The organism is Micromonospora sp. NPDC047740 (assembly GCF_043204735.1).
GTDB lineage: Bacteria > Actinomycetota > Actinomycetes > Mycobacteriales > Micromonosporaceae > Micromonospora.
In genome coordinates, this window is record NZ_JBIDCT010000001.1 from 457,352 (window position 1) to 571,026 (window position 113,675).

Here is a 113,675-nt window from a genome sequence, read left to right on the forward strand (position 1 = left end):
CCGCCACCTGCTCGGCGGTCTCGTCGCAGCCGCAGCCGGTCACCGAGTCGTGGCAGCTCGCGTCGATCAGCCGGGTCCAGGCCATGTCCAGGAACCGCTGCACGGACGGGTCGTGGTAAAGCGCGGCGAGCGGTTCGGCGTACCGCTCGACGCGCCGCTCGGCCCGGCCCATCGCCTGCTTGAGGTGGGCGCGTACCGAGATCACGCCGGGCAGGATGTTGGCCCGGGCGTGCGAACGCAGTTCGCCGGCCACCGTGGGCAGCCCGTCCACCGTGGTCGGCTGGGTGGCGAAGTACTCGGCGAGGGTGCCGAGCCGCAGTCGCACCCCGTCGACGGCTGCGGCGGCCAGCCGGTCCGGGGCGTCCGGGGCCGGCGCGGCGTGGTCGGTGCCGTACATCGCCAGGATCGGCGTGTCGTCGCCGGTGGACCGCCAGCCGCGCAGCCGCTCGGCCAGGTCGGTGGCCCGGCGGGTGACCAGCCGCGGGTCGTCCATCAGCCCGGCGGCGTTGCCGTAGCCGCCAGGCAGGTACTCGGTGCGGATCGTGGTGCCGTCCGGGGCCTGCCAGGCGAACGCGTGCGACCGGACCCGGTCCGGTACGCCCCGGAACACGCAGGCGTGGGCCAGCCCGGCGCCGGCGAGCAGCTGTGGCATCTGCGCGATGTGCCCGAACATGTCGGGCAGGTAGCCGACCGGCATGGCCCCGCCCAGCGCCCCGCTGCGGGCCAGTCCGCGCTCCAGGTTGCGGACGGTGTTCTCCCCAGAGCAGAGGAACTCGTCGAGCAGGATCTGCCACGGCCCGACGGCCAGTCGGCCCGCCCGGACCAGCGCGATCACCTGCTCCCGGCGCTCCGGGCGTACCTCCAGGTAGTCGTCGACCGCGGCGAGTTGGCCGTCCAGGGTGAACCGCTGGCGTTCGTCGGTCGCCATCCGCTCGAACACGTCGTCGAGCAGCGCCACCAGCCGCAGCCGGAATCGCTGGAACGGCTCGTACCACTCCCGGTCCCAGTGGGTGTGCGGCACCACGATGATCTCGGTCGGCTTGTCCATCAGCTCGCCGCCTCTCCGCCGATCGCTGCCCCGGTCAGCTCGCCGTAGCGGCGTACCACCTGTTGGCTGGTGCGTAGGTCGGCCGCGCCCCCGGCGACGCCGGTCAGCGGGCGCGTACCCCCGGTCACCATCGCGTGGAAGGCGACCAGTTCCTGCTCGAACGCCTCGGTCACCGACCGGAACTGCGCTCGCCGCTCGCCGCCGGAGTGCCGGTCCACCGCGGTCAGCGTGGTCGGTGCGTTGAGCAGGTACGGCGACGGGAAGACCAGCTCCAGGGTGCCCCGGGCGTGGTGCAGGGTGACCGTCTCCCGGTAGGCCGGGCAGTCTGGCAGGTTGAGCCACCGGATGCCGTACCGGCCGCCGGCGGGCAGCCGGCCGGAGATCTCCACCGACGGCTCGGCCGGCCCGTCGGGCGTCAGCGGCCAGGTCGCCACGTGGTCCACCGTGGCCGGCGGCCCGGTGAACAACCGCAGCAGGGACAGGTCGTGCGAGATGCTGTTGATCAGGATCTGGTAGAGGGTGCGCGCCCCGGCGTCCCCGCCCACCGCGGCGTCGAGCAGCCGCGCGTCGGCCTCCCGCAGCCGCGCCTCCGCCGCGGCCGGCACGTCCCGCGGTGGCGGGGGCAGGTGGGCGAAGGCGAGCTGCTGCTCCCCGGCGGCGTGCAGAACGGTCACCTCGACCGCGTGCACCGCCGCCGCACCGCCGATCCCGTCCAGCAGACGGACGGCCTCGGCCACCGCCGGGTCGTACTGCTTCATGTAGCCCACCATCAGCGCCGCCCCGGTCAGCCGGTCAGTTTCGGCGAGGGCGTAGGCGAGCGGCTTCTCGCAGAGCACGGGCAGTCCCCGGTCCAGCGCCGCGGCGGCGAGTTCGCCGTGCGACCCGGAGGTCGCCAGCAGCACCGCGTCGCAGCCGCCGCCGTCCAGCAGGTCGGCCGCGTCCGCATACCTTCGGGCCGGTTCGACGCCGTACCGGTCGCCGAGTTCGGCCAGCCGCGCGGGGGACAGGTCGCTGAGCGCGATGACGTCGAACAGGTCGGCGCGGCGCTGTAGCAGGGGCAGGTGCACCGTACGGGCGATGACGCCCAGCCCGGCCACCGCGATCCGGATCCGCTTGCCCGGTTCGGTCATCGCCGCACCTCCGCCAACGAGCGCAGGTTGGCCCGCTGGTCGGCGCGGATCCGGTCCAGGTTCCGGCCCCGCTCGGGCGCGTCCTGCTCGATCACCAGCCAGCCGGTGTAGCCGGTCTCGTCCAGCCCGCGCAGCACCCCGGCGAGGTCGACGTCGCCGGCGCCCAGGGCGCAGAACCCGCCCGCGGCGACCACCTCGGCCAGGCCGCCGCCGGCGTCGCGGACCCGGCGGTGCGCGGCCAGGTCGGCGTCCTTGAGGTGTACCTGGCCGGTCCGGCCGGCCCAGCGGTGGACCGCCGCGACCGGGTCGCCGCCGGCCAGGGTCAGGTGCCCGGTGTCGAGGCAGATCGCCACGTCGGTCAGTTCCAGCAGCCGGTCGGCCTCCGCCTCGGTTTCCACGTCGGTGCCCAGATGGTAGTGGAACACCGGCTCCAAACCGCGGTCCCGGCACCGGTCGACGGCCTGCTGCACCCGGGCGGCGAAGCCCGGCCAGGCGGCGGCGGGCAGCGCCGAGGCCAGGTCCGGCGGGGTGCCGGGCCGGGCCATCCGGGCCGGGTTGGCGGAGCAGGCCAGGGTGGGCCGGGGCGCGAAGCGCGGGTCGTCGACCGGCGCGGCGGTGAACACATCCAGGGCCGCGTCGAGCTGGGCCAGGTCCGCGGTGAACCCGTCCGGGTCGGCGAAGCGCAGGTCGACCCAGCCGCCGGCGAGCCCGACGCCGGCCGCGGCCAGCCGGCGGGTGAGCACCTCGCCGGTCCCGAGGTAGCCGATCGGCCCGGAGTCCACGCCGGTGTAGCCGTCGGCGGCCAGCGACGCGAGCAGGTCCTCCGGACCGACGTCCGGGTCGGTCGCCTGGTAGATGCCGTAGTTGACCGGGGCTCCGGCCACTCTGGTGCGTCCGGTCAGCTGCACAGTGCGATCACCTCCATGCGGTGGGATTCCAGGACGTGCAGCCCGTCGGCGGCCGGCAGCAGGCACCGGTCGCCGCGGACGACCCGGTGCCGGCCGTCCGGGTAGCCGAGCAGCGCGCCGTCCGCGTCGAGCGCCAGCAGTTCGTCGCCGAGGCGCAGCAGCCGGGGCGCGTCGGGCCCGGCGGAGACGGCGGTGCGGCCGGCGGCCAGCGCGGCGCGGACGGCCGCCTCGTCGGCGGGGTCGCCGTCGACGAGCACCCAGGTGGTCGGCGCGCCGGGCAGCGCGTCCGCGCCGGGCCGATGGAAGTCGCTGCCTCCGATGGGTACGACGTCCGGCCGCCACGCCTGCGCCCAGGCGAGCGGGGCGCCCCAGGTGCGGTCCCACCAGCCGGAGTGCCACACCTCGGCGAGCCGGGTCCGGGTGGTGAGCGGCTGCCGCCAGGCGCAGTCGCCGCCGAGCGGGTGGTTGACCGACATCAGCCCGCCGGCCCGCTCCGCGGTGGCCAGCCACTCGTCCGGCGGCTGCCGAAAGTCGACCCAGCCGACCGGGCCGAAGACGTTGGCGTGCCCCCGGTCGGTGGTCACCTCCTGCCCCGGCACGAGCGTGATGCCGTAGCGGGCCGAGGCGGCGGGTAGCCAGGGGTGGTGGCTGACGGTGTTGTGGTCGGTGACGGCGAGGAAGTCCAGGCCCCGCGCGGTGGCGAGGGCGGCCAGTTCGTCGACGGTGTACGCGCCGTCGCTGTGCACGGTGTGCGCGTGCAGGTCACCGGCGAGCCACCGCCGCCCGTCCACCTCGGGCAGCGCGGCGCGGGGCGGGCGTTCCGGCCGGGGCGGCGGCGCGGGCGCGGCCGGCGGGGATGGGGAGCGGGTGCTGGTGGTGGCGGTGACCTCGTAGGGCAGCCCGTCGGGCGGGATGCGGTGCAGCCGGAGCAGCACCTGCCATTCGCCGGGCTCCAGCTCGCCGGGCAGATAGCCGGGGGTGGCCCAGTCGGCGGTGATGGTCCAGCCGTCGCGGGCGCCGCCCGACCAGCCGCGGAAGCCGGCCGGCCCGAGGCAGCCGAGGTCCAGCACGCCCGCGTCGCGGGGGTGGTCGAGGCGTACGGTGAGCGCGGCGGTGCCCGGGGCCACGGTGACCGGAAGGGCGCGCATGATGCTCTCGGCGCGGTCCCGCAGCGTCCACCTGCCCCGGTGCGTCACCATGTCAGGCGTCCGCCGCGACGCCGGTACGCGGCACCGGCACCGGCGCCGCCGCGCCGGTGACCAGCTCGCCGTCCCGGTAGACCAGGGTGCGCCCGGGGCGCGGCACCACCCAGCCGGTGTCGCCGGGCGCCGGTTCCCGCCCCTCCGGCACCACGACCTGCACGCTGGTCGCCCCGTCGTCCCCGGCCGGCACGTCCAGCGACACCAGGGAGAAGCTGCCCAGGTTCTCCACCACCACGACCTGGCCGGTGAGGGCGTCGGGTACGGGCTCGGGGGAGTGGTCGAGGTATTCGGGGCGGACCCCGTAGACCACCTGTTCGCCGTCGGTCAGCCGGCCGCGGACGTCCTCGGGGACCGGCAGCCGCACCCCGGCGACGGCCAGCTCGTCGCCGTGCACCCGGGCCGGGACCAGGTTCATCGGGGTGGAGCCGATGAACCCGGCGACGAAGGTGTTGGCCGGCCGGCGGAACACCTCGGTCGGAGTGCCGACCTGCCGGATCCGGCCGCCTTCCATCACCGCGATCCGGTCCGCGAGGGCGAGGGCCTCGGCCTGGTCGTGGGTGACGAAGACGGTGGTGACGCCGAGTTCCCGTTGCAGCCGCTTGAGGAATGTCCGCGCCTCCAGCCGCAGCCGCGCGTCCAGGTTGGACAGCGGCTCGTCGAGCAGGAACACCTGCGGGTGGCAGGCCATCGCCCGGGCCAGCGCTACCCGCTGCTGCTGGCCGCCGGAGAGCTGCCCGGGCCGGCGGTCGAGCAGCGCCGACAGGCCCAGTTCCTCGGCGGTGCCCGCCGCCTTGTCGTGCCGGGCGGCCCGGCCGACCTTCTTGATCCGCAGCGGGTACGCGATGTTGTCCCGCACGGTCATGTGCGGGAAGAGCGCGTAGTCCTGGAAGACCATCGCCACGTCCCGCTGCCCCGGAGGCAGGTTGGTCACCGTCCGGTCGCCGATGCGTACGCTGCCGGCGGAGGCGAGCTCCAGGCCGGCGATGGTGCGCAGCAGGGTGGTCTTTCCGCAGCCGGACGGGCCGAGCAGGGCGAAGAACTCGCCGTCGGCGATCTCCAGGTCGAGGGCGTCCAGGGCGCGTACCCCGTTGGGGTAGACCTTGGTCAGCTCGCGCAGGGTGATGGCGGACATCAGCGCTTGATCCCTCCGTGGAAGCGGAACCCGTACCTGCTGCTCACGAAGACGAACATCAGCGCCACCGGCAGCGAGTAGAGCAGCGAGAAGGTGGAGAGCAGCCGCAGGTCGGCCTGCCCGCCCTCGGTGTAGAGGGTGTACATGATCACTGCGGCGGGGGCCTTGTCCGGGCCGCGCAGCAGCAGGAACGGCACGAGGAAGTTGCCCCACACGTTCGCCACCGCCCATACGCCGACGGTGGCCAGCCCGGGGCGGACGACCGGCACCACGATGTGCCGCATGATCTGCAGGGCGCTGGCGCCGAAGACCCGCGCCGACTCCTCGTACGACGTCGGCGTGGCGTCCATGAAGTCCTTGAGGATGAAGATCGCCGCGGGCAGCAGGCCGCCGGTGAGGACCAGGATCACCCCGAGCCGGGAGTCGATCAGGTTGAGCCGGAACGCCAGCTCGAACAGCGGCACCATGGTGGCCGTGCCGGTCACGATGGACGACAGCAGCAGCAGGCCGTAGAGCAGCGCGTCGCGCCCCGGCACCCGGACCCGGCTGAGCGCGTACGCGGCCAGCGCGGCGAAGACCACCACCAGCACGGCGGTGCCGCCGGCCAGCCACACCGAGTTGACCAGCGAGGTCAGCGCGTACGGGTTGTCCAGCAGGGTGCGGAAGTTGTCGAGGGTGAACCGCGGCAGCGAGGTGCCGATGGTCGGGGTGTCGTCGAACGGGGCGGTGGCCAGCCAGAGCAGCGGCAGGGCGAAGAAGGCGAGCACGAGGCAGAGGAAGACGTAGCGCCCGACGCGGGCCACCACGTGCCGCACCGCCGCCCGCGCCGCGAGGTCGGTCCGGGCCTCCTGCGCCAGGTCCGCGCTCACAGCAGCACCTTCGTTCGCGACTGCGGGGCTCGCAGAACCGGCTCACTCCTCGCGCTCACGCCCGCTCCCTTCGCCGGCCCAGCATGCGCAGGTAGATCAGCGCGATGACCAGGTTGATCAGCAGCATGATGAACGAGATCGCGGCGCCGAAGCCCAGCTCGCCGCCGGAGAGCGCCACCTTGTAGACGTAGACCGCCAGGATCTCGGAGCGCTGCTCGGGCCCGCCGGCGGTGATCAGGAACGGGGTGAAGTCGTTGAACGTCCAGAGGCTGATCAGCAGCAGGTTGGTCAGCACGTGGCCGCGGATGCGCGGGAACACCACGTCGCGCAGCTGCTGCCAGGTGGACGCGCCGGCCAGCCGGGCGGTCTCCAGGTGCGAGCGGGGCACGTTCTCCAGCGCGGCGGCGTAGAGCATCATCGAGAACGCGGTACCGCGCCAGGTGTTGAAGATGATGATCGACAGCATCGGGTGGTCGAGCAACCAGGCCATGCCGGGCGTGCCCAACAGGGCGTTGAGGGTGCCGGCGTCCCGGTCGAGCAGGGCGATCCAGAGGAACGCGACGACCGAGCTGGGCAGGATCCAGGACAGCAGGATGAACGCCTCGACCACCCGACGCAGTGGACCGCGCCGGTCGCGCAGCGCGAAGGCGATCGCGAAGCCGAGGCCGGCCTGACCGAGCACCGCCGAGCCGAGCACGAACTGCAGGGTCAGCAACAGCGACGTGCGGAAGCGCTCGTCGGTCAGCGCCTTGGTGTAGTTGTCCAGACCGACGACCTCCGGATGGGCCGCGGCCAACCCGGTGAGCCGGTAGTTGGTGACGCCGAGGTAGATCGTCCAGGCTGCCGGCACCACGAGGAAGAGCAGGATCAGCACCATGCTCGGGACGAGGAACCCGGCGGCGCGGGCCCGGCCCAGCCCGGCGGCGTCGGGGGCGGGGGAGGCGTCCGTCGCCGGGCGCGCTCCCCCGACCGTCTCGTCAGGACGAGACGTTACCCGGACCACCGACGATCCCCTCGACCTTCTTTCGGTACGCCGAGGCCGCCTCGTCGGCGCTCTTGCCCGACGCCGCAGCCGCGGTCGCCTCCTGCAGCGCGACCGACACCTGGGGGTAGACCGCCAGCGGCGGCCGGTACGCGGTCAACGGCAGCACCTTCTCGGCGACGAAGTTGAGCATCGGGTCGCCGGCCAGCACCTCCTTGTTGACGTCGGCCCGGGAGGTGATCCGCGCCGCGCCGGCGAGCTGGGCCTTGGTGGCCTCGGCCGAGTGCATGAACGCGAGCAGCTCGAACGCCTGCGACGGGTACTTCGAGTTCGGGTTGAGCACGTCGACGCCGCCGCCGGACATGCTGACGAAGTCCTGCCCCCGGATGCCCGCGCCGGGCTGCTTCGCCGGGATCATCGCGTACCCGACCGTGCTGTCCCGGTCGGGCATCTTCGCGGTGCCATCCTTCGGGTTGATGACGCTGCGCCAGAAGTAGTCGCCCTCGGCCAGGATGCCGATCTTTCCGGCGGCGAACTCCTCGAAGGACTTGTCCCGCCCCTTGGCCTCCTGCTGGAGCTTCGGGTCGCCGAGACCGCCACCGTAGACCTTGGTGTAGAAGTCGAGCATGTCCTTGACCGGCTGGTTGGCGCCGGCCCACTTGCCGTCCTTCCAGATCTCCCCGCCGGCGCCGACCAGCAGCGGCAGCGCGCCCTGCATGGTGGTCGCCTCGCCCATCGCCGTGCCGGCGTTGATCTGGATCGGGGTCACGCCGGGCAGCGCCTTGAGCTTGGTGCCGGCGTCGAGGATCTCCTGCCAGCTCTTCGGCTGCCAGTCGGCGGGCAGGCCGGCCTGGGCGAACAGCTTCTTGTTGAAGTAGAGCACCCGGCCGTCGGTGCCCTGCGGGATGCCGTAGCGCTTGTCCTCGAACGTGCCGAGGCCCTGCACGCTCTCCGGGATCTGCGACCAGCCGTCCCACGAGTCGGCCTGGCCACCGGCCACCTCGGACAGCGGCTTCAGGTAGCCGGCCTGCACGAACTCGCCGACCCAGATGCCGTCGACCGAGATGACGTCGGCACCGCCCTTGGACCGCAGGTCCAGGGCCAGTTTGGTCTTATACTGCTCGTCATCGACGCCGCTGGGCACGAACGACACCTTGGCGGTGACGCCCTTGGCTTTCTGGGCCTCGATGAACCGGGGGATGACCCACTTCTCGATCCACTCCGCACCAGTGGCGTTCTTGCCGCCGGCGATGGCGTTGGCGGCGATGGTGAGGGTGATGTTCTTGGCGTCCTTGCCGGCGGGCTCCGAGCCGCCACCGCAGGCCGTGGCGGCGAGGGTGATCGCGGTGAGCGTGGCGAGCACGGCCGGGACGCGTCTCGGCGTGACTGACATGGGCTGTTCCCTTCGCAAGAAGTGACTTCGAAGAGACTCGCGGGTCGCCCCGCCGGCCGCAGGTCCATGCCGGCGGTGCATGTCGGCCACAATGTCATGACAGCCTGACGACGTAAATACCTATCACTGGAAATGAGCGAGAAACCCGGGGTTCACCGCTCGGTGACAGCCACCTCCAGCGCATACCGGGAAGCCCGGTAGAGGTGCTCGCCGTACTCGACGTGCCGGCCCTGGTCGTCGTACGCGGTGCGGGTCATGGTCAGCAGCGGAGCGCCCCGCCGCTCGCCGAGCATCTGCGCCTCCGCGGCGGTCGCCGCCCGGGCCCCGATCCGCTGCTGGGCACTGCGGATCCGCACCCCGGCCGCGCGCAGGATGGCGTACAGGCCCCGGGCCTGCAGGACGTCCAGAGTGAGCCGGACCGGGTCGAGCGGAAGCCAGTTCTCCATCACCGCCAGGGGTTCCCCGTCGGCGAAGCGGAGCCGGCGCAGGTGCTGCACCGGGCTGTCGGCGTCCACCCCGAGCGCCGCCGCCACCTTGGCCGGGCAGCCCACAGTCGCCAGTTCCAACACCGACGTGGACGGTTGCCGTCCGGCCCGGGCGAGGTCGTCGTGCAGGCTGGTCAGCTCCACCGCCCGGCGGACCTCGCCCCGGACGACCTGGGTGCCCACGCCCCGCCGGCGCACGATCAACCCCTTGTCCACCAGGTGCTGGATGGCTTGCCGGACGGTGGGCCGGGACAGTCCCAGCCGGTCGGCGAGCTGCAACTCGCTGTCCAGCCGGTCGCCCGGTGCCAGGTCACCACGCTGAATCGCGGCGGCGAACTGCTCGGCGACCTGGAAGTAGAGCGGGATCGGGCTGCTCCGGTCGACGACGATCTCGGGGCTGGTCACGGGGGACCTCCTCGTCACGGCTGTCCAGGGGTCCGGGGATGGGCGCCACTGTACCGAAGCGGTCACCCGGTGAAGCCGGCGGATGTCAGGACAATACATTGACACGACTCGCGGTCACGGTTACCAGTCAACGGCCAGCAGCGAGCCCACGATCGCTGACCCCGTCCCCGTCACAGGTCTGGGTAAGGTCGTCCGCATGGCTGACGCTGTCGTGATTCCCGGCGGTATGTTCGGACCGGGCGCACCCCTGCTCATGTATGCCGGCGACGTGGCGGAGCAGCGGGGCGCAACGGTGCACCGGTACTCGTGGTCTCAGGAGTTTCCGAGGCCTGACGAGCCAGCAATCGAGGGGTGGGTCAGCGGCGAGGTCGCCCCGCTGATCGACACTGTTGGCGGTCGCCCACTGCTGGTCGCCAAGTCCCTCGGCACGAATGCGGCAGCGATTGCCGCCGAGAGATCCCTGCCCGCCGTGTGGCTCACGCCATTGCTCACCCTGCCGTGGGTGGCTGACGCGTTGGGCCGTGCGACCGCACCGTTCCTCCTCGTGGGTGGCACCGCCGACAAGGTGTGGGACGGTGACCTCGCCCGCCGGCTGTCACCCCACGTGCTGGAGGTGGCAGGAGCGGATCACGGGATGTACGTGCCCGGCCCGCTCACGGAATCCATCGCGGTGCTCAGCCGAGTCGTGGTCGCCGTGGAAGAGTTCCTCGACGCGATCGGCTGGCCAGACTGACCAACTGGATTAAGCACCCCCGGGTGTGCCGGGTCAGGCGGCGGACGTGATCGCCAACGGCGACTGGTCGGGAAGCGGCTGCCACGGCGGACGCGGGGACGACTCGGCGGACCGTCCAGCCGGCGTCTCCGGTCCGTCCTGGTGGGCGGCCGGCTCGGCAGTGCCGGTACGAGGTGCGGCCTGCGCCGCGCGCAGACCCATCTGCGCGTTGTGCCACGGGGCGCAGGGCCAGGCCGCGCCGAAGCAGCTGCCGTTGTCGCAGGCGCCGTTCTCATCCGGCTGGTGGGTGTCGGCCACCGCGGCGGCGAGCCGCCACAGCAGCGGGTCGGTCACCTCGGCCGGACGGTCGTCGCGGTCTGTGCTGGCATCGGACATGGTCGGATCCCCCTCTTCGAGCGGGCCTCATCCTTTCCGGTCCGATCCTCCGCCAAACCTGCGAGCTGCAAATTTGTGCCGCGCCCCACCCCGCGCGGGTCCGCGCGGCGAGGCATAGGCTGGGCGCCGTGGCAAGGTACTACGACCTGCACCCGGACAATCCGCAGCCGCGGACCCTGCGGCAGGTGGTCGACCTGATCCGGGACGACGGGCTGATCGCCTACCCCACCGACTCCTGCTACGCCTTCGGCTGCCGGATCGGCAACCGAGGCGGCCTGGACCGGATCCGGGAGATCCGCCGGCTCGACGACCGGCACCACTTCACCCTGGTCTGCCGCGACTTCGCGCAGCTCGGCCAGTTCGTCAAGGTCAGCAACTCGGTCTTCCGCCTGGTGAAGGCCGCCATCCCGGGCAGCTACACGTTCATCCTGCCGGCCACCCACGAGGTGCCGCGCCGGCTCCAGGAACCGCGCAAGCGCACCGTCGGGGTGCGGGTACCGAAGCACACGGTCACCCAGGCGCTGCTGGCCGAGCTGGGCGAGCCGCTGCTGTCCAGCACGCTGCTGCTCCCCGACGAGGACGAACCGCTGACCCAGGGCTGGGAGATCAAGGAACGGCTCGACCACCAGCTCGACGCCGTCGTCGACGCGGGGGAGTGCGGGACCGAGCCGACCACCGTGGTCGACCTGTCCGGGCCCGAACCGGAGATCCTGCGCCGCGGCGCCGGGGATCCGTCACGGTTCGAGTAGCCGCCGCCCAAATTAGCCGATTTGTCCGCACGTCCTCGGTCGGCCGTACCACCATGTTGGGGCGGCGGCGTGCCCGCGATCCGCCCGCCGCCGCACCACGCCGATCGGGTGACGGGGGTACGACGTGGAACCGCTCGTGCTGATCGCGGTACTGGGCGCGACGGTGCTGATCGGCACCACGATCGGCGGCCGCTACAGTGTCGCGCCCCCGGTCCTGCTCATCGGCATGGGCGCGCTGCTCGGGCTGCTCCCGCCGTTCTCGCACGTGGTGCTCCCACCCGAGGTGGTGCTGGTGCTCTTCCTCCCGGCGATCCTCTACCGGGAGAGCCTCGTGATCAGCATCCGCGAGGTCCGGGCCAACCTCGCGGTGATCGCCCTGCTGGCCGTGGCGCTGGTGCTCCTCACGACGGTCGCGGTCGCGTACGCCGCAAAGGCCCTCGGCGTCGAGTCGCCGGCGGCCTGGGTACTCGGCGCGGTACTCGCGCCGACTGACGCCGCCGCCGTCGCTGGCCTGGCCAAACGGATGCCGCGCGGCATCCTCACCACCCTGCGCGCGGAGAGCCTGATCAACGACGGTACGGCGCTGGTGATCTTCGCCGTCGCGGTCGGGGTGATCGCCGGGGGAGCACTCCCTGGGCCAGCCGGACTGCTCGGGCGGTTCGTCGGCTCGGCCGCCGCCGGAGTTGCCGCCGGCCTGCTGGTCGGCGGGGTCGCCGTCCTGATCCGTAGCCACGTCGACGACCCGCTGCGCGAGGGCGGGATCAGCATCCTCACCCCGTTCGTGGCGTTCCTGCTCGCGGACGTCGTGCACGCCAGTGGCGTCCTCGCGGTGGTGGTCGCCGGGCTGCTCATCTCCTGGGCCGCGCCCCGGATCATCCGGGCCCGCTCGCGGATCACCGCGTTCGCGTTCTGGGACCTGTCCACCTTCATGGTCAACGGCAGCCTGTTCGTGCTGCTCGGCATGCAGGTCCCGCGATCCCTACGCGGCATCACCAGCCACTCGCCGGCGCAGTCGCTGGGCATCGCGGTGGTGGTGACCGTCGTCGTCGTGGTGACCCGGATGGCCTGGGTGCACCTGGGCGTGTCCACGCTGCAGAACCTCGACCGGCGTGAGTCCCGGCGCGGCCGCGGGTTCGACTGGCGGGTCCGCACCGCGGCCGGCTGGGCCGGGTTCCGGGGCGCGGTCTCGCTGGCCGCCGCCCTCGCCGTGCCGGTCGCGACCAGCGCCGGCACGCCCGTCCACGAACGGGACCTGATCATCTTCGTGACCGTCACGGTCATCGTGCTGACCATGCTGGTCCAGGGCACCACGCTGCCGGCCGTGGTGAGCTGGGCCGGTCTCAGCGGCGACCAGGAACGGGAGGACGAGGTCCGCTGGGCGCGCATCCGGGCCACCGAGGCCGCCCTCGACGCCCTGCCCCAGGTGGCCGCCGACGTGGGCGCAGCGCCGGACGCCGTCGAGCGGCTCCGCTCCGACTACCAGGAGCACCTCGACGACATCCGGTGCCCGGGGGACGAGCAGGCCGAGGAGGAGCGGGAACTCGCCCGGCGGCTGCGGCTGGGCGTCCTCGACCGCAAGCGGCAGGAGCTCACCCGGCTGCGGCGGACCAACCAGATCGACGACGCCGTGCTGCGCGAGGTGCAGGCGGCCCTGGACATCGAGGAGATCCGGCTGCTCGGCCCGACCGTCGAGGACTGACCGTCGACTACCTGCCCTCGGGGACGGCCATCTCACCGAGCAGCGACCAGTCCTGCTGCGGGACGGTCACGTTGACGATCCGGGGCGTCTCGACCAGGTGCGGCGGCAGCGTCCGCTGCGCCGTGCGGAAGTGCTCCGACTGCACGTGCGCGGCGCCGGCCTCGTCGTCGCGGAACGCCTCGACCAGCACGTACTCCGTCGGGTCGGCCACGCTGCGCGACCAGTCGAACCACAGGCAGCCCGGCTCGGCGCGGGTGGCCTCGGTGAACTCCGCGACGATCTGCGGCCAGCGGTCGGCGTCCTCCGGCCTCACCCGGAACTTTGCGGTAATGAAGATCATGGCGACCAGGCTATCCGGCCGGGCGCGCGAGGACACCGACGGTCCCGAGCGAGGGACGGCGCGCTCAGATCCAGGGCAGCGGGTCCACGGCCCGGCCACCGAGACGCACCTCGAAGTGCAGGTGTGGTCCGGTGGAGGCGCCGGTCGAGCCGACGAGGCCGATCACCTGGCCGGCGCGGACCCGCTGTCCGGGCGACACCAGCAGGCGGGACTGGTGGCCGTAGCAGGTGGACAGCCGCTGCCCGGACACCCGGCCGTGATCGACGCAGGTGTAGTTGCCGTATCCGCCGTACCATCCGGCGCGGGTGACCCGTCCGTCGGCGGCCGCCCTGATCTGGGTGCCGATCGGGGCGGCGAGATCGATCCCGGGATGCCGCTGCCAGACGTGGTAGTACGGGTCGAAGCGGACGCCGAACTCGCTGGTGAGCCGGCCCGCCAGCGGCCGGCCCAGCCGGCTCCCGCCGGGCGCGGCGACCCGGGTGGTCGGTGCCGCCGCGGCGGCGGTCACGGCGGCGGCGCGGGCCCGCCGGTCGATCTCCCGCCGGAGCGCGGCCTCCTCCCGCTGCCGGCCGGTGAGTTCGGCCTGGCCGGAGGTGATCGCGGCGGACAGGGCGGCGGCGCGGCCGGTGGGCGTGTCGAGCAGGTCCGCGGCGTCGACCACGGCCAGCGGCGGCGCCGGGTCACCCGCCGGCGCGGGGCCGCCGGTCCAGGCGGTCAGCAGTTGCAGCACCGGATCGGGTTGGCGCTGCACCGTGGCCAGGTCGTCGCGGGTGCGGGCCAGAATGTTGTGCAGGTACTGGATCCGGCGCTCGACGTCGGTGAGCGCGGCGACCTGACGGGCGTCGGGCGTGGTGGCGGCGTCCGTCGGTGGCTGCGGGTACAGGTCGGCGCCGGGGTCGGCGGCGATGAGTGCCGGGGCGGACTCGGGGTCGGCCATCGGCGGGGCCGTGGCCGGGGCGGCCGGTCCGCCGGCTCGCGACGGCGCGGTCGGCGAGGCCGGCGCCAGCCCGGGGGTGTGCCCGGTTGACGGGCCGGCCGACGAGGAGGCCGTCGGTCGGACGCTGGGCGGCTTCGGCGACGGCGGCGTGAGCGGGGGCAGTGTCACCGACGGCAGCGGCAGGGGCGGCAGCGACACGGAGGGCAGCGGCACGGGCAGGGAAAGGGTCGGCAGGGGCAGCGGCCCCTGCGCCGCCGCGGTGCCGGTCCCGGCGTCCAGCCAGGTGGACGTCGTGACCACAGTCGCCGTCCCGGCGACCGCCGCCAGCGTTGCCCGCCGCCACCACCGTCGGTTCATGCCGTTCTCCTGACGCCGCCTGCCTCCGCCTGCTACATCGGATCCGGCCGTCCGGTCGTAACACCTTCCGCGCGACGCTGCCGCAACCGTCGACGGGTTACCAGCGCCCCGGCCGCGGCCAAGCCCGCCACCACCACCGCCAGCACGGTGGGCACCCGCATCGACCGGGCCGGCGTCGGGTCGACCGTCGCCGCCTGCGGCTCGACTGGCGGATCAGTGGGCGTCGCGGTCGAGCCGGGCACCAGGTAGGCGTTGCTGGCGATCTGGGCCTCGTTCTCCGGCACCTGCTCGGAGGTGAGGCTGACCCGGTTACGGACCACGGTGCCGGGCGCCGCGCCCGGCCGGACCCGCCCCGTGATCGTGATCCGCGGCGCCGGCGAGCCGCTGGCCAGCCGTACGTCACCAAGGTCGCAGACCACCTCGCGGGCGGTCACCGCGCACCAACCCGGCTGGGCGCGCGCCGTGACCGTCTCCAGATCCGCGGTGGTGGTGAAGGTGATCCGCGCGGCGACGAGCGTCGCCGTACCGGCGATCGTGACGGTGTGGGTGACCTGCTGCCCGGGCAGCGCACCGAACGGGGTCGAGGTCAGCACGGGCGTCGCGTCCACCCGCAGGCTGGGCGTCGGTGTCGGCGTCGGGACGCCACCCATCACGGCAGCCATGATGGCCACCGCGGACGCGGCAACCGCTTCCCCCATCCCCACACTCTAAGCCCGCCGGTGCCCGTCCGCCCGCTGAACCGGACCCACGTCCCGATGGGTTCGTCAACGATGCGGGGGATCCCGCCTGGCCGTCAACGGATCCGTCGGCACCTTCGACGCGGTGCTGGGCTGCCGCAGGATCTCCGTTTCCCGTACGCGCCACCGCCGCGTCTACCACAGTGGTGGCGTGGTCGAGGGGGTGGCATGAGCGGACTGCGGACCGACCTGTACGAGCTGCGGATGGCGGCCAGCTACCTGCGCCGCGGCATGACCGAGCCGGCCACCTTCAGCCTCTTCGTCCGCCGCCTGCCGCACCGGCGCGGTTTCCTGGTCGCGGCCGGCCTGGCCGAGGCGCTGGACTTCCTAAAGAGTTTCACCTTCGACGACGACGAGCTGGGCTACCTGCGCGAGGTGGCCGGGCTCGACCCGGCGACCCTGGCGGCGCTCGCCGGGCTGCGGTTCACCGGCGACGTCTGGGCCGTACCCGAGGGTCGCGTGGTCTTCGCCGACGAGCCGCTGCTGGAGGTGACCGCGCCGATCGCGGAGGCGCAACTGGTGGAGACCGGGGTGCTGAACCTGATCACCTTCCACACCACGGTGGCCACCAAGGCGGCCCGCTGCCGGCTGGCCGCCGGCGACGCCCAGCTGATCGATTTCGCGTTCCGGCGCACGCACGGCATCGAGGCCGGGGCGGGCGTGGCACGGGCGTCGGCCATCGCCGGCTTCACCGCGACCAGCCATGTCGAGGCCGCCCGGCGCTACGGGCTCACCCCGTCCGGGACGATGGCCCACTCCTACGTCGAGGCGTTCCCCGACGAGCGGGCGGCGTTCCGCGCGTTCGCCGCCGACTTCCCGACGAACCCGATCTTCCTCGTGGACACCTACGACACGCCCGCCGGCGTCCGGGCCGCCGTGGACGTCGTCACCGAACTCGGGCTGACCGGCCCGATGGCCGTGCGGCTCGACTCCGGCGACCTGGCGGCGCTGGCCCGGCAGGCCCGCGCGATCCTGGACGAGGCCGGGCTGCGGCAGGCCCGGATCGTGGCCAGCGGCAGCCTGGACGAGGACGTCATCGCGGCGCTCGTCGCCCAGGGCGCCCCGATCGACGGGTACGGCGTTGGCACGAAGATGGGCGTCTCCTACGACGCGCCGTCGCTGGACAGCGCCTACAAACTGGTCGCCTACGGCGACCGGCCGGTGCTCAAGCTGTCGCCCGGCAAGGCCACGCTGCCCGGCCCCAAGCAGGTGTTCCGCGATCCCACCGGCGCCGACGGGGATCTGGTCGGGCTGCGCGACGAGCCGTCCCCGGCGGATCGCGAGCCGCTGCTGGCGCCGGTCATGCGTGATGGCCGGCGCCTCGAGAATGCCGACCCCGCCGCCGAGGTGCGAGCCGCCCGCCGCCGGTTCGACGCCGACCTCGCCTGGCTGCCGGCGGGGGCCCGGCGGTTGGCCGATCCCACGCCGCTCGCCGTCGCGGTCAGCCCGGCGCTGACCGCGCTGCGGGAGCGGGTCACCGCGCAGCTGGGCCGAGGTGGCAGCTATTGACGCTCGCCGCCGCTGTGTACCATCTGGTACATGAACTACGCGGAGACGATCACCACGGCGGCGGCTCCCGAGCACGCCTGGGCCGCGCTGGCGAACGTGACGAGCTATCCCCGGTGGACGGCGTCCATGTCGGCGGTGGAGCCGCTCGACGGCCCCGCCCTGGCGGTGGGCAACCGGTTCCGCATCCGGCAGCCCGGCCTGCCACCGACGGTGTGGCGGGTCGACGAGCTACGGCCGGGCGCCTCGTTCGCCTGGGATTCACACGTCCCCGGGGTGCACACCGTCGCCTACCACCGGGTGGAGACCGAGCCGGACGGGATGAGCCGGATCGACATCGGCATCCGGCAGACCGGCGCCCTCGCCTGGCTGGTCGCGTTGCTGACCGCGGCGCGGACGCGGCGGTACCTGCGGATGGAGGCGGCCGGGCTCCGAGCCGCCGCCGAGGCCGCAGCCACGGCGGCGCCGTCCGCCGGTGCGACGGACGACGGCGCGGCGTCCACCGGTGGCCGGTGACGCCCGCGAGGCGCTGCTCGACCGGTGCGTCAACTTCCTGAAGGAGGGCGGGTTCAGCCAGCTCAGCCTCCGCGAGATCGCCGCCGGTACGGGCACCAGCCACCGCATGCTGATCTACCACTTCGGCAGCCGGGAGGGCCTGCTCACGGAGGTCGTCCGGCGGGTCGAGGCCGAGCAGCGGGTCGCGCTCGCCACCCTCGCCACGGAGACCGATGATCCGGTCGAGGTGAGCCGCCGCTTCTGGCGGCGCCTCGCCGACCCGACGCTGGCCCCGGCGGAACGGCTGTTCTTCGAGATCTACGCGCACGCGCTGTACGGCCGATCCTGGACCGAGCCGTTCCGGGCCTCGGTCATCGCCGCCTGGGCGGCCCCCGTCGAGGAGCTGTTCGTCCAGCTCGGATACGACCGCGCGGAGGCCCGCCGCCGGGCCCGGCTGAGCCTCGCCGCGACCCGCGGCCTGCTGCTGGACCTGCTGATCACCGGTGACCGGGACGTTCTGGACGCCGCCGCCGACCTGTTCGCGCAGCTCGTTACCGCCCCGGCGCCGTCAGCGGCGTGAACTGCTGGAGGCGCCTCGATATCGTCATGCCCAGAGGGGCGGTCCCGCGATCCGAGCCAGGGGGTGCCGATGGACTCCGTCGAGGTGCTGGTGGTCGGGGCGGGCCCCACCGGGCTCGCCATGGCCGGGCAGCTGGCCATGTTCGGCGTGCGGGTACGCGTCGTCGACCGGGCGCTCGACCGGGTGCACGAGTCCCGGGCACTGGGCATCCAGCCCCGCACCCTGGAGGTCCTCGCCGGGCTCGGCGTGACCGACGAGCTGGTCTCTCTGGGCAACCGGGCGGTGCGCCTGTGCCTGCACGTACCCGGTCGGCAGCGGATGGTGCCGCTGTTCGACCTCGGTCTGCACGACACCGCGTACCCCTATCTGTTGTTCCTGTCGCAGGCCGAGACCGAGCGGATCCTGGGCGAACACCTGACGGCGGCGGGGATCGCCGTCGAGCGAGGGGTCGAGCTGGTCGGGCTGGACCGTACCGGGGACGACGCCGTGGCGACGCTGCGGCACCGGGACGGCCCTGCCGAACAGGTGTCCGCCCGGTACGTGGTGGGCTGCGACGGCGCGCACAGCACCGTCCGTCACCTGGCCGGGATCGGGTTCGAGGGCGCCGCGTACCCGCAGACGTTCGTCCTGGCCGACCTCGAGGCCGACGGCGTGGCCGCCGGCCCGGCGCACGCCTTCCTCGCCGAGCGGGGGCTGTTCCTCCTCTTTCCGCTCGGCCACCCGGCCACCTGGCGGCTGCTGGCCATCCGCCCACCCGGCGACCGGACACCGCCGGACGCCCCGGTCACCCTCGCCGAGGTGCAGGCCCTCGCCGACACCTACACCGGCGGGGCGGTACGGCTGCGCGACCCGGTCTGGATGACCAACTTCCGGCTGCACCACCGCGCCGCCACCCGCTACCGATCCGGGCCGTTCTTCCTGGCCGGCGACGCCGCGCACATCCACAGCCCGGCCGGAGGCCAGGGCATGAACACCGGCATCCAGGACGCGGTCAACCTTGGATGGAAGCTCGCCCACGCGCTGCAGAGCAGCCCGGACCCGGCGCTGCTGGACAGCTACGAGGCGGAGCGGGCGCCGGTCGGCCGGCTGGTGCTGCGCCTCACCGACCGGGCGTTCACCGCCGTCACCGCCACCAGCCCGCTGGCCCGCTTCGCCCGGACCCGGATCGCGCCCGCCGTGCTGCCTGCCGTGCTCGCCGCCCGGGGCGTGCGCGCCACCGCCTTCCGCACGGTGGCGGAGCTGAACATCCGCTACCGGCGCAGCCCGCTGTCCGTGCAGGGCCCGGGCGCACCGCGCCGAGGTCCGCGAGCCGGGGACCGGCTGCCCGACGCCCCGGTCGACGGCACCACGCTGCACCGGCTCACCGCCCCGCCCGGCTGGCACCTGCTGCTGGGCGGTCCGCCAGCGGCCTGGCCGGAGGAGGTCGTCGCGCCGCTGCGCCGGGCCGGTCAGGTCACCGTGCACCGGCTGACGAGCGCCGCCGACGACCGGGTGGCGCTGCGCCGGCTCGGCCTCGCCCCGGGCGTGGCCGGCCTGCTGCTGGTACGCCCCGACGGGCACCTCGGCTACCGCTCCGGCGGGGGTGACCTGACCGGGCTGGCGGCGTACCTGCGCCGCTGGCTCCGCTGACCGCCGCCGACGGTCCCGGCTCAGCCCGTGCCGGCCCCCAGCAGGCCGGCCACCGCTGCGGTCGACTCCGGGTGCTGGCTGAGCAGCGCCGCCACCTCGGTGTGCGCGGGCGCGTCGGGCCGCCGCCACTCGCCGGGGCAGCCGAGCAGCCCGGCGACCGCGTCGACGGCCTCGGGATGGTCTGCCAGCAAGCTGACCACCGGCCCCGCCGCCGCGACGGGCAGCGCCGCCGCCGAGACGGGGGCGGCTGCCGCCCAGGGTGGCACCCAGGCGTCCAGCGCGGCCAGGTTGTCGGGGAAGGTACGGCCCGCCTCGCGGATCAGCAACGGCACCAGCTCCGGCCCGTGCTCGCGCAGGGTGGTGATGAGGGAGGGCAGCCAGGGCAGCAGGATCGGGTCGGGCAGCTGGCCGAACGCCGCGGACATCAGCTCCACCACGAACGGCGCCAGCCCGGGCACCGGCTCCAGGGCCTGCACGAAGCCGGAAAGGTACTGCGGGAAGGTCGGCACCACCAGCGGGTTGGCCAGCAGGTCGGCGCAGCGAGCCCGCAGCTCGGCGAGGGGCAGCAGGCCCAACTGGTGGCGGGCCGCCCAGAGTAGCGCGGCCTTGGCGGGCGCCTCCGGGTGAGCCTGCGCGACGGCGAGTTCGAGCTGCGTGCGGTCGCAGCCGAGGGACAGCGCCAGGCTCTCCATGCTGAACAGGAAACCGAGCATGGCGCCGACCTGTCGGACGCCGGTCTGCTCGTCGACGACGGCGGTCGGCAGCAAGGTGCAGTAGTGCGCGTAGCCGGTGGTCACGAAGGCCGCGCACCAGGCCGGCAGGGCTGCAGCGCCGGCCCGGTGGTGGGCCAGCAGCCGGCGGATCCGGCGCAGCACCTCCGGCGCGTCGTCGACGGTGCGCTCGGCGGCGAGCAGCTCCACCGCCCGGGCGCCGAGCTCGTCGACCAGACGCGGGCTGTCGAGCAGCCGGATGGCCTCCTCGACGGCCGCCAGGGCGCCGGCCGCGGTGGCCTCCGAGCCCCGGACCGCCCGGCGCAGCCGCTGCTCCAGCACCTGCTCCACGGTGACGCCCTCGTAGCCCAGCTCGATCAACGCCCGCTGGTTGCGGCCGAGTGCGAGGTCCCAGCTCTCCTGGATGGATCGGTGTCCCAGCCGCCGTTCGCCCATGATGGGCCGGACCGCGTCGGGCGGGAGCAGGTAGCGCAGCATCCACAGCAGATCCGAGCACGGCGCCAGGTGCGGGTCGGCCCGCAGGTCCAGCAGGGCGCGCTGGACCGTACGCTTCTCCGGGTCCAGGCCAAGCGGTCGGAGCCGGTCGAGGACGTCGCGGGCCAGCGGCGGGAGGGCTTCGTAGCCCACCTGACCGACCCGGTCCCCGCCGAGGAGGATCTGGCAGAGCCGGCGCACGTCGCGCCGGCCGGGCACGACGTCCTTCTCGATGCAGGTGACCGCCGCGTCGGCGAAGTCGTACGGGGTGGGGCGGGCCCGGTTGCGCAGCCCGGCGAGGAGGATCGCGGTCTCGAAGACGGCGATGGCGTCGGCTGTGCTCGCCAGGTAGCCGTTGCGGCGGGCGAGCCGGACGATGTCGACGCACCAGCCGCGCAGCTCCGCCTCGTCGAGACCACCCGGCTCGGGTGGTGCCGCGAGGAACCCGGAGAGCCGGTCGGTGACCCCGGTGTCGGGGGCCGTGCCGGCAGCCGCCCGGCGGCGGCCCTTGGCGCTGGTGCGGCCGCCGTGCTGCCCGTCCAGCCGGTAGCCAGTGAGGCCGGCACGGGTCAGCGCCTTGCTCCACGTCGCCGCGGCGATGGAGACCGAGCCTGGGGCGAGGCCGAACTGCGCCTCGATGGCCGAGTGGCTGGACGGGATCAGCCCGTAGTGCCAGCGGGTGCCGGTGCGCGGGCTGATCTCGTACGTGGGCGCGCCGGCGGCGAGGCCGAACTGCTCGACGTGGCTGGCGGCGTGGAAGGCGCCGCAGACGTAGAGGCAGTCGGTGGGGTCGACGCCGGAGGCGGCGAGGTGTTCGCGCATCCGCGTCCACATGTAGCGTTCGCGGTCCTCGTCGCGGTCCAGGCGCGCGGAGCGGGCCGGGCGCAGCCGGCGGAACAGGCTGCCGATGAGCACCATCACCTGGCGGTAGGTGTCGTGATCGGCGTCGGCGAGCGGCTGCTCGACGTACTGGTCCCACCACTCCGACCAGTGCCGCACCTTGCCGTGGTGCAGCAGGTGCGCCTCCAGCTCGGCGAAGCCGGGGCGCAGGTCGCCGATCTCCACGCCGACCGCGTCGCCGTGCAGGGCGCCCTCGTCGCCGGGTCGCCCGCCGTCCTCGCCCGCGTCGCCGTCCCCGCCGCCTGGGCGGGTCGGCTCCGGTCGGTCGCGGGGCAGCCACTGGAAGACGTGGTCGGTGGAGCGGTCGACCAGCACCAGCTCCACGCCCGGCGTCTCCAGCGCGTACGCGATGGCCTGGTATTCGGCGGAGGCCTCGGTGATCGGCGCGACCACGCTGAGCGGGCCCCACTCGGCCGGGTGGCCGTCCAGCTCGGCGGCGAACGCCTGCACGGCCACCGGGAGGCGGCAGTTGCGCAGCTCGCCCAGGAGCGGTTGCAGATCCTCGCAGAGCTCCAGGTAGATCACCCGGGGCTGCTTCGCGCGCAGCCGGCGCAGCATCGCCAGCGCCGAGGCCGGCGAGTGGTGGCACACCGGGAAGATCTCCAGCGGCACGGCGAGGGCGCGGTCGACGTCGTCGACCATGCCGGCGAGGATGCCGGCGAGCGCGTCGGGGGAGTCGGCGAAGGCAACGGCGGCGTCGGTGAGCTGCTGGCGCAGGGCACCGAACGGGCCGGCGACGGCGGCGGTCATGAGAGGGCGGCGATGGCCTGGCGTCCGCCGTCGAGGAAGCCCTCCCAGCCGCCGCCGTCCTGCTTGGCCCGGGGTTCCACCACCCCGTGCAGGTACTTGTTGAGGATCGCGAGGTCCTCCGGGCTGCGCCGGGCCAGCGACCCCATCAGCGAGCCGGCCAACGTCTCGGCGCGCAGCATCCGGTCGCCGAAGAACTGGCTGTGCAGGATGGCGTCCTCCAGGACACCGATCTGCTCGGCGGTGGACAGCGCCGATTCGAGCTTCTCGTCGTCGCTGGTCGCCGCCGCGGCGGCGGTGCGCAGGTCGGCGAAGCTCTGCAGCAGGATGTCCAGCAGGGTGGGCGGGACCTCGAGTTCGATGCGGTGCCGGCGCAGCAGCTCCTCGGTGCGGAACCGGACGATCTCGGCCTCGCTGCGCTTGTTGGTCACCACCGGGATCCGGACGAAGTTGAATCGCCGTTTGAGCGCGGAGGAGAGGTCGTTGACGCCCCGGTCGCGGCTGTTCGCGGTGGCGATGACGGAGAAGCCGGGCTTGGCGAAGACGATGTTGTCGTCGTTCAGCTCGGGGATCGAGACGTACTTCTCCGACAGGATGGAGATGAGCGCGTCCTGCACGTCGCTGGTGGAGCGGGTCAGCTCCTCGAAGCGGCCGATCACGCCCTGCTCCATCGCGGTCATGATCGGCGACGGGATCATCGACTCGCGGGACTGCCCGCGGGCGATGACCATGGACACGTTCCACGAGTACTTGATGTGGTCCTCGGTGGTGCCGGCGGTGCCCTGCACGACGAGAGTGGAGTTGCGGCAGATCGCGGCGGCGAGCAGCTCGGCCAGCCAGCTCTTGCCGGTGCCCGGGTCACCGATCAGCAGCAGACCCCGGTCGGAGGCGAGCGTCACGATGCTGCGTTCGACGAAGGTGCGGTCGCCGAACCACTTCTGCGGGATCTCCCGGTCCAGGCCGTCGGCCCGTTCGGAACCGAGGACGAACAGCCGGACCATGCGCGGGCTGAGCCGCCAGGAGAACGGCTTCGGGTCGTTGTCGACCGACTCCAGGTAGTCGAGTTCGTCGGCGTACTTAACCTCGGCGGGGGCACGCAGCATCTCGGACATGAAGGGTGGACTCCTAGGTGAGGAAGCTCTTGAGCTCGAAGACGAGTTTGCGGATGTGACCGGAGATCACCGGGGTGCCCAGGTCCTTGAACCGTTGCCGGAACCAGGGGTTGACGCTCTGCTGGCCGGAGCTGTTGACCGAGCCGACCGGGATGAACCGCACGCCGGAGCGGTGCACGGCCTCGATGCCGTCGAACAACGGCTGCGAGCGGTCGAACTCGTAGAAGTCCGAGATCCAGACCAGCACCGTGTTGCGCGGTTCGGTGATCTTGGGACGGGCCATCGCCATGGCGACCGGTCCGTCGTTGCCGCCGCCCAGGTTGGTGCGCAGCAGCACCTCGAACGGGTCGTGCACCCACGGCGTTAGGTCCAACGCCCGGGTGTCGTACGCGATCAGGTGCACGTCCACCTTGGGCAGGCCGGCGAAGATCGACGCCAGGATGGTGCAGTTGACCATCGAGTCGACCATCGACCCGGACTGGTCCACCACCACGATCAGCCGCGCCGGAGTGGTCCGTCGGGCGGTCTGCCGGTAGTAGAGCCGGTCCACGTAGAGCCGCTGGTCCTCCGGGCTCCAGTTGGTCAGGTTCTGCCAGATGGTGCGGTCGAGGTCGAGGTTGCGGAACACCCGCTTCGGCGGCACCGACCGGTCGATGGTCCCGACGCTGGTCTGCTCCACCTGCGTACGCAGCACCTCGGCGACCTCGTCGACGAAACGGCGGATCAGCGCCTTGGCGTTGGCCAGGGCCACCCCGGACAGGTTGGCCTTGTCCCGCAGCAACTGCTCGATCAGCGACATGCTCGGCGTGAGCCGGCTGGCCAGCGCCGGGTCGGCGAGCACCTCGCGCAGGTGCATCCGGCGCACCAGGTCGCCTTCCAGCGCGGCGAGCGTGCCGCCGAGCCCGGTGCCGCCCTGCCGGCGCAGTTCGCCCGCCTCGGCGCCGAGCGCCTGCTCGAACCAGCCGGCGTCGGACTGCCACCGGGCCAACTGGCCGGCGCTGACCGGTCCGGCGCCGGTCGCGAACACGTTGAGCAGCACCTTCGACACCAGTGCTGCGCGGCGTACCTCGGCCGGCCCCGGCCGCCCGGTGGTGTCGTCGGACGTCGCCGCGTCCTCGGCAGTGGTCAGCAGGCCACGCAACTCGGCGGCGAGGGCTGGGAAACGCTGCACCACGGTGTCGACCGAGACCGCCGGGTCGAGCAGCGAGGCCGGCAGGCCCAGCTCCTCGACGACGGCCATGCTCGCCGATTCGAGGGTGGGCTGCTCGGTGGGGTCGAAGAGTCGGGCCAGCAGCCGCCAGTAGAGCACCTGCCGCCGGTTCTCGTCAGCGCGGTCGTGGATCTGCTCGGTCATCGGCGCAGCAACCGTCCCGCGCGTTCGCGCAGCACCGCCACGGCGTCGCCCGCCTTCGCCTCGGCCTTCGCGACCTTCGCGTCGCTGACGCCGCACGCCCAGTCCCCGGTGTGCACGTCGACCACCTTGCGCTTGACGTCGGCCCGCACCGCCAACGGTTGCAGCAGCCAGCGGCCGTCGTCCCAACGCAGCAGGCCGAGGCAGGCCGACGACGCGGCGACCAGTTCCGGGGTGAGCGGGCCGCAGGAGGGCAGCCGGTCGACCGCCACGGCGAGCGGGCGACCGTCCAGCTCCACCGCGAGGCCGCCGTCGTGGTCGCGGACGGCGTACCCCTCGAGCAGGACGGGTTCGGCGATCGCGGCCGGGTGCCGGTCCAGCGGCGCGATGGCCGCCGCCTGGGCACCGGGCAGCAGGACCCGCGCTGCGGCGAACGGATCGACCGGCTCGTCGAGCTGCGCCCGGTCGTCGTGCCAGTGCAGGTCCGCACCTCGCGCCGGCAGGTCGGTGACCGTCACGCCGCGCCGCTGCGCCAGCGCGGTCAGCAAGGTGGGATGGGTCTGCAGCAGGCGCCACAACGCCGGACCGACGATGGTGTCCACCTTCGCGGCGCCCACCGCGGTGCGTACCAGCCGGGGCGGCCCGCCGGCGGCCGGCTCGAAGAGCCCGTGCACCTGGATCTGCATCGCGGTGTCGTGTTCGTGCACGTCCACCCCGAGCGGCAGCAGCCGCCCGGCGACCCGGTCGACGACGTCGGCCGTGGGGTCGACGGCGGCGGCGTCCTGGGCGAGCAGCACTCCACGGGCCCACAGGTCGGCCCAGCGGCGTGCCGGCAGCTGCGGCATCGTGGCGACCGGCACACAGGCCCGCAGCTCGGCGGCGAGGCCGTCGAGCAGCACGGCGAGCCGGCGTGACTCCGGTGCGGCCAGGGCGGCCTCGACCGGCGTCCCGGCCGCGGCCACAAGCTCGTGGTCGACGCCGCGCCACCCGGTCACGGCCACCTCGTGCAACCAGGCCCGCACGGAGGCCAGCACGGGCGAGGGCCCGGCGGGTGGGGCCGGCGCCGCCGACCACGGGTCGCGGCCGCGGCCCAGCGCGGCGTCGAGCTGCCCGAGCAGCGCGTCGTGCGCGGCGCCGAGCAGCGCCGACCGGGCACCGGCGAGCGCGGCGAGATGCTCCGTCGTCACCGAGCCGGCGCAGATCTTGTCGATCGCCTCGGCGACCAGATCGGCCAGCGGGGTGGCCGCCAGCGCGCCGGCCAGGCCGGCGAGCGCCGTCGCGTCCGCCTCGCCGACCCGGGCCAGCCCGCGGGTCAGGGCGGCGTCGACGCCCGCCACCAGGTCGAGGGCGTAGGTCAGCGCGGCCGGGTGCCCGTCGGTCAGGGCGGTGAGCTGCGTGCCGAGCATCAGCGACCTGCCCCGGTGGCGGGGAACCAGTGCAGCTCGGGCAGCGGCGTGCTGCTGCCCGGCGCCTCCAGGTAGGACAGGTGGCGCAGGAACCGGCTGAACACCACCGCCGCCGGGGTCGGCTCGTGCCGCGCGTCCAGGCGGCTCAGCAGCTCCGCGCCGGTGGTCACCCCGTCGCCGGCGTCGGCCCGCAGGTAGCGGGCGACCCGGTCGAGGCCGTACTGCAGGACCGCCTCGTCGGCCAGGGCCGCCAGGTGCTTGCACGGGGTGCCGCGCAGGCCGCCGCAGGGCCGGTTGTTGTTAGTGCTGCAGTGGTAGGCGTGGGTGCCGGAGGTGAGCGACGAGACGTACACCCGCTCGATGTCCGACCCGCTGGACACCACGCCCTGCAGCCGTCCGTCGGCCAACTCCACGAAAGGCACCTTGGCCAGCTTCCGGGGCCGGGCGGGCGGCACCACCCGCACGCTGCTTCGCCGCGCCCATCCGGCGTCGTCCACGTCCGCCACCCTTCCGACCTCCCCGCCCGCCGCGACCCGGCGTCGCCCATGACGATGTCGACGCCGGAACGAGCCAGCGTCGCCGTGACGACAAGGATCATGGGCTACGGGTACGACAGGATCCGCGGGGCGGTCAGCGGCGGTCCGGGCCGGTACGGCGGGCCAGGTAGACCACGTCCGGTTCGCCGCGCGGCACCTCGACCAGGTGCGTGGTGACCGGACCGATCACCTCCGCCAGCCGGTCGGCGTACGCCGGTGCGGCCGAGGCGCTCCAGACGGCCAGTACGCCGTCGGCGGCGAGCCGGTCGCGCAGCAGTGCCGTGCCGTCCGCGTCGTACAGGGTGGCGTTGCCGGGGAACACGGTCCAGTCCGGGCCGTTGTCGATGTCGAGGCAGATGGCGTCGAAGGCCTCGTCGTTGCTCCGCAGCCAGGCCAGCATGTCCCGGTTCACGATCCGCACCCGGGGGTCGTGCAGGGCGTGCCCGCTGTGGGCGGCCAGCCGGTCGCGGTGCCACCCGATGAGCGTCTCCTCGATCTCCAGGACCACGATCTCCGCCGGCACGGCCGAGGCGGCCGCCTCGGCCAGCGAGAACCCCACCCCGAGCCCGCCGATCAGCACCCGCGCCCCCGGCCGTACCAGCTCGAGTGCCTTCCGGACGAGCAGCCGCTCCGACGCGCCGGCCCGGGTGTCCATCAGGAACACCCCGTTGCTGACGATCTCGAAGTGCCCGCCGCACTGCCGCAGGACGAGCTCGCCCCGCTCGGTCACCACCCGATCAACCACCGCAACCGCTTGATTCACCCGGCCAACCTATGCCGGCGCAATGTGCCTCTGCGCCCGATTTACCGGCGTCCGGGAGTTTGCCGCGCGGGAAACGGGGAAACGGCACCGCGCCGTGGAAGGGGAGTGCGGGGTGCCGGCGAACGTGGACCCTGGGTGTGAGCTGTGCAGCCGGCCTCCGCCGGCCGGCTGGGTGTTGGCGTACCAGGACGGTGCGGCACCGGCCGAGGAAGGCACCCGGGAGACGATGCTGACCCTCGGCAACGGCTACCTGGCCACCCGCGGGGCGGCCCCGGAGGCCTCCGCCGACGGCGTCCACTATCCCGGCACCTACCTCGCCGGTTTCCACAACCGGCTGTACGGGGCCGATCGGCCGGACAGCGACGAGGGCATCGTGAACCTGCCGAACTGGCTCCCGTTGACGTTCCGTCCCGCCGGCGGGGACTGGTTCGCGCCAGGGCAGGGGCGGCGGGAGCACGTGCACCAGATGCTGGATCTGCGGCGCGGGGTGTACCTGCGGGAGTTGCTGGTGGTCGACCGGGACGAGCGGCGTACCCGGGTCCGGCAGCGACGGCTGGTGTCGCTGGCGAGTCCCCACCTGGCGGCGCTGGAGACGAGCATCGTCGCGGAGAACTGGTCCGGCCGGTTGGAGATCAGGTCGGGCCTCGACGGTGGGGTGGTCAACGCGAACGCGCCGGCGGAGGCGGGTAGCTGCGGTCGGCATCTCACGGACGTGGCAACCGGCGGGGACGACGCCGAGACCGTCTGGCTGACGGCGGTGACGACCACGTCCCGACACCAGGTGGCCGTGGCGGCGCGTACCAGGGTCAGCGGCGCCGGCGTCGCCCACCTCAGGCTGGCGGCGGCCCACGGACCGAACGACGTGAGCCAGGTGATCGGCGTCGACGTGACTCCCGGAGACCGGGTGGTCGTGGAGAAGACCGTGACGATCTTCTCCAACCGCGACCGGGTGGTCTCGGAGCCGTTGACGGCCGCCCGCCGGGAACTGCGGCACGCGGGGACCTTCGACATGGTGCTGGCCGACCACGACACGGCGTGGACCCAGCTGTGGGAGCGGTTCCGGCTGGATGTCGGAGAGGAGCATGCCTGGCAGGTGCCGATCCGGGTGCAGACGTTCCATCTGCTGCAGACGCTGTCACCGCACGTGATCGACCTGGACGCCGGGGTGCCCGCCCGGGGACTGCACGGCGAGGGCTACCACGGGCACATCTTCTGGGATGAGCTGTTCGTCTACCCGTACCTGAATCTGCGGATGCCGGAGCTGACCCGGGCGCTGCTGGCCTATCGGTACCGGCGGTTGCCGGCGGCCCGGCGGCAGGCGGCCGCGGCGGGCATGGCCGGCGCGCTGTTTCCCTGGCAGAGCGGCGACAGCGGTCGGGACGACAGTCCGTCCCGGTCGCGTTCGCCGGTGACCGGGGAGTGGGTGGCGGACCACAGCGGCCGGCAGCAGCATGTCAACCTGGCCGTGGCCTACTGCGTGTGGCGGTACTGGGAGACGACGGGCGACCTGCCGTTCCTCGCCCACTCCGGGCTGGAGATGCTGGTCGAGACGGCACGGTTCTGGGCCGGCCTGGCCACCTACGACCCGGCCGACGACCGGTACGACATCCGCGGGGTGATGGGTCCGGACGAGTTCCACGACGGCTACCCGGGTCGGCCGGGGCAGGGGCTGGACAACTCCGCGTACGTCAACGTGATGGTCGCCTGGGTGCTCGGCCGCGCCGAGGAGGCCTGCGCGATCCTCAGCCGGCATCCGGGGGTGGCGCCGTGGCGGAAGGTCGCCCCGGCGGACGACGAGCGGCGCCGGTGGGCGCACATCCGGGGCCGGCTACGGCTGGCCTTCCTCGACGATGGCATCCTCGCCCAGTTCGAGGGCTACGGCGACCTGGCGGAGCTGGACTGGGACCGGTACCGGCGGCGGTACGGCGACCTGCGGCAGCTGGGTTCGCTGCTGCAGGCCGAGGGCGACGACGCGAACCGCTACAAGATCTCCAAGCAGGCCGACGTGCTGATGCTGCTGTACCTGTTCAGCGCCGAGGAGCTCACCGGGCTGGTGCGCGGCCTGGGGTACGAGTTCGCCCCGACCCGGATCCCCGCCGTCGTCGACTACTACCTGTCCCGCACCACCCACGGTTCCACGCTCAGCCGGGTCGCCCACGCGTGGGTGCTGGCCCGGACGGACCGTCGCCGCTCGTATGAGATGTTGACCACCGCCCTCGGTACCGACCTCACCGATCCGCAGCACAGCTCGACCCGCAACGGCATCCACCTCGGCGCCGCCGCCGGCACGCTGGACATCCTGCAACGGTGCTACACCGGCCTGGAGGTCCGCGGCGACGTCCTGCGGCTCAACCCGCTGCTGCCCGACGGGCTCGACGAACTCGACTGCGTGATCAGGTACCGCAACCAGTTGATCTTCCTGCACGTGGACCACGAGGGGCTGCGGATCTCCGCCGCCCCGGGGGCGGGCCAGCCCGTTCCGGTGGCCGTACGGGGGGAGTCCTTCCCGCTGCCGCCCGGGACGACCGTGGAGGTCGCGCTGCACGACGCCGCGACGCCTACCAACGCGCGTTCGTGGTAGTCAGCCACGACCAACGGGTCACGACCTGAGGAGAGCAGCATGACCGTCACGGTTCCCGAGGTGATCGTCCGCTACTACCAGCTGAGCGCCGAACCCGACATCGACGCCTTCGTCTCCTGCTTCACCGACGACGCAATCGTGGCCGACGAGGACCGGACCTACCAGGGCCCGGCGGCGATCCGGGCCTGGCGCGAGCGGACCGCGGCCGAGTTCGACTACAAGGCGATTCCCGAGGCGGTCGAGGAGGAGGCCGGTGGCAACGTGGTGGTCAGGACCCTGGTCTCGGGGACGTTCCCGGGCAGCCCGGTCCGGCTGCGGCACCGCTTCACGCTGCGGGACGGTCTGATCGGCGCCCTGGACATCCGGCCGTGAGCAGCGCCGGTCAGTGGTCGGCGAGGGGCAGAATGGTGCGGCTCTTTCCCGGGCGGGGGTAGGCCTCAGCCGCCGCGGCCAGCCGGCCGGCGGCCGCGCCGGCTCACCGGAGCCGGTGCCGGACCCAGACGTTGGGCTCGACGTAGACGGCGTGGTCGTGCGTCACGTCGCAGTGCACCGGCACGAGCGCGCCCGGCACGTGCACCGGGCCGCTGGTGTCGAACGGCAGGCCCGTCCAGGAGCGCCAGTCGGCGAGCGTCCCGCTGATCATCATGGACCGGGTGGCGACCCGCTCGATGCGCCCGCCGGCCCGGACGTGCACCCGCAGCCACGGGTCGACCGGCAGGCCGTCGGCGCGGACCTGCGCCGCGTAGTCGGTCATCGGCAGGTCGGGGTGGGTGTGCTTACCGCTGGGGCGGACCGGGGCGACCAGCGTGTCGTAGCCGAGCTTCGCGACGGCCTCCCGCATGGCGGTGAGCATCAGCGCGGACAGGCCGCGTCCGCGCTGGTCCGGCCGGATGCAGATCTCCAGGGCCGAGACGATGTTCGGGGTGGCCCCGGTGAGGCGGGTGATGGTGGCCCGCTGGATGACCCGGTCCCAGCCGCCGTCGGGCAGCTCCGCCTCCGTCCAGCGCAGCGGCACGGCGTACGCCCGGGCGACAGCGCGCCCCGGCTCGGCGGAGTCGACGGCGGCGAAGACGAACTCCGGGTAGAGGTCGTGGGCGACGCTGTAGTACACGGAAGCCATCGGGTCCCAGAGCATGAACTGGGGCCACGCCCCGTCGAAGTCCTCGTCCAGCAGCGGGGCGAGGTCGGGCCGTTCGGCGAGGCTCACGATGTCGAGGGTCACGGCGGAAACCTAGAGCGCCGGGCCGCGCCCGGGCACCTCAATTTCGCGCCCCGGCTCGGCCCGCCGCCGGCCGTCGGCTACTCCTTGTCCACGTGGGGGGCCCGCCGGGCGAGCAGGAACACGGCGCCGGCCAGCACGGCCAGGGCCAGGATCTCCCCGATCAGGTCCCCCGGTCCCGCCTGGATCCGCTCGTCCAGCCAGAGCAGGCCGACGGCGAGCGACACCAGTGGGTCGGCCACGATGATCGTGGCCAGGGCCGGCGCGCCCAGCGGACCGGCCTGGTAGGCGTTCTGGCTCAGCAGCACGCCGAACGGACCCAGGATCATGAGCCCGTACGTCTGCCAGTGCCCGAACACGCTCAGCGGGCTGCCGTTGTAGTGGAATGCGAGGCTGCTGATCAGGCCTGCGGTGACGCCGTAGCAGACGCCGGCGGCCAGGGCCAGCGGCAGCGGGCGCCACTTGCGGCCCAGCCCGACGGCGGCCACCAGGCACAACGCGACCGCCCCGACCACCGCGACGCCCAGCAGCAGGGCCGACGAGAGCGTTCCCAGCCCCTTGCCCTGTCCGGCGGTCGGCCGGGCGATCAGCAGGAACGCCGAGAGCGCGACCAGGCAGAGCACCGCTTCCAGCATGATCCTGAGGTCCGGGCGCCTGCGCTCGGTGAGCGAGTGCAGCAGGATGTACCAGACCAGCCCGGTGATCAGCAGCGGCTGCACCAGGATCAGCGGCATCAGGCTGAGTGCGCCGACCTGCAGGCCGAAGGCACCGGCGGCGAGCACCACCGACCAGCGCCATTCGGGTTGGCGGATCAGGTGCAGCAGCAGGGTGGGCCGCCCGGCCGGACTCTCGGGAGCGCGGTGCGAGGCGCGGAACTGCAGCACCGAGGACGCCCCGAACGCCGCGGCGGCGCCGAGGGCGAGTGGGGTTCCGGCCAGCACGTCGGCGGTCAGCATGGGCGTTCCGGCCCGATCATGCGGACCTGCGCCCAACGGTGGTGCGAGCCCGGCGGCCCTTCCCGGTACGCGTGCGAGTAGACCTGGTGGTCGCTGGGGGGTGGCCGGTCGAGTCGGCGGGGCAGGCGGAGGGTCCGCCACGGCACCCGCAGCAGGAACCGGATGATCAGCAGCCCGAGCAGGTAGCCGCCGATGCTGTCGGTGAGCCAGTGGTAGCCGAGGTAGGTGGTGCCGATGGCCACCAGCACACCGGGCAGCCACTGCAGCACGCGCCGGACCGGCACCGCCAGGTACGGCGCGAGCAGCATGGCCAGCACCCCGTAGTAGACGATGCCGTTGCTCACGTGCCCGGACGGGTAGAACTCCTCCCATCCCTGGCTGAACAACCCCACCGAACCGTGGTGCGGGGCGCCACGCGAGGTCCACTTCTTCAGGCCCACGATCAGGATGGTGCTCACGATCGGGGCCAGGCCGGCCGGGATGACCGGCCGGATCGTCCGGTGCCGCCAGGCGAGCCAGAACGACACCGCCACGGTCAGGGTGGTCAGCGGACCGCCCTGGCCCAGGTAGTCGAAGGCCAGCATCAGCTTGGCGACCGGTGGTGGCCGGTGCTGGTCGCACCAGTCCCGTATGGCGATGTCGACGTCGAGCAGCGGCGACCACCACACCAGCGCGGCGGTGAGCGCGGCGAGCGCGGCGACCAGCAGGCCGTCGAGCCACCAGCCGGCCGGTACCGGAGCCAGGGCGGGTTCACCGAGCGGGCGAGGCGGACGAACGTCGGGCTTCCGGGCGGACCTTCCCGCTGTCATCCGCCTCCTCCCTCGTCTGGTCGAACCGGCACTGGTGCTGCCGAGAGCCTGAAAGTACCTTATATGGGGAGAAATCCGCCGGTAAGCTGCTATTCATCCCGAGGGGCGGCGGCTGGTGGCGCGCTCCGCCTTTCGTCGCTGGAGGCGTACGACATGTCAACGACCGCGACCCGGTGCCCGGCGCCCACGGTCCGCCGGTCTGTGGGTCCCCACCCGGTGCGGCTGGGCGTGCCGGGCGAGCGCGACCGCGCCGCTCACGGCGAGCAGGAAGCCCAGCACCGCCACCGGCTCGGCGCCGGGCCGCACCCGGTCGCCGAGCACCAGCCAGCCGGCCACCGCCGGGGCCACGGTCTGGCCGAGGATGGTGGAGGCGGAAGCGACCGTGACAGAGCCGCGCTGCAGGGCGGTGGCGTAGAGCAGCACGCCGGTCATCCCGGCCAGCACCAGCGTGTAGCTGACCGGGCTGGCCAGCACCATGCCCGGACTGCTGGCCCGGCCGAGCAACCGGGCGCCGACCGCCGCGGCGCCGAAGGAGAGCCCGGCCAGCACGCCGGGCAGGGCCGGGCCCCGCATCCGGGGGCTGCCCAGGTAGGCGCCGACGGCCAGCGCGAGCACCGCGCCGAGCAGCCACCAGCCGTCGTTCGGCGAGGCCTCGGCCGGCGGGCTGGTGCCGGCCGAGAAAACCAGCAGCAGCAGGCCGGCGACCACACCACCGATGGCCACCCAGTCCCGGAGGGCCAGCCGGACGCGCAGCACCAGCATGGCGATCAGCGCCACCAGGCTGAGGTTGGCCGCCCCGACCGCCTGCACCGCGAACAGCGGCACGGTACGCAGCGCGGTGAAGGTGAACCCGGAGGACGCGCCGTCCAGGGCCAGGCCGGCCGCGTACGGCCCGGTGCGCACCAGCCGCCACAGCAGCCTCGGGTCGAGGTGTGCCATGGCCGCCACCCGGCGCGCTCCGATCGACTGCAGGATCGCCGCGGTGGCGCTGCACAGTGCGGCGAGGAGCGCCAGCAGAAAACCGAAGGCCATGGAGAAGTCCCGAGATCGTCGGCGCCGGATCGGCCGGTCGATGCCCGCCTGGCATACCCACCAGCGCGCGGGTCTCGCACCCGGTGCCGCCCGAATCCGGCGGGCCTCCGGTGATCGCGCCCGACAACGGGCCGGGTCACCCGATCCGGCCGCCCGCCGAGTCGATCGCGCGGCGCGTGCTGATCGTCTCCGCCGACATCGGCGGCGGGCACGACGCCACCGGCCGGGCGCTCGAGGAACGCGTCCACGCGCTCTGGCCGGGCAGCCGGGTGGGCTGGGTGGACACCCTCGACGCGATGGGTCCGGGGGTCGGCCCGACCTTTCGTCGCACCTACCTCACCAATGTCGGGGCGACGCCCTGGTTGTACGAGTTCTTCTGGTCCTCGCTGTGGCGGCACCGGTGGTTCGCCGACGCCTCGAAGTGGTTCACCGGCTCCTGGGCCGGGCGGCGGCTCGCCCCGGTCATCGAGGCGTTCGACCCGGACGTGATCCTCTCCACCTACCCGCTGGGCAGTGCCGGGCTGGCCTGGCTACGCCAGCACCGCGGTCTCGGCGTACCGGTCGGGGCCTGGGTGTCCGATTTCGCCCCGCACCCGTTCTGGGTGTATTCCCAGCTGGATCTGGGGATGGTGGTGCACCCGGCGGCGCTGCCGGTGGCGGCGGTCGCCGCCCCGGGCGCGGCGCTCGGGGTCTGCGCGCCCCCGGTGCTCGAGCGGTTCCGGCCGGGTGACCGGGCCGAGGCCGCCCGGCGCTGCGGTCTCGACCCGGACCGGAAGGCGGTGGTGGTCGCCTGCGGCTCCTACAGCCTGGGCTCGGTCGAGGAGGCGATCGCCCCGCTGGTCGGCATCGGCGACGCGGTGCAGGTCGTCGCGGTCTGCGGACGCAACCAGCAGTTGGCCGACCGGCTGGCGCGCCTGGCCACCCCCGACGGGCGGCTGCTGGTGCGCGCCTGGGTCGACGACATGCCCACGCTGCTGCGGGCCGCGCACGTGCTGGTCACCAACGCCGGCGGAGCGACCGCACTCGAGGCGTGGGCCACCGGCACGCCGGTGGTGATGTACCGGCCGATCGCCGCGCATGGCGCGGCCAATGCGGCGTTGATGACCGCCGCGGGGCTGGCCGAGACGGTCCGCGAACCGGCCGCGCTGGTCGCGCTCGTCCGCTCCCGGCTGGTCGGGCCGCACCCACCTCACCCGGTGCAGGCGTCGGCCCACCCGCACCTGCCGGATCTCGGGCTGCCGGCCGTCGCCGGTGCGCGCTCTCCGGTCGAGGCACCGTCACCGGACGGGGCGCGCCCGACCGACCCGGCCCGCTGGGGGTCTCCCGCCGGGCCGGCCGGCGAACAGCCGGCCAGCTGGCCGCTACGCCCGCAGGACGCGTTCTTCCGGTACGTGCAGTCGGCCACGGTGGCGCAACAGATCGGTGTGGTGCTGGAGCTCGGGCCCCGACCCGACGGCACCGCCCTCACCCGCGAGGATCTGGCCGCGCTGCTGGCGCGGCGGCTACCCGCGATCACCACCCTGCGTCGCCGGCTGGTCAGCCGGGGGCAGGCGCGCCGGCCCGGCTGGGTGGTTGACCGGTACGTCGACCCCGCCGCCCACCTGACCGAGGTGCGGCTCGCGCCGGGCGACGACGGCAGCGCCGCGGTGGACCGGTTCTGGTCCCAGCCGCTGGCCCTGGACCGGCCACCGTGGCAGATTCTGCTGCTCGGCGGGCTCCCCGACGGGCGTACCCGGGTCGCGGTCAAACTGCACCACTGCCTCGGCGACGGTCTGTCGGCGATCGGCGTCCTGCAACGGCTGCTCGACCCGGCCACCACTCGGCCGGCGAAGCCGGCAGGGCAGGCGCCCGCCCGGCCAGGGCGGGACACCGTGGGGCTGGGCGGCCGGGTCCGGGACGCCGCCCGCCAGGTCGCGCTCACCGCACGCGGGCTGGCCCGCCTGGCCGCCCAGGGGCCGGCGCCGGCCACCGTGCTCAATCGTCCGCTCGGCTCACCGCGCCGGGTCCTGGTCACCGCCACGCTGCCCGCCGCCGAGGTGTTCCGCGCGGCCCGTGCCTGCGGGGCGCACGCCAGCGAACTCATGCTGGCGTTGACCGCCGGGGCGCTGGGTCGGGTCCATCCCGCGCCGGCACCGCCCCGATTGCGGGCCATGTTCGCGGTCTCCCGCGACCCCCGGCGGCGGGCGCCGACGCAGGGAAACTGGACCGGTGCGGTCAACCTCGACCTCCCGGTGCGGCGCATCCCGCCCCGGTTCCGGGTCGCCCTGGTCCGGCAGTCGCTGCGGACCGCGCTGCGGAGCGGGGAACCCGAAGCGGCCGGCCTGGTCATGCGGGCGATGGGCAACCTGCCCGCGCCGGTGCACGCCGCCCTGGCGCGACGGTTCTACAGCAGCCGGCACCTCAACGTGATCGTCTCCTACGTCCCGGCGCCGTTGCGTCCGCAGGCGCTGGCCGGCGCGCCGCTCAGGACGGCCACCCCGGTGGTCGCGCTCGCCGCGGGGGTGCCCGTCGGGGTCGGCGTGCTGCGCTGCGGCGACACCTTCGAGGTCGGTGCGCTGCTGGACGGGTCGCTGGCCGACGTCGGCCCCGCCTTCGTCGCCGCCCTGCACGCCGAACTGGCCCACCTGCTCGCCGAGGCCGACCGCGCGCCGGTCGCCGACGACCGGCCGGCCGAGGCGCCCGCGGCGTCCGGCCCGCCCCGGCGGGGTTCGGCGCCGCCGGAGCTGCCGCGGTGCGGCTGACCGGCGCGGTGGTGCTGGTCACCGGTGCCTCGTCGGGCATCGGCGCCGCCCTCGTCCGGCGGCTGGCCGGGGCCGGAAGTCAGGTCGTCGCCGCCGGCCGGGACGCCGACCGGCTGGCCCGGCTCGCCGCTGAGACCGGCGCCACCACACTGCTGGCCGACCTGACCCGGCCCGGCGCCGGCCGGGAGTTGGCCGAGCGGGCGCTGGCCCACCACGCCCGGGTGGACGTGCTGGTCAACAACGCCGGCACCGGCTGGGCCGGCCCGTTCGCCGGGATGGCCGACGCGCGCGCCGAGGAGCTGCTCGCGGTGAACCTGCGCGCCCCGATCGAGCTGACCCGGGCGCTGCTGCCCGGCATGTGCCACCACGGCGGCCATCTGGTCTTCGTCGGCTCGATCGCTGGGCGGCTCGGGGTGGGCGGGGAAGCCGTCTACGCGGCCAGCAAGGCCGGGCTGGACGCCTTCGCCGAGAGCCTGCGCCTGGAGCTGGCCGGGCGCGGCGTGACCGTCAGCACGATCGTGCCCGGGGTGGTGGACACCCCGTTCTTCGTCCGTCGGGGCCAGCCGTACCACCGTCGCCGTCCCCGCCCGCTGCCACCGGAGCGGGTGGCCGACGCGTTGGCCGCCGCGATCGTCCGGAACCGGGCCGAGGTGTACGTCCCGGGCTGGTTGCGCCTGCCGGTGGCGGTACGCGGGCTGCTGCCCGCGGTGTACCGCCGGCTGGCCAGCCGGTTCGGGTGAACCGGGGCCGGCGCCGGGCCTCAGCGGCCGCGTACCGCGCGCAGCGACTGCCGCAGCGAGGACATCGTGGCCAGCACGGCGGTCGGTTCGTGGCCGCAGTGCGCCATGCAGTTCGCGCAGCGGTCGTCGCGTCCCCGGCCGTAGCTGTCCCAGTCGGTGGAGTCGAGCAGCTCGCGGTAGCTGGCGGCGTACCCGTCGGCCATCAGGTAACAGGGTCGCTGCCAGCCGAGCAGCGAGTACGACGGGATGGCCCACGCGGTGCAGGGGAAGTCCACCCGGCCTTCGAGGAAGTCCAGGAACAGCGGCGAGTGGTTGAGCCGCCAGCGGGCCCGCCGGCCCCCGGCGAAGGCCTTGCGGAACAGCTCCCTGGTCTCCGTGACGCCCAGGAAGTGGTCCTGGTCCGGCGCCTTCTCGTAGGCGTACGCGGGCGAGAGCATCATCTCGTCCACCCGCAGGTCGTCGTTGAGGTAGTCGAGCACCTCGATCACGGTCTGCGGGGTGTCGGTGTTGAAGAACGTGGTGTTGGTGGTGACCCGGAAGCCGCGCTGCTGGGCGTCCCGCACGGCCGCCACGGCGGCGTCGAAGACCCCGTCCTTGCACACCGACGCGTCGTGCCGCTCGCGCAGCCCGTCGATGTGCACGGTGAAGGCGAAGTACGGCGACGGCCGGAACTTGTCGATCTTCTTGGGCAGCAGGACCGCGTTGGTGCAGAGGAAGACGTACTTCTTCCGGCGCACCAGTTCGGCGACCAGGGTGTCGATCTCGGGGTGCATCAGGGGCTCGCCGCCGGCGATGGAGATCATCGGTGCGCCGCACTCCTCCACGGCGGCCAGTGCCTGGTCCACCGGCATCCGGCGCTTCAGCAGGTGCGCCGGCTGTTGGATCTTGCCGCACCCGGCGCACTTGAGATTGCAGGCGAACAACGGCTCCAGTTCCAGCAACAGCGGGAACCGCTGCCGTCGGCGCAGTTTCTGTTCGACCAGGTACCTGGCGATCCGCAGGCTCTGGCGCATCGGCATGCTCACGGCTGACGTACCTCCTTGGGAAGGGTGAAGCTGACGTCCTCGACGGCTGCGGTGTGCTCGCTCACCTCCCTGGCACCGAGCGCGGTGAGTGCCGCGACGAGTTCGTCGACCAGGCCGGGCGGCGCCGACGCGCCGGCGGTCACCCCGACCGTCGTGGCGCCGGCCAGCCAGCGCGGGTCCACGCCGCCCACGTCGTCGACCAGGTGGGCCCGCGCGCCGGCCCGCTCGGCCACCTCGACCAGCCGGCGGGAGTTGGAGGAGTTGGTCGACCCGACCACCAGCACGACGTCGGCCCGTTCGGCGACGGCCGTGATCGCCCGCTGCCGGTTGGTGGTGGCGTAGCAGATGTCGTCGGAGCCGGGGCCGGTCAGCGCCGGGAATCGCCGGCGCAGCGCGTCGACGACGCCCGCCGCCTCGTCCACCGCCAGCGTGGTCTGCACCAGGTAGGACAGCCGGGACGGGTCGGTCACCTGCACCGTCTCGGCGGCGGCCGCGTCGGGCACCAGCCGGATCCGCTCGGGGGCCTCGCCGAGGGTGCCCTCGGTCTCCTCGTGGCCGGCGTGCCCGATCAGCAGCACCGTGTCGCCCCGGCCGGCGAACCGGCGCGCCTCGGCGTGCACCTTCGTCACCAGGGGGCAGGTGGCGTCGATGACCGGCAGTTGCCGGTCGGCGGCCTCCTGGCGTACCGCGGGCGACACCCCGTGCGCGGAGAAGATAGTGAGCGCGCCGTCGGGGACCTCGTCGAGTTCGTCCACGAAGACCGCGCCGCGGGAGCGCAGGTCGGCCACGACCCGGGCGTTGTGCACGATCTGCTTGCGGACGTAGACGGGCGGGCCGTGCCGGCGCAGCGCCTGCTCCACCACCGCGATCGCCCGTTCCACCCCGGCGCAGAACGAGCGGGGCGAGGCCAGCAGGACCTGCTGGACGCTGCCGGCGGCCGCCGCCCACTCGGCCAGCGCCGCCGCCACCGCGGGCAGCACCCGCAGCGCGGTGCGGATCCGGCGGAGCGTGGCCGGTCGGTACAGCGGTCCGGTCGCGGTGTCGGCGACCACCCGGACGCAGGCGGTCGGACGGTCGGCGCAGCCGGCCAGCAGCCACGCCGACTCCAGATCGGCGACCAGCGCTCCGGTCGCGGCCAGCCGGGCCCGGGTCGCGCCGTCGACCAGCCGGGTCGTGGTCACCACCGGTCCGAGGTGTACCCGCAGCCCACGGCGACGCAGTGCGGCGGCGAGCAGGGCGGCGGACGGCATCGGCACGACCTCCGGTCCCGGCTGCCCGGCCCACGGGTCGGTGCGTACCTCGGTGGCCACCACGACGTCGCCCGGGGCCAGCCCGGGAGCCAGCCCGCCGCCGATCCCGGCGACCGCCACCGGGGTCGTCCCGGTCGGCCGGCCGGCGGCGACCGACCGGGCGCGCCGGGATCCTGCGCCGGTACGCCGCAGCGCCGGCCGCCGGCCCGGATCGAGACCGGTCAGCCCCCGCCGCAGCGCCGCCGCCTCCGGCCGCATCGGCGCGCACAGGGTCCACGCCGCAACGGCGGGCGCTGCTGACTCGGTCACGGCACCACCTCGGCGGTCAGGCCGCCCCGCGCGTTCAGGATCCGGCCGAGCGCGCTGATCGGGAAGACCAGCCGGTACATGCCGTAGTTGATGTAGAAGTCGCCGGGGAAGCCGGTCCCGGTGTAGTGCGGCTCGTCCCAGCCGCCGTCCGGCCGCTGGGTGTCGACCAGCCAGCGCACCCCGCGTTGGGCCGGCTCACCGGCGCCATGGCCGGCGGCGTGCAGCGCGAGCAGCGCCCAGGCGGTCTGCGACGCGGTGGACTCGCCCCGCCCGATCCAGGACGGGTCCCGGTAGGAGCGCATGTCCTCGCCCCATCCGCCGTCCGGGTTCTGGTGCGCGTGCAGCCAGTCGACGGCCGCCCGGATCGCCGGGTGGCCGGGCTTGACCCCGGCGGCGACCAGGGCGGGCACCACCGCCCCGGTGCCGTAGACGTGGTTGGCGCCCCAGCGGCCGAACCAGGAACCGTCCGGCTCCTGGGCCCGCAGCAGCCAGTGCACGCCGCGGCGGACCGGCGCGGTGCCGGCGAAGTTCTCCGCCGCCAGCGCCTCGACAATGTGCGCGGTCACGTCCGCGCTGGGCGGGTCGGTGACCTCGCCGAAGTCGCAGAACGGCAGGTCGCCGACGATCGCCCGGGTGTTGTCGGCGTCGAAGGCGCCCCAGCCGCCGTCGCGGCACTGCATGCCGAGCAGCCAGCGGGTGCCCCGCAGCACGGCGGCCTCCGCCGGTACGCCGGTCCGCCGCAACGCCATGATCACTTCGGCGGTGTCGTCGGTGTCGGCGTACCCGTCGTTCTCGAACTCGAAGGCCCAGCCGCCCACCGGGGTCTTCGGCCGGCGGACGGCCCAGTCACCGCGCACCCGGATCTCCTCCTTGAGCAGCCAGTTCCCGGCGCGTTCCAGGGCGGCATGCCCGGCCGGCAGCCCGGCGTCCGACAGCGCGGTGACCGCGAGCGCGGTGTCCCACACCGGCGACTGGCACGCCTCCAGCCACCGGACCGGGCCGTCCTCGGTCTGCTCACGCACCGTGAACCGCTCCAGCCCGTCCAGCCCGGCGCGGAGCACCGGGTGGTCCAGCGGGTAGCCGAGCAGGTGCAGCGCCATCAGCGAGTAGACCCACGGTGGCTGGATCCCGCCCCAGGAACCGTCGGCCTCCTGGCGGGCCACGATCCACTCGGCGGCCCGGCGCAGCGCGTGCCGGCGCACCGGTCCCCGGGCGATCCGCTCGTAGCCGCTGGCGACCCGGTCCAGCCGGTGCAGCACCCCGGCCCGCGACCGCAGCCGCGGCGGCCGCGGCGCCGCCGTCGGGATGCGCAGTTCGTCGACGCCGAAGCCGAGCTCCCGCACCGGGCGCAGCGCCCGGACGATGGACAGCGGAACGATGGTCTGCCGGGCCCAGCACGCGAAGTCGTAGACGTTGAACGGCATCCAGTGCGGCAGCAGCACCAGCTCGGGCGGGACCGCCGGCAGCTGTGACCAGGGCCAGTGGCCGAACAGGGCCAGCCAGAACCGGGTGAACACCCGGCTCGCCGCCAGCCCGCCGTGCGCGCGGACGAACCGGGCGGCGGCGGCGAGCTGCGGGGCGTCCGGCGTGTCGCCGGCCAGCCGCAGGGCCAGGTACGCCTCGATGGTGGTGGAGAGGTCGCCCGGCCCGCCGTGGAAGGTCGCCCACGAGCCGTCCGGGCGTTGCTGGGAGCGGATCCACCGCGCCGACTCGGCGGTTTGCTCGGCGGTCCGGATGCCGAGGAACTGCCGCAACAGCAGGTCCTCGGCGTCCATGGTGACGTTCGTGGCCAGGTTTCCCTTCCACCAGCCCGCGTCGTCCTGCAGCCCGAGCAGGTGGTCCCGGGCCCGGCGTAGCGCCGCCCAGGCCGGGTCGGTCGCGGTCCCACCGGCCTTGGTCGCCGGGCTGGTGGTGGGCTTCGGCTTCGAAGACAGCAGCTCAGTCATCAGTGGTCCCGTCCGGTGGTGAAGGTGGCGATATCGGCGAACTCATCACGTACGTCGTCGGGCAGGTCGAGCGCGTCCAGTTCCGCCCGCGCCCGCTCGGCCTCCTCCCACGCCCGCTGCGCGGTCCAGTCCCGGGCGCCGGTCGCCTCGATCAGCGCGCTCGCCCGGGTCACGTCCTCGTCGGTCAGTGGCTGCGGCGACCGGTACCGCTCGGCGAGCGCCCGGCCGGCCGCCTGACCGCTGGTCACCGCCCGTACGACCGGGATGCTCCGCTTGCGGGCCCGCAGGTCCGAACCGACCGGCTTGCCGGTCCGTCGCGGGTCCCCCCAGATGCCCAGCAGGTCGTCGACGAGCTGGAAGGCCAGTCCGAGGTGGCGGCCGAACCGGGACAGCCCGTCGACCAGGCCCGGCGGGCCGCCGCAGAGGATCGCGCCGAGGGCGCACGAGCCGGCGAGCAGCGCGGCGGTCTTCTGCTCCGCCATCCGCAGGCACTCGTCGAGGGTGACGTCGTCGCGCCGCTCGAAGTCCAGATCGGCTGCCTGCCCGGCGACCAGCGCGCGGATGTCCACGGCGAGCCGGCGGGCGGCCGGGCAGCCCCCGGGCGTCTCGACGAGCGCCTCGTACGCCAACCCGACCAGGGCGTCTCCGGCCAGGATGGCCGGGCCGACACCGAACACGGTCCACGCGGTCGGCCGGTGGCGGCGCTCGGTGTCGCCGTCCATCACGTCGTCGTGCAGCAGGGAGAAGTTGTGCGCCAGTTCCACCGCGGCGGCGGCCGGCACCCCGGCGTTCGGCTCGGCGCCGGTGGCCCGGGCCGACAGCAGCGCCAGCGCGGGGCGCAGTCCCTTGCCCTGTGAGGCGGCGGGTGACCCGTCGGCGTCCCAGTAGCCGAGCTGGTAGCCCCCGACCAGACGGTTGCCCGGGTCCAACCGGTCCAGCAGGGCACGGATCGCCGGCTCGACGTAGGTCTGGATCTGGTCCGTGCTGCGGCTGCGTGCGACGGTCATGATGCGGCCTCCGAGTGATGTCGGGGCCGGGACAGGAGTTGGCGGGCGACGATGTCGGCGGCGTCCTCGCCGCTGCGCACCGCGCCCTCCATCGTGTCCGGCCAGCCGGTGTCGGTCCATGCGCCGGCCAGTACCAGCCCCGGTAGGCGGGTGGCCGGAACCGGCCGGTACGCCCGCGTGCCGGGCGCCTGCCGGAAGGTGGCTTTCGGCTCCCGGGTCACGAACGCGTCGCGTACCGGGGTGTGCCGCGCGGCCGGGAACAGGTCGGCGAGAGCCTGCCGTTGTGCCGTCACCAGCTCCGCCGCCGGCCGCTCGAGTTCCGCGTCGGCGGCCGACAGCGACACCACCAGATGCTGCTCGCCGGCCATGCCCGGCACTGACCGATCGAAGATCCACTGTGCCGGGGATTCCACGGCGGCGGCCATGCCGAGGTCGGTGATCCGGGCGGCGTAGCGCAGGTGCACGTTGACGATCGGCGCCGCGCCCAGCCGTTGCCACTGCCCGGCGGCGGGCGCGGCGGCGGGCGGCACCAGCGACGCGGCGGCCTGGTGCGGCACGGCCAGCACCACGCCGTCGGCGTCCAGCTCGCTGTCGCCCACACCGATCCGGAATCCGGTCGGCTCCGGTCGGATCCACCGCACCTTCGCCCGGGTGTGGACCTTGGCACCGAGCCGGTCCAGCAGCCGACGGGCGGGCACGCCGTGCAGGTCGGTCAGCGGGACCAGGGGCCGGCCGATGTCACCGGCGTCCGCGGCCTCCAGCAGCCCGGTGCGGAACACCCGCGCCGCCAGCGCCAGCGACGCGTGGGTGCTGGGCAGGTTCAGCGCCGCCACGGTGATCAGGTCCCAGAGTCGCCGGACCGCCCGGCGGCTCTGGCCGTGCGCGGCGAGCCAGTCGCCGAAACTGCGCCCGTCGGTGGCGGGCAGGTCCGGGTCGACGTGCCGCAGCGCGGCGCAGGCCCGGACGGCGGCGACCCGCTCGGCCGGGCTGAGCAGCCGGTAGCCGGCCAGGGCCGGCAGCAGGTGCGCCGGGGCCGGCAGCCGGCGGCGGGCCAGCACGTGCGGCCGCTGACCCGGCAGCAGCACCGGCACCGTGAACCGCGGCTGCAGGTCGGTGCCGCCGGCCGTGCCGAGCCGGTCCAGCAGCCGCCGGTAGGTGTGGTAACAGCGCAGGAAGACGTGCTGGCCGGTGTCCACGCTGAGGCCGTCGCGGCGGAAGGAGTACGTCGCGCCACCCAGCTCCGGCCGGGTCTCCAGCAGCGTCACGGACAGGCCGAGATCGGCGAGCCGGACCGCCGCGGCGATCCCGGCCAACCCGCCGCCGATCACGCACACCGTGCCGGATCCGCCTCCCGGCTGCGCGGCCGGCCCGGTCATGCGGAACGGCCGACGAGAGCGCGCGCCGCGACCCAGGCCTTCTCCCGGCCCGGCAACGACACGCGACTGCGGGTGACCGCCAGCGGATCGGCCGCGATCCGGGTGAGCAGGCGGCGGTAGATGCCGGCCATCGCGGCCGTGCAGGCCGCGCTGCGCCGGTCCAGCAGCGGCAGCAGCCGCAGGCCGACGTCGTACCAGCGTGCGGCGCGCGCGGCCTCGAAGCGCACCAGCTCCACCAGCCGCTCGGGTGGATCGGCGAAACCGGCCCCGTCCAGGCGGAGGGTGCAGCCGAACCGGTCCAGGTCCTCGGCCGGCAGGTAGACGCGGCCGCCGACCCGGTCCTCGACCAGGTCGCGCAGGATGTTGGTCAGCTGCAGGGCCACGCCCAGCGCGTCGGCCAGTGGCGCGGCCCGGCCCGGCTGGGTGGCCCCGAACACGCCGAGGGAGAGCCGGCCGATCGACCCGGCCACGCAGCGGCAGTACCAGAGCAGGTCGTCGAAGCTGTCGTACCGCCGGCCGGTCACGTCGGCGGCGCACCCGTCGATGAGCTCGTCGAAGGCGGCCAGCGGGATCGGCATCCGCGCCGCGGCGTCGCCGAGGGCGGCGAGCACCGGGTCGGCGCCGCTGTCGCCGGGCAGCCGGTGCAGGGCCGCCCGGGTCCGGGCCAGCGCGTCCAACTTCTCGTCGGGAGGCAGCGTGCCGTCGCCGATGTCGTCGATGCGGCGGGCGGCCGCGTAGATGGCCGACAGCGCCCGCCGTTTCGGCGCCGGCAGCAGCCGGATACCGTACGCGAAGTTGGCCGCCTGGCTACGGGTGATCTGCTCGCAGTGCCGGTAGGCGGCCTCGGTCCGGGTGGTGGTCGTGGTCATCCGGCACTCCGGACGGTGGCGGCCAGCCAACTGCCGAGAATGTGCCGGCGGCGGGGCCGGGCGGTGACCGCCAGCGGGTCGTGGTCGGCGGCGGCCAGCGCGTCGAGCGTCGCCCGGCCGCCGGCCAGGTAGCCGCCGACCGCGAGCCGGCCCCACCCGTGCAGGGCCGACACCAGCGGGGCGCCCGCGTCGAGCCAGGCACGGGCCCGCGCCGCCTCGAACCCGATCAGCTCCCGCAGCTGGCGACTCGCGGTGCTGCGGGCGAGGTCCGCCTCGGTGACCTCGAACCGTTCCATGTCGGCCGCCGGCAGGTAGACCCGGCCGCGGCGGTGGTCCTCGGCCACGTCCTGCAGGTGCTCGACGAGTTGCAGGGCGGTGCAGATCCGATCGGACAACGCGACGGTCGCCGGATCGGCCTGCCCGAAGACGTGCAGGACGAGTTCGCCGACCGGGTTGGCGGACAGGGTGCAGTAGCCGACGAGCTGCTCGAAGGTGGCGTAGCGGGTGACGTGCTGGTCGACCCGGTTCGCCTCGATCAGCCGGACGAGCGCGTCCAGGGGCAGCCGGCACTCGGCCACGGTGGGCGCGAGGGCGCGCAGCACCGGGTTCGGCACGTCGGCGCCCGCGTGGAGGGCGCGCAGTTCGGCCTCGACGTCGTCCAGGGTGGCGAGCCGGTCGAGCCCGTCGGCCAGCGGTTCGTCGCCCAGGTCGTCGACGTGGCGGGCGTAGCCGTACACCGCGAGGAGGTGCCGGCGGTACCGCGCGGGTAGCACCCGGAGGGCGACCGGGAAGTTCTCCTGCGCCCGGGCCTGCTCCACCCGACGTATGTCAGGGGCGATGGCTGGTGGACTCATCCCTGGTTCTCTCCTTTCTCTGGGCACGGGCGGCGGCGGCTCAACCGGCGAGCGGGGTCAGCCGGCTGCGGACGCTCGCCCACACCCGCCGCGACGCGTCCCGGCTCCCGGTGCCGACCCACGACAACCGGCGCAGCACGTCCGCGCAGATGCCGTGGGCGTCCAGGCCGTACTCGGCGAGCAGGTCGGGCCGGTCGCCGTGCGGTACGAACGTCGTCGGCAGGCCGAGGGCACAGACCGGCGTGGCGACGGCGGCGTCGGCGAGGCTCTGGGCGACGGCGGCGCCCACGCCACCGTCGCGGACCCCGTCCTCGACGGTGACGACGAGGGCGTGGTCGGCGGCCAGCACGGCGAGCTCCGGGTTGACCGGGCGCACCCACCGGGGGTCCACCACGGTGCACTCGACGCCGCCCGCCGCCAGCAGTTCCGCCGCCCGCAGGGTCGGCCCGGCCATCGCCCCGACCGCCACCAGGAGCACCTGCGCAGCCGCCGCCCGACGCAGGACGTCGATCCCGGCGATCCGTTCCACCGCAGGGATGTCGCTGTCGACGCGGGCCTTGGGAAACCGCAGCACCGTGGGTCCCCGCCGCTCGTCGACCGCCTCCCGCAGTTCCTCGCGGAGCGATGCCGCGTCGCGCGGGGCGGCCACCCGCAGGCCGGGCACCGTGCCGAGCATGGCCAGGTCCCACATGCCGTGATGGCTCGGCCCGTCCGGGCCGGTGATCCCGGCCCGGTCGAGCACCAGGGTGACCGGCAGCCGGTGCAGCGCCACGTCGAGCAGGACCTGGTCGAACGCCCGGTTCAGGAAGGTGGCGTAGACCGCCACCACCGGGTGTTTGCCGCCGAACGCGAGCCCGGCCGCCGAGGTGACGGCGTGCTGTTCGGCGATGCCCACATCGACGGTCCGCTCGGGGTAGCGCGCCGCGAAGTCGGCGAGTCCGGTCGGGCCCAGCATCGCCGCGGAGACCGCCACGAGGTCCGGGCGGTGTCCGCCGATGGCGACGAGTTCCTCGGCGAAGACGTCCGTCCAGGTCCGGCCGGGGGACCCGACCGGCTGCCCGGTGCCCGGGTCGACCACGCCCACCGTGTGCAGCCGGTCGGCGTCGTCGGCCTCGGCCGGCGGGTGGCCGTGACCCTTCTGGGTGACACAGTGCACCACGACCGACTGGTCCGACGCCCGGGCCTGCTGCAGCGCCGCTTCGAGCTGGCCCACGTCGTGCCCGTCGACGGGGCCGAGGTAGCGCAGGCCCAGCGCCTGGAAGAAGTCCGAACCCGTCGCCTCTCCGGACCGCCCGCGCGGTGACCCGGCCGTGGCCCGTAGCGACGCGAGATGCGCGGCCAGGCCGCCCACGGTCGGCGCGTACGAGCGGCCGTTGTCGTTGAGCACGACCACCACCCGGCCGGGGGACCCGGCCAGGCTGTTCAGCGCCTCCCAGGCCAGGCCGCCGGTGAGGGCGCCGTCACCGATCACCGCGACCACGGCGCGGTCGGGGCCGTCGAGGGCGTACGCCCGGCACAGCCCGGTGGCGTAGGACAGGGCGGTGGAGGCGTGCGAGTTCTCCACCAGGTCGTGCGGCGACTCGGCTCGTCGGGGGTAGCCGGACAGGCCGCCCGACCCGCGGAGCTGGGCGAACCCGGCCCGGCGGCCGGTGAGCAGCTTGTGGACGTACGCCTGGTGCCCGGTGTCGAAGATGATCCGGTCATGCGGGGACCGGAACACCCGGTGCAGCGCGATGGTCAGCTCGACCATGCCGAGGTTCGGGCCGAGGTGCCCACCACGCCGGCAGATCGCCTCGACCAGGAACGCCCGGATCTCCCCGGCGAGCAGCCGCAGTTGCTCGTGGGTGAGCCGCCTGACGTCGTCGGGCTGGTTGACGGTGTCGAGCAGGGACATCATCTCTCCGTCCGGCCGGTCGTGCGCGAACCCAGCGGCCACAACCCCGTCCGCGGCGGCGGGCCGGGCGTCGATCGCCCCACGGCAGCGGGGCGACGCACAGCCTGCTGCGGATGCGGTGATCCGGCCGTGGGTGGTGCGGGTAGCGCCGTGGGCGATGGAGTCACCTGGAACATGTGCAAAACGAGCATAACCATGCTGATCACCCCTACCGCTTGAAATCGCTTCTAATGCCTCGCCCAGAGCGCGATGGCGCCGCCCGCCGAGCCTCCGGTCAGCCGTTCGACGCCCGGTCCGACTCCGTCGCGGTGGCCACGTCGATCGGATAGCTACGCCGCGCGGCGATCATGATCAGGCCGTTGGCCGCCAACGGCACCAGCATGATCAGGAAGGCATTGCGCAGGCCGACGCCGCTGGACCGTCCCGTCGCGCCGCCGAGCTGGTCGGCCAGCCAGCCGAAAATGGCCGGGGCGACCGCCTCGGCGGCGAGTCGCAGCACCGTCCGCAGGCTCTCCGCCCGCCCCCACAGCCGACCGGGAACGATGTCCAGCCGGGCGGCGTCCAGGGGCGGGTTGGCCACCGCGAGCGCGCCCGCGCCGAGCGCGATCAACGGCAGCGCCAACGCCACCGACGTGAACCACACTCCGGGTACGAACAGCACCGCGGCGGCGACGAAACCGACGGCCGGCACCACGATGCGGACGCTGGTGTGTCCGCGGCTCAGCGCCCGGTCGGTGAGCCGGCCGGCGAGCACCGTGCCGGCCAGCGCCACCACCCCGATGACCGGCACGAGAGCACCCAGCGCCGTCTGCGGGATGCCGAAATGACGCACGGCGAAGACGACGATGAACGTGCGCATCCCGGCGAAGAAGAAGTAGCCCATCGCCGAGGCCACGATCAGCAACCGGTTCGTGGGGATCGCGAGCAGGTAGACCGCCGCACGGCCCAGCGACCACCCCGCCGGATCAGCGGTCAGCACCCGGTCGCTCGCCGGCGCGACCCCGCGTGCGGCCACCACCGCCTGCGCCCGGCCGGTCGGCTGCTGCCCGGAATCCGGTCCGGGCTCGAACGCGCCCCAGCCGGCGCCACCCCGGGCGGGCTCGGGCAGCAGCCGCCACAGCGCCACCGACAGGACCGCGCTCGCCGCCGCGAGCAGGAAGAACGCGTACCGCCAGGAGTACGCCGCCGCGATCTCGCCACCGGCCAGCAGGCCGGCGCCGGCACCGATGAGCTCGCCGGCGAGGATCCAGCCCAGCACCCCCGCGCGCTCGGCGGGTGGGATGTAGTCGCCGGTCAGCGACACCACCACGGGGCCGGCTGCGGCCAGGGCGGCGCCGAGCAGCAGCCGGGACAGCAGCAGCCACTCGTAGCTGGGCGCGAGGCCGCCGACGGCCATGGCAGCGGCCCACAGCGCGGTGGTGATCACCAGCAGGCGTACCCGGTTGGTCCGGTCGGCGAGCACGCCCAGCGGCACCGAGGCGATGGCGCCGACCCCCGACGACGCCGTGGCCAGCAGGCCGAGCTGGGCGTGGCTGATGCCGAGATCCGCCTCCAACTGGTTCGCGGCCGCGCCGAGGGTGCCGGTGTCCGCACTGTTCAGCGCGAGCGCCCCGCCCAGCAGCAACACGACCCGGGCCCGGCCGGGCCCGCCGAGCAGCCGGGCCGCCTCCCGCGCGACCACCTGCCCCGGCCCGCCGCGCAGGCGCCTGCCGTGGCTGCCCTCAGCCGGTCTCGCCATGATCGCTCGATCCGCCCCCGCCCGGCACCCGGTCGGTGCCCACTCCGACTCTGGCCGACCAGCGGGCCGTCCGCGTCCGCATCACACGAACAGGCGGGGCGTGCCGCCGGCCGCACGCCGGATCTTCCGGCCCAGCGACGGTGCCGTTCGTCCGCGCAGCGGGTGGCGGCTACAGGCCGGCGCAGCCGGTCTCGTCGGGCAGCAGCGGGCGCGGTACCACCTGCCACACCTGACCGGCACTGCGCCAGCGGGTGTCGGCGCCGGCGGTGGCCGCCTCCCGGCGGACGGTGTCCAGGTCAGCGCCTCGCAGCACCAGGCAGGTGGCGCCGGCCGCCGTGCCGCCCAGGGGTTCGCCGGCCAACGCCGGCAGCGGCCAGGGCCGGGCCGGCTCGGCGGGATCGGCGGGCATGGCGACGATCGCCACGGCCGCCGGCTGGTACGGCACCGGCGAGCCGGCGGCATGACCGGCGAGTGCCGCCCGCAGTCGGGCGGCTGCCGGGTTGGCCCGGGGGAGGGTCACGGTGCGCGGCCCGCCGGGCGCGCCGACGACGATCCGGACGACCGGCTCGTCCGGTCCGCCGGCCGCCGCCTGGTCCGACAGCGCGGCCGCGTCACGGAACAATTCGCGTACCTCGTCCGGTGGGATCCGGTCCTCGCGTAGTTGCGGCCAGCCGGCGGAGGGTTGGGCCGGGACGCTGATCAGCCGGCCGTCACCGAACAGCGAGAAGCCCGGGAGCACGGCAGCGGTGCCGCCAGGTGGCAGCATGCCGGGCAGCTCGCTCAGCCGCAGCACCAAGGCCCCGCCACCGGTTGGCGGCTCCGGATCGGTGCCGCCCCGGCCGACGCAGCCGGTGCTTGTCGCCGCTGTGGCGAGCAGCGCTGGCACGGCGAGCAGCGCCAGGGCTCTGCCTCGGTGCATGGCGGCCTCCCGGGTCGCGGTGGTGCCGGTCGGACGCCGCAACGGCGCCGCCGGTTCCGTGCGGCGTTCGGGCCGGACCTTGGCCCGGTACGGACGGTGGTCCAGGGACGCCGTGGTCGGCGCCCCCGGACCGGTTCTCCAGGCAGTCGTCCGGACGGTCAGGACCGGGTGAGGGTGTAATTCCCCGAGCCCGCCTTGTTGATCACGACGACCCCGTACCAGGCGCTGCGGGCGGGGGTGAAGGTGATCGTCTCGGTCGCGCCGGCCCCGCCGCTCGTGGCGGCCGCCACCGCGGCGGACCGAGAGCGGATCCAGGTGCCGGCGTTGGCCGGGTCGCTGTCCAGAACGAACAGCTCCGCGTCCTGGCCGATGTTGGTGGTCGCCACCGAGATGGTGACCGGCACCCCGGCGGTCAGGTAGGTGTCCCGCACCGTGACCACGTTGTTCGTGCCCATGGCGATCGTGCTGCTGCCGGCGTTCAGGACCACGGCGCCCTGGGCGAGTTCGATCCGGTAGCCACCACCGCCGGAGTAGTTGACCACCCGCGGGTAGTAGTCACCCAGCGCACGGCGGTTGGAGTCCACCGCGACGAAGTCGACGTTGGTGCCGCCCTGGGCGCTGCCGGCCAGGTAGGCGCCCTGCCCCCGGTCGTCCCAGAGCTGCAGGTCGAGGTCGCCCGAGTTGGGCTTGAGCGCGACCACCGACCAGTAGGGCGACGAGGTCGAGTAGCCGAAGTTGTGCGGCGGAATCGGCGTCGGGCGGGTCAGCGGGGCGTAGTTGCCCAGCGGGTCCCGGAACTGGTAGTCGATCGTGTTCTGGTAAACCGACGCGAGGGCGCCGGAGTCGGCCACGTTGAACCCGTCGGCGGCGCGCTGGGCCCAGAAGTCCGCGAAGTTGACGGAGTTGTGCCGCCGGGAGGTGGTCCAGATGTTGAGCGGACCCTCCCCGTGCCGGTCCCAGGTCCCCTCGTTGGCGTAGTCGGTGATGTCGATCAGGGCGCCGGCGATCCGGCCCTCGGTCGTGTCACCCTCGCCCCAGCCGTTGCCCCAGCTCGGGTTCTCCAGGTTCAGCGAGGCACCGTTCGGCCAGCGGTAGAAAGGGTCGTTGTAGACCGTGGCCGGGAACCACTCGGCCCAACCCTCGGTCCAGGCGCAGCCCGCGGAGCTGGCGCCCGTGATGCTGTGCGGGCTGCAGTTGGGCGCGGACGGGAAGTTGTCGTTGTACAGGTCGTCCATCACCGCGTGGCCGATCTCGTGCACGACCGTTACCGGCGCGTTCGGGTCGTCGGCGGCCAGGTGGACCTGGTTGTCGCCGGTGCTGTAGTAGGTGCCGTCGGTCGAGTCCGGGGCCCAGTTGATGACCACCTGCCGGCAGCTCGTGTCGTCCTGGTCCCAGCAGAGGTTGTTCGGCTTCGGGATCCACAGCCAGGCGTCGTTCGCGGCGTCGAACGCGTGCAGGCCGCGCTGCAGCGCGCCGTCGCCGGCGGTGAGCGAACCGAGGTTCAGCGTGCTGCCGGTGGGCACGTCGTTGGTCGTGCCGGTCTGGAAGGACAGCGGGTTGCCGCCGCGCTGCACCCGCCACAGCGAGTTCGAGCTGATGAAGCGGAGGTAGATGTCCGCGGTGCCGCTGTCCGGCCAGCCCTCGACCTGCGAGTCGAAGCAGATGTTGTAGTTGCCGTTGGCGTCGGTCACGCCGGTGGCGAGCAGCGAGTCGCCGAAGGTGTCGTCGTCCCAGACCTGCACCTGGAAGTTCATCTGGTTGTGCCAGCTGCCGTTCTGGTCCTGGTAGCTCCAGTTCCCGGCGACCCGGGTGTCGCACGCCGCCAGCGGGCTGATCGAGGACAGGCCCTTGGCCGCGGCCTCCGCCCGCGCCTCGCCGGCCACCCGGTCCACGCCGACGCTGCGCGGCTTCTGCCCCGCCAACCGGGGCGCGCGTGCCGCGGTGGGCACCGGCTTGGTGGCGTTGTCGCCGGCCGGCGTGGCATGGCCGAGCCGAGACAGCCCGGGCTTCTCCCCGATGGTCAGGAAGACGTCGTCCTGACCGGCCTGGACGTCCTTGCCATGCGGCGCGGTGGCCCGCACCTGGATCTGCACCGGGCCCGCCTTGACCGCACGGACCACACCGCTGAACGCGAAGCGGTCACCGGCCCGCAGCGTGCGGGTGGTCCGGGCGACGGAGACCGTTCCGGACCGTTCGGGCAGGATGCTCTTGCGATCCTGGACGCCCAGCTCCGCCGGCGTCTGCACCCACTCCAGCTCGGCGGGAAGGGTCACGCTGATCTCGCTCGGTCCGATCTTGCCCTGACCGCGCACGGTGACCCGCAGGGTCGCCGTCTCGCCCACGGCGGGGGTGCGGTCCAGCTTGGCCTCGACGCCAAGGCAGCTCAGCGTTTCGTCCTTCAGGCTCTTGCTTGCCGACGGACGCAGCCCACACGTCTCGCCTCGCGCCAACTGGTAGGCGGGTGTGGCACGGGCCTTCGCGGCGTCGTTCGGGTCCGCGGCGTACGCGGGACCACTGCCGGCCGCGAGTGCCACCATCGCGCCCGACACGATCACGGCGAGCGCCGCTCGTGCGGGCCTGGTGGCCTTCGTGCTCAACATTCGTCTTCCTCTCCCTGATGCCGGGCCGTTGTCCGGCCCCACGTCGACGGGCCATTGTTTGGCCCCGAGTGAGCATCGATATCTCCGTGCCTTTCGGTAAAGCCTTTGACCGGTTGGTGACACGGTGACGGAAGACAATGGACAGAGCTGGTTTACAAACACGACGCATTCGACCAACCGGCGGCCGGGCTCCGTCCGAACGTCTGACTCGGTGGCGCGTACAAGGGACGTCCGGCGTCGTTTGTCATGTCCGGACAGTGGTGCGTCGACTCATAGCAGGCCGGCCCGACCTCGGCAGCCGCGCGGCCGGCCGTGGCGGTGTCGCTCATCGGACGGCGCTGTTCGCATCGGCGGGAAATGCGTGGTCGCAATTCGAGGGAGCTGCCGCCGAAAGGACTTCCGAACGGAAAGGCGGGCGTGGCGCCCGTCACATTCACGTGGGCTTCCGGAAGGTGTGGGGCAGTCGGGCGAGAAGCAGCACCGCCGTACAGGTTCGGACTATCAAACAGATAGATGGAAATCTAAGCCCATGTGGTCCGTCGGTCAGAGATGCGGCCCGCCCGACCGTTGGGCTGAGCAGCGATTGGTGCCAGCTGGCCACCGGGTGGGGTCGAGCGCGGTTGCTGGCGCGAATTCATGGACAAGAGAGTGCCTCGCAGTAACTGAGCGAACACACTCAGCTACTTTTCAGGTGGCGCTGCTACCTTCCTCGGCCAACGGCATCCATTATGGACGTCGGTGATCTTGTTGCGACACAAGGGTTCGGATGTGAGCACTTCACGTCCGGGTCGTGTCGTCCGCTGCCTGATGAGGGAGACGTAGTGGTGTTCAAGAAGATGCTGGGCGCGTTCGGGGTGGGCGGACCCAGCGTCGACACGGTCCTGTCCAATCCCAACACCCGCCCGGGACTGACGCTGGGCGGGCAGGTGAACCTCGTCGGCGGCAGCCATGACGTGCAGATCGACCAGGTCACCGTCGGGTTGGTCACCCGGGTGGAGATGCAGGGCGCGGGGGAGGAGTACGACGCGTTCGTCGAGTTCCATCGGGTTGGTGTCGCCGGCGGGCTGCTGCTGCGTGAGGGGCAGCACCTGTCGCTGCCGTTCCAGCTGGCGATGCCCTGGGAGACGCCGGTGACCAGCCTGTACGGGCAGCAGCTGCACGGCATGACCATGGGCCTGCGCACCGAGGTGGCCATCCGCGGCGCGGTGGACAAGGGCGACCTCGACCCGGTGTACGTACACCCGCTGCCGGTCCAGGAGCGCATCCTCGAGGCATTCGGTCGGCTCGGGTTCCAGTTCAAGGGCGCCGACCTGGAACGCGGCCACATCTATGGCCTGCACCAGAGCCTGCCCTTCTACCAGGAGATCGAGTACTTCCCGGCCCCGCAGTACGCGCAGGGCGTCAACGAGGTCGAGCTGACCTTCGTCACCAACGAACACGACGTCGACGTCGTGCTGGAGTTCGACAAGCGCGGTGGCCTGTTCAGCGGCGGACACGACTCCTACGGCCGCTACCAGGTCGCCCACGCCGACGCCGACCGCGTCGACTGGACTGCCCAGGTCGACGGGTGGGTCCGCCAGGCCCAGGACCAGTACCGCAGCCTGCACGCCGGCCACGGATACGGCCAGCCCGCGCACGGGTACGGCATGCCCGGCGGCTACCCGCCGCCCCCGCCGCCGCCCGGCTACGGGCAGCCCACCTACGGCGCGCCCGGCTACGGCCACCCCGGCGGCCACTACAAGGAGGAGTACCACCATGAGCGGCACGGCTCCGGCATGGGCGGCATGGTCGCGGGCGTGGTCGGCGGCGCGGCGCTCGGCTTCGCTGGCGGCATGATCGCCGACGAGGTCTTCGACTCGTTCGGCGACGACGAGGAAGGCGGCGACGAGGGCTGACCCCGGTGGTGCCCCGAACCGGTCGCCGGGTCGGGGCACCCGTCGGCGTCCTCCGACGGCCCGCCGGTGAGGCCACTTGACTGCCCCGGCGATGATCGAGGGCAGCGACAATCCGTCGGAAGGCAGGGCACTCGTGGAAGTCACCGGCATCCTCTCCGCGATCGTCATCGGTCTGATCATCGGCGCGCTGGGTCGGCTGGTCGTACCCGGCCGGCAGAGCATCCCGATCTGGCTCACGGTGCTCATCGGCGTGGTCGCCGCGGTCCTCGGCACCTTCGTTGCCACGGTGTTCGGCGTGGCGGAGACCCGGGGCATAGACTGGATCGAGTTGGCCCTGCAGGTCGTCTTCGCGGCGATCGGCGTCTCGATCGCGTCCAACGCCTACGGCCGCCGCCGCTAAATCACCCCACCCCGACGCGCGCTTACGGGTCTTCCACGGGACCGGCGACGGGCGCGCTGCTGATCTCTGGTAGCCCGTCGGTCGCCCACCTAGTCGCCGACGAATCGGAGCCGTAGCTTGGGATCGGCGAAACATTGTTCGGCGAGCCCTCGAACGGCGTCGAGGACCTGGCGCTCGCCGAGGTCCGTGACGATCGCGGCGAGAACGTCCAACTCGCCAAGGAACTGGGCCATCTCGGCGGGCGTGAGTTCTAGTGACCCGTAGGGGTCGATCCGGTCCAGCATCGGTGTCCGGCCAGCGTGTTGGACGTGCTGAAGAAGAGCGGCGAACTGGAAACCCGGGTCGCCGACCACGGCCACTTCGCGTTCCCGTCGGCGGCGTGGGCTCGTGCCCATCTGCTCGACCCTGACCAGTTCGACGTCCACGCCCATCGTGGCGAGCTTAGCAACGCCGGCATCGCGGCCCGCAAAACGGGTCAGCGGCCGGAGCCTGGCAGGCTCCGGCCGCTGACCGGGGATCACATCCGGACTACAGTCGCGCGCACTGGCCCGTGGCCGAGCCCTTGATCACGTTCGGCCGGCTGTCGTTCACCGGGGCCGGGGTGTTGCCCGAGCAGCCCAGCGACCCGCTGATGGTGTTCGCGGCGACCACCACCGGCTGGCTGCCGGTGTTGCTGTTGACGGTGACCGGACCGCTGACCGTGACCGTGTCGATCCGTACCCCACCGGTGCTGCCGGTGACCGACACCGGGCCGTTCACCTTGCCCTTGCTGATGCTCAGCCCGCCGGTCGCGCCGGACACCGTCACCGGGCCGGACACGGTGGCGCCGGAGAGGTCGAACAGCACCGGGCGGGTGGCGTACACCGGTCCGCTGATGGTGCCGCCGGTGACCACCAGCGAGGCACCCGGGTTGACCGTGACGGAGCCGGAGATCGTGGCGTTCTCCAGGCAGGTCAGGCCGGCGGTGACCACCAGCGCCTTGCTGTACTTGCCGGTGATCGTCGTGGTGCACTGCGGACCGGCCTGCCCGATCGCCGAGCGCGGCTGGGTGTCCGCGGTGACCGGCGAGTTGGCGGCGAAGTAGCTCACCAGCATGGTGAGGTCGTTGTCGCCGGTGGTGGCCCGGCTGGTGCCCTGGCCGAGGGTGGTGAAGTTGTCACCGCCGGCGGCGAGGAACGAGTTCACCGTGACCCGGTACGTGCCCGACGGGTCGAGCGGCGTGCCGTTGAGCTTGATCGAGGTGATCCGCGAGCCCTTGGGCGCGTCGGGGTTGTAGGTGTAGCTGAACCCCTTCGAGACACCCAGCCACAGCACCGGGCGGGACGCGCCGTCCGGCTGCCACTGCTCCTCCAGCACCTGCTTGATCTGGGCGCCGGTGTAGCTCTTGGTGACCACGTCGTTGGCGAACGGCTGGACGGCGAAGGCGTCGGCGTAGGTCACCGTGCCGTCGGTCCGGTACAGCAGGTCGGCCCGCAGGCCGCCCGGGTTCATGAACGCGATCTGCGCCCCGCCCCGGCCGGCGTCCTTGGTGCCGGCGAGCTGCACGTCGGCGATGAGGTTGCCCAGCGCCGACTCCTTGCCCCGGTCCTCGTTGCCGTTGGTGTAGGCCCGCTTGACGTCCGCGGTGATCGAACCGAGCTGCTGCTTGCCCAGCTCGGTGGCCTTGGCCTTGGCGGCGGCCACGATGTCGGCCACCGCCGCGTCCTGCGGCGCGCCGACCACGTCGACCAGCTGCGCGGCGGCGTCGGTCACCGAACCTGTGTTCGGGTCGAAGGTGAGCGTCACCTTGCCCAGTCGCTTGCCGTAGTCCTCGGCCTGCACCACCGGGCGCAGCTTGTCCGACCCCGGCACCGGGACCTTGAACGCGTACGGCTGGTGGGTGTGGCCGCTGAAGATCGCGTCGATGGTGGCGTTGACCCGGGTGAACTTGCCGAAGACCGGGTCGTTGGCCAGCGCGTCGGCGGAGTTGATGTTCTCCGTCGCCGCGCCCTCGTGCGCGAGCAGCACCACCACGTCGGCCTCGCCGTTGTCCGGGTTGCCGTCCTTGAGCTGCCCGGCGACCAGGTTGGCCTCGGCGACGGGGTCGCGGAAGGTCAGGCCGGCGATGCCGTCCGGGCTGACCAGCGACGCGGTCTGCTCGGTGACGACGCCGACGAAGCCGACCCGGACCCCACCCACGGTGCTGACCGAGTACGCCGGCAGCGCCCGGGTGTCGCCGCGGTAGACGTTGGCGCCGAGGTACGGGAAGTCGGCCCGATCGGACACCCGGCCGGTGAGGTCGGCGATGCCCTTGTCGAACTCGTGGTTACCGACCGCCGAGGCGGCCAGCCCGGCGGCGTTCAGCGCGTCGATCGTCGGGGTGTCCCCGTCGATCGCCGAGATAAACGTGGACGCGCCGATGTTGTCACCCGCGGAGACGAACGCCGTGTTCGGGTTCTGCGCCCGCAGCTGACCCACCAGGCCGGCGAGCTGAGCGGCGCCGCCGACCGGCTGACCACCGACGGTGGCCGGAGACTCCAGCCGGCCGTGGAAGTCGTTGATGCTCAGCAGCTGCAGGTTGACCGGCTTCGCGCTGGTGCTGATGCCCACCACGACCGGGTTGTGGTCGCTGGCCCGGTAGGGGTTCGCCTCGTAGAAGGCGGCCAGCCCGTCGTACTGGAAGGCGAACGACTCGACCGCGTTGATCTGCCACACGTCAACCCCGGTGACCCGCGACGCCAGCGACGGCGAGGCGAGGGCGTGGTCGAGCGAGCCGGACTCGCCACCGAAGACGTAGGTGGACTTGCCGGTGTCGTTCAGGTCCTTGTACTTGGCCTGGTAGAGGACCTGCATCGGGTCCTCCTGGGTGTAGGCGTTGAAGTCACCCAGCAGCAGCACGTCGTCGCTGCCGCTGTCGGCCTTGATCCGGTCCACGAAGGCGGTCAGCGCCGTGGCCTGCCGGACCCGGTCGCCGTTCCAGCTGCCCTGACCGTCACCGGAGTCGGCGTTGTCGCCGGTCCCGGTGCCGCTCTTGGACTTGAGGTGGTTGACGACCACGGTGAAGGAGATCTTCCCCGCGGTGAACGTCTGCGCGATCGGCTCGCGGGCGTTGAACCACACGCTCTCGTCGTTGACCGAGCGCGACGGCCCCTTCGGCTGGACCTTCGCCGGCTTGAAGATGATCGCCGTGGTGATGAAGTCCTGCTGGGTCGGGGCGGGCAGCTCGGCCGGGCTGCGGACGTAGTCCCAGGTGCCCGCGCCGTCCTTGGCGTTGAGCGCGTTGACCAGGCGCTTCAGCGCCTGCTGCGGGTCGCCTGCGTTGAACCGGACCGAGTTCTCGATCTCCTCGAGCCCCACCACGTCGGCACCCAGGGCGCTGATCGCCGCAACGATCTTCGCCTCCTGCTTGGCCAGCGCGGCCTCGTTCGCCGCGCCACGGGCGTCCCCGCCGAAGTGGACGAAGTAGTTGAGGACGTTGAAGCTGGCCACCCGCACGTCCCCGCCGACGTTCGCCGGGCCCGTGGTACGCGGGTTGGTGGCCTTGAAGGTGGTCCGGCCGACCGACGGAGTGTCCGAGCTGACCGGGGTGGTCGGCTGTAGCCGCCACTCGTTGAAGCCGTACGACAGCACCGACGGCCCGAACGCCTCGACCGAGTCGCCGACCCGCAGCGGGTTCTCCTTCGACAGGTACGGCGGCAGCTGCCCGGCGGTGGCCAGGTTGGTGGTCTTGCCGTCGTCGAGCAGGACCCGGCGGAGCTTGTTGTCGGCGATCACCTGCTTGGCGGCGTCCGAGCCCGGGCGGGCGACATCGGTCGCGTTCCGGGCCGGGCGGTCACCGGCGGCGAGCACGACCTCGCCGTACCGGTTGGTGTTGTACACCTCGGAGACGGTGTACTGGCCGACCGGCGCCACCAGCATCGACTCGACCGACTCGCGGGCGTCGTCGGCCAGCGGCAGGCTGACCGGCACCGGGGCCGGCAGGGTGGCGCCGTGCGCGCAGATCTGCACGTCGCTCTTGGCGGCGATGCTCAGCTGGGTGAGGCCGTTGAACTCGCTCGGGGTGCCGCTGACCCGCACCCGGTCGCCGATCGCGACCGACGGGTGGTTGGCGGTGTTGGTCGTCAGGTAGACGAAGATGCCGTCGGAGGCGGTGCCGGCGGCGACCGCACGGTCTCCGCCGCTGCCGGCGGTCTGGACGTACATGCCGTTGTAGCCACCGGTGCGGTGGTCGGCGGTCACCACGCCCTCGACGGTGACCCGGGTGCCCGCCAGCGGCGTGGCGGTGCCGGTGCCCTGGACCTCCGCGATGGTGCGGTCGACGGCGACGGTGCAGCCGATACCCGGGTCCGGGTCCGGGCCCGGGTCGGGGTCGCCGCCGCCGTTGCGGACACCGAAGGTGTTCGGCGCCTCGGCGTTCCAGGTTCCGTTGATCTTCTGCAGCGAGTGGCCGACGGGGGTGTTCGTGGTCTCCGCGACCCCGATGTCGGTCCCGGTCATCCCGTTGGCGGGGCCGCCGACCGCGGTGAACGTGCCCTCGTAGGTGAGGAACTCGGCCACCGTGCCGGTGGGGGAGACCAGCGCGACGCCGTCGGGGGAGCCGTTCTGGATGCCGTCGGTCGGGTAGTTGGCGACGACCACGCCGGCCGCCGGCACTGCCCCGCTCAGCGTGCGGGTGTTGTACGCCGCACTGTTCGCTCCGTTGTAGAGGACGATCTGCCAGCCGGTCAGGTCGAAGCCGGCCGGCGCCTCGATCTCGATGGCCTCGCCGGTGTCGGTACCGACGTTGTCGTAGTGGATTTCGCTGATGAAGGGGGTCGCCGCTTCGGCGGCGAGGACTGGAGCGCTGCTGGTCAGGGCCAGCGCACCGCTTGTGACGACTACGCCGAGCACACTGAGTGATCTGCGTTGGCTACGGAGCTTCAAAGCTGGGGCCTTCGATAGGGGGATGGACTGGTGCAACCTAACGGCAATCGGTGTCCGCGCAGGAGCCACCAGATGTACGGAGCACGTTAGCCTGTCGGCCGGAATGTCACGAAGATCGGACAAGAGTGTGCTAAGCGCCAAAGCGGGTGAACTGGGCGCCGGGCTGAGCCGGCCCCGCCCGGACGACGCAGGTCACGGCCTTCACCAGCCGCTGCGCCAGCGCTCGGGTCCGCCAGTTGCCCCGGCTGGAACCTCGATGCGCTGGTCGACTGCCTGTGCGGCGGGTGGGGTGCCGCACCGCCGCTCCGCCTGGTCTGGCACGACTCCGCAGTGGCGCGCGCGCCTGGTCGCCGGCTACGACCGGCGCAGCTGGGCACCGGCGGTCACCCTGGACGACCTTCTCGCGCTGTTGGCCGCCGGCGGCGTCGAGGTGGAGCTGCGCTGAGGGAGGACCTACGTCCGGTCGAGCCCGTCGTGAGCCTCGTCCAACCGGTACTCCCAGCCCTCCCGCCAGGCGAAATCGGCGTCGATCAGGTCCTCCAGCCGGACCCCGCCGATCCAGTGGTCGAGGCCCCACCGGGTGGCGACGTGCCCGATCACCAGGACCCGCCGGCCGGCCCACTGGAGGGGCAGGTCATCGAGGAAACGCCGAACCCGGTGTACGGCCTGCCGCCAGCTCTCGCCGCCGGGGTAGGGCTCGTCGAGGTACCGCCCACGGTGCTCGTGCAGCTCGGCGGCCGGCATGCCGTTGCGCTCCCCGTAGTCGCATTCCCGCAGGCGCCAGTCATGCAGCACCGGTATCGGGGTGCCCGAGAAGGCGATGGCGGCCGTCTCCGCAGCCCGATGCAGGTCCGAGGCGAAGACCGCGTCGATGCGGTCGTCCCGCCTGCGCCGGCCGAGTTCGGCCGCCAGTGCTCGTCCCTTGCCGGACAGCCGGCCGGGCAGCCAGCCCGTGGCAAGTCCCCGGTCGTTGTCCTCACTCCAGGAGTGCGTCTCGAAGACGATCTCGGTGGGCATGGGGCGAGGCTACCGGCGCGACGGGACCTGCGCGGGGCAGCCGCAACCGCGCGGAGCACTAACCTGCTGGGGTCCCGTCGTCCGTCCCACCGGAGGCCACCGTGACCGTGCCGACCCGCTCGCCCGGCTCCTTCGGTGGCCTGCAGTTGATTTCCGAAGAGGCTGTTGCGGAGACCTCGGTCCGGGTCGCGGTGGACGCCCTGGAGGCCGCGCTTCGCGCCGGGCTCGATCCGGAACGGGAGACACCCCGCTCGCGGGTGGCCACGCAGGCCGGCGAACTGCTGGTCATGCCCGCCACGCGAGGGGAGTACACCGGCTGCAAGCTGCTCACCAGCACCCCGGACAACGCTCGCCGGGGCCTGCCGCTGATCCAGGGCGCGTTCGTCCTCTTCGAGGGCCCGGGACAGCGGCCGGCGGCCCTCATCGACGGCACCGCGCTGACGAACCTGCGTACCCCCGCGGTGTCCGCGCTCGCGGTGCGGCACCTGCTGCCCGGGGCGCCTGGGGCCCCGCTGCGGCTGACGGTCTTCGGCACCGGTCCTCAGGCGCGTGCCCACGTCGAAGCGATGCTCGCGTTGTACGAGATCAGCGAGGTCGCGATCGTGGGCCGGGACGGCCCGCGGCGCGAACGGCTCGCGGCGCGGCTGGACGGCAGGGGGGTTCCGGTGCGGGCGTTCGATCCCGGCTCGTGCGCGGAGGCGGTGACGGGGGCGGACGTCATCTGCTGCTGTACCAGTGCGGCGGCGCCGCTTTTCGACGGCGCGCTGGTCAAGGGCGATGCCGTCGTCGTCGCGATCGGCTCGCACTCGCCGCACAGCCGGGAGGTGGACGACACGCTCGTCGCCCGCTCCCGGGTGGTCGTCGAGTCGCTCGCCAGCACCCGGCTCGAGGCGGGTGACATCGTCATACCGCTCTCCGCCGGCGTGGTCCGGGCGGAGGACCTGTATCCGCTGCGCGACGTGGTGACCGGCCGCGCGCGGCTGCCCGCCGGCGGGCAGCGGCTGTTCAAGGGGACCGGCATGCCGTGGCAGGACCTCGTCGTCGCCGTCGAGATCTACCGCACCCACCTCGCTGGGCGGTCCCCGATGCGGCCCGCCGACCCGGCCCCCGGCGTGGCCTAGGCGGATCGCCCGTCCGAACCAGGCGGGATCACCGGGCCCTGGTGATCCCGCCTGGTTCACGAGTTGGCCGCGCTGACCGCCTCCTAGGCTGGGACGACGGCGAGCCGGGGGCCGGCGGGCCGCGGCGTGCCGGCGAGGCTCAGCAGGGTCTGCCCGGTGGCGTCGTCCACCACGGCGACCCGTACCGCGTCCGGCTCCGGGTCCGCCAGTGGCACGGCGAACACCGCCGTCACCGGACGACCCTGGTAGAGCGCGGCGTGCCCGACGAAGCGCCAGTCGCCGTCGTCCCAGTGTTCCCGGACGTCGGAGCGGAGCAGCGGCGCTACCCGCCGGTAGGATTCGCTGAGCTGAAGCTGCTGCACGGTGGCGAGCAGCGGTACGCCGGAGCCGCCCCGCAGTGGGTGGGTGAGCTGGGCGCGCAGCCGGCGCAGCGGCAGCAGCCAGGCCGCGTCCAGCTCCGGCGAGAGCGCCACCACCGCCGCGAGTTCGGCGAGCAGCACGGCGGCGCCGGCCAGCGGCCGTGCGGCGAGCGCCGTCCACCAGCCGCCGGCGGCCAGCCCGGCGAGGGCGCCCGCCGCCACCAGGAGGCCGGCCCGGGCCAGGCTGCGGCCGGAGACGGGGGTCGATTGCGCGCTCAGGCAGCCGCAGGAGGAGGTCGGTGCCACGCGGCGGGCGTAGGTCAGGTAGGTGAGGAAGCCGACGGCCAGTCCGGTCGCGGCGATCGCCTCCAGCCGCAGCGCGGGTGGTAGTAGGAGCAGCGCGCCGAGGGTCAGTTCGATGCCGCCGAGCGCCCGGTACGCGGGCAGCGCCCGGCGTTGCCCGATCAGGCGGACGAGCGCCGACCGGTTGGCGATCGCGGCGGCGTGCCGGCTGAACAGCTTGATGCGCGCGGACCAGATCAGCACCGCACCGATGACCAGCGGTTGCAGCGCCGCGAGCACTTCGATCATGGGTTCCTCCATCGGGGTTGGCCGGCGGGCGGTGCCCGGGCGGTGCGCGGCGGCGCACCGCCCGGGGTTGCCGGTCAGGCGGCGGCGTAGACGGTGGCGATGTCGATCTCGTTGGTGTCCGGGTGCCAGGCGCCGAGCACCTGGACGTGCCGGCCGACCCGCAGCAGCGACATGTCGCTGATCGCGGGGGTGCCGTTGTAGACCGCGGCGGAGCGACCCGGCACGACGTGCCCCACGATCCGGTGGCCCTTGTGGTCGAGGTGCAGCATGTTGCGGCCGACCGACGCGATGTGTGCGTGCAGGTTGACGATGTTGACCCAGACGGAGTCCGCGGCGAGGGTGCCGTCGGGCAGGCGCAGGCCGCGGGCGTAGAGCCCGTCGCCGACGGCCATCTGGTCGAACGTGGTCGGGTGCAGTTTCCAGATGCTCGTGCCGTCGGTGATCCGGATCGAGTGCAGGACGGTGTCCGAGCCGGTTACCAGCAGCATGCTGCCGGAGATCTTGCTGATCCGGCCCTCCGCGAAGTTCGGATCCGGAGCGCCGGGCTCGACGGTCACGGCCTCGGCGGCGAAGGCTGCCTCGGGGGCGAGCGAGCCGAGGCCGGTGGCGCCGACCAGGCCACCGAGCGCGGCGGTGGCGAGCAGTCGGCGGCGGTCCAGGGTCTGCTTCATCGTGTTGCCCTCCCGTTCAGACCGTGTCGACCGAGCAGGGCCGCAGCCCGGTGGAGAGACTGGCGATCGCGCTGTACGCCGCGGGCGTCAGGTCGATGATCCGGTTGGTGCCGCAGGACGCGCCGCAGCAGCTGCGCTCGCCGCACCACAGGTCGGTCTGCGGGCCGCAGTCGGCGATCGTGGTGCCGACCCGCTTACCGCTGCACGGGTTGGTGGTGTAGTGCCGGAAGCCGCAGGTGCGGCGGGACATGCTGACGCCGCAGGCGTCCGGGCGGGTGATGGAGAAGCACGCGTCCGAGGCGTTGGGCCAGGCGTGCTGGTAGTTGCCGGATTTGCAGGTGCCGCAGGCGCCGCCGCCCGCGGTGCCGCAGGGACCCCAGGCGCTGCCGCAGCAGAACCACGACATCTCACCTACCAGAGCTGCCATGGAACCTCCTTCCCAAGTGGCCGATCGACAGCGATAGCTATCGATATTGATGGCGATTGTTGTGTTGAAAACCACCGAAGTCAACGGCCTAGGGGAAGATTTCCTACGGGCGCGGCAACGTCCTACCGCGGCTCCGGCTGGGAAAGCTGCTCGTGCTCGCTGCCGTCCCGCTGGCGAGGCGGTTGCTCATCACGCTGCCGGGGCGGACGGGGCGGCTGGCTCAGCACCGCGAGCCGCTCCGGGCTGCCCACCCGGACCGACTGCTCGGACGCCGCCAGCGCGGTCAGGCGCCGGCCAAGAACGGGCGCGCCGAGCAGGTCCAGCAGGCTGCGTACCGCCTGCCGCCGCGAAGGCATGAACCACAGGAAGAACCCGGCCCGCATCAACCAGCCCAGCCAGCCGGTGACCTGCACCCCGTACAGTTCGACGGCGCCCTTGCCGACGCCCAGGCTCGCCGCCTGCCCGAGCCCGCGGTAGGTGAACCGGCGCGGTGTCCGGCCGCGCAGCGTAGCCGCGATGTTCGCCCCGATCCATCCGCCGTGCTTGATCGCCCACAATGCGTTGGCCGGGCAGGGCTCCCCCTTGACCGGGTGCACCATGTGGGCATGGTCGCCACCGGACCAGACCCGCCCGCCGTCGCCGCGTACCCGCAGGTATTCGTCGGTGACCAGGCGGCCGTCGCGCGACTCCAGCGACTCCGTGCCCGGCACCGGGGCCACGGCCTGGCCCAACGTGGACACCACCAGGCGGCTGGCGAGCACCGACCCGTCATCGAGGTACGCGCCGTCCTCGTCGACCCGGGCCACCCGGGTGCCCAGGTGCACCCGCACGCCAGCCCGCACAAGCTGGCGGTGCGCGTAGCCGGTCAGCCGGCCGAACCGGGGACGCAGCTGCGGCAGCAGATCGGGACCGCCGTGCACGAGGTGCACCTGCGGCTCGACCTCGCGCAGCACCCGGTAGCGAGGGCGCAGACTGCGGAAGATCTCGGCGATCGTGGCCGACATCTCCACGCCGGTGAAGCCGCCCCCGACCACGACCACGCTGAGCAGGCCCCGCCGGGTCTGCTCGTCCGGGCTCGCGTCGGCCAGCTCCACCTGCGTCAGCAACCGCTCCCGCACGGCAGCGGACCCGCCCGGGTTCTTCAGCGACCAGCCGTGCTCGGCGAGCCCCGCCGCCCGAGCCAGGTCGTCGTGGCTGCCACAGCCGACGACCAGGTGGTCGTAACGCAGGGTCAGCGTCTCTCCCGCGGTGCCGGTCAGCGCCACGTCGACCTCGCGGCGGGCCAGGTCGACGTGCTGCGCGGTGCCCCGGACCAGCCGCGCCCGCGGGCAGGTCGTCCGCAGCGGGCTCCGTTCATGCCCCTCGGCGATGATGCCGCCGAGCACCTCGGCGGTGAAACCGTGGTACGAGTGATAGCCGAGCGGGTCCACGAAGACGATCTCCACCGCGCCCCGGCGCAACTGCCGGCCCAACCGCCGCCGCAGCGACTTGTACGCCCACACCGACGTGTAACCGGCGCCGAGCAGGACGATCCGGACCGGCTCAGCCGGCTGCGGTGCGGCGCCCGGCGCGGAGCGGGCGGGCGCCGCCCGGTGCCGCCCCGGCTGCCGGCGGCGCTGGACGTTGTCCAGGTACCAGCGGGCGTAGGCGGTGACCTCGTCGTCGGGGAACGGCATCGTCCCCGCGTCGGGCCGGCCCAGCGCCCGGTCGCTGTTGACCCGGTCGAAGAGCTTCTCGCCGACCAGGTACGAGCGGTAGAACTCGATGCCGCTGGCGAACGCCCGGTCCGTGTCGTCGAGCTCGGACTGGTCGGTGACGTACTCCGGCTCGGGCAGCCCAGCCAGCGCGAAGATCCGCCGCAGCACCTCGCCGGCGGCCGGCGGGGTCGAGTTGGTGAGGTGGAAGATCCGTTCCGGACTGCCCGAGGCGGCGATGCCGATCATCTGCTCGACCAACGCGTCGACGGGAATGAAGTTCAGCGGCGTGCCCGGGTCCACCAGCATCCGCACGGGCCGGCGCAGGCGCTGCGGCGCGCGCGTCGACAGACTCTGCGCGAACACGGCGAGCCGGCGCTGGAAGCCGTACATCCCGGTGTAGCTGCCGACGACCGCTCGCGTGCCACGGTGGCCGACCACGATGCTGGGCCGCAGGATGCGGGTCGCGGTGCCGGCGTGGCCGTGGACCAGTGCCTCGGCGGTGGCCTTGCTGCGCTCGTACGCGTTGTTGTTGCCGTCGGGCGCGATGAGGCGCTCGGTGATCACCCCGTCGCGGGTGCCCGCGACGTAGGCCGTGCTGACGTAGTTGAACGAGGCGGCGCCGAGCCGGTCGGCGAGGGCGAGCGCATGCCGGGTGCCGTCGACATTGGTGGCGAAGATCTCCGCCGCGGCGGACTCCTCGTAGCGCAGCGAGGCGGCACTGTGCCAGAAGTCCGTGATCGGGCCGCGGACCGGCTCGACCAGGCCGCAGTCCGGCCGGGTGATGTCGCCGGCGACGGTACGCACCCGGCCGTCGAGGTCGACGCGCTGGCCGTAGGCGTGCGCCGCCGCGGTCAACAGGCTGCGCAGCCGCACGTCCGGGTCCTGTGCACCGGGCCGCACCAGGCACGCCACGTCGTCGTCGGTACGCCGCAGCAACTCCAGGACGAGCGCCAGCCCGACGAACCCGGTGGCGCCGGTGACGATATGTGTTCTGTTCAAGATGAATCCCCCCACCCACCGCAACAGTCTGTGATTACCGGCGAAGCTAGGTGCGGCTGCGGGGCGAGTCGCGCTCTTGTCGGACAGCTGCCAGTCGTCCTGGCCGAACGGCTCGCCCGCGGTCTCCCCGAACGGGCTCGGCGGTTCGACCGAGCCGGGCCGGACGCTGGCCCCAACGGGTGAGCTGACCACCGGGCGGGCGGGGTCCGAGTTGACCAGAGGCGTAGACAGGCGTCGATAGAGTGGCTAGCCTCCCTCCCACCCCTTGGTGAAGGAGGACCCATGCCCCATCTCCGGATCGCGCTCGGTGTCGCCGCCGCGTCACTGCTCGGCGCGACCTTGCTCACCACCAGTCCCACCGCCGCCCAGGCGGCCCCGTCGACCGACGTGACCACCGCCGTCACCGCGAAGCTGCTCCAGCAGGCCAGCCTGAAGACGGAGCCGGCGCTGCGTGCCGCCGACGCGTCCGACACCCGGGTGCACATCACCCGCCGAGCCGGCCAGCACTGGGCCTTCGGCACCGCCGTCGTCGTCGCGCCGCAGCAGGAGGACGCCTACCCGGCCGGCTGGCTGTTCGTGGCTCGGGCACAGGACCGCGGCTGGCAGATCGCGTTCGACGGCGAACCGGCCTTCGCCGACCTGGCCGCGGCGGCACCCGCGGCGGTGGTCTCCGACCGCGAGAAGCAGGTGTTCACCGCGGTGACGCCGATGTACGCCGGTGGCGACTACCGCACCGGCATGCGACTGCCGTACGGAATCGGCCAGTCCTGGTATCTCACCGGCGGACCCCACGGCTGGGGCGGCAGCGAGAGCCCGTGGAGCGCGATCGACCTGGCCGGCGGCGACCAGCGGGTGCTGGCGGCCCGCGGCGGCACCGCGTACACCATGTGCCGGGGCTGGATCCGGGTGATCCACGACCGCGGCTACGCCACCGACTACTACCACCTTTGGAACAGCATTAACGTCAACGGCGCGGGTGTCGGCGAGGGGGCCTACCTCGGGGACACCGGCACGGACGTGACCTGCGGCGGCGCCGCGAGCGGCCGGCACGTGCACTTCGCGCTGCGGCAGAACAACGCGTACGTGCCGATGCACGGCCACAACCTCGGCAAGTGGGTGATCATTCCGGGCGGCGCCACCTACCAGGGGTACGCGCTGCACGGCTCGGCCCAGGTGAACGTGGGCGGGGCGCTCTACAACTACGGCGCGCTCGGCTTCACCCAGGGTGTGGTGGACGCCAACGGAGGCGGCTCGGTCAACCGGCGCACCGGTCCCGGCACCGGCTACGGGATCGCCGGATCCGTCGCCGACGGTGCGACCGTGAGCATCGCCTGCTCGGCGAACGGCACCACACACAGCGGCCGATGGGGCACCACGGCACTGTGGAACAGGCTCACCGACGGCACCTGGGTGTCCGACGCCTACCTCTGGACCGGTAGCAGCGGCGCCGTCAACGGGTACTGCTGACCGTCGCTCCGCAGCCGCCGGCCGTCGCCTGGGCGACCGTGCCGGCTTCGCGAGAGGTCGGACCGGCGCAGGCGCGAGCCGACCCGACGGTGTGGGGCACCCCGCCCGCACCGTCGGGTCGCCGGCGCAGGGCGCCCTGGCCTGGCTGTGGGGAGTGGGCGCGCAGCCCGCGCACGTAGGAGGCAGTTACCGAACTCTTCACAACGCAATAGGGCCGAGAATCCTCCATCTCTCACGCAGCACGCGTATCCCACGCAAATGTCCGCGGCCGGGCGCTCGTCCGGGATCGACGCCGGCTCGATGCTGGCGGCAGCGCGGCTGAACCATCCCGGCGCGCGATGCGGGCGGGGCGTCGGCGATGCTGTGGGCGTGGAGTACGTGTCCAGAGTGCCGCGACCGCCGCTGGACGGGCTGATCGACGACCTTTACTACCTGGAGGGTGCGCCGCCGTACGCCCGGCTGACGCTGCCGCCGATGCCGGCGGCGTTGCTCATCGTCAACCTCGGGGCGCCGTTCCGCATTCGCGCCGGCACCGACATCGAGACGGCCGAGTACGCCGACGGCTGCGTGGTCACCATGCCCACCCGCGCGTTGGAGTTCGGCTACCCACTCCGGACCCGGTCCGTCGGCGTGCACTTCAAGCCGTGGGGGCTGGCGCCGTTCCTGCCGATGCCCGCGGCCGAGCTGTGTGACCGGCCGGTGACGGTGGAGCAGGTTTGGGGCCGGCCCGCCATTGCTGAGCTGCGAGACCGGCTGGCCACGGCGGACGGACCGTACGAGATGCTGACGCTGCTCGAGGAGGAGCTAATGCGACGGCTGGGCGAGACCGCCGGCCTGGGGCTGGTCCGCCATACGAGCAGCGTCATCGCGGCGACCAGCGGGTCGGTGGCGATCGGCGACCTGAGGGTGGCAGCCGGGGTCAGCAGCACTCATCTGGCACAGCGGTTCAAGGAGCTCATCGGCGTCACGCCGAAGCGGCTGGCCCGCACCCACCGCTTCGCCGCCACCGTGTTCGCGATCAACCCCGCCGGGCCGATCGACTGGGGCGAACTCGCCGGTGGCGCAGGCTACTTCGACCAGGCCCACTTCGGCCACGAGTTCCGGGCGTTCACCGGGCTCACGCCGACCCGGTACGTCGAAGTCCGGCGGCGGTTCCTGCGCGAACATCCCGGCCACGTGCTGGACAGCTGGCCGCTGCCGGCCGATTGATTTCTTACAAGAGCGACAGCTCACGACACGCTAATTTGGGGGCACGCCAAAGCAGAGGAGAGCCCCGTGGGCAAGGTGGTCATGTACAGCTCGGTGTCGGTGGACGGCTTCGTCGCGGACGAGAATGACCAGCCCGGACCGCTGTTCGACTGGTTGTCCAGCGGTGACGTCCCGTTGGACGAGAGCGGCGAGGTGAAGGTGTCGCAGACGTCCTACGAATACACCCGGCCGTACTGGGACCAGATCGGAGTCACGATCGTCGGCCGCCACGTCTTCGACATGACGGACGGCTGGGACGGGAAGCCTCCGGGCGGGATCGACCACGTGGTCGTCGTGACGCACCGGCCGGAGCCCGAGGGCTGGGACCCCGAGGCGCCGTTTCACTTCGTCGACGGCGTCGAGGCAGCCGTGGCCAAGGCGCAGGACCTTGCGGGTGACCGCATGGTCGAGGTCGCCGCTGGCGACGTCGGTGGCCAGGTGCTTGCCGCGGGCCTGGTCGACGAGGTGCGCATGGACGTCGTACCCGTCGTGTTCGGGTCCGGCAAGCGCTACTTCGGGTCGGTCGTCGCGCAGCACCTTTTGGAGGATCCTGACGTGGTGATTCAGGGCAACCGGGTGCTTCACCTGCGCTATCGGGTGCGCCGTTGACCGATCTGAGCGGTTACGCGAAGAATCAGCTTGACCATCAGCTCGCGGCCCGCGGCTGGGTCCGGGGTGCCGGTAGGCGGCGATCATCCGCTGGGTAGATGCCCCAGGTGGCCTCGACCTCGACGTGCTCATCGATGGCGAACAGGGCCGTGAGTCGGGCGGCCTGCTTGTCGGTGAGCGGGTCGGCACCGGTGTGCAGGGTTCGCCGGGCACGGTAGAGCGGGTCGTTCTTACGGCCGCGGCGGCCGCGGGTGGTCTGCTGCGACTACACCCTCAACTGTGAAGAGCCCAGTTACCTTCCTGACACACCCTGTCCCTTCCCGACGCCCGCCCCATAGGGTTCTGTAGCGGACTGATTACGGGGAGGCGTACGTCGATGGGTGCAATGCTGGAGCCGAGCCTGCTGCCGGACACTCACCACGCTGTCACCAGCCCTGACCGCCAGCCGGACCGGACCAACTGGAAGGGTTTCCTCCGACTCGCCCGGCTCCGCTTCCTGCTCTACAACCTCCTGCCGGTGGGCCTCGCCGTGGCGGTCTCGGTGCACCAGGGCCACCCGCTCGACGTCACCTGGTACGCGGTCGCCCAGCTGTTCGCGTGGACCGTCCACGTGATGACCCACTACTGCAACGAGTACTTCGACCTGGAGGCCGACCGCGCGAACGTCTACTTCACTCCGTGGACGGGCGGCAGCCGGGCACTGGTGGACGGGTCGGTCGCGCCCGTGGTGTCGCTCGGCGTCGCGTTCGTACTGTTCAGCGTGTCCACCCTGATGGTGGCGGTCATGCCGTCCTGGCCGGCACGCCTGCTCGCCACCGCGGCCGTGGTGCTGGCCTGGTTCTACACCGCACCGCCGGTACGGCTGAACTATCGAGGCGCGGGCGAGCTCACGGTCGCCGTGATCCTCAACGGACTCTGGCCCGCGGTCGCCGTGGTGCTCCAGACCGGCACCATACCGATGCTGCTGGTGGCCGTGCTGGCACCCACGGCGATGCTGCAGGTGGCGCGGATGATGGTGATGAACCTGGGCGACCGCCGATCGGACGCCGCAGTCGGCAAGCGCACCCTGCCGGTCATCGTCGGCTACCAGCCGGCGGTGCGCCTGATCGTCGCCGCGCAGCCCATCGCGTACGCGATGCTCACCGCCTTCGCGCTGCTCGGTTGGGTGCCGTGGCTGGTCTGGGCCGTCATGGCCGCCACCGCGCCACTGTCGGTCTGGCTCGTCCGGCAGCTGCGCCGTGGCGCGATGCGCGACCTCGACCCCGGGCGCATGACGCCGGTGGTCTTCTGGGCCTCCAACCACGTGTCCCTGATCGTCGCGGCGGCGATGCTCGGCGTGATCCTGGACGCGGCACGGCGGTCCGCCGACACCGGCGCACTGGCCGTGCTCGGCGCGGTCCTCGCCGGCTACGTCGCCCTGTTCGCCCACCGCCTGTGGTTGGCGCGCCGCGCCTCGGCCTGAGATGGAAAAGGATCCGGTTACGACTGACTTCAGCGGCCCGGGCCGGCGGCGGGCGAGTGCGACCTGACGTCAGCCGGCGAGCACACCCGGCCGTCCCGCATCGCCACGGTCCGGTCGGCCAGGTGCAGGTACTGCAGGTCGTGGGTGACCAGGACGGTGGCCACCTGCTGCTCGCGGGTGATGTCGCGCAGCAGCCGCACCACGACCGCGCCGCGATCGTGATCGAGCGCGGAGGTGGGTTCGTCGACCAGCAGCAGGGCGGGGGCACCCATCAACGCGCGGGCGACCCCGACGCGCTGACGTTCCCCGCCGGACAGCTGGTGCGGGCGCTTGTGCGCCTTGCCGCCGAGACCTACCCGGTCGAGCAACGCGCGGGCGCGGGCCTCGGCCGAGCGCCGGGATCCGCCGGACAGGTGCGCGACGAGCAGGAGCTGGTCGAGGGCGGTGAGCGAGGCCAGCAGGTTGGCCTGCTGGAAGACGAATCCGATGCGTTCGCGCCGGAGCCGGTCGCAGCCCTGCTGATCGAGGGAGGTGACGTCGATGTCCTCGATCCGTACCGTGCCGGAGTCCGGGCTGGTCAGCGCGCCGGCGACCGCTAGCAGGCTGGACTTGCCGGAGCCGGACGGCCCGGTCACCGCCACCAGTTCACCCGCGGCGATCCGCAGGTCGACCGCGTCGAGTGCGATCAGGCGGCGGTCCCCGTCGGGGTAGGTGAGGCGGACATCAGTCAGGGTGAGAGTCATCGGGCTGCCCCCAGGGCGGTGAGCGGGTCCACGGTGCTGACCCGGCGGACGGAGAAGGCGGCGCCGAGCGCGCCGACGGCGAGCATCGCCGCGAGCGGGACGGCAACCGTGGTGGCGTCCAGGACGAACGGCACCACCCGGGCGGCCACCGCACCCAGGCCGGCGGCGGCGCCGGCACCGACGGCGGCACCCACCAGCAGGACGATCCCGGCCTGGGCGAGGGCGTCGCGCAGCAGGTAGGCGCGGCTACCGCCGAGCGCGCGGACCACCGCCAGGTCGGTGCCGCGTTGCATGGTCCAGACGGTGAAGAAGGCGCCGACAACCAGGGCGGAGACCGCCAGCAGCAGGCCCCGCATCAGGTTGAGCGAGCCCTGCTCGGAGGCGTAGCCGCCGACCGCGGTGAACGCCTCGTCGCGGCTGGCGGTCGTGACGCCGGCGGCGCCAGCCGCATCGCCGCCGGTCGAGGCGACGGCGGTGATGCTGTCCGTCCGGGCCAGGTCCTGCCAGGTGCTGATCGGGGCATACACGACGGGCAGATGGTTGAACGAGGTGGTGGCCACGACCGCGGCCACCGTGACCCGCTGCCCGGCGACGGCGACGAGGTCGCCGACCGACACCGACTGCGCCTCGGCCAGATCGGCGGTGAGGGCCACCTCGGCGCCGCTCGGTGCCCGGCCCTGCCGCACTGCCGGATACAGCTCAGGATCGCCGCCAATCAGGGTCACCGTCGTGGCCCCGCCGTCGGCTTGCAGGCGGGTGGTCGACACACCGAGTGGCCACGCGGCGGTGACCCCCGGCTGCGCCGCCACGGTGACTGCCGAGTCCGCCGGTAGGGTGCTGGTGGCGAAGGACACCTGTTGGCCGTCGGTCGGCTGCTGGAACGAGACGTGGTCGACGGGGAGCGCCGCCACCGCCGACACGCTGGCCGCCCCCAGTCCCGCGGTCAGCCCGGTCAGCAGCACCACCAGCAACGTCATCAACGCGATGACGGTGCCCAGGAGGGCGAACCGGCCCCGGGCGAATCGAAGATCACGTACTGCGATGAACATGCCACAAGCCTTCCCGCCAGCACCGACGGTGCCATCGGACCGGGGCTGGGACGTGCGGAGACGAAAGAGGCATGGGTGAACCCATCAAAAGTTGGGGGTCGGGCCGGGCACCGGCCGTTACCGTCGACAGGGCCATGGATCACCAGCAGCCGCGTGTCGCGGCGGTCACGCTGACCCTGCTCCGTCGGGCCGAGCACGTCCTGTTCGTCGCACTGCTGCTGGTGGGCGCCCTACGCGCCGCAGGGTCCGGCCGTCCACCGGTCGGCGTGCTGGTCACCGCGGCGGCGGTGGTGGCCCTGTGGTACCTGCTGGGCGTCGTACTCGCCCGGCGCGCTCGACGACCGGTGGTGGCCGGGCTGTGGTTCGCCGGGCTCGCCGCCGGCTGGATCGGGCTGGCCGCGTTGTCGGTGGACTTCGTGTGGCTGGCGTTCGCCCTGTTCCTGCTGGCCATGCAGCTACTCCCGCGGATGCTCGGGCCGTTGGTCGTCGCGGGGTTGGCGGCGGTGGCCGTCGCCGCGTTCTCGGCACATCAGGGCCGGCTGAGTCTTCCCGCGGTGCTCGGCCCGGTCATCGGCGCTGGTGTGGCCATCGTGATCATGACCGTCTACCGGGATCTCCGACAGCAGAACGAGCTGACCGCGCGGCTGCTGGCCGACCTCACCGCCGCGCAGGGCCAACTCGCCGCCGCACAGCGCCACGCCGGCATGCTCGCCGAGCGCGAACGGCTCGCCGGCGAGATCCACGACACCGTCGCCCAGAGCCTGTCCACGATCGTCCTGCTGGTGAAGTCGACCGCCGGTCGCTGGCCGGACGCTCCGGCGGCCGCCCACCGCCAACTGGACGCCGCCGTCGAGGCCGCGCAGTCGGCGTTGGAGGACACGCGGCGCCTTATCCGCGCCCTCACCCCCGCCCCGCTGGCCGGCCGCCCGCTCACCGAGGCGCTCGGCCACCTGGTCGACGACAGCCGCCGCCTCGGCCTCGACGCCCGGATCACCGTCGACGGCCTTCCCTACGCACTGCCCACCCCGGTGGAGGTCGCCCTGCTCCGGGTCGGACAGGAGGCCACCGCCAACGTCCGCGCGCACGCCGCGGCCGACCGGGTGAACCTCACCCTGACCTTCCTGCCCGGGACGGTCAGCCTCGACGTCGTCGACAACGGGCGGGGGTTCGACCCCGACCAGCCGTTCAACCCCACGACCGGCACCGGTCTGGGCCTGGCCACCATGCGCCGCCGACTCGCCGCCGTCGGTGGCACGCTCGTCGTCGAATCCGCTCCCGGACAGGGCACCGCGATCAGCGCTGCCATCCCTACCGAAGGGGAACCGTCGTGACCCGCGCGCCCCGTCCTGCCGAACCGATCCGCGTCTTCATCGTCGACGATCACCCCATCGTCCGACGCGGACTGCGGGCGGCGCTGGATGCCGATCCGGGCATCACGGTCGTCGGGGAGGCCGCCACCGGGATCGACGCGATCGCACAGGTCGAAGCCAGCGCTCCTGACGTGGTCCTCATGGACCTGCACCTGGGGCCAGGGATCAACGGCGCGGAGGTCACCCGGCGGATCCTGGCCCACCCCCGACCACCACGGGTGCTGGTCCTGACCACCTACGACAGCGACGCCGACATCCTGCCCGCCATCACCGCCGGCGCCACGGGATACCTGCTCAAGGACACCGAACCTGACGACCTGCTGACCGCCATCCGCTCCGCCGCCGCGGGCGAAACCGTGCTCGCCCCCGCCATCGCCACCCGCCTGATCACCCGGGTACGCGCTCCCGGGCGGGCGCTGACCCCACGCGAGCTCGAGATCCTGCAGATGGTCGCCGAGGGCCACAGCAACCACGCCATCGCCCGGGCCACGTTCATCACCGAGGCCACCGTCAAGTCCCATCTCGTCCAGGTGTTCAGCAAGCTCAATGTCGACAACCGCACCGCCGCGGTCGCCGAAGGCCGCCGCCGCGGGCTCATTCCCTAGTCGGCACGTGGCCGGCTCCAGTTCCGCTCTGCGGTGAACCATCAGGTTCCTCCGGCCGGGTCATTGGGGCCCGACGTGGCTTCTCGTCCGGCCGGCCGGCCGCGCGGCGGGAGCGAAACGTCGTGCGGTACACCTGGGGCGATACTCCGAGTTCCCGGCGGAAGCTGTACCGCAGGTTGCCCGCCGAGCCGATGCCGGTACGTGCGGCGATCTGCTCGACCGACTCGTCGCTGGCCTCGAGCAGCCGCTGCGCGGCGAGGATCCGCTCCCGCATGAGCCACTGGTGCGGGCTCATGCCGGTGAGCCGGTGAAAGCGCCGGGTCAGCGTCCGCGGGCTCATGTGCACCTGGGCGCCCAGCGCGCGCAGCGACCACCGCTGGTCCAGATGCCGACGCATCCAGTCGAGCAGGTCCGGCAGCGGATCGCCGGGGTCGGGACTCAGCGGTGAGTCGACGAACTGGGCCTGGCCGCCGCTGCGGTAACCGGCCAGCACCAGCCGCTGAGCCAGGGTGGCGGCGGCATCCGCGCCGAAATCGCCGCGTACGACGTGCAGCGCGAGGTCCATTCCAGCCGACATGCCCGCGGCGGTGAGGATCCGGCGATCGTCGACGAACAGGGCGCGCGGGTCCACGGTGGCGGACGGGAAGAGCGAGGCGAGCAGCGGGGCCATCGCCCAGTGCGTGGTGGCCCGCCGCTGATCGAGGAGACCGGCGTGGCCGAGCACGAACGCGCCGGTGCAGATCGACATGATGCGCGCGCCCCGCCGGTACGCGCGGCGCAGGGTCGCCAGCAACGCCTGCGGGGGGACCTCGTGTTCTCTCGTCCAGCCGGGAACGATCAGCAGGTCGGCCCGTTCCGCCTCGTCGAGTCCGTACGGGGCCTGGACGGTGACCCCGCCGTCGAGCTCGACCGGCCCCGGTGCCACCCCGCACGTCCTGCTCCGATACCACGATCCGAACCGGCCGGAGTAGTCCACGCCGAAGATCTCATTGACGGTCACGTAGTCGAAGCTGCCCGCGCCGGTGTAGGCCAACAGGGCCACCCCGGGTCCGTCGAGCGGCATCGGCGGCCTCCCACCACTCACACCACCTCCGCCCGGCTGGCGGGAGGCGGATCGAGGCACATCCTAGAAACCCGACGGGTGGGCGCGGCGGTGATGCCCGGTCAGGTATCGACAGGATCAGGTCAGCCGCCGGCCAGGTTGTTACGGGCGGGTCAGTCCCGGTCCTAGCGTTCGTCCCTGACGCCGGGCGGGTCGAGGCCCCCGGCCCACACGAGAGGCAACTGCCGTGAGTGAGACTCTCCCCCAGTTCGGGCGAAGGACGTTCCTGCTCGCCGCCACGGCCGTGACGGTCGCCGGCTCCACGGGCGTGGCTGAGCTGGCGAGCGCGGCCCCGGCGAGCAGGACAGGGCGAGGGACCCTGGCGTCCCGGTCGGTCGGTGCGTTCGAGGTGATCCCGCTGCTGGACGCGGCCGGGCCGTTCTTCCTCGACCGGCAGGTCGCGTTTTCCGACGCGACGCCCCACGACTGGGACCTCGCCCGGGCCGTCGACCCGGCCGCCTTCGGCCCCGGGGAATCCTGGCAGCTCGACTTCCGCTGCTTCGCGATCCGCGGGCCGCGAGGCCGGCTGATGCTGGTCGACACCGGAGTAGGACCCGACGGCAGTCCCGCCGCGGCCTGGGCGCCGACGCCGGGCCGGCTTCCGTCCGAGCTCGAGCGCGCCGGCATCGACCCGGCGGAGGTCGACACGGTGGTGTTGACCCACCTGCACGAGGACCACTTCGGCTGGTCCGTCGGGCTGGACGCAACACCGATGTTCCCCAACGCCAGGTACGTCGTGCAACAGCGCGAGGTGGCTGGCCTGCCAGACGGCGACGCCGCCCGGTCATACATCGTCGACCCGCTGCGGGCGACCGGCCTGCTGGACGAGGTGGACGGTGCCACCCGGCTCGCGTCGGCCCCTGGCCGGTCGGGTGGGTCGATCCGCGTCGTACCAACTCCGGGACACACTCCGGGTCACCAGTCGGTCGTCGTCGACGCCGGCCGCGAGCAGGTGATCGTGACCGGTGATGTGCTGGTCCACGCCGTCCAACTCGTCGACCCCGCGGTGGCCTACCGGTACGAAGCGGACCCCGACGTCGCGCGTCGGACCCGTCAGCGGCTCCTCGACGAGGCGCGCGCCAGCCGCGCCGTGCTGGCCACCGCACACCTGAACCACCCCTGGACCGAACTGGCGTGAGTCACCCAGGCTGATAAGTCACAGTCGCCGTGCTGACCCGGGCGTCAACGGGCGGGGGTGCTACCCGACGGTCTGGAAGGAGCGCTTGGAGAAGCCCATCATGTAGCCGTCGATGGCGGTGAGGACCGGTCGGTCGGGTTGGTCGGCAGCCCCGAGGGTGATGAACAGCGGTATGTAGTGGTCGGCGGTGGGATGCGCGTAGGGCATGCCGGGGGCGCGGGTCTGGTAGGCGGCGAGTTCGTCAAGGTCGCCGCGGGCGAGGGCGTCGGCGGCCCAGGCGTCGAAGTCGGACGACCAGGCGGGGACGGTGCCGCGGGTGAACATCTCCCGGGTGACGAACGGCAGGCCGTGTGTCATGAAGCCGGAGCCGATGACGAGGACGCCTTCCTCGCGCAGCGGGCGTAGGCGGGCACCCAACTGGAGCAGGCGGGCCGGATTCTGGGTCGGCATGCTGAGCTGGAGCACCGGGACATCGGCCAGCGGATACATGGCCATCAGCGGCACCCAGGCCCCGTGGTCGAGACCGCGGCTGGGGTGCTGGTGGAGTGGTTCGCCGGCCGGCATGGCCCCGGCCACTCGCTTGGCGAGGGAGCCGGCGTCGGGTGTGTCGTACCGCAGCGTGTAGTAGCGCGGGTGGAAGCCGCCGAAGTCGTAGACCAGCGGGGTGTGCGCGGCCGACGCGGACAGGCTCAGCGGGGCGCTCTCCCAGTGCGCCGAGATGATCAGGATGCTGCGGGGCTTCGGCAGCGATTGGGCCCAGTCGAACAGCTGCCGGATCCAGGGTCCGTCGTCGAACAGCGGCGGTGCGCCGTGGCTGAGGTAGAGGGCGGGCAGCGGCCCGTCCGCGGGGGCCCACTCCCGCTGGGCCCGGGCGCGGGGGAGGGCCTCGGTGAGGAACCGGTCGTACGCGCCGGCGGGCACGGCCGGGTTGAGGATGGAGGTCATGTCGGCACCTCTCGTGCGGGTGTGGGGGGCGGTCAACCGGGGCAGCTGCCGTCCGGGTCGACGACACGCATGATGCGGTGGCCGATGTCGCGCAGCTGTCGCTGCTGCGCCTTGGTGAGCGGGTCGAAGACGAGGGTGCGTACCGCCTCGACATGGCCGGGCGCGGTCTCGACGACCTTGGCCCAGCCCTGCTCGGTGAGGATCGCCAGGGTGTAGCGGCCGTCGGTGGGATCCGGAGTGCGGCGTACCCAGCCGCGCTTTTCCAGCCGGCCGACCACCTGTGAGAGGCGTGAGAGTGACCCTTCGGCCAGCACGGCCAGCTCGCTCATGCGCAGTGTGCGGTCGGGCGCCTCGGACAGCCCGGCCAGCACCTGGTACTCGAAGTGGCTGATCCCGGCATCTCGCTGCAACTGGGCGTCCAGCGCCGACGGCAGCCTGATCAGCACGCTGACCAGGGCGAGCCAGGTCTGCCTCTCCTCGGCGTCCAGCCAGCGCGGCTCCTGCGGCGTCTCCATGCCTCCAGCATAACTTCACGCCTGAAGTGATCCAGGTCACCCGTCACTTGTAGCTTGAAGTGATCCGCTCTACGGTTCGCTCAGCGCTTGAAGTCATGAGAGGTCCGGGAGGGCCGTGATGAACATCGTTCTGTGGATCATCGCCAGTCTGCTGGCCGTCGCGTTCCTCGCCGCCGGGGCGATGAAGCTGGTCCAGTCGAAGGAGAAGCTGGCCGCCTCCGGCATGGGCTGGACGGAGAACGCCAGCGCCAGCACGATCAAACTCATCGGCGCGCTGGAGTTGCTCGCCGCGGTCGGGCTGATCCTGCCCGCCGCGCTCGACATCGCCCCCGTGCTGGTGCCGCTGGCCGCGCTGGGGCTCGTCCTCGTCATGCTCGGCGCGATCGTCGTGCACGCCCGCCGCAAGGAGTCCCAGAGCATCGTCGTCAACGTGGTGCTGCTGGTGCTGGCCGCCGTGGTGGCCTGGAGCCGGTTCGGCCCCTGGTCGTTCACCTCCTGACCGCGCCGGCCGGCTCAGCCGCCGTTGGGTGCTGAGCCGGCACCGCCCGGTCGAGGGTGCCGGAGCGGGCGACGATCACCGCCGGTCGCGCAGGGACCGATCGGTACGCAGGTAGGTGAGGACCGCCAGCACCCGCCGGTTGGTGTCGTCGCTGGGCGGCAGGTCGAGCTTGGTCAGGATGTTTCCCACGTGCTTGCCGATCGCCGCCTCGGTGACGTGGAGCCTCGCCGCGATCGCCGCGTTGGAATGGCCCTCGGCGAGCCGTGCGAGCACCTCGCGTTCGCGGGCGGACAGGGCGGCCAGCGGATCGCGGGGGCGGTGCAGCAGCTGCCGGACGACGTCCGGGTCGATGGCCGCGCCGCCGTCCACGACTCGGCGCAGAGTGTCGGCGAACTCGGCGACGTCGGCCACCCGGTCCTTGAGCAGGTAGCCGACGTGTCGGCCGTCGCCGCTGTCGAGCAGCGCGGAGGCGTACTCGGTCTGCACGTACTGGCTCAGCACCACGACGGCCAGGTGCGGCCGCTCCTCACGGAGGGCGACGGCCGCCCGCAGGCCGTCGTCGCGATGGTGCGGCGGCATGCGGATGTCGGTCACGAGCAGGTCCGGCTCGTGCGCGCGGACCGCGTCCAGCAGGTCCGGCGCCGACCCGACTGCGGCGACCACCTCGAAGTCGAACCGGGTCAGCAGGCCGACGAGACCCTCGCGCAGGAGGACCTCGTCTTCGGCGAGCACGACACGGGTCATCGGCGGCACGGCAGCTCCACCCGGACGAGGGTAGGGCCGCCGGCGGGGCTCGCGAGCAGCAACCGCCCGTTGACCGCGGCGACCCGGTCGGCGAGGCCGGTCAGGCCGGTGCCCCGGGCCGGGTCCGCGCCGCCCCGGCCGTCGTCCTCGACCTCCACGACGAGGTGGCGATCGGTCTGGGTCAGCCGCACCTCGGCCCGGGTCGCGTGGGCGTGCCGGGCGACGTTGCCCAGGGACTCCGACACCACGAAGTAGGCGGTGGTCTCCACCAGTTCCGGCACCGGCTGGGTGAGGTCGGCGCGTACGCCGACGGGGATGGTGGCCTCGCCGGCCAGTTCCCGGACGGCGCCGGCCAGGCCGAGCTCGGTGAGGTTCTGCGGGCGGATGCCCTGCACGATCTGCCGGAGCGTGACCATCAGGTCCTTGGCCTGTTCGTGCGCGACGGCCAGCGGCCGGGCGGCGGGTGAGTCCTCGGGCACGTCGAGCCGGGCCAGCCCCAGTTGCAGGGTCAGGCTGGTGAGCCGCGGCTGCGCGCCGTCGTGCACGTCGCGCTCGATGCGGCGACGTTCCGCCTCGTAAGCGTCGACCAGGCGGGCTCGGGAGCGGGTGACCTCCCGCAGCGCCGCCCGGTCGTCGGGCGGCGCGCCGAGCAGCCACCGGGCCAGCGCCGCCTGGACGGCGACGAGCAACCCGGCCAGATACCACAGCATCGGGACGAAGAGGACGCCCACGACGGCGTACGGGATCGCCTGGCGGGCGGTGTCGACAGTGCTCCAGACCACGACGACCTGGTCGGCGTCGCCGGCCAGCCAGGGGCTGGCGATCAGCGTGAGGTCCAGCAGGGCGAGCAGCGTGAGCAGCCAGTACGCGATCGGCACGACGCCGCCCAGGAAGAAGGCGTAGGCGACCTCCCGCCAGGCCGTGGCGCTGGTGTAGCGCGCCGCCAGGCCCCGGAAGCTGTGCTCGGGCAGTGGGCGCGGGTCGACGATGCCGAGCCGCCGCCGTTCGAGCATGGTCACCGGGATGCTCACGATTGGGGCGAGCGCCAGCACGACGAGGCCGGCGACGGTCAGGAACAGGACGATGGGCAGCTCGACGGGGCGGTCTTGCGGTGCCGCGTTGACCATCGCCAGCAACGGCGCCCCGACGACGAGCAGCCCGACCGCCAGCACGCCGGCGACCGGCACGGTGGTGACGGCGTACGCCAGTGCGCGCCAGGGCCATGCGGAGATCAGATAGCCGCGTCGGCGAAGTGCCTCCGCCAGGTGAAGGGGTCTGCCCAAGGTCATGCGAAAGACGCTAGCCAGGCGCAACCGGCGGGCCCAGCCGGCTGAATCCACTCTTCGGGTATGCCCAGCCCTACCTGACATTGACGCACTGGGCCCAGTGCGGCGCCCAGCGCGGGACGGTGGACTTTGCCCATGCGTATCCATCGCCTGGGCTCGTACAGCTGGCTGCTGGCCACACCGCTGTTCCTGGTCGCGAACGTGATCACCGGGCTGGCGTGGCGGCAGCCGCGCTTCAGCTGGGCCACCCACAACATCAGCGACCTGGGCAATGTGACCTGCGGGGTGTGGGACAGCACCCGGCCGCGCGAGGTCTGCTCACCATGGCATGCGGCGATGAACGGGGCCATGATCGTCACCGGTCTGCTGCTCGCGCTCGGGGTGCTGCTCACCTGGTCGGCGCTCGGCCGTGGGCTCGCCACCCGGGCGGCACAGGTGCTGACGCTCGCCGGTGCGGGCGGATACGTCCTGGCCGGGGCGTATCCGGCGGACGTGCACGAGAACAACCACTTCCTGGCGGCACTGCTGATCTTCGTACTGGGCAACGTCGGGATGCTGGTGGCGTCGCTGGCCCGGCGGTCGCCGATCCTTGGCGCGATGCGCGAGGACAGCCTTGCGCTGGGCCTGACCGGCCTGGCCGGCACGGCCCTGTTCCTGGCCCAGGTCGACCTTGGCTTCGGCGTCGGCGGCATGGAACGGGTGGCCGTGTTCCCCCTGATGGCCTGGACCGTCGCGCTCGCGGTGCGGCTCACGCGTACGCCGCCGGTCGCTGACCGACTCCTATGCTGACCGGATGGACCTGGAGTTCAGCGGCGAGCTGTGGTTCTGGCGGGGACCCGCGCCGTTCCACTTCGTCACCGTCCCGGACGAGCAGTGCGGTGCGCTGGAAGCGGCTTCCGCAGCCGTGACCTACGGCTGGGGGATGATCCCTGTCGCGGCGCGCATCGGGAGCACCAACTGGCGGACGTCTCTCTTTCCGAAGGACGGGCGGTACATCGTGCCGGTGAAGGCGTCGGTGCGGAAGGCGGAAGGGCTCGAGGTGGGCGAGGTGGTGACGGTCCGGCTCACCCTGGACGTGTGAACAGCGACGAGTGCGGGGTGCTCGGCACGCCCGCGCTCCGCCGCGTCGCGACTCCTCGACCGGTCAGCTCCACCGGCCCCGGTGCACGACCTCGTCGACCGGGCGGCGCCGGTTGCGGAGGTCGCGGGGCGGCTCGTCGCTGTAGCCGATCGAGATCGCGCCGATCGGGGTGAACTGCGGCGGCACGCCGAACGCCTCGCGGAACGCGTCGATCCGGTCCACCGGCATGCCGAAGAAACACGCGCCCAGTCCGGCGTCGACCGCGGTCAGCAGCATCAGCAGCGACGCCATCCCCGTGTCGATGTCCCAGTACGGGGCGGGCCACCAGGCGTCCGACCGGTCGACGAACCCCTTGTCGGGCTGGGCGTAGCGGTCCAGGTAGGCGTCCTTGTTCGAGTGGGGAACGATCAGCAGCGGGGACTCGACCCGCGCCGCGAACCAGTTCTCGGGCCCCTCCTCGGGCCGTACGGCGTCCCGGAACCGCGCGATGTCGGCCGGGTTGTCGAGCACCAGGAAGCCCCAGCCCTGGGAGAAACCTGCCGACGGCGCCCGCAGCCCGTTGTGGACGATGCGCTCGACGACGTCGGGGGGTACCGGCCGGTCCGGGTCGTAGCTGCGCACCATCCGTCGCCGCCGGACAACATCCTGAAAATCCATGACCGGAACTTAGTTGCTCGGCCGGCCCGACGTGGCCCCACGCCGTCCGGGCCGGCGGCTGCTCGGGTCGCGCCACCTCATGACCGAGGCACTGCTGGCGCTGACCGGTCCATGCGGGTTCAGCCTGCTCTCAGCATGGGCGTGGGAGTTTGCCGGCATGACCCTTACCAAATCAGCCCAAACGCGACAGATGCTCAACAAGGTCCCTGAGGTCACCGTCTACTTCTGGATCATCAAGGTCCTCTCGACCACGGTGGGTGAGACGGCGGCGGACTTTCTCAACGTCAACCTTCACTTCGGCCTGACCGGCACCACGCTGGTCATGGCCGTCGCGCTGGCCGCGGTGCTCGTCTGGCAGTTCCGGGCCCGGCGGTACGTGGCGGGGATCTACTGGCTGGCGGTGGTGCTGGTCAGCATCGTCGGCACGCTGATCACGGACAATCTGACCGACAGCCTTGGCGTCCCACTCGAGGTGAGCACGGCGGTGTTCGCCGTGGCCCTCGCCGCCACCTTCGCCATCTGGTACCGCAGTGAGGGCACTCTGTCGATCCACTCGATTGTCACCGCCCGCCGGGAGGGCTTCTACTGGGCGGCGATCCTGTTCACCTTCGCGCTCGGCACGGCGGCCGGCGATCTGTTGTCCGAGGGGTTCGACCTGGGCTACTGGCGCTCCGGGTTGATCTTCGCCGCGCTGATCGCCGTGGTCGGGGCGGCGTACGCTGGGTCGTGGCTGAACCCGATCCTGGCGTTCTGGATCGCCTACGTGCTGACTCGCCCGCTCGGCGCGTCGCTCGGTGATTACCTCTCGCAGGGGCGTGACGAAGGTGGCCTCGGTGTCGGCCCGGTGATCACCAGCGGTCTGTTCCTGGCGACGATCGTTGTCCTGGTCGGCTACCTGGGCGTGACGAGGCGCGATGCGTCGCTCCCGCTCGTCAACCGCGACGAGAGGGATCTGGCGGCGCGGCGGTGACTGCGGCGCCGCTGCCCACCATGCCCGGGGTTGGCGTCGCCCGGTGGTGCCGCCGGGCGGGAAGGCGACGTCGGCCCGAGAGGAGCCGCGGGTCTGGAGACAGGATGGGAGCGGAACTGGTGCGAGTGCTTGTCGTCGAGGACGAGACCGCTCTGGCGGAGGTGATCCGCGCGGGTCTGGTCGAGGAGGGGCTCGCCGTCGACGTGCAGCACACCGGCCCGGACGGGCTCTGGGCGGCCAGCGAGAACGCCTACGACGTGGTCGTGCTCGACATCATGCTGCCCGGCCTCAGCGGCTACGAGGTGTGCCGCCAGTTGCGTTCGCGCGGCGTGTGGACGCCGGTGCTGATGCTGACCGCCAAGGAGGGCGAGTACGACCAGGCCGACGCCCTCGATCTCGGCGCCGACGACTACCTGACCAAACCGTTCTCCTTCGTGGTGCTGGTGGCCCGGCTCCGCGCCCTGGTCCGCCGGGGTGCCCCCGCACGCCCGGTGGTGCTGGCCGCCGGTGACCTGACGCTGGATCCCGCGCGGCGGCTGGTCGCCCGGGCCGGGCAGCCGGTCCGGGTCACCGCGCGCGAGTTCGCCTTGCTGGAGTTCCTGATGCGCCATCGCGGGGACGTGGTGTCCAAGACCCAGATCATCGAGAACGTCTGGGATGCCCACTTCGACGGCGATCCCAACATCGTCGAGGTGTACATCGGCTACCTGCGTCGCAAGATCGACCAGCCGTTCGGCCGGTCGGCCATCCAGACGGAGCGGGGGATGGGGTACCGGTTGGCGGCCGATGGCGGCTGACGGAAAACGCACTGTTCGCCTCTCCGTGCCTTCTCCGGCCGGCGGTGCCTACGCTGCGGAGATGGCGGGCAGGCGCGGGTCGTTCAGCGACCTGGTCCGGTGGGTGCGCAGGCGCCTGGGGGTGCGCCTGCGTTCGGCGTTGGCCGCCGCGGTGGTGGTGGCGTTTGCCTTTGCCGTCGGCGCGGCGGCCTTCGTCTGCCTGGCTCGGATGGACCTGGTCGGCAACGTTGACGCCACGGCCCGGCAGCGGGCGGCCGAGGTGGCCTCGGCGGTGGCGGCCGGCGACCCGGCGGCGATCGCCCAGACGTTGAAGCCCAGCCCGGGGGAGCAGACGCTGGTGCAGGTTCTCGACCCCTCCGGTCGGGTTGAGGCCGCCTCGGCTGCGCTCTCCGGCGCCGCGCCGCTGTCCCCGCTGCGTCCCCGCCCCGGCGAGGTGCTGCACGAGCAGCGGCTGCTGCCGTTCGCCGACGAGGACCCGTACCGGGTGGTCGCCGAAGGGGTCGCCGTCGGCTCGGGCACCACGACCGTGTTGGTGGCGCAGTCGCTGCGGCCGGTGAACGAGAGCACGGAGGCGGTCGCCGCCATCCTGATCGCCGGACTGCCACCGATGCTGCTCGTGGTCGGCGCTGCGGTGTTCCTGTTCGTCGGGCGGTCGCTGCACGCGGTCGAGGCGATCCGTCGCCGGGTCGCCGGCATCACCGCTCGTGACCTGCATGCCCGGGTCCCGGTACCGACCGCCCACGACGAAGTGGCGGCGCTCGCGGAGACGATGAACAGCATGCTCGACCGGCTGGACACGGCGGCGGCGAGCCAGCGGCGGTTCGTGGCCGACGCCAGCCACGAACTGCGTAGCCCGCTGGCCACCCTGCAGGCCGGGCTGGACCGGCTGGCGCTGAGCCCGCGGACCGCCGCCTCCGAGGAATTGGTCGGGCTGCTGCGCGTCGAGTCGGAGCGCCTCGGCCGCCTCGTGTCCGATCTCCTGCTGCTCGCGCGCATCGACGAGCTGGGTGCCACGGGGGGCCATGACGACGTCGATCTGGACGACCTGGCCTATACCGAGCGGAGGCGGATCGCCGCCCGCCGGCCCGATCTGACCGTCCGTGCCCACCTCGCTCCGGTACGGGTCAGTGGCGACGCGCACGACCTCAGCCGGGCGCTGCGAAACCTGACCGACAACGCCGCCCGGCACGCGCGCTCCGAGGTGGCGCTGCACGTTTCGGTACGGGAGGGGTGGGGTTGCGTCGAGGTCGGCGACGACGGGCCGGGTGTCCCCGAAGACCAGTGGGAGCGCATCTTCGACCGGTTCGTCCGGTTGGACGACAGCCGGGCCCGCGCCGACGGCGGGAGCGGCCTCGGGCTGCCGATCACCCGGGAGATCATCGCCGCGCATGGCGGCACTGTGCAGGTCGTGCCCGGACCGGGCCTGAGGGTCCGCATCCTTCTGCCGCTCAGCTGCGGCACCCGGTCGCACTGACGCTGCCTTCGTCCGTTTCAGGCTCCTCTCAGGTGCTGGCGTGCAGGCTGGCGGCAGCCGGCCGTACGGGGGGGAGCCGGGTCGACCAGGAAGCGTGGTACGGGATGAACTACCACCTGTTCGAGCTGATCAACGCCGCAGCCGGGCGCAGCGACCCGATCGATGACATCTTCGAGTGGTCGGCGGTGTGGCTGATCTTTGTCCTCGGCGTCGTGGCGGCGGTCCCCGTGCTGCGTAGCGTGCGGGCGCGACCAGCCGCCGTCGTGCGGGTCGCGGCGGTGCTCGCGGTGGCGTTCGTGGTCGGGCAGGTCGTCGCCGCCGTCAGCACCGAGGTGCGACCGTTCCAGACCCATTCGGTGCATCAGTTGATTCCGCATGCCGCGGGGCCGTCGCTGCCCAGCGACCACGCGACGGCGGCCTTCGCGGTGGCGTTCGCGGTGGGGGCGTTTCTGTCCCGGCGGTGGGGGGTAGCGCTGACGGTGTTGGCCACCATCATCGGATTCGCCCGGATCTGGGCGGGGGTGCACTACCCGGCGGACATCCTCGCCGGCGTGTTCATTGCTGCCGCCGCCGTCGCCGTCGTCCACGCCGGTGGGCGGGCGTACGACCGGTGGGCACAGCAGCGGAGCCCGCGCCCGACCGTCGGTCGGTAGCCCCACGTCCCCCGCCGTCCTGGAGGTGCTCGTGCCATCGCCCCAGCCGTTGCTCGCTGCGGGTCCAAGTGTCCTCAACCCGGAGTGGCTGATCTCCACTTTCGGACTGATCGGCATCCTGGCCATCGTGTTCGCCGAGTCCGGGCTGCTGATCGGGTTCTTCCTGCCGGGCGATTCGCTGCTGTTCACCGCCGGGCTGCTCGTCGCCGACGGCCGGTACCTGCACCAGCCGCTGTGGTTGCTCTGCCTGCTGGTGGCCGTGGCCGCCATCGCCGGTGACCAGGTGGGTTACCTGTTCGGCAAGCGGGTCGGCCCGAGCCTGTTCCGCCGCCCCAACTCGCGACTGTTCAAGCAGGAGAACGTGCAGCGGGCCAACGAGTTCTTCGCCCGCTACGGGGCCCGATCGATCGTGCTGGCCCGGTTCGTGCCCATCGTGCGTACCTTCACCCCGATCATCGCCGGTGTCTCCCGCATGCACTACCGCACGTTCCTGATCTTCAACGTCATCGGCGGGACGCTGTGGGGAGTGGGCGTCACCGTCCTCGGCTACTTCCTCGGCCAGATCGCCTTCGTCAGGTCCAACATCGAGATCATCCTCATCGGCATCGTCGTGGTCTCGGTCCTGCCCATCGGCATCCAACTGCTGCGGTCCCACCGCCGGGCCGCCCAGGTTGATCCTGTGGAGCCGGCGAGGGTCCCGAAGGCCTGATCAAGGCCAGGGTCGCCACGCGTTGGTCCAGAACCCGGGCCGCCCACCTCCGGCGGTAACGGAGCTAGCCATTGATCCGTTCGCTAAACCGGTCTAGCATCTCCCAAACCGGTTTAGCGGCCGAGTGGTCGCTCCTGGCGGTACGGGAGGGAGGCCGAGTTGGTGGCCCAACGTCGACCGACGATCACCGACGTCGCCCGTGCCGCGGGTGTCTCCAAGGGCGCGGTCTCCTTCGCCCTCAACGGCCGGCCGGGGGTGGCCGAGGAGACCCGCCAGCGCATTCTGGCGGTGGCGAAGGAGCTGGGCTGGACGCCGAGCCACCGCGCCCGAGCCCTGTCCACCTCCCGGGCGTTCGCGGTCGGCCTGGTGCTCGCCCGCCCGCCGGAGCTGCTCGGCGCCGATCCGTTCTTCCCCGCCTTCATCGCCGGCGTGGAACGCGTCCTCGCCGAGCGGAACCAGGCGCTGGTCCTCCAGGTCGTCACCAGCCAGCGAGCGGAGGAGGACGGCTACCGGCGGCTGGCCGCCGACGGGCGGGTGGACGGGGTGTTCCTGCTGGACCTGCGGATCGCCGATCCGCGGATCGCCCTGCTGAAGGAGCTGCGGCTGCCCGCCGTCACCCTCGGCCGTCCCGACGTGGCCAGCCCGTTCCCGGCGGTGCTCGTCGACGACCGGCCGGGGATCGCCGCCGCCGTACGGCATCTGGTCGAGTTGGGGCACCGGCACGTCGCCCACGTCGCCGGTCCGGAACACTTCCTGCACGGTTCCGCACGGCGGGACGCCTGGGAGGACGCGCTCCGGGATGCCGGGTTGCCCCCCGGCCCCTGTGTGCCCTCCGACTTCTCGGCCGCCGGTGGGGCCCGGGCCACCCACCACCTGCTCGACCTGACCGACCCGCCGAGCGCGATCATCTACGCCAACGACGTGATGGCGATGGCCGGCATGGCGGTGGCCCGGGAACGCGGGCTCGACGTCCCCGGCCAGCTCTCCGTCACCGGCTTCGACGACACGGAACTGGCCGCCCACATCAGCCCGGCCCTGACCAGTGTCCGGACCGATCCGTCCGGCTGGGGCGGCGTCGCCGCCCGTACCTTGCTCGATCTCATCGCCGGCACCGGCGGCCCGGACGTCGAGATGCCTCCCGCGCAGCTCGTCGTTCGCGCCTCCACCGCTGCACCACCACCCACACCACACCAAGCGCCGTGACCACGCCGCCTGGGCATCGCCTCGGCCTGGTCAGCCCCGCGTCACGGCAGTCGAGATCGGAGACCGACATGAGACGTACCGTCCCCGCCGCATTCCTCGTCCTCTCCCTCGGCCTCACCGCAGCCTGCGGTGACGGCGGCTCCGGCACCAAGGCCGACTCCTCGGCCAAGGGGCCCATCACCATCTGGCTGTCGAACAACAAGGAGGAGCTGGCCTGGGGTAAGGCCATGGTCGAGGCGTGGAACGGCCAGCACGCCGACCAGAAGATCACCGCCCAGGAGATCCCCGCCGGCAAGTCCTCCGAGGAGGTCATCGGCGCCGCGATCACCGCCGGCAACGCGCCGTGCCTGATCTTCAACACCGCCCCGGCCGCCGTGCCGCAGTTCCAGAAGCAGGGCGGGCTCGTGGCGCTCGACAGCTTCGACGGCGCCGCCGACTACATCAAGCAGCGCACGGGTGCCGCCGCCGACCAGTACAAGTCCGCCGACGGCAAGTTCTACCAGATGCCCTGGAAGTCCAACCCCGTGATGATCTTCTACAACAAGGAGATCCTCGCGAAGGCCGGCGTCGACCAGGACAACCCCCCGCTCGCCACGTACGACGACTTCCTCGCCACCGCCCGCAAGATCAAGTCGTCCGGCGCCGCGCCGGCCGCGATCTACCCGGCCCCGAGCAGCGAGTTCTTCCAGTCGTGGTTCGACTACTACCCGCTGTTCGCCGCGGAGACCGGCGGCAAGCAGCTGGTCGAGAACGGCAAGGCCCAGTTCGACTCGCCCGAAGGGCTGCGGGTCGCGGAGTTCTGGAAGAAGCTCTACGACGAGGGTCTCGCGCCGAAGGAGAAGTACAACGGCGACTCGTTCGCCGACGGCAAGGCCGCGATGGCCATCGTCGGCCCGTGGGCGATCGCGGTGTACGGCGAGAAGGTGAAGTGGGGGGCGGCCCCGGTGCCGACCTCCACCGGCAAGCCCGCGGCCGAGGTCAAGACCTTCAGCGACGCCAAGAACGTCGCGATGTACTCGGCGTGCAAGAACCGCGGCACCGCGTGGGAGGTGCTGAAGTTCGCCACCAGCAAGGAGCAGGATGGCGCCCTGCTGGAGGCCACCGGCCAGATGCCGCTGCGGGCGGACCTGCCGTCGACCTACCCGGACTACTTCACGAAGAACCCGGCCTACAAGAGCTTCGCCGAGCAGGCCGGGCGCACCGTCGAGGTGCCGAACGTGGCCAACTCCATCACAATCTGGCAGACCTTCCGCGACGCGTACTCCGAGTCGGTCATCTTCGGCAAGCGGCCGCTGCCGGATGCGTTCTCCGAGGCCGCGAAGAAGGCCACCGGGCTGGCCGGGCAGTCCTGATGTCCGGGCCGCTCAGTCGGGATGTCTCCCGGCGCGGCCCGCGGCGCTGGGTGGCGGCCGTTCTCGGTCGCCACCCGGTCGGCGCGGTTCTCGTCGCGCCGTATGCGGTGTTCCTCGCGCTGGTGTTCGCCTACCCGTTCGGGTTCGCGGTGTGGATCAGCTTCCACGACTATTTCTTCACCGCACCGGGCGTGCCGGTCGACCGCCCGTTCGTCGGGCTGGCGAACTACACCGCCGTCCTCGGTGATCCGGCCGTCCGGCAGGCGTTCGGGAACATCATCGTGTTCCTCCTGATCAACGTGCCGCTCACCACCGTCCTGGCGCTGCTGCTGGCGAACGCGCTCAACGGCGCCATCCGCGGACGCACCTTCCTCCGGGTGGCCTACTACGTGCCGTACGTGACCGCGAGCGTCGCGGTGGTGGGCGTGTGGCTGTTCCTGTTCAACTCTGGCGGCCTGGTCAACAAGCTCCTCGGTCCGCTGGCGCCGGACCCGTCCTGGCTGGTCAGCGAGCACCTGGCGATGCCGACCGTCGCGGTTTACGTCGCCTGGAAGCAGCTCGGCTTCTTCATTCTGCTCTACCTGGCCGCGTTGCAGAACGTGCCGAACGAGCTGTACGAATCAGCGGCGGTGGACGGGGCCAGCCGATGGCAACGGTTCCGTTCGGTGACCGTGCCGGCGGTCCGCCCCGCCACCACGCTCGTCGTGATCGTGGCGACCATCACCGGCGCGAACCTGTTCACCGAGCCGTACCTGCTCACCGGCGGCGGCGGGCCGAACGGCGCGTCCACGTCGCCGGTGCTGCTGATGTACCAGCGCGGCATCGAACAGGCGCAGCCGGACGTCGCGGCTGCCATCGGCGTGCTGCTCGTGATCGGGGTCGTCGTCGTCTCGCTGATCAACCGGCGGATCCTGGAGAGGCCCTGATGACACGCGTCGTGCCAGACATCGCGCCGCGTCCCGTCCAGAGGCGTGGCAAACCCCAGACGGGCGGACGGGGTTCCGGCCGCGGCTGGACCGTGCTGCGGTCGATCCTGCTCGCCGCCGGCGCGGTGGCGTTCCTCTTCCCCTTCTACTACATGCTCATCGGTTCGCTGCAGGCCGAGCCGGACACCTCGCCGGCCGGCGCCCTCCCGTCGGCGAACCTCACCCTCGGCAACTACCGCGACATCAACGAGCGGATCGACCTGCTCCGGTCGCTGATCAACTCCGGCATCTTCACCGGCGGCGTCATCCTCGCCACGGTGATCTTCGGCGTGCTTGCCGGCTACGCCCTGGCCCGGCTCAGCTTCCGCGGACGGGGCGCGCTGTTCGGCTTGGTGCTGCTGGTCCAGGTGGTGCCCTTCCAACTGCTGCTGATCCCGCTCTATGTGCTCATCGTGCGCAGCTACGGCCTGGCCGACTCGTATCTCGGCATGATCCTGCCGTACGCCATCAACACCACGGCGGTCTTCGTCTTCCGGCAGTTCTTCCTGCAGCTGCCCGACGACCTGTTCGCCGCCGCCCGGACCGACGGCGCGGGTGAGGTCCGCATCCTGTGGTCGATCGCTCTGCCGCTGGTACGCCCGGCACTGCTGACCGCCGTGCTCCTGACGTTCATCGGGCCGTGGAACGAGTTCCTCTGGCCGTTCCTGATCACCAAGCAGGCCGACATGCAACCGCTGGCCGTGTCGCTCGCCAACTACATGACCAACGTCGCCGCGCGGACCGCCAACCCGTACGGGGCGATCCTGGCCGGCGCCTGCGTCCTCGCCGCCCCGGCGGTGGCGCTGTTCGTCGCCTTCCAACGGCACTTCACCTCGACCAACATCGGATCTGGCGTAAAGGGTTGAATCGTTGACTGTCTCCACCGCCGTCCCGTACACCCTCACCCGGCTGGGCGTCGTCATGGCGCCCGAACCGGGGGAGCCGCTGGAAGCCGAGGGGGTGCTCAACCCGGCCAGCGGACGTACCCCGGACGGGAAGCTTCACCTGCTGCCGCGGCTGGTCGCCGAGGGGAACGTCTCCCGGGTCGGGCTCGCCGAGGTCGAGTTCCGCGACGGCGTACCGGCCGGGGTGCTCCGGCGTGGCGTGGTCCTCGCCCCCGACGAGGGCTGGGAGCGCGGGTTGAACAACGCCGGCGTCGAGGATCCGCGCACCACCTGGGTGCCGGGCCTCGGCCGCCACCTGATGACCTACGTCGCCTACGGTCCGCTGGGCCCGCGCCTGGCCCTGGCGGTCTCCACCGACCTGCGGACCTGGCGCCGGCTCGGTCCGGTGCAGTTCACCTACCAGCCGGGCCTGGACACCGACCTGAACCTGTTTCCGAACAAGGACGCGGTCTTCTTCCCCGAGCCGGTGCCCGGACCGGACGGCCGCCCCTGCTATGCGATGCTGCACCGGCCGATGTGGGACCTGGGCTGGTTCCGGCCCGGTGAGGGGGTGCACCTGCCGGCCGGGATCACCGACGAGCGGCCCGGCATCTGGATCTCCTACGTGCCCGCCGAGGAGGTGCACGCCGACATCAGGGCGCTGGTGCGGCTCCGCGACCACCGCTGCGTCGCCCTGTCCGAGTTCCCCTACGAGGAGCTGAAGATCGGCGCCGGCCCGCCGCCGGTGCGGGTCGAGGAGGGCTGGCTGCTCATCCACCACGGGGTGACCGGCCACATCCCCGACACCTTCGACCCCAGCACCCAGCAGGTCGAGTACGCGGCCGGCGCGATGCTGCTCGACCCGACCGACCCGGGCCGGGTGCTGGCCCGGACCGCCGAGCCGATCCTGGTGCCCGAGACCGAGGACGAACGCTCCGGCACCGTCCCGAACGTGGTCTTCCCGACCGCGATCGAGGAGGTGGACGGGGTCCCGTACGTCTTCTACGGCATGGCCGACGCCAAGATCGGCGTCGCCCGGCTCGACCGTGTCCGGTGAGCGGGTTGGTGGCGCCGGTGGGGCGGGGCCGGTGACCGGCGCGGCTGCGCTGCGCCTCGGCGTCGTCGGGGCCGGCGGCTTCGCCACCTTCCTCACCGGCGCCCTGCGGGACCTGCCGGACGTGACGGTGACCGTGGTCGCGGACCCGGACACCGACCGGGCCGGGCGGCTGGCCGCGAACCTGGCCGCCCGGCCCGTGCCGGACTGGCGGGCGCTGGTCACCGCCGACGACGTGGACGTCGTGGTGGTGGCCACCCCGCCGGCCGGGCACGCGGAGACCACGCTCGCGGCGCTGCGTGCCGGCCGGCACGTCTTCTCCGAGAAACCCCTGGCCACCAGCGAGGACGAGGCCGCCGCCATCCGGGAGGCGGTCGCCGCCACCGGCCGTGTCCTGGTCGTCGACCACGTGCTGCGCTACAACCCCGTGCTGCGGGCGCTGGCCCGGCTGCGCGACCCCCGGTTCGCCGCGACGCCCGGCAACCGGTCCGACCCGCTGCTCGGCCCGGTCCGGCGGCTCGCCTTCGAGAACGACGCCAGCGACGAGGACCTCGGCCCGGAGCACTGGTTCTGGGACGAGCGGGTCAGCGGCGGGATCTTCGTCGAACACGGGGTGCACTTCTTCGACGCCGCCGACGCCCTCGTCGGCGCGACTCCCGAGTCGGTGCAGGGCATGCTCGGCCAGCGCCCCGGCACCGACCTGGTCGACCTGGCGGTCGCCACCACCCGCTATCCGGACGGCGCGGTGGCGACCTTCGCGCACGGCTTCAGCCACGCCCACCGCTGCGAGCGGCAACTGATGCGGATCGACTTCGGTGCCGCCGAAGCCCGGGTGACCGGCTGGATCCCCGTTCACGCCGCCATCGACCTCTGGACCGACGACGCCGGAGCCGCGCTGGTCGAGCACCTGCCGGCCCGGGCCGAGGAACTGCTCGCCGTCGACGGCCACCGGTTGCGGGACCCGGCCGTGACGGTGTCGGTGCACCGGCACGCCGGCCCGGCGAACGCCCGGGAACGGGGCCGGCAGCGGCAGTTGCCGCACCACTGCCGGATCACCCTCGACCTCGGCGGCGAGGCCGCCAAAGCGTACGTCTACGCCGAGAGCGTGCGCGCCGCCATGCACGACCTGGTGCGCTGCGTCCGCACCGGAGACCGGCCCGCCGCCGGAATCACGGAAGGCACCACGGCGGTCACCGTCGCCGCCGCGGCCGCCCGCTCCGCCCGCGAGGACCGCACCGTCCATCTCCGACGATCACACCCCACCACCGCCTGCCCGTCCTGACCGAGGAGGTCGATGTGAAACGCCGATCGCTGCTGCTGGGCGGCCTCGCCGCTACCCCACTGCTGGGCGCCAACCCGGCCGGCGCCGCCCGCCCCGCCGGCGCGCCGAGCACGAGCCCGTTGACCAACCTCGCCCACCTGGACTTCCTCCGGCAGGACGTCACGCCGCCGCAGCAGCCCGGGCACACCACCTACCGGCTCGCCGACACCCCCGCGGTCGGGGCGCTGTGGACCTACGCCGAACCCGGGCCGGACGGCGCCTTCCGCCGGGTCGGCGGGGGCGCGTACGACCCGGACACCGACACCTGGGGGCAGGGGGCGTACAACGCCGACGACATCTCCCGAGCCGCCGTGGTCTACCTGCGGCACTGGCGGCTGACCGGGGCCGCCGCCAGCCGGGCCGCCGCCTACCAGCTGCTGCGTGGCCTGACCTACCTGCAGACCGCCGACGGCCCGTACGCCGGCAACGTGGTGCTGTGGATGCAGCCGGACGGCACGCTCAACCCGAGCGCCGAGCCGAAGGAACTGCCCGACCCGTCCGACAGCGACGCGTCGTACTGGCTGGCCCGGACCGTCTGGGCGCTCGGCGAGGGGTACGCGGCGTTCCGCGACACCGACCCGGACTTTGCCGGTTTCCTGCGGACCCGCCTCGACCTGGCCGTCGCCGCCGTGCAGCGCCAGGTGCTCGTCCGCTACCGGCAGTGGCAGGTCATCGACGGGGAACGTACCCCGGCCTGGCTGATCGTCGACGGTGCGGACGCCACCGCCGAAGCGGTCCTCGGACTGGCCGCCTACGTCGAAGCCGGCGGTGGCGCCGCCGCCCGCCGGGCGCTGCGCCAACTCGCCGAGGGCATCGCCGCGCTCGCCGACGGTGACGTGCGGGAATGGCCGTTCGGCGCGGTGCGTCCCTGGGCGTTGTCCCGCTCGGTCTGGCACGGCTGGGGTGCGCAGATGCCCGCCGCGCTCGCCCGGGCCGCGCAGGCCCTCGGTGACCGGGCCCTGCTCGGCCCCGCCGTCACCGACGCCGCCGTGTTCACGCCGTGGCTGCTGACCTCCGGCGGTCCGGACAACGGCCGGCTGCCCACCCGCACCGACCGCACCCAGATCGCCTACGGCGTCGACTCGCGGGTGCAGTCGCTGCTCGCCGTCGCCGACGCCACCGGGCGGTCCGGCTTCGCCCAGCTCGCCGCCCTGATCGCCGCCTGGTGGTTCGGCGCCAACCCGGCCGGGACGCCCGGCTACGACCCGCACACCGGCCGGGCGATCGACGGCATCAACGGCGACGGGCAGGTCAACCGGAACTCCGGTGCCGAGTCCACCATCCACACCCTGCTCAGCATGCTCGCCCTGGACGCCCGGCCGGAACTGGCCGCCCTCGCCCGCCGCACCGAGATCGTCGAACGGGTCGGCACGCTGACCCTTGAGGCCGAGGACGCCGCTCGCCAGGGCGGCGCGACCGTGGTCAGCCCGCCGTCGGCGTGGACCGGGGAATCGCTGATCAGCGGCAGCTACGTCGAGCTGCCTGCCGGGGCTGGGCTGCGCTGGCAGCTCCCTCCGGCAGACCAGCCCCGGCTGGTGTTGCCGGTGGTGGACCTGCGCCCCGGCGTGCCGGCCCGGACCGTCTGGGGTAGCGACGCCGGACCGCTCGGCGAGGTCGACCACGCCCGGGTCGGCGCCCAGGGGGCCTCCCCGGCACCGGGCGCGCTGCTGCCGGTCACCCTGCCCCGCGAACTGGCCGCCGCCGCCACCGAACTGACCGCGCAGGCCACCGCCGCAGGCCCGGCCACCGTCGACGCGGTCCTGCTGGAACCGCTGGTCTCCCGGCTCACCCTGGCCGGCGACGGGCACCGCACGACGCTGCTGCGCAGCGCCGCCCGGACCGCCCGGACCGTGGAGGTCACCGCCGGCGGCACCGCAGCGGCCACTGTGGAGGTGTACGACGCGGCCGGCGAACTCCGCTCGCGGCACACCAGCTCCGCAACCCAGTTGCGGGTCACGGTCCTGTCCGGTGGTTTCACCCTGGTCCGTCGGTGATCCGGTCCACGCCGGGGCGGCCGTGGTGGCGCGGCGGTGTCTGCTACCAGGTGTACGTCCGCAGCTTCGCCGACTCGGACGGAGACGGGACCGGTGACCTGCCTGGGGTGACCGCCCGCCTGCCCCACCTGGCCTCCCTCGGCGTGGACGCTGTCTGGCTCACCCCGTTCTACCCGTCACCCATGGTCGACGGCGGGTACGACGTCGTGGACCATCGCGACGTCGACCCACTCTTCGGCAGCCTCGCCGACCTCGACGCGCTCGTGGCCGAGGCGCACCGGCTCGGCCTGCGGGTCGTCTGCGACCTGGTACCCAACCACACCTCGGACCGGCATCCCTGGTTCCGGGCGGCGCTCGCCGCACCGCCGGGCAGCGCCGCCCGCCGCCGGTACGTCTTCCACCCAATGGACAAGGACCACCCGGACCGGCCACCCAACGACTGGCGGTCGGCGTTCGGCGGGAGCGCCTGGCGGCGGGTGCCGAGCCCGGAGGGCGGGCCCGACGAGTGGTACCTGCACCTGTTCAGCCCCGAGCAACCCGACCTGAACTGGGACGACCCGCCGGTGTCGGCGGAGTATGCGGACATCGTCCGGTGGTGGCTCGACCGGGGCGTGGACGGGCTGCGCATCGACATGGCACACGCCCTGTTCAAGCACCCGGATCTGGTCGACGCCGGCGCCGGTCAGCACACCGAGTTCCGCCGCAACCACCTGATGCCCTTCTTCGACCAGGCGCCACTGCACACGTTGTACCGGCAGTGGCGGGCCATGGTCGACGCCATGCCGGGGGAGCGGGCACTGATCGGCGAGGTGTGCCTCTTCGACGCCGACCGGCAGGCCCGCTACGTCCGCCCGGACGAGCTGCACCAGGCGTTCACCTTCGAGTTGCTGGAGTGCGCCTGGTCGGCCCCGGCGCTGCGGGACACGATCGGGCGCACGCTCGAGGCGTACCGTCGGGTCGGTGCCCTCCCGGCCTGGGTGCTGAACAGCCACGACGCGGTCCGGACGGTCACCCGCTACGGCGGGGGAGAGCGGGGGCTGCGGCGGGCCCGGGCCGCCGCGCTGCTGATGCTGGCGTTGCCCGGCGCCGTCTACGTCTACCAGGGCGAGGAGTTGGGGTTGCCGCAGGTGGATCTGCCCGACGAGGCGCTGCGCGACCCGCTGTGGGAACGCTCCGGGCGGACCGTACGCGGGCGGGACGGCTCGCGGGTGCCGATCCCGTGGACGGTCGACGGCGGCACGTACGGCTTCTCGCCCGACGGCGCCGACCCGCCGTGGCTGCCGCAGCCGGACGGCTGGGGTGCCTTGAGCGTGCAGCGGCAGACCGCCGACCCTGGGTCCACGCTGGCGCTCTACCGGTCGGCGATCCGGTTGCGCCGGGAGTTGAGCGACGGTGCGGCCGACGAGCTGACCTGGTGGGACACCGGGTCGGACGTGGTGGCGTTCCGGCGCGGCGACGGGTTCGGCTGCGCGGTCAACGTCGGCGACCAGGCGGCGCCGCTGACCGGGGTCGACCGGGTGCTGCTGGCGAGCGCGCCGGTCCCACCGGCCGGCCGGTCCCTCCTGCTGCCGCCGGACGCTGCGGTCTGGTTCGTCCCCGCTTGACCCGCGCCGCCCTGCCGGCGACGAGCCCGCCACGACTTCCGCCATGATGACGGGCGACGGGTTGCCGTGGCAGTCGGGCGGAGGTGTGACCGGACCGCGCCGGCAGGGTGTGGGGCGGCGCCGACCCGGCATGACCGCCTACCGGCCGGCGGCGGCGCGTCGGACCAGACGGCGGGCCTCGTCCTGAGGGACGCCGGTGGCGCGGAGCAGGTCGTTGGCGGCGGTACGCAGCTGAGAGACGACGACCGTCCCGGAGAAGCCGATGTCCTGCCGGCAGGCGGCGCCGCCGTGCCGGACCGCCGCCAGCACCCGCTCCCGGGCCTGCACGGGTTCCCCGGCGTCGAGGAATTCCCGGTGCAGCAGCCGGACGGCCTCCCCGAAGCGTTCCACGGCGGCTGGTAGGTCGGGTGGCACGGGTTCCCCGCTGCGCAGCGTGGTGCCGATCCGGCGGACCATGGTGCGGCTGTTGCGGAAGGCGCGGTCCATGTGTTCGGCGCCGCGCTGGTAGGCGCCGAGGGTCCGGCGGCGGCGCCAGCGGACGGGGGAGAGTCGGACCACCTCGTGGGCGGCGCTGATCGCCTCGTCGAGCCGGGCCAGCTCCGACTCGGCGTCGCGCATCCGGTCCAGCACCTCCTCGGCGCGGGGGGCGTCGCCGCGGGCGAGTGCTTCGGCGGCGGCGGTGATCTGCCGGGCGAAGAGGTCGAGCGTCGGGTCCGCCACTCGGCGGACGGTGCGCAGCGGGTTGAGCGGGGCCAGCACCAGCACCACGAACATGCCCACGAGGCCGCCGACAAGCGCGTTGATCGTCCGGGGCAGCTCCAGGTCCGGGGTGGCGGGGGTCAGCGTGGCGATCAGGACGGCGGTACCGCCGGCCTGGGTCATCAGCGCGCCGCTGCCGCGGACCACCGCCGCGGTGCTGACGGCCAGGAAGACGATCGCCGCGGTCTGCCAGGGGCCGGTGCCGACCAGGAGGATGAGCAGGTCACCGACGAGGATGCCGAGCACCACCCCGGCGACCAGCTCGATCGTCCGGCGGGCCCGGCCGCCGAGCGCCGCGGCGATCACACCGACGGCGGCGGCGGGGGCGAACGTGGGCTCCGGGTTGCCCAGCACCTGCCGGGCCACCACCCAGGACAGCGCCGCCGCGAGCCCGGCCTGCACGGCGACGATCAGGTAGGTGCGCAGCCGCCGCCAGCTGTCCCGGCCGACGCCGGCGGCGCGGCCGCGTACCGGGTCGGCTGCCGATCGCAGGCTGGCGGAGGACGGCATGGGCGCGGGTACCCGCGCGGGACGGGCCCGAACCTATCCGGGTGGCGGCCCCGGATAGGCCATGGTGCCGGTGAGCGCAACCAGGCCCGGCAGCCGGGTGTCCTGGCGGAGGAACTGCGCGACCACCGGCACCGTGGAGCGCAGCAGGCAGCCGTACGGCCTGTCGAGCTGGACGGCCTCCGGGTCGATCAGGTCGTTGATCCGGACGTGCCGGATCCGCCGGGCGCCGACCATGATCCGGTACGGCCCGACCGGATCGGTGTCCTCGTAGTAGAGGTCGAGGGTGAGCTCGGCCTCGGTGTCCGTGATGTTGAGTACGCAGAGCTGGTCGAAGCTGGTGAAGTCGGGCTCTCGCCCGTGGCTGGGGAACGGGATGTGCCCGCCGGGGACGACCCACACGTACGCGCCGATCTCCGGCATCACTCCTCCTCCAGCAGGCGGGCCAGATCGGGGGCGAGGAACACGCCGTCCGGGTCGAGGCGTCGCCGTACGGCTTGGAAGTCGTCCCACCGGGGGTAGAGCGGTCGCAGGTCCCGGGCAGTCAGCCAGTGCTTCTTGCCCCAGTGTGGCCGGCCGCCGTACTGCCGGAAGACCGCCTCCATGTCCCGGAAGTACTCCTCGTGCGGCAGACCGGTGTTCTGCAGGCAGGCGATGGTGGCGGTCGGGCGTCCGAAGGCGTTGCTCAGCCAGATGTCGTCGGCCGCGATGCTGCGCACCAGCACCCGCCAGCCGGCGACCCGGCGGTGCCGCTGCGTGATCCGGCGGCGCACCTCCGCGAAGCAGGCGGGGAAGGCCTCCGTGGGGAGCATGTACTCGATCTCCTCGAAGCGCAGCTGCCGAGCCTGGGGGATGGTGCGGTGGGTGGGGCCGACCTGGATCTCGCGCGGCGCCTCCCATGGCGTGGACGAGGGCACCCGCCGGGCGGCCCAGGCCCGCTCGTCCGGCGCCTCGTCAGTGCGGTTCATGGTCCGGATCTGGGTCAGGTCGCTGCGCGGGTACCAGTAGAAGTCCATGTTGCGGTTGGTGTGCTGCAGCTCGGCCAGGTGGTCCAGGGTCCAGTCGACGTGTGCGCACCACGCCCGGCGGCGCAGTTGGTAGCGGGGCTGCACGTCGAGGGTGACCCGGGTGACCACGCCGAGCGCGCCGAGTGAGAGCCGCGCCGCCGGCAGCAGTTCCGCGTTCCGCTCGGGTGAGACGTCGAGCACCTCGCCGGTGCCGGTGAGCAGGCGTACGCCGGCGACCTGGGTGCACAGGTTGCCGAAGCCGAGGCCGGTGCCGTGGGTCCCGGTGGCGGTGGCGCCGGCGATCGACTGGTAGTCGACGTCGCCGAGGTTGTCCATGGCCAGTCCCGCGTCGTACAGGCCCTCGCCCAGCGCCGCCAGCTTGGTGCCCGCCCAGACCGTGGCCTGTCCTCCATCGTCGGCGATCACGCCGGCCATCCGGTCGAGGCTGAGCAGCGTCCCGTCGGTGCGCACCAGCGGGCTCGACGAGTGGCCCGACCCGACCGGACGGAGGGTGGTGCCGGATTCCCGCGCACGCAGGATCAGCTGGCGTACCGCGTCCTCGTCGTCCGGTTCGGCGTGTTCCGCCGGCGTGAAGGAGAGGCTGCCGGACCAGTTGACGAACGGTTTCGTCACCACGCGTCCTCCTTCCGCCGGTCCGGCCGACTACCCGCCGGCATGCCGGGTAGTCGTCGGTCCCGGGACTCCGCCGGCCAGGAGGAAGCGCACATGCCCGCCTTCGGTTTTCACGCCTCGCACGAGCAGTTCCCCCCGAGTGTCCTGCTCCGCCTGGTCTCGGCGGCCGAGAACGTGGGCTTCTCGCGGGCGATGTGCTCGGACCACTTCGCGCCGTTCGGGGTCGAGCAGGGCGAGTCAGGTTTCGCCTGGTCCTGGCTGGGCGCGGCGCTCGCCCGTACCGACCTGCCGCTCGGGGTCGTCAACGCGCCCGGACAGCGGTACCACCCGGCGATCGTGGCGCAGGCCGCGGCGACGCTGGCCGAGATGTTCCCGGGCCGGTTCTGGCTGGCGGTGGGCAGCGGGCAGGCAATCAACGAGCACATCACTGGCGATCGGTGGCCCAGCAAACCGGAGCGCAATGCCCGGCTGTGCGAGTGCGTCGAGGTGATCCGGGCGCTCTTCGCCGGTGAGTGCGTCGACCACCGGGGCCTGGTCACTGTCGACCAGGCGGTGCTCTGGTCCCGTCCGGAGCAGCCGCCGCCGGTCTACGCCGCCGCCGTCACACCGGAGACCGCCCGCTGGGCGGCGGGCTGGGCGGACGGCCTGATCACCATCAACCAGGAGGTGACCGCGGTGCGGCAAGTGATCGAGGCGTACCGGGAGGGCGGCGGGGCCGGACCGGTGCTGCTTCAGGTACACCTGTCCTGGGCGGCCGACGAGGCCACCGCGCTGCGCAACGCGCACGAGCAGTGGCGGACCGCCATCCTCGGCAGCGACCTCGGCTGGGACCTGGCCACGCCGGCCGAATTCGCCCAGGCCACCGCGTACGTACGGCCGGAGGACATGCGCGCGCACGTGCTGGTCTCCAGCGAGCCCGGCACGCACGCGAACTGGTTGCGGGCGTACGCCGACCTGGGCGTCGACGAGATCTACCTGCACCAGGTCGGGCTCGACCAGGACGCGTTCCTCGACGTGTTCAGCGCCCGGGTGCTGCCGGAGCTGGTATGACCTTCCCGCCCATCGACTCGTACGCCTTCCTCTCCGACACTCACACGACGGCGCTGGTCGGGCCGGACGGTGCGGTCGACTGGTTCTGCCTGCCGCACGCCGAGGGCGACGCGGTGTGCGCGCGGCTGCTCGATCGGCACCGGGGCGGAGCGTTCGCGCACTCCGTCGCCGGTTGCTCGGAGCCGGACCGCCGCTACCTGCCCGACACGCTGGTGCTGGAGAGCCGGTACGTGGCGCCCAGCGGCACGGCCGTCGGGCAGGACTTCCTCGCGATCCGGCCCGGCGACCCCGCGCAGCCGATCCGTGCCGAGAAGCTACTGGTCCGGCGGGTGACGGCTGAGCGGGGCACGGTACGGCTGGCGGTCCGGTTGCAGCCGCGACCCGACTACGGCGCGGCCGCCGTCGAGTGGGCGGCCGCCGACGGCCGCTGGCAGGCGCGAGGCGTCCCGCTCGCCGTGCGGGCCACCCTGCCCCTCGCCGTCGATGGTGGCACCCTGCACGGCGAGATCGAGCTGTCCGAGGGGGCGACGGCCACCGTGCTGATCGGCTACGGCGAGCGGCCCGGCACGGCCGCGCCGGAGGAGCTGCTCGACCAGACCTGCCGCACCTGGCGGGACTGGTCGGTGCGCAGCGACTACGCCGGCTTCGGCGCCGACGTGGTGCGGCACAGCGCGCTGGTACTGCGGGGTCTGTCCTTCGACGAGACCGGCGCGCTGCTCGCCGCGCCGACCACCTCGCTGCCCGAGGAGATCGGCGGGGTACGAAACTGGGACTATCGCTACACCTGGCACCGGGACGCCGCGTTGCTGCTGCTGGCGCTGTTCAGGCTGGGCCACGCCGAGGAGGGGCGGCGCTACCTCCGCTTCCTGCTCGACGTGTGTTCCGGCGCCGGGAACACCCTGGCACCGCTGGTCGGTATCCGTGGCGTGATCACCGACGAGCAGGTGCTGCCGCACCTGTCCGGGTACGCCGGGTCGGCCCCGGTGCGGATCGGCAACGAGGCCGCCGAGCAGGTGCAGTTCGACACGTACGGGCACGTTCTGGACGCCGCGCTGGCGTACCAGCGGCTCACCGGCGAGCTGACCGCGGACCAGTGGCGGCTGCTGCGCCGGCACGTTGACGCCATGGCGGACCGGTGGCGGGAGCCGGACCACGGGATCTGGGAGATCCGGGGGCCGCGCCGGCACTACGTCAACGCCAAGGTGATGACCTGGGTCTGTCTCGACCGGGGCAGCCGCCTCGCGGAGCTCGTCGGCGACCGCGGCGCGCCGGTACGGCGGTGGCGGACGGCGCGCGACGCGCTGCACGCCGAGGTCTGCGACCGCGGCTACGACCGCGAGCTGGGCAGCTTCGTCATGGCGTACGGGTCGCGCGAGCTGGATGCCGCGCTGCTGCGCATCCCGGTGGTCGGATTCCTGCCCGGCGACGATCCTCGGGTGACCGGTACGGTCGACCGGATCCGCGAGCGCCTCGCCGTCGGGCCCGGTCTGGTCCGCCGGTACGCGGTGGACGACGGGCTGCCGGGCGAGGAGGGCGCGTTCCTGCTCTGCTGCTTCGAGCTGGTTTCGGCACTGGTGCTCGCCGGCCGGCGGGACGAGGCCAGGCGGGTCTTCGACCGGCTGCGCGGGCACGCCGGACCGCTCGGCCTCTACGCCGAGCAACTCGCGGTCGACGGCACGGCGCTCGGCAACTACCCACAGGCGTTCACCCACCTTGCGCTGATCGAGGCGGCCCTCAACCTGGACGGCGCGTCCGATCGGGACGCCCTGCACGCCTGGGCCGACCGCGGCCGGCCGTAGCCTTCGCGGCAGCGATATTCCAACGGTTTCGACCACCCTGCTGCGCTGTCGACAATCCGACAGCCGTCGGGGTGAGCGCTGCGGTGATCGTTCTGCCCGCGTGGACCGTCGATGTGCCCCTGACCTGGGCATATGTTTGATTGTGTGGCACGGAGCGGCAGTCCGGTGGAGGGCCTCTGCCGCCATGCGCGACAGCGGACGGTGTCGCTTCCATGCCCGCACCGTGGCCGTCGGTACGCCCTCGGCGGCATCCCAGCCCTCGTGTTTCTCATGCCGACGACGTCGTGGGGACGGGCCGGATTCGACGTTCATCGGCTGTCCGTCGCGTCGCGACGGACGCGCTGGCGGGATAGGAGCGCATCGTGGGGAGCATCCATGAACGGACCAGCCAGCGGGTCTACGAGCTCGCCGTCCTGGTCACCGCGCCGGTTTGTGGCGTCCTGTTGGTCGTGCTGCGCGTCCGGCCGCAGTCGGTGGAGGTGGCGATGCCCGACGTGATCAAAGTCTGCTGGGAGTTCGGCCTGATCGTGGTCGGCGTCGCGGGGCTGCTCGGCATGTTCTGGCCGGGGCAGCTCGGCACCGGGCTCGGCATCGAGCTCGCCGCGGTGCTGATGCTGGGCGCGATCGCCGCGATGTACGTCGTCTCCGTCCTGGTGGTCGCCGGCGCGCAGGCGGTGGTGGCGGCCTCGTTCGTCGGCGCGGTGGCGATCGGCTCGTGGCTGCGCTCGATGGAGATCGTGCGGTCGCTGCGCTGGATCATCCGCATGCACCAAGCCGGCATCGATCCGTGGCCGGAGGCGAAGACATGATCTTCGCGCAGACGCCCGGCTCTCCCTACTGGGCGCAGGTGCTGATCTCGACGCTCGGACTGTTCGGTGGCGCCAGCGGCCTCGGGGTGCTCGCCACGATCGCCGTGCAACGTCGGAAGTTGAAGGCCGACACGGCGGGGGCGCTGACCGACGCGGCTCTGGCCCTGGTACAGCCGTTGCGGACCCGGGTCACCGAACTGGAGAACGAGGCGCTGGCCGTCCGGGAGGAGCTGGCGACATCCCAACGGGAGCTGCAGGAGCTGCGAGCGACGGTGTGGGACCTGACCAGGACGCTGGACCGGTGGCGGGAGGCGATCCTGGCGCCGGACGCGACCATGCGCCGAATCCAGGCGCTCGTGACGGAGGAGGAGCGCCGGGTCCGCAACCAGCGCCGCCGCAACCCCTGACGATGCACCGTTCGCGTGCCCACTGAGGAGGCAGCCGGTCTTCACGGAGCGGGGTGAGCCGATATTTGTTAGGTAGCTTGCCTTATTAATAGATGGCGGCTACCTTGACTGCTAGCGACGAAGGTCGATGTGCGGTGAGCGTCGCGCGCGCTTTCTGCGGCATCGCTGGGCTCCGGAGGCAGTCATGACCATCGGCGGCGTACGTCTGCTCACCACCGTCATCCTCGCCCTGGTCGGCAGCGCGGTCGCTCCGGCCGCCCCCGCGACTCCCGCCGCAGCCGCCGTCTCGTTGGCCTCCGTCGTGCCGGCGCCGGTCACCGCCACCCCGGCCACCGGCGTCACCTACCGGGTCACCGCGGCCACGGCGATCTACACCGAACCCGATTCACCGGCGGTCGCGGACGTCGCCGGCCAACTCGCCGCCATCCTGCGCCGCTCCACCGGATATCCGATGCCGGTCGTCGACGCATCGAGCCCCACCCCGGCGGACGGCATCGCGCTGCTGCTGTCCGGGGCACCGGCGAGCGCCGGCAACGAGGGCTACCAGCTGGACGTCACGACGGCGTCGATCGCGGTACGCGCCAACCAGCCGGCGGGTCTGTTCGCCGGCGTCCAGACCCTGCGTCAGCTGCTGCCCCCGGCCGTCGAGAGCGCGACGGTGCAGCCCGGGCCGTGGGAGGTGGCCGGCGGGCGCATCATCGACCATCCGCGCTTCGCCCACCGCGGCGCGATGCTCGACGTCGCACGGCACTTCCTCCCGGTCGCCGTGGTCAAGCGGTACATCGACGAGATCGCCCTCTACAAGGTGAACCGGCTGCACCTGCACCTCTCCGACGACCAGGGCTGGCGCATCGCCGTCAACAGCTGGCCCAACCTCGCCGTCTATGGCGGGAGCACCCAGGTCGACGGCGGCACCGGCGGGTACTACACCCAGGACGAATACCGGCAGATCGTCGCGTACGCCGCCGCCCGGTACGTCATGGTCGTCCCCGAGATCGACATGCCGGGTCACACCAACGCGGCGCTCGCCTCGTACGCGGAACTGAACTGTGACGGCGTGGCGCCGAAGCTCTACACCGGCACCAGGGTCGGCTTCAGCTCGCTCTGCGTGAGCAAGGAGCTCACCTACACGTTCATCGATCAGGTTCTGGGCGAGCTCGCCACGCTGACTCCCGGGCCCTACCTGCACATCGGCGGCGACGAGGCCAGCTCCACCACCGCCGCCGACTACGCCACCTTCATGAACCGGGCACAGCCGATCGTCGCCGCACACGGCAAGACCGTCGTCGGCTGGCACGACATCGTCAACGCCCCGATCCTGCCGTCCACCGTCGCCCAGTACTGGGGGACCACGACCTCCCACGCCGCGGTGGCGACCGCCGCCGGGAACGGCACCAAGATCATCATGTCGCCGGCCAACCGCAGCTACCTCGACATGAAGTACAACTCCCGCACCCGGCTGGGCCAGCGCTGGGCCGGCTTCATCGACGTGCAGGACGCGTACGGCTGGGACCCGGGCACCTATCTCTCCGGAGTCGGAGAGACGTCGGTGCTCGGGGTCGAGGCGCCGCTGTGGACGGAGACGATCGAGACGCTCGCCGACGCCGAGTACATGGCCTTCCCGCGCCTGCCGGCGATCGCCGAGCTGGGCTGGTCACCGGCCAGCACCCACGACTGGACGTCCTTCCAGCAGCGGCTCGGCGCACAGGGCCCGCGCTGGCGCGTCATGGGCATCAACTACTACCACTCCGCCCAGGTGTCCTGGCCCACCGGCTCCTAGCCGCCGCGCACCGCACGGCACACCGCCTTGATCAGATCGAGGAGGCCACCACCCATGTCATCGCGCCTCATCATCGACCGACCTCGCCTGCTGAACCGCCGACTGCTCGGCACGCTGCTCGCGGCCCTGGCCCTCGTGGCAAGCGTCGGGCTCGTGCACGTGCCGAGCGCGAGCGCCGCCACCGTGGGCTCGACCGAACTGTCGACGGGCTGGGCGTTGCGGTCAGCCACCAACGTCACCGACCCGGGGGCGACCATCTCCCAGGTCGGCTACAGCACCGCGGGCTGGAGCCCGGTCTCGCTCCCGTCGACCGTCCTGGCCGGGCTGGTCGCCAACAACGTCTACCAGAACATCTACTTCGGTAGGAACCTGCAGTCGGTGCCCGACCTGACCGGCCAGAACTGGTGGTTCCGGGGGCAGTTCACCGCCTCGGCCGCGACCCCGGACCAGGCGTACTGGCTGCGCTTCAAGGGGATCAGCTACCGGGCCCAGATCTGGCTCAACGGCACCCAGCTCGACGCCAACGCGGTCGGCACCATGGTCGCGCACGAGTACAACGTGACGAACCTGATCCGGCACGGCGCGTCCAACGCGCTGGCGATCCTGGTCACCCCGCCGGCCCACGACTGCAAGGACCTGTCCTTCTGCACCGTGGACTGGAACCCGGAGGCGCCCGACATGAACGCCGGGCTCTGGGGCAGGACGCTGCTGGACACCACCGGGCCGGTGGCGTTGCGGGACCCGTACGTCCGGACGGTGCTGCCTCTGCCCGCAACCAACGCCGCCGACCTCACCGTCTACGTCGACGCCCTCAACGCGACCAACGCCCCGGTCACCGCGACGGTCAGCGCCACGATCACCAAGGCCGGCTATCCCACCATCTCGGCCAGCCAGGCCGTCACGCTGGCCGCCAACGAGCGCCGCGAGGTCACCTTCGACCCGGCGAGCTATCCGCAGCTGCACGTGGCCAACCCCGCCCTGTGGTGGCCCTACCAGTACGGCAGCCCGGAGCTCTACCAGCTCGCCACGTCGGCAACGGTCGCCGGTGCCACGTCGGACACCAAGTCGATCAACTTCGGCGTCCGCCAGTTCACCGACTACCGGACCACCGTCAACGGCACCTCGTTCGTCGGCTACCAGGTCAACGGGCAGAAAATCTTCTTCCGCGGCGGCGGCTACATGTGGGACATGCTGCAGCGGTGGGACACCAGCACCAACGCCACGCACGTCCAGTACGTCAAGGACATGGGCCTCAACACCATCCGCCTGGAGGGCACGCTCGGCAACGAGGAACTCTACGACCTGGCCGACCAGGCCGGCGTCATGATCATGCCGGGTTTCGTCTGCTGCAGCGCCTGGGAGAACGACAGCACCTGGACCGCCGAGCAGGAGCAGGTGGCCAACGCGTCGCTGGAGAGCCAACTGCGGGCGTTGCGCGCCCACGCCAGCCCGTTCATGTGGAACTACGGCAGCGACCAGCCGCCGACCGCCGCCCACCTGACCACGTACAAGAACACGGCGGCCCGGCTGCACTGGCAGAACCCCACGGTGGACAACGTGGCGACCTGGTCGAACGCCAACGCCGGCATGAAGATGGACGGCCCGTACAAGTGGGAGCCGCCGGTGCTGTGGTGGGACAGCCCCGCCCAGTCCGGCAGCGCGTTCGGCACCAACGCCGAGCAGGGCACTGAGGCGCCGCCGCCGCTGGAGAGCCTGCAGAAGTTCATCCCCGCCGCGGAGCTGTGGCCGATCGGGACCACCTGGAACTACCACGCCGGCAAACCCAGGAGCGTCTTCGACAACATCCAGGTCTTCACCGACGGCGTGAACAGGCGGTACGGCAGCACCACCAGCGCCGAGGACTACTCCCGCAAGTCGGAGCTGCAGAACTACGAGAACACGAGGTCGTTCTTCGAGGCGTGGAACTCGCACGAGTACAGCCAGTCGTTCGGGGTCATCTTCTGGATGCTCAACAACGCCTGGCCGGCGGTGCACTGGAACCTGTACGACTACTACTTCAAGCCCGGTGGCGGCTACTTCGGCAGCAAGAAGGCCAACGAGCCGGTCCACATCGCCTACGACTACAAGACCCGCAACGTGTACGCGGTCAACTCCACCCTGAGCGCACGCAGCGGGCTGACCGCCACGGCCAGCGTGTACAACATCCCGAACCTGATGCAGGCGTACACGACGACGGTGCCGGTCACCGCGGCGGCGAACGCGTCCACCCAGGTGCTTACCCTCCCGGCGCTGACCGGCCTGTCCGCGACCTACTTCATCCGGCTGCAGCTGAAGGACTCCGCCGGTGCGGTGGTCAGCAACAACCTCTACTGGTACTCCACCCAGGCCGACGCGCTGGGCAACAAGAAGAACTGGTACATGACCTCGGTCAAGACGTACGCCAACCTCACCGGGCTCAACAGCCTGCCGTCGAACCCCAACCTGGCGGCCAGCGTGACCCGGACCGCCTCCGGCGGGCAGGAGACCGCCACCATCCGACTGACCAACAACAGCCCGACGAACATCGCGTTCTTCCTGCGGCCGGAGATCACGGCCGGCAACGGGGGCAACGAGGTGCTGCCGGTGAACTACACCGACAACTACGTGTCCCTGTGGCCCGGGGAGTCGGCCACCGTCACTGCGAGCTACCAGACCAGCGACCTCGGCGGGCAGGCGCCCTACCTGCGCGTTCGGGGCTACAACATCCCCACGTCGTCGATTCCGGTGCCGTAACGACGGGCGGGAGCGGGGCACCGCCCCGCTCCCGTTCAGCCAGAGGGAAGCTTCGTGTCGGCCGGCACGTGCCGCAGCTCGGCCGGCCGGCCGGCCCGCTGCGCCAGGACGTGCGCGGCGAGCTGCACCGGCAGGATGTCGAGTACGCAGCCGCCGAGACCGGCCAGCCGCGGCAGCCGCACCACCAGCAGGCCGTCCTGCGCGGGCAGGTCGACGTCGACGGTGGCGCTGGCGCCCATCCCGAAGGCCACCAGGTTGCCCCACCGGGACGCCGCGGCGGCCTGGGCGCCCGCCGGGCCGGCCAGCGCCGCCCGCACCGCCGCCGCCGGCCGTCGTAGGTTCTCCGGCTGCGCCCGCACGCCGTCGAGGTAGTGGAGGTTCAACCCTTCACCGCCCCGGAGGCGAGGCCACCGATGAGGTAACGCTGGAACACCACCGCCAGCACCACCGGCGGCAACGCAGCGAGTACGCCGCCGGCGGCGATGAGGCCGAAGTCCACGGCGTTGCGCCCGGTGAACTCGGCGATCGCCACCGGGACCGTCTTGGCCTGGCTGGTCGAGGTGAAGATCAGCGAGTAGAGGAACTCGTCCCAGCACAACAGGAACGCGTACAGGGCGGTCGCCAGGATGCCGGGCTTGGACAGCGGCAGCATCACCCGGACGAGGGCGCCGAGGCGGCTGCACCCGTCGACCCGGGCCGCCTCCTCGAGCTCCACCGGCAGCGAACCGAAGAAGGTGCTCATGTTCCACAGGGCGAACGGGGTGGCCAGGGAGCAGTAGACGACGATCAGCCCGGTGCGCGTGTCGAGCAGCCCGAAGCGCGACATGAGCAGGTACAGCGGGATGATCAGCGCGATCGGCGGCAGCATGTAGGTGACCAGGAACGACAGCAGCGTCGCGCGGCGCAGCGGGAACCGCAGCCGGGCCAGGGCGTAGCCGCCCAGCACTCCGACGGCGAGCGAGATGACGACCGTGCCACCCGCCACCAGGAAGCTGTTGACCATCGCGCTGCGGAACGCCGCGCCGGCGCCGGTGCCGCCACCGGCGAAGATCTCCCGGTAGCGGTCGAGGGTGACGTGCTCGGGCAGCCAGCGCATCGGCCGGGAGACCACGTCGGTCTGGCCGACGAGCGAGGAGTAGAGCAGCCAGACGAACGGCGCGAGGATCACCACGGAAGTGGCGAGCGCGGCCAGGTGGACGAAGACGCGGTAGCGCAGGCTCGCTCTCACGGTGACCTCAGCTCGCTCTGGCGTAGCAGCCGCAGGTAGAGCAGGGCCAGCAGGAGAATCGCGACGACGGTCAGGTACGCCAGCGACGCGCCCGAGCTGAACCGCTGCGCGGAGAACGCCTGAAGGTAGGTGAAGAACGTGATCGTCTGCGTGCCGCTCGCGGGCCCGCCGCCGGTCATCACGTAGACGATGTCGAAGACCTTGAACGCCTCGATGGTGCGCAGCACCAGCACCAGGGCGATGTTCGGCACCAGCAGTGGCAGCGTGATCCGGAAGAAGGCGCGGATCGGGCCGGCGCCGTCGACCCGCGCCGCCTCGTAGAGCCCGCGGGGGATCGTCTGCAACCCGGCCAGCAGGAAGAACGCCACCAGGGAGGTGTTCTTCCAGACGTCGGCCACGACCACCATGTTGAGGGCGAGGAACGGGTCGTTGCCGAGCCACGACCGGTAGTCGTCCTGCAGGTTCAGCTGGGTGAGCAGGGCGTTGGCCACGCCGTACTGGGCGTTGAGGATCCACCGCCACATCGCGCCGTTGACGATGGTCGGCAGCGCCCAGGGCAGGATCACGATCGCGCGGAACAGCCAGCGCAGCCGGATCGGCGCGGCGAGCAGGTGGGCCAGCCCGAGCCCGAGGGCCAGCTCGAGCGCGGTGGAGACGAGGGTGAAGTAGGTGGTGTGTCCGACCGCCGCCCACAGGCGGTCGTCGGCCAGGATCTCGGTGTAGTTGCGTAGGCCGACGAACGGATACCGGCCGGGGAATGGGCTGTCGACGTCGTAGAAAGAGATGACCAGGGCGCGTCCGGCCGGGTACAGGACCACGCCGAAGACGACGAGCGCCGCGGGCAGGAGCAGGAGCAGCGCCAGTCGGGTCTGGCCGCCGCCAGCGCGCCGCGCGAACGGCCTCCGGCGCGCCGGCCGGGCTGGCCGGGTGGCCGGTGGCGTGGGTGCCGGGCGCGCCGGTGGCGCGGCGCTCATGAAAGCAAAGTACGGACTTGTTCGGCGGCGTCGTCCAGGGCCTTCTTCGGCGGTTTCCGGTTCAGCAGGGCGTTCTGCAGCTCGGCCTGCAGGATCTGGCTGATCTCGTTGTAGCGGGGCACCTGCGGTCGGGCGATGAGGTTGGCGAGCTGTTTCTTGGCCACCGGCACGACCTGCGGCAGGGTGGACGCCACGGCCGGGTCGTCGTACGACTTCGTCCAGCAGGGCAGTGAGCTCTTGGCGTACTTGTCCTGCACACCGGCGCTGGTGATGTAGCTGATGTACGTCCAGGCCGCCTTCTGGTTCCTGCTGCCGGAGCAGACCGACAGGGCCATCGAGCCGTTGACGCCCGGGGCGCTGGCCGGACCCGACGGGGTGGTCGCCACGCCGACCTTGCCGGCGATTTTCGACTGCTGGGGGTCGTTGGCGGCGTTGAACATGTAGGTCCAGTTGAGCGCCATCGCCGCCTGGCCGTCGGAGAAGATCTTACGGACGTCCTCTTCCAGCGACTCGACCGAGTTGGGGTTGGTGAGCTTCGTGTCGAGGGTCCGCTTCATGAACTCCAGCGCCTGCAGGCCGCCGCCGGTGTTGAAGGCGATCGACTTTCCGTCGTCGGACAGGAACTTGCCGCCGAAGGCGCCCACGAGCTGGGTGTAGTCGCAGACCAGCGCCTCGGCCTGCTTCCAGCTCCAGATCAGCGGATGCTCGACGATCTTCTTGGCTTTGAGGGTCTGGGCGGCGGTGAGGACGCCGTCCCAGGTGGACAGGCTGGCCGGGTCGACGCCGGCCTTGCTGATCATGTCGGTGTTGTAGAAGAGGTACTTCGTGTCGAGG

At 72.6% G+C, this 113,675-nt stretch carries 100 protein-coding genes and 1 pseudogene (2 of these 101 running past the window's edge); 44 read left to right on the forward strand and 57 right to left on the reverse strand.

Translation table 11 applies throughout. The features are described 5' to 3' along the window. The 9 genes from ACGF4F_RS02010 to ACGF4F_RS02050 form a co-directional block, all read right to left on the reverse strand. On the reverse strand, positions 1-1,048 hold the 5' portion of the coding sequence (locus ACGF4F_RS02010; protein WP_393073971.1) for a hypothetical protein. It extends 1,733 nt beyond the left edge of the window; 1,048 of the gene's 2,781 nt are visible here — the first part of the coding sequence; its start codon is at positions 1,046-1,048; its stop codon lies beyond the left edge, outside the window. After that, positions 1,048-2,178, reverse strand: a complete 1,131-nt coding sequence (locus ACGF4F_RS02015) for a Gfo/Idh/MocA family oxidoreductase (protein ID WP_357435506.1) — start codon at positions 2,176-2,178, stop codon at positions 1,048-1,050. The genes ACGF4F_RS02010 and ACGF4F_RS02015 overlap by 1 nt, the downstream gene beginning before the upstream one ends. Continuing rightward, positions 2,175-3,086 carry a sugar phosphate isomerase/epimerase gene (locus ACGF4F_RS02020; RefSeq protein ID WP_357435504.1) on the reverse strand — a complete coding sequence of 304 codons (912 nt, stop codon included), beginning with the start codon at positions 3,084-3,086 and terminating at the stop codon, positions 2,175-2,177. Before ACGF4F_RS02020 ends, ACGF4F_RS02015 begins: the two co-directional genes overlap by 4 nt. Next, on the reverse strand, positions 3,077-4,285 hold the full coding sequence (locus tag ACGF4F_RS02025) for a CehA/McbA family metallohydrolase (RefSeq protein WP_357435502.1): 1,209 nt from the start codon (positions 4,283-4,285) through the stop codon (positions 3,077-3,079). Before ACGF4F_RS02025 ends, ACGF4F_RS02020 begins: the two co-directional genes overlap by 10 nt. A 1-nt stretch (position 4,286) precedes the next feature. Continuing rightward, positions 4,287-5,420, reverse strand: coding sequence for an ABC transporter ATP-binding protein (locus ACGF4F_RS02030; RefSeq protein ID WP_393073976.1), 1,134 nt, complete (start codon positions 5,418-5,420; stop codon positions 4,287-4,289). Next, a complete protein-coding gene (locus ACGF4F_RS02035; RefSeq protein WP_357435499.1) occupies positions 5,420-6,289 on the reverse strand; it encodes a carbohydrate ABC transporter permease in 870 nt (289 codons plus the stop codon). Before ACGF4F_RS02035 ends, ACGF4F_RS02030 begins: the two co-directional genes overlap by 1 nt. A 55-nt stretch (positions 6,290-6,344) precedes the next feature. Further along, positions 6,345-7,292 carry a sugar ABC transporter permease gene (locus tag ACGF4F_RS02040; RefSeq protein WP_357435497.1) on the reverse strand — a complete coding sequence of 316 codons (948 nt, stop codon included), beginning with the start codon at positions 7,290-7,292 and terminating at the stop codon, positions 6,345-6,347. Then, positions 7,267-8,664 (reverse strand): extracellular solute-binding protein, encoded by a 1,398-nt coding sequence (locus tag ACGF4F_RS02045; protein ID WP_357435495.1) that lies wholly within the window; start codon positions 8,662-8,664, stop codon positions 7,267-7,269. Before ACGF4F_RS02045 ends, ACGF4F_RS02040 begins: the two co-directional genes overlap by 26 nt. 152 nt (positions 8,665-8,816) lie before the next feature. Next, positions 8,817-9,554 (reverse strand): GntR family transcriptional regulator, encoded by a 738-nt coding sequence (locus ACGF4F_RS02050; RefSeq protein ID WP_357435493.1) that lies wholly within the window; start codon positions 9,552-9,554, stop codon positions 8,817-8,819. A gap of 196 nt (positions 9,555-9,750) precedes the next feature. Between ACGF4F_RS02050 and ACGF4F_RS02055 the strand changes: the two genes are divergently transcribed. Beyond that, complete coding sequence (locus ACGF4F_RS02055) at positions 9,751-10,287, forward strand: alpha/beta hydrolase (RefSeq protein ID WP_357435491.1); 537 nt, start codon at positions 9,751-9,753, stop codon at positions 10,285-10,287. A gap of 33 nt (positions 10,288-10,320) precedes the next feature. Here the strand turns inward: ACGF4F_RS02055 and ACGF4F_RS02060 are convergent, their stop codons facing one another. Then, positions 10,321-10,662, reverse strand: a complete 342-nt coding sequence (locus ACGF4F_RS02060) for a hypothetical protein (protein ID WP_357435489.1) — start codon at positions 10,660-10,662, stop codon at positions 10,321-10,323. A 128-nt stretch (positions 10,663-10,790) separates the two neighbouring features. Here ACGF4F_RS02060 and ACGF4F_RS02065 point away from each other — a divergent pair, with 128 nt between their 5' ends. Next, positions 10,791-11,411, forward strand: a complete 621-nt coding sequence (locus ACGF4F_RS02065) for an L-threonylcarbamoyladenylate synthase (protein ID WP_357435487.1) — start codon at positions 10,791-10,793, stop codon at positions 11,409-11,411. A gap of 124 nt (positions 11,412-11,535) precedes the next feature. Further along, positions 11,536-13,110: a Na+/H+ antiporter gene (locus ACGF4F_RS02070; protein ID WP_357435485.1), complete on the forward strand. Its 1,575-nt coding sequence runs from the start codon at positions 11,536-11,538 to the stop codon at positions 13,108-13,110. Between the two features lie 7 nt (positions 13,111-13,117). Here ACGF4F_RS02070 and ACGF4F_RS02075 read toward each other — a convergent pair whose 3' ends face one another. The 3 genes from ACGF4F_RS02075 to ACGF4F_RS02085 form a co-directional block, all read right to left on the reverse strand. Further along, positions 13,118-13,450 (reverse strand): putative quinol monooxygenase, encoded by a 333-nt coding sequence (locus ACGF4F_RS02075; protein ID WP_357435484.1) that lies wholly within the window; start codon positions 13,448-13,450, stop codon positions 13,118-13,120. A 64-nt stretch (positions 13,451-13,514) separates the two neighbouring features. Then, positions 13,515-14,744: a M23 family metallopeptidase gene (locus ACGF4F_RS02080; RefSeq protein ID WP_357435482.1), complete on the reverse strand. Its 1,230-nt coding sequence runs from the start codon at positions 14,742-14,744 to the stop codon at positions 13,515-13,517. A gap of 32 nt (positions 14,745-14,776) precedes the next feature. After that, a complete protein-coding gene (locus tag ACGF4F_RS02085; RefSeq protein ID WP_357435479.1) occupies positions 14,777-15,442 on the reverse strand; it encodes a hypothetical protein in 666 nt (221 codons plus the stop codon). A gap of 207 nt (positions 15,443-15,649) precedes the next feature. On the opposite strand from ACGF4F_RS02085, the gene ACGF4F_RS02090 reads away from it, so the two are divergent. From ACGF4F_RS02090 to ACGF4F_RS02105, 4 genes are all read left to right on the forward strand, one after another. After that, positions 15,650-16,990 (forward strand): nicotinate phosphoribosyltransferase, encoded by a 1,341-nt coding sequence (locus tag ACGF4F_RS02090; RefSeq protein WP_357435478.1) that lies wholly within the window; start codon positions 15,650-15,652, stop codon positions 16,988-16,990. A 30-nt stretch (positions 16,991-17,020) separates the two neighbouring features. Continuing rightward, a complete protein-coding gene (locus ACGF4F_RS02095; RefSeq protein WP_357435476.1) occupies positions 17,021-17,503 on the forward strand; it encodes an SRPBCC family protein in 483 nt (160 codons plus the stop codon). Then, positions 17,493-18,062, forward strand: coding sequence for a TetR/AcrR family transcriptional regulator (locus ACGF4F_RS02100; protein WP_357435474.1), 570 nt, complete (start codon positions 17,493-17,495; stop codon positions 18,060-18,062). The genes ACGF4F_RS02095 and ACGF4F_RS02100 overlap by 11 nt, the downstream gene beginning before the upstream one ends. A gap of 69 nt (positions 18,063-18,131) precedes the next feature. Further along, positions 18,132-19,691 (forward strand): FAD-dependent monooxygenase, encoded by a 1,560-nt coding sequence (locus ACGF4F_RS02105; RefSeq protein WP_357435473.1) that lies wholly within the window; start codon positions 18,132-18,134, stop codon positions 19,689-19,691. 20 nt (positions 19,692-19,711) lie between these two features. On the opposite strand, the gene ACGF4F_RS02110 is transcribed toward ACGF4F_RS02105, so the two are convergent. The 6 genes from ACGF4F_RS02110 to ACGF4F_RS02135 all read right to left on the reverse strand — a co-directional run bounded on the left by ACGF4F_RS02110 (position 19,712) and on the right by ACGF4F_RS02135 (position 27,711). Further along, the gene (locus tag ACGF4F_RS02110; RefSeq protein WP_357435472.1) at positions 19,712-22,546 is read right to left on the reverse strand and encodes a DUF5682 family protein; all 2,835 of its coding nucleotides are present in this window, start codon (positions 22,544-22,546) and stop codon (positions 19,712-19,714) included. Further along, positions 22,543-23,655 carry an AAA family ATPase gene (locus tag ACGF4F_RS02115; RefSeq protein WP_357435470.1) on the reverse strand — a complete coding sequence of 371 codons (1,113 nt, stop codon included), beginning with the start codon at positions 23,653-23,655 and terminating at the stop codon, positions 22,543-22,545. Before ACGF4F_RS02115 ends, ACGF4F_RS02110 begins: the two co-directional genes overlap by 4 nt. 13 nt (positions 23,656-23,668) lie before the next feature. Then, complete coding sequence (locus ACGF4F_RS02120) at positions 23,669-25,009, reverse strand: VWA domain-containing protein (protein WP_357435469.1); 1,341 nt, start codon at positions 25,007-25,009, stop codon at positions 23,669-23,671. Further along, on the reverse strand, positions 25,006-26,412 hold the full coding sequence (locus ACGF4F_RS02125; RefSeq protein WP_357435468.1) for a hypothetical protein: 1,407 nt from the start codon (positions 26,410-26,412) through the stop codon (positions 25,006-25,008). The genes ACGF4F_RS02120 and ACGF4F_RS02125 overlap by 4 nt, the downstream gene beginning before the upstream one ends. After that, positions 26,412-26,918, reverse strand: coding sequence for a hypothetical protein (locus ACGF4F_RS02130; protein ID WP_357435466.1), 507 nt, complete (start codon positions 26,916-26,918; stop codon positions 26,412-26,414). Before ACGF4F_RS02130 ends, ACGF4F_RS02125 begins: the two co-directional genes overlap by 1 nt. 124 nt (positions 26,919-27,042) lie before the next feature. Continuing rightward, entirely contained in the window at positions 27,043-27,711 is a 669-nt protein-coding gene (locus ACGF4F_RS02135; RefSeq protein WP_357435464.1) for a spermidine synthase, read from the reverse strand. Between the two features lie 112 nt (positions 27,712-27,823). Between ACGF4F_RS02135 and ACGF4F_RS02140 the strand changes: the two genes are divergently transcribed. Together ACGF4F_RS02140 and ACGF4F_RS02145 are read left to right on the forward strand one after the other, a co-directional pair. Beyond that, entirely contained in the window at positions 27,824-30,292 is a 2,469-nt protein-coding gene (locus ACGF4F_RS02140) for a glycosyl hydrolase family 65 protein (RefSeq protein ID WP_357435462.1), read from the forward strand. A 39-nt stretch (positions 30,293-30,331) separates the two neighbouring features. Beyond that, a complete protein-coding gene (locus ACGF4F_RS02145; RefSeq protein ID WP_148798803.1) occupies positions 30,332-30,664 on the forward strand; it encodes a nuclear transport factor 2 family protein in 333 nt (110 codons plus the stop codon). 103 nt (positions 30,665-30,767) lie between these two features. On the opposite strand, the gene ACGF4F_RS02150 is transcribed toward ACGF4F_RS02145, so the two are convergent. The 4 genes from ACGF4F_RS02150 to ACGF4F_RS02165 all read right to left on the reverse strand — a co-directional run bounded on the left by ACGF4F_RS02150 (position 30,768) and on the right by ACGF4F_RS02165 (position 34,308). Continuing rightward, complete coding sequence (locus tag ACGF4F_RS02150; RefSeq protein ID WP_393073993.1) at positions 30,768-31,514, reverse strand: N-acetyltransferase; 747 nt, start codon at positions 31,512-31,514, stop codon at positions 30,768-30,770. 77 nt (positions 31,515-31,591) lie between these two features. Beyond that, positions 31,592-32,467 carry a DMT family transporter gene (locus tag ACGF4F_RS02155; protein ID WP_357435459.1) on the reverse strand — a complete coding sequence of 292 codons (876 nt, stop codon included), beginning with the start codon at positions 32,465-32,467 and terminating at the stop codon, positions 31,592-31,594. Then, positions 32,461-33,276 carry a phosphatase PAP2 family protein gene (locus tag ACGF4F_RS02160; protein WP_393073996.1) on the reverse strand — a complete coding sequence of 272 codons (816 nt, stop codon included), beginning with the start codon at positions 33,274-33,276 and terminating at the stop codon, positions 32,461-32,463. Before ACGF4F_RS02160 ends, ACGF4F_RS02155 begins: the two co-directional genes overlap by 7 nt. A 156-nt stretch (positions 33,277-33,432) precedes the next feature. After that, complete coding sequence (locus ACGF4F_RS02165; RefSeq protein ID WP_357435455.1) at positions 33,433-34,308, reverse strand: hypothetical protein; 876 nt, start codon at positions 34,306-34,308, stop codon at positions 33,433-33,435. 110 nt (positions 34,309-34,418) lie between these two features. Between ACGF4F_RS02165 and ACGF4F_RS02170 the strand changes: the two genes are divergently transcribed. After that, positions 34,419-37,049 (forward strand): wax ester/triacylglycerol synthase domain-containing protein, encoded by a 2,631-nt coding sequence (locus ACGF4F_RS02170; RefSeq protein ID WP_357435453.1) that lies wholly within the window; start codon positions 34,419-34,421, stop codon positions 37,047-37,049. Further along, complete coding sequence (locus tag ACGF4F_RS02175) at positions 37,040-37,789, forward strand: SDR family NAD(P)-dependent oxidoreductase (protein ID WP_357435451.1); 750 nt, start codon at positions 37,040-37,042, stop codon at positions 37,787-37,789. The genes ACGF4F_RS02170 and ACGF4F_RS02175 overlap by 10 nt, the downstream gene beginning before the upstream one ends. A 20-nt stretch (positions 37,790-37,809) precedes the next feature. Here ACGF4F_RS02175 and hpnH read toward each other — a convergent pair whose 3' ends face one another. From hpnH to ACGF4F_RS02230, 11 genes are all read right to left on the reverse strand, one after another. Further along, entirely contained in the window at positions 37,810-38,808 is a 999-nt protein-coding gene (gene hpnH, locus ACGF4F_RS02180; protein ID WP_357435968.1) for an adenosyl-hopene transferase HpnH, read from the reverse strand. A 2-nt stretch (positions 38,809-38,810) separates the two neighbouring features. Beyond that, positions 38,811-40,373 (reverse strand): 4-hydroxy-3-methylbut-2-enyl diphosphate reductase, encoded by a 1,563-nt coding sequence (gene ispH, locus ACGF4F_RS02185; protein WP_393074001.1) that lies wholly within the window; start codon positions 40,371-40,373, stop codon positions 38,811-38,813. Further along, entirely contained in the window at positions 40,370-42,319 is a 1,950-nt protein-coding gene (shc, locus tag ACGF4F_RS02190) for a squalene--hopene cyclase (protein WP_357435448.1), read from the reverse strand. Before shc ends, ispH begins: the two co-directional genes overlap by 4 nt. Further along, positions 42,319-43,326, reverse strand: a complete 1,008-nt coding sequence (locus ACGF4F_RS02195; protein WP_357435446.1) for a polyprenyl synthetase family protein — start codon at positions 43,324-43,326, stop codon at positions 42,319-42,321. Before ACGF4F_RS02195 ends, shc begins: the two co-directional genes overlap by 1 nt. Then, a complete protein-coding gene (hpnE, locus tag ACGF4F_RS02200) occupies positions 43,323-44,702 on the reverse strand; it encodes a hydroxysqualene dehydroxylase HpnE (protein WP_357435444.1) in 1,380 nt (459 codons plus the stop codon). The genes ACGF4F_RS02195 and hpnE overlap by 4 nt, the downstream gene beginning before the upstream one ends. After that, positions 44,699-45,571 (reverse strand): presqualene diphosphate synthase HpnD, encoded by an 873-nt coding sequence (gene hpnD / locus ACGF4F_RS02205; RefSeq protein WP_357435442.1) that lies wholly within the window; start codon positions 45,569-45,571, stop codon positions 44,699-44,701. Before hpnD ends, hpnE begins: the two co-directional genes overlap by 4 nt. Further along, the gene (gene hpnC / locus ACGF4F_RS02210) at positions 45,568-46,425 is read right to left on the reverse strand and encodes a squalene synthase HpnC (RefSeq protein ID WP_357435440.1); all 858 of its coding nucleotides are present in this window, start codon (positions 46,423-46,425) and stop codon (positions 45,568-45,570) included. The genes hpnD and hpnC overlap by 4 nt, the downstream gene beginning before the upstream one ends. Positions 46,426-46,465: 40 nt before the next feature. Continuing rightward, on the reverse strand, positions 46,466-48,319 hold the full coding sequence (locus tag ACGF4F_RS02215; RefSeq protein ID WP_357435439.1) for a 1-deoxy-D-xylulose-5-phosphate synthase: 1,854 nt from the start codon (positions 48,317-48,319) through the stop codon (positions 46,466-46,468). Between the two features lie 274 nt (positions 48,320-48,593). After that, positions 48,594-50,057 (reverse strand): MFS transporter, encoded by a 1,464-nt coding sequence (locus ACGF4F_RS02220; RefSeq protein ID WP_357435437.1) that lies wholly within the window; start codon positions 50,055-50,057, stop codon positions 48,594-48,596. A 169-nt stretch (positions 50,058-50,226) separates the two neighbouring features. Next, positions 50,227-50,976, reverse strand: coding sequence for a hypothetical protein (locus ACGF4F_RS02225; RefSeq protein WP_357435435.1), 750 nt, complete (start codon positions 50,974-50,976; stop codon positions 50,227-50,229). A 158-nt stretch (positions 50,977-51,134) separates the two neighbouring features. Next, positions 51,135-53,576 (reverse strand): hypothetical protein, encoded by a 2,442-nt coding sequence (locus ACGF4F_RS02230; RefSeq protein ID WP_393074010.1) that lies wholly within the window; start codon positions 53,574-53,576, stop codon positions 51,135-51,137. 821 nt (positions 53,577-54,397) lie between these two features. On the opposite strand from ACGF4F_RS02230, the gene ACGF4F_RS02235 reads away from it, so the two are divergent. Together ACGF4F_RS02235 and ACGF4F_RS02240 are read left to right on the forward strand one after the other, a co-directional pair. Beyond that, positions 54,398-55,471, forward strand: a complete 1,074-nt coding sequence (locus ACGF4F_RS02235; protein WP_393074013.1) for a sporulation protein — start codon at positions 54,398-54,400, stop codon at positions 55,469-55,471. Between the two features lie 133 nt (positions 55,472-55,604). After that, positions 55,605-55,871: a GlsB/YeaQ/YmgE family stress response membrane protein gene (locus ACGF4F_RS02240; protein ID WP_357435966.1), complete on the forward strand. Its 267-nt coding sequence runs from the start codon at positions 55,605-55,607 to the stop codon at positions 55,869-55,871. An 89-nt stretch (positions 55,872-55,960) separates the two neighbouring features. Here ACGF4F_RS02240 and ACGF4F_RS02245 read toward each other — a convergent pair whose 3' ends face one another. Further along, the gene (locus ACGF4F_RS02245; RefSeq protein WP_357435431.1) at positions 55,961-56,302 is read right to left on the reverse strand and encodes a hypothetical protein; all 342 of its coding nucleotides are present in this window, start codon (positions 56,300-56,302) and stop codon (positions 55,961-55,963) included. A gap of 97 nt (positions 56,303-56,399) precedes the next feature. Next, positions 56,400-60,740 carry an ExeM/NucH family extracellular endonuclease gene (locus ACGF4F_RS02250; protein WP_357435430.1) on the reverse strand — a complete coding sequence of 1,447 codons (4,341 nt, stop codon included), beginning with the start codon at positions 60,738-60,740 and terminating at the stop codon, positions 56,400-56,402. A gap of 289 nt (positions 60,741-61,029) precedes the next feature. Here ACGF4F_RS02250 and ACGF4F_RS02255 point away from each other — a divergent pair, with 289 nt between their 5' ends. Next, complete coding sequence (locus ACGF4F_RS02255; protein ID WP_357435429.1) at positions 61,030-61,218, forward strand: hypothetical protein; 189 nt, start codon at positions 61,030-61,032, stop codon at positions 61,216-61,218. An 8-nt stretch (positions 61,219-61,226) separates the two neighbouring features. Here ACGF4F_RS02255 and ACGF4F_RS02260 read toward each other — a convergent pair whose 3' ends face one another. Further along, positions 61,227-61,790 (reverse strand): histidine phosphatase family protein, encoded by a 564-nt coding sequence (locus ACGF4F_RS02260; protein ID WP_357435427.1) that lies wholly within the window; start codon positions 61,788-61,790, stop codon positions 61,227-61,229. A gap of 101 nt (positions 61,791-61,891) precedes the next feature. On the opposite strand from ACGF4F_RS02260, the gene ACGF4F_RS02265 reads away from it, so the two are divergent. Then, the gene (locus ACGF4F_RS02265; RefSeq protein ID WP_357435426.1) at positions 61,892-62,911 is read left to right on the forward strand and encodes an ornithine cyclodeaminase family protein; all 1,020 of its coding nucleotides are present in this window, start codon (positions 61,892-61,894) and stop codon (positions 62,909-62,911) included. An 83-nt stretch (positions 62,912-62,994) separates the two neighbouring features. On the opposite strand, the gene ACGF4F_RS02270 is transcribed toward ACGF4F_RS02265, so the two are convergent. The 4 genes from ACGF4F_RS02270 to ACGF4F_RS02285 form a co-directional block, all read right to left on the reverse strand. Then, positions 62,995-63,861 carry a MauE/DoxX family redox-associated membrane protein gene (locus tag ACGF4F_RS02270; RefSeq protein ID WP_357435424.1) on the reverse strand — a complete coding sequence of 289 codons (867 nt, stop codon included), beginning with the start codon at positions 63,859-63,861 and terminating at the stop codon, positions 62,995-62,997. 74 nt (positions 63,862-63,935) lie between these two features. Further along, positions 63,936-64,532 carry a cell wall protein gene (locus ACGF4F_RS02275; protein WP_357435423.1) on the reverse strand — a complete coding sequence of 199 codons (597 nt, stop codon included), beginning with the start codon at positions 64,530-64,532 and terminating at the stop codon, positions 63,936-63,938. A 16-nt stretch (positions 64,533-64,548) separates the two neighbouring features. Next, positions 64,549-64,959, reverse strand: a complete 411-nt coding sequence (locus tag ACGF4F_RS02280) for a hypothetical protein (protein ID WP_357435421.1) — start codon at positions 64,957-64,959, stop codon at positions 64,549-64,551. 122 nt (positions 64,960-65,081) lie between these two features. Then, positions 65,082-67,655, reverse strand: coding sequence for an SDR family oxidoreductase (locus ACGF4F_RS02285; protein WP_393074021.1), 2,574 nt, complete (start codon positions 67,653-67,655; stop codon positions 65,082-65,084). 282 nt (positions 67,656-67,937) lie between these two features. Here ACGF4F_RS02285 and ACGF4F_RS02290 point away from each other — a divergent pair, with 282 nt between their 5' ends. The 3 genes from ACGF4F_RS02290 to ACGF4F_RS02300 all read left to right on the forward strand — a co-directional run bounded on the left by ACGF4F_RS02290 (position 67,938) and on the right by ACGF4F_RS02300 (position 70,979). After that, entirely contained in the window at positions 67,938-69,122 is a 1,185-nt protein-coding gene (locus tag ACGF4F_RS02290) for a peptidase M23 (RefSeq protein WP_393074024.1), read from the forward strand. Positions 69,123-69,491: 369 nt separating this feature from the next. Then, the gene (locus ACGF4F_RS02295) at positions 69,492-70,331 is read left to right on the forward strand and encodes a helix-turn-helix domain-containing protein (protein WP_393074027.1); all 840 of its coding nucleotides are present in this window, start codon (positions 69,492-69,494) and stop codon (positions 70,329-70,331) included. Positions 70,332-70,397: 66 nt separating this feature from the next. Next, positions 70,398-70,979, forward strand: a complete 582-nt coding sequence (locus ACGF4F_RS02300) for a dihydrofolate reductase family protein (RefSeq protein ID WP_357435415.1) — start codon at positions 70,398-70,400, stop codon at positions 70,977-70,979. Between the two features lie 65 nt (positions 70,980-71,044). Here the strand turns inward: ACGF4F_RS02300 and ACGF4F_RS02305 are convergent. After that, positions 71,045-71,241: pseudogene (locus ACGF4F_RS02305) on the reverse strand (ISL3 family transposase); the annotation flags it as partial. A 114-nt stretch (positions 71,242-71,355) separates the two neighbouring features. Between ACGF4F_RS02305 and ACGF4F_RS02310 the strand changes: the two are divergent. Continuing rightward, positions 71,356-72,441 carry a prenyltransferase gene (locus ACGF4F_RS02310; RefSeq protein WP_393074032.1) on the forward strand — a complete coding sequence of 362 codons (1,086 nt, stop codon included), beginning with the start codon at positions 71,356-71,358 and terminating at the stop codon, positions 72,439-72,441. A 29-nt stretch (positions 72,442-72,470) separates the two neighbouring features. Here ACGF4F_RS02310 and ACGF4F_RS02315 read toward each other — a convergent pair whose 3' ends face one another. Both ACGF4F_RS02315 and ACGF4F_RS02320 read right to left on the reverse strand, forming a co-directional pair. Further along, entirely contained in the window at positions 72,471-73,184 is a 714-nt protein-coding gene (locus ACGF4F_RS02315; protein ID WP_357435411.1) for an ABC transporter ATP-binding protein, read from the reverse strand. Further along, positions 73,181-74,233: an ABC transporter permease gene (locus ACGF4F_RS02320; protein WP_357435409.1), complete on the reverse strand. Its 1,053-nt coding sequence runs from the start codon at positions 74,231-74,233 to the stop codon at positions 73,181-73,183. Before ACGF4F_RS02320 ends, ACGF4F_RS02315 begins: the two co-directional genes overlap by 4 nt. A gap of 134 nt (positions 74,234-74,367) precedes the next feature. Here ACGF4F_RS02320 and ACGF4F_RS02325 point away from each other — a divergent pair, with 134 nt between their 5' ends. Both ACGF4F_RS02325 and ACGF4F_RS02330 read left to right on the forward strand, forming a co-directional pair. Then, on the forward strand, positions 74,368-75,564 hold the full coding sequence (locus ACGF4F_RS02325) for a sensor histidine kinase (RefSeq protein WP_357435407.1): 1,197 nt from the start codon (positions 74,368-74,370) through the stop codon (positions 75,562-75,564). Next, positions 75,561-76,208 carry a response regulator transcription factor gene (locus ACGF4F_RS02330; protein WP_357435405.1) on the forward strand — a complete coding sequence of 216 codons (648 nt, stop codon included), beginning with the start codon at positions 75,561-75,563 and terminating at the stop codon, positions 76,206-76,208. The genes ACGF4F_RS02325 and ACGF4F_RS02330 overlap by 4 nt, the downstream gene beginning before the upstream one ends. On the opposite strand, the gene ACGF4F_RS02335 is transcribed toward ACGF4F_RS02330, so the two are convergent. After that, the gene (locus ACGF4F_RS02335; RefSeq protein ID WP_357435403.1) at positions 76,198-77,271 is read right to left on the reverse strand and encodes a helix-turn-helix domain-containing protein; all 1,074 of its coding nucleotides are present in this window, start codon (positions 77,269-77,271) and stop codon (positions 76,198-76,200) included. The two genes, ACGF4F_RS02330 and ACGF4F_RS02335, sit on opposite strands and share 11 nt — an antisense overlap. Before the next feature lie 226 nt (positions 77,272-77,497). On the opposite strand from ACGF4F_RS02335, the gene ACGF4F_RS02340 reads away from it, so the two are divergent. After that, positions 77,498-78,448, forward strand: a complete 951-nt coding sequence (locus ACGF4F_RS02340) for an MBL fold metallo-hydrolase (protein ID WP_357435401.1) — start codon at positions 77,498-77,500, stop codon at positions 78,446-78,448. Between the two features lie 60 nt (positions 78,449-78,508). Here ACGF4F_RS02340 and ACGF4F_RS02345 read toward each other — a convergent pair whose 3' ends face one another. Together ACGF4F_RS02345 and ACGF4F_RS02350 are read right to left on the reverse strand one after the other, a co-directional pair. Then, complete coding sequence (locus tag ACGF4F_RS02345; protein ID WP_393074039.1) at positions 78,509-79,393, reverse strand: dioxygenase; 885 nt, start codon at positions 79,391-79,393, stop codon at positions 78,509-78,511. A 32-nt stretch (positions 79,394-79,425) separates the two neighbouring features. After that, complete coding sequence (locus tag ACGF4F_RS02350) at positions 79,426-79,908, reverse strand: MarR family winged helix-turn-helix transcriptional regulator (protein WP_393074042.1); 483 nt, start codon at positions 79,906-79,908, stop codon at positions 79,426-79,428. A gap of 118 nt (positions 79,909-80,026) precedes the next feature. Between ACGF4F_RS02350 and ACGF4F_RS02355 the strand changes: the two genes are divergently transcribed. After that, a complete protein-coding gene (locus ACGF4F_RS02355; protein WP_357435395.1) occupies positions 80,027-80,407 on the forward strand; it encodes a DoxX family protein in 381 nt (126 codons plus the stop codon). Positions 80,408-80,482: 75 nt separating this feature from the next. On the opposite strand, the gene ACGF4F_RS02360 is transcribed toward ACGF4F_RS02355, so the two are convergent. Both ACGF4F_RS02360 and ACGF4F_RS02365 read right to left on the reverse strand, forming a co-directional pair. After that, on the reverse strand, positions 80,483-81,160 hold the full coding sequence (locus ACGF4F_RS02360) for a response regulator (protein WP_393074046.1): 678 nt from the start codon (positions 81,158-81,160) through the stop codon (positions 80,483-80,485). After that, positions 81,148-82,440: a sensor histidine kinase gene (locus tag ACGF4F_RS02365; protein ID WP_393074050.1), complete on the reverse strand. Its 1,293-nt coding sequence runs from the start codon at positions 82,438-82,440 to the stop codon at positions 81,148-81,150. Before ACGF4F_RS02365 ends, ACGF4F_RS02360 begins: the two co-directional genes overlap by 13 nt. A gap of 132 nt (positions 82,441-82,572) precedes the next feature. Between ACGF4F_RS02365 and ACGF4F_RS02370 the strand changes: the two genes are divergently transcribed. Continuing rightward, a complete protein-coding gene (locus tag ACGF4F_RS02370; protein WP_357435391.1) occupies positions 82,573-83,226 on the forward strand; it encodes a DUF998 domain-containing protein in 654 nt (217 codons plus the stop codon). A 4-nt stretch (positions 83,227-83,230) separates the two neighbouring features. Next, entirely contained in the window at positions 83,231-83,518 is a 288-nt protein-coding gene (locus ACGF4F_RS02375; protein ID WP_357435389.1) for a DUF1905 domain-containing protein, read from the forward strand. Positions 83,519-83,581: 63 nt separating this feature from the next. On the opposite strand, the gene ACGF4F_RS02380 is transcribed toward ACGF4F_RS02375, so the two are convergent. Continuing rightward, positions 83,582-84,175 carry a nitroreductase family protein gene (locus tag ACGF4F_RS02380; RefSeq protein WP_393074055.1) on the reverse strand — a complete coding sequence of 198 codons (594 nt, stop codon included), beginning with the start codon at positions 84,173-84,175 and terminating at the stop codon, positions 83,582-83,584. A 190-nt stretch (positions 84,176-84,365) separates the two neighbouring features. Here ACGF4F_RS02380 and ACGF4F_RS02385 point away from each other — a divergent pair, with 190 nt between their 5' ends. The 13 genes from ACGF4F_RS02385 to ACGF4F_RS02445 all read left to right on the forward strand — a co-directional run bounded on the left by ACGF4F_RS02385 (position 84,366) and on the right by ACGF4F_RS02445 (position 99,155). Then, positions 84,366-85,145 (forward strand): hypothetical protein, encoded by a 780-nt coding sequence (locus tag ACGF4F_RS02385; protein WP_393074058.1) that lies wholly within the window; start codon positions 84,366-84,368, stop codon positions 85,143-85,145. Positions 85,146-85,264: 119 nt separating this feature from the next. Beyond that, on the forward strand, positions 85,265-85,942 hold the full coding sequence (locus tag ACGF4F_RS02390) for a response regulator transcription factor (RefSeq protein WP_073835446.1): 678 nt from the start codon (positions 85,265-85,267) through the stop codon (positions 85,940-85,942). A gap of 61 nt (positions 85,943-86,003) precedes the next feature. Continuing rightward, the gene (locus ACGF4F_RS02395; RefSeq protein ID WP_393074061.1) at positions 86,004-87,416 is read left to right on the forward strand and encodes a sensor histidine kinase; all 1,413 of its coding nucleotides are present in this window, start codon (positions 86,004-86,006) and stop codon (positions 87,414-87,416) included. Between the two features lie 104 nt (positions 87,417-87,520). Next, complete coding sequence (locus tag ACGF4F_RS02400) at positions 87,521-88,069, forward strand: phosphatase PAP2 family protein (RefSeq protein WP_393074064.1); 549 nt, start codon at positions 87,521-87,523, stop codon at positions 88,067-88,069. A 31-nt stretch (positions 88,070-88,100) separates the two neighbouring features. Further along, positions 88,101-88,778 (forward strand): DedA family protein, encoded by a 678-nt coding sequence (locus tag ACGF4F_RS02405; protein WP_393074067.1) that lies wholly within the window; start codon positions 88,101-88,103, stop codon positions 88,776-88,778. A gap of 162 nt (positions 88,779-88,940) precedes the next feature. After that, entirely contained in the window at positions 88,941-89,981 is a 1,041-nt protein-coding gene (locus tag ACGF4F_RS02410) for a LacI family DNA-binding transcriptional regulator (protein ID WP_393074070.1), read from the forward strand. A 68-nt stretch (positions 89,982-90,049) separates the two neighbouring features. Continuing rightward, positions 90,050-91,333, forward strand: coding sequence for an extracellular solute-binding protein (locus tag ACGF4F_RS02415; protein ID WP_357435377.1), 1,284 nt, complete (start codon positions 90,050-90,052; stop codon positions 91,331-91,333). After that, positions 91,333-92,259, forward strand: a complete 927-nt coding sequence (locus ACGF4F_RS02420) for a carbohydrate ABC transporter permease (protein ID WP_393074073.1) — start codon at positions 91,333-91,335, stop codon at positions 92,257-92,259. Before ACGF4F_RS02415 ends, ACGF4F_RS02420 begins: the two co-directional genes overlap by 1 nt. A 92-nt stretch (positions 92,260-92,351) precedes the next feature. Further along, complete coding sequence (locus tag ACGF4F_RS02425) at positions 92,352-93,164, forward strand: carbohydrate ABC transporter permease (RefSeq protein ID WP_357435374.1); 813 nt, start codon at positions 92,352-92,354, stop codon at positions 93,162-93,164. 4 nt (positions 93,165-93,168) lie between these two features. Then, positions 93,169-94,239 (forward strand): hypothetical protein, encoded by a 1,071-nt coding sequence (locus ACGF4F_RS02430; protein WP_357435372.1) that lies wholly within the window; start codon positions 93,169-93,171, stop codon positions 94,237-94,239. Positions 94,240-94,270: 31 nt separating this feature from the next. After that, the gene (locus tag ACGF4F_RS02435) at positions 94,271-95,518 is read left to right on the forward strand and encodes a Gfo/Idh/MocA family protein (RefSeq protein WP_393074077.1); all 1,248 of its coding nucleotides are present in this window, start codon (positions 94,271-94,273) and stop codon (positions 95,516-95,518) included. Positions 95,519-95,532: 14 nt separating this feature from the next. Continuing rightward, the gene (locus tag ACGF4F_RS02440) at positions 95,533-97,551 is read left to right on the forward strand and encodes a hypothetical protein (protein WP_393074080.1); all 2,019 of its coding nucleotides are present in this window, start codon (positions 95,533-95,535) and stop codon (positions 97,549-97,551) included. After that, complete coding sequence (locus tag ACGF4F_RS02445) at positions 97,548-99,155, forward strand: glycoside hydrolase family 13 protein (RefSeq protein WP_393074083.1); 1,608 nt, start codon at positions 97,548-97,550, stop codon at positions 99,153-99,155. The genes ACGF4F_RS02440 and ACGF4F_RS02445 overlap by 4 nt, the downstream gene beginning before the upstream one ends. Positions 99,156-99,293: 138 nt before the next feature. Here ACGF4F_RS02445 and ACGF4F_RS02450 read toward each other — a convergent pair whose 3' ends face one another. The 3 genes from ACGF4F_RS02450 to ACGF4F_RS02460 are packed head-to-tail and all read right to left on the reverse strand — an operon-like array spanning position 99,294 to position 102,064. After that, a complete protein-coding gene (locus ACGF4F_RS02450) occupies positions 99,294-100,424 on the reverse strand; it encodes an aromatic acid exporter family protein (protein WP_393074086.1) in 1,131 nt (376 codons plus the stop codon). Positions 100,425-100,457: 33 nt separating this feature from the next. After that, positions 100,458-100,844 carry a sensory rhodopsin transducer gene (locus ACGF4F_RS02455; protein WP_393074089.1) on the reverse strand — a complete coding sequence of 129 codons (387 nt, stop codon included), beginning with the start codon at positions 100,842-100,844 and terminating at the stop codon, positions 100,458-100,460. Next, positions 100,844-102,064, reverse strand: a complete 1,221-nt coding sequence (locus ACGF4F_RS02460; protein ID WP_357435361.1) for a D-arabinono-1,4-lactone oxidase — start codon at positions 102,062-102,064, stop codon at positions 100,844-100,846. Before ACGF4F_RS02460 ends, ACGF4F_RS02455 begins: the two co-directional genes overlap by 1 nt. 90 nt (positions 102,065-102,154) lie before the next feature. On the opposite strand from ACGF4F_RS02460, the gene ACGF4F_RS02465 reads away from it, so the two are divergent. The 6 genes from ACGF4F_RS02465 to ACGF4F_RS02490 all read left to right on the forward strand — a co-directional run bounded on the left by ACGF4F_RS02465 (position 102,155) and on the right by ACGF4F_RS02490 (position 110,639). Then, positions 102,155-103,111, forward strand: coding sequence for a TIGR03885 family FMN-dependent LLM class oxidoreductase (locus ACGF4F_RS02465; RefSeq protein WP_393074093.1), 957 nt, complete (start codon positions 102,155-102,157; stop codon positions 103,109-103,111). Next, positions 103,108-104,910: a glycoside hydrolase family 15 protein gene (locus tag ACGF4F_RS02470; protein WP_393074096.1), complete on the forward strand. Its 1,803-nt coding sequence runs from the start codon at positions 103,108-103,110 to the stop codon at positions 104,908-104,910. Before ACGF4F_RS02465 ends, ACGF4F_RS02470 begins: the two co-directional genes overlap by 4 nt. 362 nt (positions 104,911-105,272) lie before the next feature. After that, positions 105,273-105,719: a hypothetical protein gene (locus tag ACGF4F_RS02475; RefSeq protein ID WP_357435356.1), complete on the forward strand. Its 447-nt coding sequence runs from the start codon at positions 105,273-105,275 to the stop codon at positions 105,717-105,719. Continuing rightward, positions 105,716-106,126 (forward strand): hypothetical protein, encoded by a 411-nt coding sequence (locus ACGF4F_RS02480; RefSeq protein WP_357435354.1) that lies wholly within the window; start codon positions 105,716-105,718, stop codon positions 106,124-106,126. The genes ACGF4F_RS02475 and ACGF4F_RS02480 overlap by 4 nt, the downstream gene beginning before the upstream one ends. Positions 106,127-106,310: 184 nt before the next feature. Further along, positions 106,311-107,906 (forward strand): beta-N-acetylhexosaminidase, encoded by a 1,596-nt coding sequence (locus ACGF4F_RS02485; protein WP_393074100.1) that lies wholly within the window; start codon positions 106,311-106,313, stop codon positions 107,904-107,906. Positions 107,907-107,960: 54 nt separating this feature from the next. Beyond that, positions 107,961-110,639 (forward strand): hypothetical protein, encoded by a 2,679-nt coding sequence (locus tag ACGF4F_RS02490; RefSeq protein WP_393074103.1) that lies wholly within the window; start codon positions 107,961-107,963, stop codon positions 110,637-110,639. A 35-nt stretch (positions 110,640-110,674) separates the two neighbouring features. On the opposite strand, the gene ACGF4F_RS02495 is transcribed toward ACGF4F_RS02490, so the two are convergent. The 4 genes in view from ACGF4F_RS02495 to ACGF4F_RS02510 are tightly spaced (each overlapping or abutting the next) and all read right to left on the reverse strand, a layout consistent with a single transcriptional unit that may run on beyond the window. After that, on the reverse strand, positions 110,675-111,022 hold the full coding sequence (locus ACGF4F_RS02495) for a hypothetical protein (protein ID WP_357435347.1): 348 nt from the start codon (positions 111,020-111,022) through the stop codon (positions 110,675-110,677). After that, on the reverse strand, positions 111,019-111,867 hold the full coding sequence (locus ACGF4F_RS02500) for a carbohydrate ABC transporter permease (RefSeq protein WP_357435345.1): 849 nt from the start codon (positions 111,865-111,867) through the stop codon (positions 111,019-111,021). The genes ACGF4F_RS02495 and ACGF4F_RS02500 overlap by 4 nt, the downstream gene beginning before the upstream one ends. After that, positions 111,864-112,841: a sugar ABC transporter permease gene (locus ACGF4F_RS02505; RefSeq protein WP_357435343.1), complete on the reverse strand. Its 978-nt coding sequence runs from the start codon at positions 112,839-112,841 to the stop codon at positions 111,864-111,866. Before ACGF4F_RS02505 ends, ACGF4F_RS02500 begins: the two co-directional genes overlap by 4 nt. Next, positions 112,838-113,675 carry the 3' portion of an extracellular solute-binding protein gene (locus ACGF4F_RS02510; RefSeq protein ID WP_393074108.1) on the reverse strand. The gene runs 482 nt beyond the window's last position, so only the last 838 of its 1,320 coding nucleotides appear in the window; its start codon lies off the right edge, out of view; its stop codon occupies positions 112,838-112,840. The genes ACGF4F_RS02505 and ACGF4F_RS02510 overlap by 4 nt, the downstream gene beginning before the upstream one ends.

Excerpts from the sequence above, each read along its gene's own strand:
- ACGF4F_RS02280 (WP_357435421.1), bottom strand. The coding sequence starts at position 64,959 with ATGGCAGCTCTGGTAGGTGAGATGTCGTGGTTCTGCTGCGGCAGCGCC.
- ACGF4F_RS02045 (WP_357435495.1), bottom strand. The coding sequence starts at position 8,664 with ATGTCAGTCACGCCGAGACGCGTCCCGGCCGTGCTCGCCACGCTCACC.
- ACGF4F_RS02270 (WP_357435424.1), bottom strand. The coding sequence starts at position 63,861 with ATGATCGAAGTGCTCGCGGCGCTGCAACCGCTGGTCATCGGTGCGGTG.
- shc (WP_357435448.1), bottom strand. The coding sequence starts at position 42,319 with ATGACTGAGCTGCTGTCTTCGAAGCCGAAGCCCACCACCAGCCCGGCG.
- ACGF4F_RS02110 (WP_357435472.1), bottom strand. The coding sequence starts at position 22,546 with ATGACCGCCGCCGTCGCCGGCCCGTTCGGTGCCCTGCGCCAGCAGCTC.
- ACGF4F_RS02220 (WP_357435437.1), bottom strand. The coding sequence starts at position 50,057 with ATGGCGAGACCGGCTGAGGGCAGCCACGGCAGGCGCCTGCGCGGCGGG.
- ACGF4F_RS02310 (WP_393074032.1), top strand. The coding sequence starts at position 71,356 with ATGGGTGCAATGCTGGAGCCGAGCCTGCTGCCGGACACTCACCACGCT.
- ACGF4F_RS02160 (WP_393073996.1), bottom strand. The coding sequence starts at position 33,276 with ATGACAGCGGGAAGGTCCGCCCGGAAGCCCGACGTTCGTCCGCCTCGC.
- ACGF4F_RS02395 (WP_393074061.1), top strand. The coding sequence starts at position 86,004 with ATGGCGGGCAGGCGCGGGTCGTTCAGCGACCTGGTCCGGTGGGTGCGC.
- ACGF4F_RS02080 (WP_357435482.1), bottom strand. The coding sequence starts at position 14,744 with ATGAACCGACGGTGGTGGCGGCGGGCAACGCTGGCGGCGGTCGCCGGG.
- ACGF4F_RS02015 (WP_357435506.1), bottom strand. The coding sequence starts at position 2,178 with ATGACCGAACCGGGCAAGCGGATCCGGATCGCGGTGGCCGGGCTGGGC.
- ACGF4F_RS02090 (WP_357435478.1), top strand. The coding sequence starts at position 15,650 with ATGAGCGGACTGCGGACCGACCTGTACGAGCTGCGGATGGCGGCCAGC.
- ACGF4F_RS02060 (WP_357435489.1), bottom strand. The coding sequence starts at position 10,662 with ATGTCCGATGCCAGCACAGACCGCGACGACCGTCCGGCCGAGGTGACC.
- ACGF4F_RS02415 (WP_357435377.1), top strand. The coding sequence starts at position 90,050 with ATGAGACGTACCGTCCCCGCCGCATTCCTCGTCCTCTCCCTCGGCCTC.
- ACGF4F_RS02375 (WP_357435389.1), top strand. The coding sequence starts at position 83,231 with ATGGACCTGGAGTTCAGCGGCGAGCTGTGGTTCTGGCGGGGACCCGCG.
- ACGF4F_RS02085 (WP_357435479.1), bottom strand. The coding sequence starts at position 15,442 with ATGGGGGAAGCGGTTGCCGCGTCCGCGGTGGCCATCATGGCTGCCGTG.
- ACGF4F_RS02355 (WP_357435395.1), top strand. The coding sequence starts at position 80,027 with ATGAACATCGTTCTGTGGATCATCGCCAGTCTGCTGGCCGTCGCGTTC.
- ACGF4F_RS02470 (WP_393074096.1), top strand. The coding sequence starts at position 103,108 with ATGACCTTCCCGCCCATCGACTCGTACGCCTTCCTCTCCGACACTCAC.
- ACGF4F_RS02485 (WP_393074100.1), top strand. The coding sequence starts at position 106,311 with ATGACCATCGGCGGCGTACGTCTGCTCACCACCGTCATCCTCGCCCTG.
- ACGF4F_RS02030 (WP_393073976.1), bottom strand. The coding sequence starts at position 5,420 with ATGTCCGCCATCACCCTGCGCGAGCTGACCAAGGTCTACCCCAACGGG.
- ACGF4F_RS02055 (WP_357435491.1), top strand. The coding sequence starts at position 9,751 with ATGGCTGACGCTGTCGTGATTCCCGGCGGTATGTTCGGACCGGGCGCA.
- ACGF4F_RS02400 (WP_393074064.1), top strand. The coding sequence starts at position 87,521 with ATGAACTACCACCTGTTCGAGCTGATCAACGCCGCAGCCGGGCGCAGC.
- ACGF4F_RS02230 (WP_393074010.1), bottom strand. The coding sequence starts at position 53,576 with ATGTTGAGCACGAAGGCCACCAGGCCCGCACGAGCGGCGCTCGCCGTG.
- ACGF4F_RS02450 (WP_393074086.1), bottom strand. The coding sequence starts at position 100,424 with ATGCCGTCCTCCGCCAGCCTGCGATCGGCAGCCGACCCGGTACGCGGC.
- ACGF4F_RS02025 (WP_357435502.1), bottom strand. The coding sequence starts at position 4,285 with ATGGTGACGCACCGGGGCAGGTGGACGCTGCGGGACCGCGCCGAGAGC.
- hpnE (WP_357435444.1), bottom strand. The coding sequence starts at position 44,702 with ATGACCGGGCCGGCCGCGCAGCCGGGAGGCGGATCCGGCACGGTGTGC.
- ACGF4F_RS02165 (WP_357435455.1), bottom strand. The coding sequence starts at position 34,308 with ATGGCCTTCGGTTTTCTGCTGGCGCTCCTCGCCGCACTGTGCAGCGCC.
- ACGF4F_RS02105 (WP_357435473.1), top strand. The coding sequence starts at position 18,132 with ATGGACTCCGTCGAGGTGCTGGTGGTCGGGGCGGGCCCCACCGGGCTC.
- hpnH (WP_357435968.1), bottom strand. The coding sequence starts at position 38,808 with ATGCCGATGCGCCAGAGCCTGCGGATCGCCAGGTACCTGGTCGAACAG.
- ACGF4F_RS02145 (WP_148798803.1), top strand. The coding sequence starts at position 30,332 with ATGACCGTCACGGTTCCCGAGGTGATCGTCCGCTACTACCAGCTGAGC.
- ACGF4F_RS02420 (WP_393074073.1), top strand. The coding sequence starts at position 91,333 with ATGTCCGGGCCGCTCAGTCGGGATGTCTCCCGGCGCGGCCCGCGGCGC.
- ACGF4F_RS02155 (WP_357435459.1), bottom strand. The coding sequence starts at position 32,467 with ATGCTGACCGCCGACGTGCTGGCCGGAACCCCACTCGCCCTCGGCGCC.
- ACGF4F_RS02095 (WP_357435476.1), top strand. The coding sequence starts at position 17,021 with ATGAACTACGCGGAGACGATCACCACGGCGGCGGCTCCCGAGCACGCC.
- ACGF4F_RS02385 (WP_393074058.1), top strand. The coding sequence starts at position 84,366 with ATGCTCAACAAGGTCCCTGAGGTCACCGTCTACTTCTGGATCATCAAG.
- ACGF4F_RS02490 (WP_393074103.1), top strand. The coding sequence starts at position 107,961 with ATGTCATCGCGCCTCATCATCGACCGACCTCGCCTGCTGAACCGCCGA.
- ACGF4F_RS02290 (WP_393074024.1), top strand. The coding sequence starts at position 67,938 with ATGCCCCATCTCCGGATCGCGCTCGGTGTCGCCGCCGCGTCACTGCTC.
- ACGF4F_RS02370 (WP_357435391.1), top strand. The coding sequence starts at position 82,573 with ATGCGTATCCATCGCCTGGGCTCGTACAGCTGGCTGCTGGCCACACCG.
- ACGF4F_RS02315 (WP_357435411.1), bottom strand. The coding sequence starts at position 73,184 with ATGACTCTCACCCTGACTGATGTCCGCCTCACCTACCCCGACGGGGAC.
- ACGF4F_RS02245 (WP_357435431.1), bottom strand. The coding sequence starts at position 56,302 with ATGGGCGTGGACGTCGAACTGGTCAGGGTCGAGCAGATGGGCACGAGC.
- ACGF4F_RS02255 (WP_357435429.1), top strand. The coding sequence starts at position 61,030 with ATGCGCTGGTCGACTGCCTGTGCGGCGGGTGGGGTGCCGCACCGCCGC.
- ACGF4F_RS02075 (WP_357435484.1), bottom strand. The coding sequence starts at position 13,450 with ATGATCTTCATTACCGCAAAGTTCCGGGTGAGGCCGGAGGACGCCGAC.
- ACGF4F_RS02260 (WP_357435427.1), bottom strand. The coding sequence starts at position 61,790 with ATGCCCACCGAGATCGTCTTCGAGACGCACTCCTGGAGTGAGGACAAC.
- hpnD (WP_357435442.1), bottom strand. The coding sequence starts at position 45,571 with ATGACCACGACCACCACCCGGACCGAGGCCGCCTACCGGCACTGCGAG.
- ACGF4F_RS02365 (WP_393074050.1), bottom strand. The coding sequence starts at position 82,440 with ATGACCTTGGGCAGACCCCTTCACCTGGCGGAGGCACTTCGCCGACGC.
- ACGF4F_RS02380 (WP_393074055.1), bottom strand. The coding sequence starts at position 84,175 with ATGGATTTTCAGGATGTTGTCCGGCGGCGACGGATGGTGCGCAGCTAC.
- ACGF4F_RS02320 (WP_357435409.1), bottom strand. The coding sequence starts at position 74,233 with ATGTTCATCGCAGTACGTGATCTTCGATTCGCCCGGGGCCGGTTCGCC.
- ACGF4F_RS02465 (WP_393074093.1), top strand. The coding sequence starts at position 102,155 with ATGCCCGCCTTCGGTTTTCACGCCTCGCACGAGCAGTTCCCCCCGAGT.
- ACGF4F_RS02505 (WP_357435343.1), bottom strand. The coding sequence starts at position 112,841 with ATGAGCGCCGCGCCACCGGCGCGCCCGGCACCCACGCCACCGGCCACC.
- ACGF4F_RS02115 (WP_357435470.1), bottom strand. The coding sequence starts at position 23,655 with ATGTCCGAGATGCTGCGTGCCCCCGCCGAGGTTAAGTACGCCGACGAA.
- ACGF4F_RS02455 (WP_393074089.1), bottom strand. The coding sequence starts at position 100,844 with ATGCCGGAGATCGGCGCGTACGTGTGGGTCGTCCCCGGCGGGCACATC.
- ACGF4F_RS02120 (WP_357435469.1), bottom strand. The coding sequence starts at position 25,009 with ATGACCGAGCAGATCCACGACCGCGCTGACGAGAACCGGCGGCAGGTG.
- ACGF4F_RS02125 (WP_357435468.1), bottom strand. The coding sequence starts at position 26,412 with ATGCTCGGCACGCAGCTCACCGCCCTGACCGACGGGCACCCGGCCGCG.
- ACGF4F_RS02345 (WP_393074039.1), bottom strand. The coding sequence starts at position 79,393 with ATGACCTCCATCCTCAACCCGGCCGTGCCCGCCGGCGCGTACGACCGG.
- ACGF4F_RS02350 (WP_393074042.1), bottom strand. The coding sequence starts at position 79,908 with ATGGAGACGCCGCAGGAGCCGCGCTGGCTGGACGCCGAGGAGAGGCAG.
- ACGF4F_RS02480 (WP_357435354.1), top strand. The coding sequence starts at position 105,716 with ATGATCTTCGCGCAGACGCCCGGCTCTCCCTACTGGGCGCAGGTGCTG.
- ACGF4F_RS02225 (WP_357435435.1), bottom strand. The coding sequence starts at position 50,976 with ATGCACCGAGGCAGAGCCCTGGCGCTGCTCGCCGTGCCAGCGCTGCTC.
- ACGF4F_RS02325 (WP_357435407.1), top strand. The coding sequence starts at position 74,368 with ATGGATCACCAGCAGCCGCGTGTCGCGGCGGTCACGCTGACCCTGCTC.
- ACGF4F_RS02215 (WP_357435439.1), bottom strand. The coding sequence starts at position 48,319 with ATGTCCCTGCTCGACACCGTCAACCAGCCCGACGACGTCAGGCGGCTC.
- ACGF4F_RS02195 (WP_357435446.1), bottom strand. The coding sequence starts at position 43,326 with ATGACCGTCGCACGCAGCCGCAGCACGGACCAGATCCAGACCTACGTC.
- ACGF4F_RS02335 (WP_357435403.1), bottom strand. The coding sequence starts at position 77,271 with ATGCCGCTCGACGGACCCGGGGTGGCCCTGTTGGCCTACACCGGCGCG.
- ACGF4F_RS02275 (WP_357435423.1), bottom strand. The coding sequence starts at position 64,532 with ATGAAGCAGACCCTGGACCGCCGCCGACTGCTCGCCACCGCCGCGCTC.
- hpnC (WP_357435440.1), bottom strand. The coding sequence starts at position 46,425 with ATGAGTCCACCAGCCATCGCCCCTGACATACGTCGGGTGGAGCAGGCC.